Consider the following 109,620-nt stretch of genomic DNA (forward strand, 5'->3'; position numbering starts at 1 on the left):
CACCGGGATCTTCACCGCATCCTTGACCCTGGCGACGAAGGACCAGTCGGCCGAGCCGCGGTACATCTGGTTGCGGGTGCGGCCATGGACGGTGACGAGCTGGCAGCCGAGATCCTCGGCGATGCGCGCAAGCTCGGGGGCGTTGAGGCTGTCGAGGTCCCAGCCCATGCGCATCTTGAGCGTGACCGGGACCTTCACCGCCTTGACGCAGGCATCGACGATCGCGGCGGCATGCTTGAGGTCACGCATCAGCGCCGAGCCGGCATCGCCATTGGTCACCTTGCGGACCGGGCAGCCCATGTTGATGTCGATGATCGCGGCGCCGCGATCCTCGTTGAGCTTGGCGGCCTCGGCCATCTCGGGCGGCGAGCACCCGACGAGCTGCATCGAAACCGGCTCCTCGATCGGATCCCAGGCGGCCTTCTGGATCGACTGGCGCGTGTCGCGGATGGCGGCGGCGCTGGCGATCATCTCGGTGACGTTGAGGCCCGAACCGTAGCGGCGGACCGCACGGCGGAACGGCAGATCGGTCACGCCAGTCATCGGCGCGAGGATCACCGGCGCTTCGACCGTCACGGGGCCGATCTGGATGGGGGCGAGTTCGCTCATGATGTTGCCTGAAAAATAGGCAGTGGCGCGTACAGGTACAAGCGGCGATTGGCAAGAAGCGGAACATACGGACGCGGAAGTTGGCGGTGTTTGCGCGGGGCGGCGTCTGTGCCGGGCTGTTCCGGTTGGCGCGGTTGGCGGAAATGCGCGGGTTGATGCGGAGTCGTGGCCGTTCTTGCGGACGCCTGGTTCTTGGAAGTTGGCAGCGTTTTGTTGCGCTTTTCGGTAACACGTTGAGATTACGTGCAAAGACATGCGCGAGCTTTGGTGGCTGGACGGTTCAAAGAGCGGCCGGCTTGGTGCCGGCTGAGCTTCGAGGCTGTCAGAGGATTTCCTATTTTGGAAGGGCGGGTCCTCCCCTCCGCACTCGTCATCCTTCTCAGCCGTCACCCCGGCGAAAGCCGGGATCTCGTGCGGCTCCTTTCCCGCGCCTTCGCCTGAGATCCCGACTTTCGTCGGGATGACGGCTTGGGGCGCGAGATGGCGGCCCCGGTTGATGGTGATGACGCCTGGGTGGCCGGATCACGGTGGAACCCCGGACCTACATGCTCTAGTCCCCCGCCAATGAAGACCGCCGCCATCATCGTCGCCGCCGGGAGCGGCATCCGGGCCGGGGGCAGCGTGCCCAAGCAGTTCGCGCCGCTCGCCGGCAGGCCGATGCTGGCGCACAGCTACGCCGCCATGACGTCACATCCCGCCATCGACACGGTGCTGGTGGTGATCGGCGAGGGCCAGGAGGCGATGCTGCGCGGCGCGCTGGGCGATGTGGACTTCGTTGTCGGCGGGGCGAGCCGGCGCGAGAGCGTGGCGAACGGGCTGGCGGCGCTGGAAGGCGTGGACCGGGTGCTGATCCATGATGCCGCCCGCCCCTTCCTGCCGCATGCGGTGATCGACAGGCTGCTCGAGGTCTTGGATGCCTATGAGGGCGCTGTCCCCGCCCTGCCGGTGAGCGATACGCTCGTCCGCTTCGACGGGATGATGGGGGACAATGTAGCTCGCGACGGCTTGTACCGCGTGCAGACACCGCAAGCATTCGTGTTCGGTGCGATCGTCGCGGCGCACCGGGCCTGGCCTGCGGGCCGGGAGGCCACGGATGATGCCCAGATGGTCCGTGACACCGGCCATGAAGTAACGATAGTCCCCGGAGACGCGATGCTGGAGAAGATCACCCACCCTGCCGATTTCGCCGCCGCCGAGGCGCGGTTCGGGGCGCAGATGCGGGTACGGACCGCGACGGGCTATGACGTGCACCGCTTCGCCGAGGGCGAGGCGCTTTGGCTGGGCGGGGTGAACGTCCCCTATTCGCGCGGGCTTTCGGGACATAGCGATGCCGATGTGGTGCTGCATGCGATCACCGACGCGCTGCTCGGCACGATCGGCGCGGGCGATATCGGCATGCACTTCCCGCCGAGCGACCCGAAATGGCGCGGTGCGGCTTCGGCGCAGTTCCTGCAGCATGCGGCGTTGCTGGTGACGGCGGAGGGCGGCGTGATCGACTTTGTCGACGTGACGATCATCTGCGAGGCACCCAAGGTGGGGCCGCATCGTGAGGCGATCCGGGCGAGTATTGCGGGGATATTGGGGCTGAAGGTGTCCGAGGTAAGCGTGAAGGCTACGACCACCGAGCGGCTTGGGTTCACCGGGCGTGGCGAGGGTATGGCGGCGCAGGCTGTGGCTACGGTGCGGGTGCCTGCCGGCAGCTAGTTTGTTCACGCGAAGGCGCGAAGGCGCGGAGAAAGGTAAGAGGGTTCGCGCAGAGGCGCAGAGAACGCAGAGGTGTCTCGCATCGCGTTAGCGATGCCCTCTGATACCCAGCTTCCGCATTCCCTGCCGCTGAAGCGGCGGGGGGCCAAGTGCCACAGGCACGCGCGCTCTGCGCTCTCTGCGCCTCTGCGCGAACCAATCTTCTTCTCGGCGCCTTCGCGTCTCCGCGTGAGAAATCAAAGGATGCCTGGGTTGGACCGGGTTGGGACACACTGCCCCTCTCCCCGGCCCTCTCCCCTGGAGGGGAGAGGGAGACAGGTCTCACCACCCCGTGAAGGAACTGACTCGCGTCGGCAACATTCCGGTGGCACATGCCCGCCCCTATGGATACGATTCTCCCGCCGGAGCTGGTCGCCGCCGCGCGCAAGGTGCTTGATGCCAATCGCGCAGCCGGCCGTCGCATCGCTGTTGCCGAGAGCTGCACCGGGGGCCTGGTCTCCGCCGCGCTCACCGAGATTCCCGGCTCGTCCGACGTGTTCGACGCCGGCTTCGTCACCTATTCGAACGAAGCCAAGCACGACGTGCTCAAGGTGGGCAGCGACGTGCTGGAGACCTTCGGCTCGGTCTCGATCGCGGTCGCGTGGAGCATGGCGCAGGGCGCCCTCACCCGCACGCACGCCGATGTCGCGGTGGCGATCACCGGGATCGCCGGCCCCGATGGCGGCAGCGAGAAGAAGCCGGTCGGCACGGTGGTGTTCGCCCAGGCGGTGCGCGGCGCCGATCCCGACCATATCGTGGCGGATGCCCGCCATTTCGAGAACAATGGCCGCGCCGGCGTGCGGCTTCAGGCGGCGTTGTGCGCGCTCGAGCTGCTGATGCCGGGTGCTTCTGCCCCCGAGGACACCGAAGCCGACGTCGAATCGCCGTAGAGGCGCGCGGCGCGTTCCTCGAACGCGTTGATCATCTTCCTGAGCGCCCGGTCGAACATCTGGCCGGCGAGCATCTCGAACACGCGGTTCTTGAAGGCGAAGTCGACCGAGAAGTCGACCAGGCAGCCGCCCTGCCCGTCGGGGCGGAACTTCCAGTCGTTGCTGAGGTGCTTGAGCGGCCCCTCGACATATTCGATGTGCAGGCTGCCCGGCCGCGCCTTCTCGACGCGCGAGGTGAAGGTCTCGCGCAGGCCCTTGAAGCCGACGATCATGTCCGCGACCATCTGGGTGTCGCTGTTCGAGCGGACGCGGATCGCGCTGACCCAAGGCAGGAACTCCGGATAGCGCGCGACGTCGGCGACGAGGTCGAACATCTGTTCGGGCGTGTAGGGTAGCGGACGGGTTTCGCTGTGCTTGGGCATCTTGGCTCTTAATTCCTCCCCGGCACGGGGAGGGGGACCGCGCTGCGAAGCAGCGTGGTGGAGGGGGCCCCGCCCTCCACCGGCGATATCATCTGGGGAGAGCGGGCCCCCTCCACCATCGCTGGCGCGATGGTCCCCCTCCCCGTTCCGGGGAGGAATTTGATCACTTCGTGCCCTTCGCCAGCTTCGCCTCGCGCGCGGCCTTCATTTCGGCGAAGTCCTCGCCGGCATGGTAGCTCGAGCGGGTCAGCGGCGAGGAGGCGACCTGGAGGAAGCCCTTGGCGCGGCCGATCGCGCCATAGGCCTGGAAGGCGGCAGGCGTGACGAACTCCTCGACCTTGGCGTGGCGCGGGGTCGGCTGGAGATACTGGCCCATCGTCAGGAAATCGATGTCGGCCGAGCGCATGTCGTCCATCACCTGGTGCACTTCGAGGCGCTGCTCGCCCAGGCCGAGCATGATGCCCGACTTGGTGAAGATCGTCGGATCGAGGCGCTTGACCGTCTCCAGCAGGCGCAGCGAGGCGTAATAGCGCGCGCCCGGGCGGATGTTCGGATAGAGCCTCGGCACCGTCTCGAGATTGTGGTTGTAGACGTCCGGACGGGCGGCGACGATCGCCTCGACCGCGGCTTCGTGCTTGTTGCGGAAGTCCGGGGTGAGGATCTCGATCGTGGTGGTCGGGTTGGCCTTGCGGATTTCCTCGATCACCTTGACGAACTGGCTGGCGCCGCCGTCGGGCAGGTCGTCCCGGTCGACCGAGGTGATGACGATGTGCTCGAGGCCCATCTGCGCAGCGGCCTCGGCCACGTGCTGGGGCTCAAGCGGATCGACCTTGCGCGGCATACCGGTCTTGACGTTGCAGAAGCGGCAGGCGCGGGTGCAGACGTCGCCCAGGATCATCACCGTGGCGTGTTTCTTCGTCCAGCACTCACCGATGTTCGGGCAGGCCGCTTCCTCGCAAACGGTGACGAGGTTCTTCGAGCGCATCAGCGCCCGGGTCTTGGCGAAGCCTTCCGAGGTCGGGGCCTTGACGCGGATCCAGTCGGGCTTGCGCTGGCGTTCCGGGCGCGGTGCTGCGGAGAGATCGTTCATGAGGGCCAGATAGCGAGGCATGGGCGTTTCAACAACCACCGTCATCCCGGCGAAAGCCGGGATCTCGTGCGGCTCTTGCCCCGCGTCATGCGCCTTCGCCCGAGATCCCGGCTTTCGCCGGGATGACGGACGTGGCAACAGTTCGATACAAACCTTGGCAGTCTGGATGACGGGCGTTAGGGCACGCGTCATGACCGACTTCACCGACCTGCTCGACGGCTATCAGCGCTTCCGGACCAGTGAGTATCGCCGCCACCGCGACCGCTGGTCGGGGCTGAGCGAGGGGCAGAGTCCGCGGGTGATGGTGATCGCCTGCTCGGACAGCCGAGTCGATCCGGCGCAGATCTTCGATACCGTGCCGGGCGAGATCTTCGTGGTGCGCAACGTCGCCAACTTGGTGCCGCCGTTCGAGGACGATGCGAGCCGCCACGGCGTGTCCGCCGCGCTGGAGTTCGCGGTGAACCAGCTGGAGGTGCCCGAGATCGTGGTGCTGGGGCATGGCGCCTGCGGCGGCGTCGGCGCGGCGCTGTCGCAGCGCTTCAAGGGCGCCCCGAACGGCGAAGGCGGGTTCATCGCGCACTGGGTCGACATGCTCGACCCGGCGCGCGAGCGGATCGTGGCGCAGCACGGCACCGGCCCCGAGGCGGTGCGTGCTCTGGAGCTGGAGACGGTGCGCGTCTCGCTGACCAACCTCACCAGCTTCCCCTTCGTCAGCAAGCGGCTGGCCGAGGGCAGCCTCAAGCTCCACGGCGCCTATTTCGCGATCGCCGACGGGGTGCTGCACCTGATGGGCGAGGACGGGGAATTCGCGCCGGCTTGAGCCGCTTTCCTCTCCCGCTTTCGCGGGAGAGGCGCGAGACTTGGCAGCTTGCTGCCTAGTCGCAGCGGTGAGGGCCTTCTTCTTCCGCCCGGATCAACCGGCAGAAGAAGAAGGCCCTCACCCAACCCTCTCCCGCGAAAGCGGGAGAGGGCTAGAATGCGGCTACAGCCCCAGCGCCTTCCGCGCGACCTTCTCCACCTCGGGATCGAGCGCGGGCGGCTCCATTGGCACCTGCTTCTCCAGCGCGTCGGCGATGGCGGTGAGCGCGGCGATGCGCGCGGCCTTCTTGTCGTTGCCGTCGATCACGATCCAGGGGGCGTTTTCGGTGCTGGTCTTCGCGAACATCTCGTGCATCGCGTCGAGATATTCGGGGCGCTTCGCCCGGTTGCGGTAGTCGTCGAGCCCGGTCTTCCAGCGCTTCCAGGGATGCTCGAGCCGGTCCCTGAGCCGCTTGTCCTGGGTCTTCTGGGTGACGTGGACGAAGACCTTGACCAGCGTGGTGCCGTTGGTGACGTGCTGCGCCTCGAAATCGTTGATCTCGTCATAGCCGCGCCGCCAGTCGGCCTCCCTGGCGAAGCCCTCGACCCGCTCGACCAGCACGCGGCCATACCAGCTGCGGTCGAACACCGCGATATTGTGCTGGGCGGGCAGGCGCTGCCAGAAGCGCCAGAGGAAGTGATGCGCGAGCTCCTCGGGCGAGGGAGCGGCGATCGGCCAGACCTCGAAATAGCGCGGGTCCCATTCGGCGGTGAGGCGCTGGATGATGCCACCCTTCCCCGCCGCGTCCCAGCCCTCGAACAGCACGATCGCGCGGCGGCGATGGACGATATGGGCGTACTGGATGTGGCTGAGGCGCTTCTGCAGCTTGGCCAGCGCCTTGTCGTAATTGCCGTCGAACGTCTTGCCCTTCTCGTAATCCGCCAGATCGATCGTCATGCCCGGTCCTTTCGTGCCTGGCAGAACGATAGAGCCGGTGCGGGGCTCCGCCAACCTGCCTAGCGCGACGCGGCGATCCGGCCGGCATCGACGCGGTTGGCGAGCAGCTTGCCCATCTCGGCATCGGCGATGCTGCGCAGCGTCGTCGCCGCGATCGCGCCGAGCGCCTCCTCGGTGAGGAAGGCCTGGTGGCCGGTGATCAGCACGTTCGGGAAGGTGAGCAGGCGCTGGAACAGGTCGTCCGAGACGATCTCGTTCGACAGGTCCTCGAAGAACAGGTCGGCTTCCTGCTCATAGACGTCGAGCGCGACGGCGCCGACCTTGCGGGACTTGAGACCCTCGATCAGCGCGGCAGTGTCGATCAGCGCGCCGCGGCTGGTGTTGACGATGGTCAGGCCCGGGCGGGCGGCCTCGATCGCCGCGGCGTCGATCAGATGGCGGGTTTCGGGCGTGAGCGGGCAATGGAGGGTGACGATCTCCGCCGCGCGGAGCAGTTCGCCGCGCTCGACATAGCGGACGCCGAGCGCCTCCAGCGCGGGATCGGGATAGAGGTCGCTCGCCAGCACCTCGCAGCCGAAGCCGGCGCGCAGGCTGCGGGCGACGAGCGCGCCGATCTTGCCGGTGCCGATCACCCCGACGGTGCGGCCATGGAGGTTGCGGCCGATCAGTCCGTCCAGCGCGAAATTGTTCTCGCGGACCCGGGCCCAGGCGCGCGGGATCCTGCGGTCGACGGCGAGCAGCAGGCCGATAGTGAACTCGGCGACGGCGTGGGGCGAATAGGCCGGCACGCGGACGACGTCGATTCCGAGCCGGGCGGCGGCGGCGAGGTCGACATTGTTGAAGCCGGCGCAGCGCAGGGCGACGATCCGGGTGCCGCCGGCGGCGAGTGTCTCCAGCACCTCGGCGTTCACCGTGTCGTTGACGAAGACGCATACCGCGGGATGGCCTGCCGCCAGCGCGGCAGTTGCGGGCTCAAGGCGGGGTTCGAGGAAATGGAGGTCGTGGCCGAAGGCTGCATTGGCTTCGGTGAGGAAGCGGCGGTCATAGGGCTTGGTGTTGAAGACGGCGATGCGCATGGGGGTAGATTCCCCTGCGCGGGGGCTGGTGGCAAGGGCCTCCTTTCCGTCATCTGCTCTTCACGTCATCCCGGCGAAAGCCGGGATCTCGTGCGGCTCTTGTCCTGCCGTCCGCGCCTTCGCCTGAGATCTCGGCTTTCGCCGGGATGACGGTTGTGGTGTCGTGACCTCAGCAGGCCACCACGTTCACTGCCAGCCCGCCCTGCGCGGTTTCCTTGTATTTCGAGCGCATGTCCTCGCCCGTTTGCCGCATCGTCTCGATCACCGCGTCGAGGCTTACGATGTGGCTGCCGTCGCCGTGCATAGCGAGATAGGCGGCGTTGATCGCCTTGATCGCGCCCATGGTGTTGCGCTCGATGCAGGGGATCTGGACGAGGCCGCCGATCGGATCGCAGGTGAGGCCGAGATTATGCTCCATGCCGATCTCGGCGGCATTCTCGATCTGGGCGTTGGTCGCGCCGAGTGCCGCCGCCAGCCCCGCCGCCGCCATCGAGCAGGCGACCCCGACTTCGCCCTGGCAGCCCATCTCTGCGGCCGAGATCGAGGCGCGCTTCTTGTAGAGGAAGCCGATCGCGGCGGTGGTGAGCAGGAAGGTGCGCGAGCCGGCGGGCGTCGGATTGGCGCAGAAGGTCTCGTAATAGCGCAGCACCGCCGGGATCACCCCCGCGGCGCCATTGGTCGGCGCGGTGACGACGCGGCCGCCGGCGGCGTTCTCCTCGTTCACCGCGAGCGCCCAGAGGCTGACCCAGTCGAAGACCAGCGAGGGATCGCTGCGCGGGCCGCGGGCGAGCAGGCGCTGGTGGAGGTCGCGGGCGCGGCGCTTGACCTTGAGGCCGCCGGGCAGTTCCCCCTCCCCGCGCATGCCGCGGTCGATACAGGCTGACATGGCGGCGCGTAGGCTGTCGAGAAAGGCGTCGGTCTCGGCATCGTCGCGCCAGGCAGCTTCGTTGGCGCGGACGATGTCGGCGATGCTGGCGTCCTGCGCCGCCGCTACCGCGAGCAGCTCGGCGCCGGAGGTGAAGGCGAAAGGCAGCTTGACGTTGGTCTGGGGCGGCTCGCAGCCGCCCTCGACAATCGCGCCGCCGCCGATCGAATAATAGAAGGTCTCCCAGGGTTCGCCGTCGGGATAATGGGCGACGAAGCGCATGCCGTTCGGGTGGGCGGGCAGGAAACGGTCGTCGCGGAAGATCAGGTGGCGGCCCTCGACGAACGGCACGGTGACATGGCCGCCGAGCGCGAGCTGCTGCTCGGCGCGGATCGTCTCGACGATGGTGTTCACCGCATCGGGATCGACGCTCTCGGGCCGATAGCCGGCCAGGCCGAGGATCGTGGCGATATCGGTGGCGTGACCGCGCCCGGTCAGCGCCAGCGAGCCGAACAGCTCGCAGGAGACGGCGGTCGGCGTGCCGCGATCGAGCGCCGCTTCGGCGAAGGACGCCCCGGCGCGCATCGGGCCGACGGTGTGCGAGCTCGACGGGCCGATGCCGATGGTGAACAGGTCGGCGAGCCCAATGGTCGCCTCCGCCTGGGCGCGGGCCCGTGCGGTCTTCGCGTCAGACATTTCTACTCCTGCGTCCCGGCTCTGGCGGCCGGATTGCTTATGTTGGTTGTAGTTTTATGTCTGTACGTTGAAGTTTTATAACTTCAACCAGTCGCGTTGCCCGGGAGGGCCAAATTCCCTTCCACCGGCTTCGCAGCCCGATCCGGCCCCGCATCGAATTCAGCAGTTTGCGAATATCGCCTTGTATTCGACCAGCTCATTGATGGCGTCGTCGATGTCGAGGGAATTCTGGGGGCGATCCTGCTTGAATTCACTCAGCAAGCGGATGCTCTCGTCAATCCTGTACGCCGTCCGGCGCATCTGGTGAAACGTGCCGAAGAGATTCTTGAGATATATCTTCTCTTCGTACCTGGCTTCCGAGAACTCCTTAATCATGACATCCCCGGCAAATTCCAAGCCATCACCGCCGTAAATGGCGGACAGCACCAGATCGATTCTATCGGAGGGCGACAGGTCGTCACGTTGCAGCGCTTCGAGGATATCCTCTGGCGCACGCTCCATGGGCTGTTTGTATTTCACCGGCTCACCTCCCGGGCCAGCCTTAGCTGACCGAGGGAGGTGGACCAAGCGTTGCGTCAGCCCGCTGCGGGATCGACGATGCCGTCGGTGCCCTTCTTGGCGAGGTCCGCCGCGACCTGGGGGGCGAGGCGGATGTTGAGTTCCTTGAGCTGCTTCTCGCTGACATAGGACGGAGCCTGCATCATCAGGTCCTCGGCCTTCTGCGTCATCGGGAAGACGATGACTTCGCGGATGTTCGGCTCGTCAGCGAGCAGCATGACGATGCGGTCGACGCCCGGCGCCGAGCCGCCGTGCGGCGGGGCGCCGAACTTGAAGGCGTTGATCATGCCCGCGAAGTTGGTGTCGACATCGGCCTGGGTGTAGCCGGCGATCTCGAACGCCTTGTACATGATCTCCGGACGGTGGTTCCGGATCGCGCCCGACGACAGCTCGATGCCGTTGCAGACGATGTCGTACTGATAGGCCAGGATGTCGAGCGGGTCCTTGGTCTCCAGCGCTTCCAGCTCGCCCTGCGGCATCGAGAAGGGGTTGTGGCTGAAGTCGACCTTCTTGGCGTCCTCGTCATATTCGAACATCGGGAAGTCGACGATCCAGCAGAATTCGAAGCGCTTCTTGTCGATCAGTTCGAGCTGCTCGGCGGCGCGGGTGCGGGCCAGGCCGGCGAGCTTGGCGGCCTGGGCTTCCTTGCCGGCGGCGAAGAAGATGCCGTCGTTCGGGCCGAGGCCCATCGCGTCGGCAATCGCCTTCATGCCTTCCTGGCCATGGTTGTTGGCGATCGGGCCGCCGAACACGCCGTCCTTCTGGGTGGCATAGCCGAGGCCCGGGAAGCCTTCCGACTGGGCCCAGCTGTTCATGTCGTCGAAGAACTTGCGGCTCTTCTCATGCGTGTTCGGTGCCGGGACCGCGCGGACGACATCGCCGCCCTCGACGATCGAGGCGAAGCGGCCGAAGCCCGAGCCCTTGAAGAAGTCCGACACGTCGGTGATCAGCAGCGGGTTGCGCAGGTCGGGCTTGTCGTTGCCGTACTTCAGCATCGATTCGCGGTATGGGATGCGCTTGAACGGGAGCGCGGAGACGCTGCGGCCCATGCCTTCCCAATCGGCGAATTCCTCGAACACGCCGTGCAGCACCGGCTCGATCGCGGCGAACACATCGTCCTGGGTGACGTAGCTCATCTCGAAGTCGAGCTGGTAGAACTCGCCCGGCGAACGATCGGCGCGCGCGTCCTCGTCGCGGAAGCAGGGGGCGATCTGGAAATATTTGTCGAAGCCGGCGACCATCAGCAGCTGCTTGAACATCTGCGGCGCCTGGGGGAGCGCGTAGAACTTGCCCGGGTGGACGCGCGACGGGACGAGATAGTCGCGGGCGCCTTCGGGCGAGGACGCGGTGAGGATCGGCGTCTGGAACTCGGTGAAGCCCTGGTCGATCATACGCCTGCGCAGCGAGGCGATGACGCTCGAGCGCAGCATGATGTTCTTGTGGACCTTCTCGCGGCGCAGATCGAGGAAGCGGTTCCGCAGGCGGATTTCCTCGGGATATTCGGCATCGCCGAACACCGGCAGCGGCAGTTCCTGCGCCTGGCTCTGGATCTTCGCGTCGGTGACGCGAATCTCGACTTCGCCGGTGGGGAGGTTCGGGTTCACCGCCTCGGCCGAGCGGGCGACGACCTTGCCGGTCATCGTCACGACCGATTCGCTGCGCAGCGACTCGATCACCTGGAAGGCCGGGCCATCGACTTCGGTGACGATCTGGGTGATGCCGTAATGGTCGCGCAGGTCGATGAAGACCAGGTCGCCATGGTCGCGCTTGCGGTGGACCCAGCCCGAGAGGCGGACTTCCTGGCCGACATGTTCGGCGCGGAGCTGGGCGCAGGTGTGCGTGCGATAGGCGTGCATGACTCTCTTCTCTGGCTTTGCCCTCCTCTCCCCTCCCGCTTGCGGGAGGGGTCGGGGGAGGGCTTGTACGGTCTGCGCGAACCTCGCGCGATGCCTTACAGCCCCTCCCCTAGCCCCTCCCGCAAGCGGAAGGGGGACTTGGGCGGAAATGACGTGACGTGCGCTTTCCCCTCCCACCCTCTTTTGTCAACCCGAAGACCGGTCTATGGGCCTTGGATGCATATCCATGGTCTGATTGAAGACAGCGCGACTCTCGCCAACCTCTGCGCCCGCCTCGCCAACAAGCCGTACGTCTGCGTGGACACCGAGTTCATGCGCGAAAACAGCTATTGGCCGGAACTCTGCCTGATCCAGATCGCCGACGACGAAGAGGCTGCGGCGATCGATCCGATGGCATCGGGACTCGACCTTACGCCCCTGCTCGACCTGATGACGAAGAACGAGGACGTGCTGAAGGTCTTCCATGCCGGCGGGCAGGACATCGAGATCGTCTACAACCTCACCGGCAAGACGCCGCACCCGCTGTTCGACACCCAGGTCGCCGCGATGGCGCTCGGGCTGGGCGAGCAGATCGGCTATTCGAACCTGGTCGACACCTATCTGGGCTTCACCATCGATAAGGGAGCCCGCTTCACCGACTGGAGCCGCCGCCCGCTCGACAAGCGTCAGATCGACTATGCGATCGCCGACGTGACCCACCTCTCCAAGATCTTCCCCAAGATGCTGGAGAAGTTGAAGAAAACCGGCCGTGGCGCCTGGCTGGACCAGGAGATGGAGCGGCTCGCCGATCCCGAGAACTACCATAACGACCCGGACGAGGCATGGCAGCGCGTGCGCGTGTCGAGCCGCAAGCCCGAGGTGCTCGGCCGCCTGAAGGCGCTTGCCCGCTGGCGCGAGCTCGAGGCGCAGGGCAAGGACCTGCCGCGCGGCCGCATCGTCAAGGACGAGACGCTGGCCGACCTCGCCGGCAACCCGCCGCGCAAGCAGAGCGACCTGGGCAAGGTGCGCGGGCTCTCCGCCGCCTGGGCCGGCAACGACATTGGCGGACGGCTGATGGCGGCGCTGGAAGGCGCAGAGCCGATGTCGACCGCCGAGATGCCGCCGCGCGACGACCGCAAGCCCTCGCTCGGCAAGGACGGGGCGCTGGTGGCTGACCTGCTCAAGCTGCTGCTCAAGATCCGCGCCAAGGAGATCAACGTGGCGCCGCGCCTGCTCGCGCGCTCGGACGATCTCGAGTCGCTGGCGGCAGGCGTGCGCGACGGGCTCGCGATCCTGGAGGGCTGGCGCTACGAGCAGTTCGGTCGCGACGCGCTCAACCTGGTCGAGGGTCAGCTGGGGTTCACCGTGAAGAATGGTAAGCTCAAGATGACCCGTACCGAGGAACCCGCCGAATGATCCGCGCTGTCCTGCCTGCCCTTGCCCTGACGCTGACCGGTGCCTGCGCGGCGAAGACGTCGCCCCAGGCGATCCCGGGCGTGGAGTGCAACGCCACCAAGCTGGGCGGGCTGGTCGGCAAGGCGCGCAGCCCCGAGGTCGAGGCCGAGGCGCGGAAGCTCTCGGGCGCCAACAGCGTCCGCTGGATCGAGGCCGGCATGATGGTGACGCAGGATTTCCGGGCGGACCGGCTCAACCTGCACCTGGGCACCGACGGCAGGATCGGCTCCGCGCGCTGCGGTTAAGCGGCGGATAGGCATAGGCCTCCCTCCCCTTCGTTACGCATCCGGGGTATAGACCACGCCGCCGGGGGGCGAGCGAGGAGAGAGTTATGCGCGCCATCGGAATGATCGCGACCGCCCTGCTGGTTGCCGGCTGCATGAATGACGGCAGGCCCCACCCGATGCCCGGACCGCGGCTGTGCAATGCCAATGCCGTGCAGCGCTTCATCGGCGCGCCGATGTCGCCGGGGCTCCAGTCGCGGCTGCGGGCGCGTAGCGGGGCGTCGAGCGTGCGGGTGGTGCGCCCAGGCGAGGCGATGACGATGGACTTCCGGCGCGACCGGCTGACGGTGGACCTCAACGACCGTGGGCGGATCAACGGGCTGCGGTGTGTTTAGGGGTTTGAGCGAGCGCCTCTAGCCGTCATCCCCGCGAAAACGGGGACCCATCTCCTACCCTATCGGCCAATACATCCGGTGCATGTGCGGCATGTCCGGGAGATGGGCCCCCGCTTTCGCGGGGGTGACGAAAGAGGTCAGACCTCCAGCACCGGCGCCCTGCCGAATGCCGCGGCGAGCGCCTTGTGGCGCTTCTCCACTGCTTCGCCGTAGAGCGGTTCGTCCTCGGGGTGGAGGCAGAGCGCGAGGGTCTCCTCGTCCATGTGGAGCTCTGAGCGGCGGATCGGCGCGGCGACGCCGCCCGACAGGCGCTGGCCGAGGCGAATGGCGAGGCCCCAGAGCTTGGCGCGCCACAGCGTGTCATCGTCGGCGAGCTGGGGCAGTGGCGCCGGCGTGTCGATCCCGCCACCGAGCGCAGTGTAGAGCGCCTGGCCGAGTGCGGCGCGGCCCATCGAGTCGATCGCCACCCAATTGCCGTGCAGCGCCGCGTCTAGGCCGCGTTCGGCGCGGAACTCCGGATTTGCGTGCCAGCCGACATCGACCAGCTGACAGGCAGCATGGCGCAGCCGACCCAGTTCGTGCGGCTCGCCGGCGAAGAGCGGCGCGATCCACTTGTCGAGCAGGTCGCCATGCTCGGGGAAGCGGCCGAGCCGCTCGCCCTCGTCGCGGGTGGCGGCGATCAGCGGGTCCTGCTGGCGCAGCTCGGGCGAGAGGCGCTGGTAGAGCAGCCCTTCGCGCAGGCCATAGGCGGAGACGATCGTGCCGCTGCTGCCGAGCTGCTTGAGGACATGGCCGAGCAGCAGCGCGGCGTCCTCCAGCGTGTTGGCACGGGCGCTGGACAGGTTGGGGATCGCCTTGAGATCGGCCTTGGGCATCGCCGCGATCGAGCTGGCCAGCTCGGCGATGCGCGGCACCGCCATCGGATATTGGTGGGCGATCGGCAGCGGATAATGCTTCAGGTGCATGTCGAGCCGGGCAAGGCTGCGCCACGACCCGCCGACCAGATAGAAGGGCAGACCCTTCCCCCGCCCCTTCCAGCCGGCCTCCCCGAGCAGCTTTGCCACCCGGCGATCGAGCGCGGTCTTGCCCTCCGCGCGGATCGCGCCGAGGCGCAGCACGCCGAGCGGGAAGGACACGCGGTCGGTCACCGTGCCGGCGACGACGCGGACCAGCTCCAGCGAGCCGCCGCCGAGATCGCCGACGATGCCGTCCGCCTCCGGAATGCCCGAGAGCACGCCCAGGCCCGAGGCCATCGCCTCTTCCTCGCCCGACAGCGTCTCGACCTCGAGGCCGAGCGCGCGGGCCGCCTCGATCAGCTCGCGGCCGTTGGAGGCGTCGCGGACCGCCGCCGTCGCGACGGTGCGCAGCTCGCCGACCTGCATCTCGCGGGCGAGCGTGGCGAAGCGCGCCAGCGCTCCCCTTGCGGCGGCGAGGCTGGCGGGATCGATCGCGCCGGTCTCGGCCAGGCCGCGGCCCAGGCCGGCCATCACCTTCTCGTTGAACAGGGTCGCCGGCAGGCGGGCCGAGCCCTGATAGACCACGAGGCGCACCGAGTTCGAGCCGATGTCGATGATCGCGGTGCGACCCTCAATCCCGGCAGGCTTCGCGCGCGCCTTGCGGAAGGGCAATGTGGTCATTCCTTCGCCTTGGCCTTTGCCGGACTGCGCCGCCGCTTGAGCTGGAGCTTGGGCACCGGCTTGCGCGATTCGAGCGCGGCGCCGCGGCCCGAGAGTGACGGGTTGGTCATGAAATAGCGGTGCAGGTTGAAGGCGCCGTCCTCGCCCGGCTCGGTGCGGATATAGTGGCCGTCGCTCTGGAGCAGCCAACTCTGCTCGTTGTCGAGCAGATTGGCCACCATCACCTGGTCGAGCACCTGATCGTGCACCGTCTTGTTGAGGATCGGCAGCATGAACTCGACGCGGCGATCGAAGTTGCGCTGCATCCAGTCGGCCGAGGAGATGTAGACCTTGGCGCCGTCGTTCGGCAGCGCCTTGCCGTTGCCGAAGGCCCAGATGCGGCTGTGCTCGAGGAAGCGGCCGACGATCGACTTGACCTTGATGTTCTCGCTCATGCCGGGGACGCCGGGGCGGAGGCAGCAGATGCCGCGGATGACCAATTCGATCTCCACACCGGCGTTGCTCGCTTCGTAGAGCTTTTCGACCACTGCGGGATCGACCAGCGAGTTCATCTTGGCCCAGAGCTGGCCGGGGCGGCCGGCGCGGGCATGGGCGATCTCGTCGTCGATCAGCCCCACCAGGCGGTTGCGCAGGTCGCGCGGAGAGATGCCGATCAACTCCAGCCCGTGCGGCTCCACATAGCCGGTGACATAGTTGAAGATCTGCGCGGCATCGCGGCCCACCCGCGGATCGGCGGTGAAGAAGCTGATGTCGGTGTAGATGCGCGCGGTGATCGGATGGTAGTTGCCGGTGCCGAAGTGGCAATAGGTGCGATAGCCATTGCCCTCGCGCCGCACGACCATCGAGACCTTGGCATGGGTCTTCCAGTCGATGAAGCCATAGACGACCTGGACGCCGGCCCGCTCGAGCGCGGTCGCCCAATAGAGGTTCTGCTCCTCGTCGAAGCGCGCCTTCAATTCGACCACCGCGGTGACCGACTTGCCGGCCTCTGCCGCGGCGATCAGCGCGTTGATCACGGCGGGCTGCTTGCCGGCGCGGTAGAGCGTCTGCTTGATCGCCACCACGTCGGGATCGGCCGCCGCCTGCTGCAGGAAGGAGATGACGACGTCGAACGTCTCGTACGGGTGGTGGACGACGATGTCCTTGGCCTTGATCGCCGCGAAACAGTCGCCGCCATATTCGCGGATCCGCTCGGGGAAGCGCGCCGAATAAGGCGTGAACTTGAGATCGGGCCGGTCCTCGTCGACCAGGAAGGCCAGGTCGCCGATGCCGAGGAAGCCGCCGGTCTCGGTGAGCAGCGCCTCGCTGCCGCCCAGCTCCTCCTTGAGCACCGCCTCCAGCTCGGGGGAGATGCTATCCTCCATCTCGAGACGGATGACCCGGCCGCGGCGGCGGCGCTTGATCGCCGAGCGGAAGGTCATGACCAGGTCCTCGGCCTCTTCCTCGATCTCGATGTCGCTGTCGCGCAGCACGCGGAACGCCGCCGCGCCGAGCGAGGTGTAGCCGGGGAAGAGCAGATGCGAGAAATGCTTGAGCACCGCCTCGACCGCGACATAGCGCGCGGGATTGCCCGGCAGGCGGACGAACCGCTTGATCGCGGTGGGCAGCAGGACGAGCTCGCGCACCGGCTCGCGGTCCGACTTGCGGACCAGGTCGAAGATCACGCTCGATCCCTGATTGGGGATGAACGGGAACGGGTGCGCGGGGTCGAGCGCCTGGGGGGTGAGGATCGGGAAGATCTGCTCGCGGAAATGGGTCTCCAGCCAGGCCTCGGTCTCGCCTTCGATCGCATTGGCGTCGAGGACATGGATGCCGGTCTCGGCGAGGTCGGCGCGGATATCGGTCCACACGCTCTGCTGATTGTCGGCCAGCACCTCCGCCTCGGCGGAGATGGCGGCGAGCTGCTGGCCCGGCGTGAGCCCGTCGGCCGAGCGTGCCTCGACCTTCTGGAGCTGCTGGCCCATCAGGCCGGCGACGCGGACCATGAAGAATTCGTCGAAGTTCGAGCCCGAGATCGACAGGAAGCGCAGCCGCTCGAGCAGTGGATGGGCGGGGTTGCACGCCTCTTCCATCACCCGCCGGTTGAAGGCGAGCCAGCTCAGCTCGCGATTGAAGTAACGTGCGGAATTATCCGGCGATTCGGTCATCGAGGTCCCTTCAACGGCGCGTGCTTTCGCTGCCTTGGTCATCGCCGTTAGTCGCCGTCCGTTTCGGTTATGAGACCAGCCGCGGCCAATGTGGCGCGCACCGCGGGGATCGACAAGCGCTTACCCTCCTCCAGCTCCAATGCATCGGCAACGCGCAGGATCGCGATATGGCTGCGCTCGATCCGCCTGGCGATCCAGGCGATCACTTCGGGCTTGGCATGGAGCAGATGGCGCTCGAAGGCGCGTTCGAGCAACTGGGGGATGAGCTGGTCGTCGGGCGGGCCGATCTCGAGCAGTGGCGAGGCGGCGAGGCGCGACTTGAGATCGGGCAGCTTGACGTTCCAGGCCGGCGGAGCGGCCTGGGCGACGATCAGCAGCGGGCGGTGATCGGCCTGGGCCTGGTTCCAGGCATGGAAGACCTCCGCCTCCTTGCCGAGATCGGCATCGTCGAAGATGCGCGCGCCGGTCTTCGCCGCGAAGATGCGGGCGAGCAGGCTGCGCCCCGACTTGCGCGGGCCGGTGAGCAGGGCCGACATGACGGGCCAGGTGCCCCAATGTTCGAGCTGGTGGACGGCGCGGGCGTTGGAGTCGCTGACCAGGAATTCCGTCTCGCGTGCTTCGGGCAGTCCCAGCGGCAAGCGCAGTTGCGTCATCTGCCGTTCGGGGCTGGCGTGGTGCTGCCCGTGGGCGCCGGGATCGGTTGCTGGCCACCGCCGCCACCATTACCGCCACCGCCCGCGCGGCGGATGCGGAGGACGCCCGCCCCTTCCTGCACGCTCCAGCCGCGCGCCTCGAGCTGGGCACGCAGCGAGGCGATCTGGCCGTCATAGGCGACGCGCATCACCGAGATGCCGCCGAGCGCCAGACTGGAGGTGACCGCCGAGCGCACGCCCGGAATGCCGCGCAGCGCGGCCTCGCCCGAATTGACCGAGCCGACATTGGGTGTGTCGAACTGAACGTTGAGCTGGGTGCCGGTCGCCGCCGCGCTCGCATCGGGCGTGGGCGTGGCTTCCTCGGTCGCCTCGTCGGTGGGCTTCTCTTCCTCCGCCTTGGCCGAGGGCGGGCGGATGCCGAGCAGGCGATCGGTGTGGAGCTGGCCGAGCGCGAGCGCCTGCTGGAAGGCCTTGTCGATCCGCTGGACGCCGGCGTCCATCAGCGCATCGAGCGAATCGCCATTGTCGACGCGCAGGGCGAAGTCGGCGATCTTCTGGCGGTCCGGGCCGTGCGTGGCGGAGAAGATGCCAACGATCGGGCCGCCGGGATATTCGCGGCGCAGCTGGACCTCGGCAATCAGAACGTCGGACGCGCCATATTGGTCGAGCACCGAGCGCCACCAGTTGCGGCCGCGGCGCAGCACCTGGCCCGCGTTGAGCAGCATCGAATCGGGGCCGTTGCCCTGCACCCGGACATAGTCGACGGTGCTGCCGCCGCTCTTGAAACGGTTCCAGGCCTTGGCCCAGGCGGTCTCGCGCTCGAAGACGACGCCCGCGCCGCCCGAATATTCGAGCGGCACGATCAGCATCGGCGGCGACTGGTTCACCGCGACCGAGACGCCGAGGATGCTGCCGGCCTTGTTGCGATCGAACAGCACGCTGAGCCGCGCGATGTAGCGCGTCGGGCCGATCTGCTCCTTCTCGACGACGATGCCGGTGACCAGCGAGTCGAGCGCCGAATCGGACATGGACGAGGGCTTGCCGGTCAGCTTGCGCGACAGCATCTCCCAGCCCTTGCGCTGGGCGAGCCGCCAGCCGCCATAGCGCGCAGCATCGGCATCCTTGCCCTTCACGTCGACATCGACGCCGGCGACTTCGAAGCTGCCCGAGGCGTCGATCGGCACGGCGCTGCCGCCCGCTGCCTTCTCCCCCTCGGCGAGCACGGCGCCGAGCCCCGCAAGCGCGAGCGCGGAAGCGATGCCGATGGTGAGGGATTTGCGGGCAAGGGTCATGCAGCGGCCCTTTTGGCGAAGCGGACGGGGAAATCCAAGCGCTGATGTAATTTCCGCCTGTCGGGCGGCCTAAAGGCCTTCGGATATTCGTAAATTAGGAGATTCCACAAGGGTAGTTCGCCCCCTAACCCCATGACGTTCAAAATTAATCATGGTAAGCGACTCCTCGATCGTAACGTCGATCCGCAAACGGGGAAATTCATCATGGTTAAAGCAAACAAGCGCATTGCGTTGATGTTCGCATCTTTTTTGGGCTGCGGCCTGCTCTATGCTGCACCTGCACAGGCGCAGGCGACGAGGACTTGGGTTTCGGGTGTCGGTGACGACGCCAATCCTTGCAGCCGGACGGCGCCGTGCAAGACCTTCGCGGGGGCGATTTCCAAGACGGCTGCGGGCGGCGAGATCAACTGCCTCGACCCGGCCGGCTACGGCGCGGTGACGATCACCAAGGCGATCACGCTCGCCTGTCAGTTCACCGAAGGCGGCGTGCTGGCCGGAGCCAGCGCCGGCATCATCGTCAACGCCGGGGCGACCGACGTGGTGGTGCTGCGCGGCCTCGACATCTATGGCGTCAGCGGGGCGACCTATGGCGTGCGCTTCCTTGCCGGCGGTGCGCTGCACATCGAGGAATCGCAGATCCGCCGCTTCAACGGCACCAACGGCCAGGGCGTGTACTTCCAGCCGAGCGGCGATGCGGCGCTCTACATCTCGAACACCGTGATCACCGACAACGGCACCGGCGGCACCGGCGGCGGCGTGCTGGTCCAGCCGACCGGCACGGGCAGCGCCCGCGTCGCGCTGAACGCCGTGCGGCTCGACAACAACTCGGGCGCGGGCTTCCGCATCGACACCGGCGGCAACACCACGACCGCGGGCAATGTCGTCTCGATCGAGAACAGCCAGCTGACCCGCAGCACCTGGGGCCTGCTGGTCAACACCCCGGCCGGCGCGGCGAGCGCCACCGTGATGGTCCACGGCTCGGTCCTCGCCTACAACACCAGCCGCGGCATCCTCGCCGGCGGCGCGACGGCGCTGGTCCGCGTCGGCGACACCACGATCACCGGCAACCAGGCCGGCCTGGAGAGCGGCACGGGTGCGGCGATCCGCAGCTATGGCGACAACCGCCTCGACGGCAATGGCAGCGACGGTGCCTTCGCGGCGCCGGTGCTCCCGAAGAAGTAAGCGTGCATCGGGCGCGGCCGGTTAGATATCGGCCGCGCCCTTTTCCCGGCCAGCGGGGATGACGGCGCGACAAGATGGCGCTAAGCGCGCGCCATGAGCGACCAGAAGAACTATACCTATGCCCAGGCGGGTGTCTCGATCGCGGCCGGCAACGCGCTGGTCCGGGCGATCGGCCCGCTCGCCAAGTCCACGCGCCGCGCCGGTGCCGATGCCGATCTCGGCGGGTTCGGCGGCGTGTTCGACCTGAAGGCGGCCGGATTCACCGATCCGCTGCTCGTCGCGGCGAATGACGGCGTGGGCACCAAGCTCAAGCTCGCGATCGATTACAATGCGCATGACGGCGTCGGCGTCGACCTGGTCGCGATGTGCGCCAACGACCTGATCGTCCAGGGCGCCGAGCCGCTCTTCTTCCTCGACTATTATGCCAGCGGCAAGCTGGTGCCCGAGACGGCCGAGCGGGTGATCGCCAGCATCGCGGAGGGCTGCCGCCAGGCCGGCTGCGCGCTGATCGGCGGCGAGACCGCCGAGATGCCGGGCATGTATGCCGAGAATGATTACGACCTGGCCGGCTTCTGCGTAGGCGCGGTCGAGCGCGACCAACTGCTCGACGGCAGCAAGATCCGTCCGGGCGACGTGCTGCTCGGCCTGGGCTCGACCGGTGTGCACTCGAACGGCTTCTCGCTGGTCCGCCGCCTTGCCGCCGACAAGGGCTGGAAGATGGACCGCCCTGCCCTGTTCGACCAGGACGTGATCCTGCTCGACGCGCTGATGGCGCCGACCCGCATCTATGTGCAAAGCCTGCTTCCGCAACTTCGCAAGGGCGTGATCCGCGGGCTGGCGCATATCACCGGCGGCGGGCTGCTCGAGAATGTCCCGCGCGTGCTGCCCGAGGGGTGCCATGCGAAGATCGACGCCGGTAGCTGGCCGCTGCCGCGGCTGATGGCGTTCCTGCAGGCGCAGGGGAATATCGAGCCCGAGGAAATGGCGCGCACCTTCAACTGCGGCATCGGCATGGTCGCGGTGGTATCGCCGGATGTGGCGGATGCGGTGAAGGATGAGCTCTACGCTGCCGGTGAAGAGGTGTTCGTGATCGGCGAGGTCGTCGCGGGCGAGCGCGGCTGCACTGTGTTCGGCAGCGGCGAGACCTGGAGCGCGCGTGGCGATTGGAGCGCGACGCATAATGGGTAGGGCATGTGCTCCTGCGCAAGCAGGAGCCCAGGGCCACGAGCGTTGTCACCTGCGACTCCTGGGCTCCTGCTTACGCAGGAGCACTTCGCTGTGATGCGGCGAAAGCTGGGGATTTTGATCTCGGGCCGAGGCTCGAACATGGCCGCGCTCGTCGAAGCGGCAAAGTCGACCGACTGCCCCTATGAGGTAGCGCTCGTCGCCAGCGACAAGCCTGAGGCCGAGGGGCTCGCCTGGGCGGCGGCGCAGGGCGTCGCTACCTTCGCGCAGAGCCCCAGGGGCATGCCCAAGGCGGAGTACGAAGCGAAGATCGACGCGGCACTGCGCGAGGCCGGTGTCGAGGCGATCGCGCTGGCGGGTTACATGCGCCTGCTCAGCGACGAGTTCGTCGCGCGCTGGCGGGGCAGGATCGTCAACGTCCACCCCTCGCTGCTGCCCAAGTACAAGGGCCTCGACACGCACCAGCGCGCGATCGACGCGGGCGACAGCCATGGCGGCGTCTCGGTGCATATCGTCACCGAGGAGTTGGACGGCGGCGAGGTGCTCGGCCAGGCCGAAGTGGCGATCCTGCCCGGCGACACGGCGGAAAGCCTTGCGCAGCGCGTGCTGAAGGAGGAACATCGGCTCTACCCAAGGGTAGTCGCCGAGTTCCTATGCCGCTGAACCCAGACCAAGACGCCGCGCTCGCCCAGGTCCGCGCCATCGCGCTGGAGCTTCCCGAGGCGGAGGAACGGCCGAGCCACGGCCAGCCGACCTTCTTCGTCGCCGGCAAGCAGTTCGCCCAGTTCCGCCACGACCATCATGGCGATGGGCGCACGATCGTCGCGGTGAAGACCGCCGATGACGAGGAAGGGCCGAACCTGATCGGCATCGCGCCCGAGACCTATTCCAAGGTCGCCTATTTCGGGGTCGGCTGGGTCGGCATCGCGCTGGCCGGGCCGGACGTGGACTGGGATTTCGTCGGCGACCGTATTGCGCGGAGCTGGGAACTGGCCGCGCCCCGCCGCCTGCTGGAGGCCGGCGGGCGCTGAAATCTCGCGGAAATCTTGGATATTTTCGCGTTCGTCCGAGTTGGTCCCCCATTCCTCGCTCCCGCATGGGTCTCAGCGAATTTTGGGAGAACAACATGGGACAGAAGATCTCGCCCTCCGAACCGGAAGAGGAAGCCGGGGTGGCAACCGCCGAACAGGGCGTGGTGCTGCTCGACGGGCCCAATGGCGTCGCCATCGCGATGACGCCCCAGGCCGCGGAGGAGACCGGCCGCCGGCTGGTCGCCGCCGCGCAGGAGGCCGCCAGCCAGGGCAATGCCGAGGCGCATCCGAGCTGAGACCCTTGCCTATGCCCGCCAGCCCCCGCGATAAGGGGCGCCGATGATCAAGGTCGCCAGCTACAACATGCGCAAGTCGATCGGCACCGACCGGCGCCGGAGGCCCGAGCGCACGCTGCAGGTGCTCTGCGAGATCGGCGCCGACATCGTCGCGCTCCAGGAAGCCGATCGCCGCTTCGGCGAGCGCTCGGCGGTGCTGACCCAGCACCTGCTCGCCGAGCATAGCGACTACAAGCCGGTGCCCTTCGGCACCAAGGCGCGCTCGATGGGCTGGCACGGCAATGCGCTGCTGGTGCGCAAGGATGCGACGGTGCTCGACTGCGAAGCGATCCATCTGCCGGCGCTGGAGCCGCGCGGCGCGGTGATGGCCGATGTGCGGCTTGCGAATGGCACGGTGGTGCGCGTGGTGGGCATGCATCTCGACCTGTCCGGCCTTTGGCGACGGCGCCAGGCGCATGCGATCATCACGCACCTGCAGGTCAGCACGCACCAATATCCGACGATCCTGATGGGCGACCTCAACGAGTGGAGCGCCCAGTCGGGCTGCCTGCGCGATTTCGCCAGCCACTATGCCTTTGCCGCCACCGGCAAGAGCTTCCATGCCCGGCGCCCGATGGCGCGGCTCGACCGGATCATGGCGAGCCGAGAATTGACCATCACCGATGCCGGGGTGCATGACAGCCTCCAGGCGCGCACCGCGTCCGACCACCTGCCCATCTGGGCCACTATAATGGTTTAATGGCCGAAACTCGCGACAAGGAACTCCGGCTCGCACTGGTCTGCTACGGCGGCATCAGCCTGGCCGTGTACATGCACGGCATCACCAAGGAGATCTGGCGCCTCGCCCGGGCAAGCTGTGCCGAGCGCGACGGCAGCGACGGGCGGCCCGACGTCTATCGCGAGCTGATCGAGGAGATCCGCGAGACCTCGGGCGTCAACCTGCGCGTGCTGGTCGACATCCTCGCCGGCGCCAGCGCGGGCGGGATCAACACGGTGTTCCTCGCCCAGGCCATCGCCACCGGCCAGTCGCTCGACCCGCTGACCGACCTGTGGATGGACAATGCCGATGTCGAGGCGCTGCTCGAGCCGCGCCAGCGCCCGTCGCACCGCTTCGCCAAGCTGTGGGCGGTGCCGATCGCCTGGCTGGTCGCCAACCGCTCCAAGACGGTGGACGAGACAGTGGAAATCGGCGCGCGCGAGGAAGTGCGCACCAAGCTCGAGCATTTCGTCCGCTCGCGCTGGTTCGAGCCGCCCTTCGGCGGCAAGCGGCTGGCCAATACGATCCTCGACGCCTTTGCCGCCATGGCCAAGGGGCCGAAGGAGAAAAGGCTGCTGCCCGACGGCCAGCCGCTCGACCTGTTCGTCACCGTCACCGATTTCCGCGGCCATCCCGAGGCGTTGCGGCTCAATTCCCCGGCTAGCGTGATGGAGAATGAGCACCGGCTGGTCTTCTCCTTCACCGATCGCGGCTATCCGGAAGAGAAGTTCGCCGACGCCGCCAGCCTGACCTTCGCCGCGCGCGCCACGTCGAGCTTCCCGGGCGCCTTCCCGCCGATGACGGTGGGCGAGATGGACGAGCTGATGGCGGAGCGGAAACAGGCCTGGCCGCAGCGCGATGCCTTTCTGGAACGCGTGCTGCCGCACCAATGGGCGGACAACAAGGCGGCCAAGGCGGTGCTGATCGACGGCTCGGTACTGGCCAACGCGCCCTTCCGCCCGGCGATGGAAGCTCTGAAGGAGCGCCCTGCCCGCCGCCAGGTCGACCGGCGCTTCGTCTTCGTCGATCCCTTCCCCAATTTCCGCTTCGACTTCTACGGTGGCGACGACGGCACGCCGGGCTTCTTCGCGACGATCATCGGCGCGCTTTCCGAGCTGCCGCGCGAGCAGCCGATCCGCGACAATCTGGACGAGATCGCGCGGCGCTCGCACCGGATCGAACGGATGCTGGGCATCCTCACCGAGATCCGCGCCGACGTGGAGACCCAGGTCGAGGCGCTGTTCGGCTATACGCTGTGGCTCGATTATCCGAACCCCAAGCGGCTCGCCGCCTGGCGCAAGCGGGCGCAGATCACCGCCGCGGCCAAGGCGGGCTATGGCCATACCGCGTACGGCCTGCTCAAGGTCGAGGGTGCGATCGATCGCACCGCGCGGCTGCTCTACAATGTCGGCGAGCGGCATGGGCCCGAGCGGCTGCACGAGATCCGCGAGGCACTGGCCGCGGCGGTCCAGTCGCGCGGCGCGGACCAGTTCGGCGCGATGCACTCCAACGGCGCCTCGCCCGAGACGCTGGAGTTCCTGCGCACGCACGACCTGGGCTTCCGTATCCGCCGCCTGCGGCTGCTTGCCCGCCGACTGACCGAGATCGACCTGCCGACCAGCCATGGCGCGCTCCGCCCGATGCGCGAGGCGATCTACGACTCGCTCGCCGCTTATCTCGAGCTCAAGCGGGCGGACACCTATGCCGACCTGCGCGACGAGATAAGGATGATGACCGATGACGCCGGGCCGCTGCTCGACCGGCTGGCGGACCGCATGCAGCTCAAGAAGCTCGACGGCGAGACCGATGCGCGGCTGGCGGAAGGGCTCAGCAGCTTGTCGAAGGAGCTGCGGCGGCCAATGCTGCTCGCGCATCTCGGCTTCCCCTTCTACGACATCGCCACGCTGCCGCTGCTCCAGGGCGAAGGCGTCGACGAGTTCGACCCGATCCGCGTCGACCGCATCGCGCCGGACGATGCCACCGCGATCCGCACCGGCGGGGCCGAGGCGACGCTGAAGGGCATCCAGTTCAACAGCTTCGGCGCGTTCTTCAGCCGGGCGTATCGCGAGAACGACTATCTCTGGGGCCGGTTGCACGGCGCGGACCGGCTGATCGACATCGTGCTGTCGACGCTCGACCCCGCCGCGCGGCTCTCGGACGAGCGGGCGGCGGCGATCAAGCGGCGGGCGTTCCACGCGATCCTCGACGAGGAGGAGCAGCGGCTGACCAAGATCCCCGGGCTGTTCGCGGAGCTTAGGGCGGAGATCGACAATCCCTCTCCCTCTGGGAGAGGGAGGGAGCCGACGCAGTCGGCGGAAGGGTGAGGGTCGAGCGGTAGAACTACCCTCACCCTTCCCACCGCTTTCGGCGGCGGGCCCCTTCCCTCTCCCAATGGGAGAGGGAGTTTGCGCAAAACCCCTCCCCGCCCTAAAGTCCGCGCGGGTTCACGCAGGAAGGGAGACGCATGCGGTTTCTGAAGGTGCTGTTCTGGCTGTTGCTGGGCGGCCTGGTCGCTGGCTTTGTGATCTATAACGGCGACGAGCGCGTGAACGTGCACCTGTGGAGCGGCCTGATCGCCGATTTCAGCCTGCCGCTGCTGCTGATCCTCGTCTTCCTCGCCGGGCTGCTGCCCGTCCTCCTCGCCTATCACGCGCTGCGCTGGCGGATGCGCCAGCGGATCACCGGGCTGGAGCGTGCGCTGAATGACATCCGCGCTATCCAGGCGATGCCGGAGCCGGTCGGCGCCGCGCCCGAGCCCGCGCCCGCCATCCCGGCCTCGCCCCAGGGCGGCCTGCCGCTGGGAGACGTGCAGTGAGCCCGATCTATGTCGCGATCGACACGCCGGATCTGGAGCGTGCCAAGACGATTGCACAGCGCGTGAAGGCGCATGTCGGGGGCATCAAGCTCGGCCTCGAATTCTTCATGGCGAACGGCCGCGCCGGCGTGCACGAGATGCATGACATCGGCCTGCCGATCTTCCTCGACCTCAAGTTCCACGACATCCCCAACACTGTCGCCAAGGCGATCCAGGCGCTCCGCCCGCTTGAGCCGGCGATCCTCACTGTCCACGCCGCCGGCGGCCGGGCGATGCTCGAGGATGCCAAGGCGGCGGCGCCGACCGGCACCAAGGTGGTGGCGGTGACGATGCTCACTAGCCTCGACGACAGCGACCTGACCTCGATCGGCCTCAAGCCCGATCCGCACGAGCAGGTGATGCGGCTGACCGAACTGGCCAAGGCCTCGGGCGTCGATGGCATCGTCTGCTCGGGCAACGAAGTCGCGGCGGCCAAGAAGATCTGGCATGACGGCTTTTTCGTCATCCCCGGCGTGCGCCCGGCGAACGGCGTGATCGGCGACCAGAAGCGCGTGGTGACCCCGCGTGCCGCGCTCGATGCCGGCGCCTCGATCCTGGTGGTCGGCCGCCCGATCACCCAAGCCGCCGATCCCGACCTCGCCGCGCGCGAGATCGAGGCGACGCTCTGAGATGGCCGTCGGCGCGGCCCTGCTGCTCGCGCTGCTGTTTCCCCAGACCCCGCTGCAGGTCGAGGATTATGCGATCCTGCCGCCGGACAAGGCGGCCGGGCTGCTGCATCAATGCTCCCGCAAGGCGCCCAAACCCGGCGAGGGCGGCTGGACTCCCGGCAAGGACGACATTGCCCGGCTGGAGGCGCGGATCCCCGGGATCGTGGCGCTGGCGACGGAACTGAGCGGCCCGGGCACCGGCGCGCGGGGTGGACTCAGGGATGCACCCAGGGGCTGGCTGCGCCAATATGTCGGGATCGTCCGTGGGGGAAAGCGCTTCATCTATGGCAATTTCCTGCCCAAGGCTTCGGGTGACTGGGGCGCATGGCGAACCGAGCCGATGATCGTCTGCGATGGCGGTCCGGTCTTTTTCGGGGTGGAATATGATGTCGAGGCGGATCGCATCACCGAACTCGCCTTCAACGGCAGCATCGCCTGAGCGGCGCGTGCGGGAGTGAAGCCAAGCGCATAGACATGGGAGGCAGTGATGATGCGGATTGCGGCTTTCGGACTGTTCGCCTTTTTCCTCGCCCTGTTCGGCATTCAGGCCGAACCACCGGCCCCGCAACAGGCCAGTTTCGACTGCGCCAAGGCCAGCCATCCGCTCGAGAAGACGATCTGCGCCAGCCCGAAGCTGCGCGCGCTCGATGGCGAGGTGGCGGCGCTTTACAAGGCGAAGCTCGCCCTCCTGTTCGACAAGGCCGGTTTCCGCGGCCAGCAGCGCGACTGGCAGCAGATCCTGCGCAGCCGATGCGCGAAGAAATGCGATCCCGCCGCGGTGGAGGCGGACTATACCGTCCAGCGCAATGCGCTGCGCGGCTTCGACGAGGAACTGTGGGAGGCGAGCTACAAGACCGCCGATGTCGAGCAACTCGCCATCACCCATATCGATGCGAAGCAGTTCGACTTCACGCTGAACCGCGATCTTGAGGGCGAGACCCTGTGCAAGCTGCCCGCCAGCGATGGCGAGGCGGGCGCGGTCGCCCGCTTCACCACGCCGGACAAGGCGAGCTGGAGCGCCGGGGCTTGCCGGATCGACTTCACGCTGGAGCGCGACGGGACCGGCCATGTCACCGGGATCGGCGCGGTCGCATCGGCGGGGTGCAAGCGCTACTGCAAGGCGAACCATGTGCTGAGCGACAATTTCACCCCGGCGAACAACTGGGTGGCGAGTAACCAGTAGGACTCGCCTCCCTTCTTTCGTCATCCCCGCTCAGGCGGGGATCCAGGGTAACAGAGCGATATCCTTCTTGGCTCTGGATCCCCGCCTTCGCGGGGATGACGGATTTGGTTCTATCGTTCAGCGAAGCAATCAGTGCGTGCCGTCGTTGAGGATGGCGAACACCTTCGCATGATCCCCGCGCGCCTCGGCGAAGCGCAGGAACTTGACCCGCTCGGTCAAATTCTCGGCCGCCCCTGCCTCGAGCTGCGCCATGGTCTCGGCGATATAGTCGGCGAGCGGCATCGAATTGGGGTTCTGGGCATGGCCCGGCATCAGGTCAGTCGCCACCGCCGGCGGGGCGATCTCGATCACTTCGACGCTCGTGTCCTTTAGCTGCGCGCGCAGCGACTGGGTCCAGCTGTGGATCGCCGCCTTGGTCGCGCAATAGCTGGGCGTGGCGACAAGCGGCACGAAGGCGAGGCCCGAGGTCACGGTCAGTACCGTGGCCTTGGGCTGAGCGAGCAGGTGCGGCAGCAGCGCGGCGTTGAGGCGGATCGGGCCGAGCAGGTTGGTCGCGATCGTCGCCTCGGCGATGGCAAGGTCCGATCCTTCAGCGGCGAGGTCTTCGGCCTGCATGATGCCGGCATTGTGGATCACCGCGTTCAGGCCCGGATGCGCCGCGACGATCTCGGCGGCGAAGCGGGCGATGTCGGCGGGATCGGAAACGTCGAGCGTCGCGGTGGCGATGCCCGGATTGGCGGCAGCGACGTCTTCCAGCGCGCTCGCGCGGCGGCCCGAGACGATCACCTTGTTGCCGCGGGCATGCAGTGCCTCGGCGAGCGCGCGGCCGATGCCTGAGCCCCCGCCGGTGATCAGGATGGTGTTGCCGGTCATGTCCATGAGTGCTTCCTCCGATTTTCGGTGGACGCCAGATATTGCCAGATGGTACCCGATGGGGAGTAGGCACCCAGAATATTTATACACACCTTTTGGAAACCATGGCAACCAACCCCCGTCACGACTATCCCGACCTCGACCCGCGGGTGGAGGCGCTCGTCACCGAGATCATCGGCCGCGTCGCCGACAAATGGACGATGATCGTGCTCGAGGCGCTGACCGAGCATGGCGAGCTGCGCTTCTCGAAGCTGCGCGCCGAATGCGGCGGGATCAGCCAGAAGATGCTCACCCAGACGGTGCGCGCGATGGAGCGCGACGGGCTGCTGATCCGCACCGTCCACCCGGTGATCCCGCCGCGGGTGGAGTATCGGCTCACCGAGCTGGGCGGCAGCCTGGCCGAGGCGTTCTGCGGCGTATGGGTATGGGCGGCGCGCAACCTGGAGCGGATCGAGGCATCGCGGACGGCGTTCGATGCGCGGGACGCCGGCTGAATTCAGCCCGTTTGGGAACGGATCCGGTTGATAACAGGTACTTGCCAAAGCCCCCGCATCATCCGACACAGCGCGCCATGCCTGACAATGTGACGATCCGCCCCGCCACGCGCGACGATCTGCCCGCGATCCACCCGGTGATCGAGCGCGCCTATCGCGGCGAGACCGCGCGTGCGGGATGGACGCACGAGGCCGACCTGATCATCGAGAGCCCGCGCACCGATATCGCGACCCTGACGGCGATCGTCGACGATCCCGACCAGCGCCTGCTGATCGCCGATGCCGGCGACCGTCTGCTCGGCTGCGTGCAGGTGACCTCGAAGGGTGACGGCCTCGCCTATCTGGGCCTGCTCTGCGTCGATCCGACGCTCCAGTCCGGCGGACTCGGCAAGCAGCTGGTCACCGCCGCCGAGGACTGCGCCCGTGACGTGTTCGGCGCCGACGCGATGGAGATGACGGTGATCGACAAGCGTACCGAGTTGATCGCCTTCTACGAGCGCCGCGGCTACCGCAATTCAGGCGAGAAGCGCGACTTCCCGGTGCCGCTCGATCCGCCTTTGTTCATGGACGTGCTGGTCAAGCCGCTTTGATGCCAGTGGAGCGGTCGTTCGGGATTCCCAGCGATCCTCGAAGTCCCTGGCAAAGCCCGGCTTTCCCGGCCGCTAACATTGCAGGGCTTGCGACATGGGGCGAACCTGCCCCAAGAGCCCTGCCATGCCCGTCACTGTCAAGATCTGCGGCCTGTCCACGCCCGAGACGCTCGATGCCGCGATCGCCGGCGGAGCGAGCCATGTCGGCTTCGTGTTCTTCCCGCCCTCCCCGCGCAATGTCGGGATCGAGCAGGCACGCGCGCTGGCGGCCCGCGTGCCCGACCATGTCACCAAGGTGGGCGTGTTCGTCGATCCCGATGATGCGCTGATCGAGGCGGTTACGGCGGCGACCGGCATCCGGACGCTGCAGCTCCACAAGACCGCGTTCGAGCGCGTCGCCGAACTGGACGGCCGCGGTCATCGCGTGTGGCCGGCGATATCGGTGAAGCGCGCGTCCGACCTCGCCGAGGGGGCACGCTATGCCGGCATTCCGGTCGATCGCATCGTCTACGATGCCAAGACCCCCGACGACGCGCTGCTACCCGGCGGCATGGGGCTGCGCTTCGACTGGACGATGCTCACCGGCTATCGCCACCCTGGCCCCTGGATGCTGGCGGGCGGGCTCGATCCGGAGAATGTGATCCCTGCAATCCAGATGACCGGTGCCCGCCTCGTCGATGTCTCCTCGGGCGTGGAAAGCGCGCCGGGCGTCAAGGATGTTGCCAAGATCGCCGCATTCCTTAAAGCGGTGGCGCAATGTTGAGGCCGCTCGCTCCCGTCCGCATCGGATTTCGATGGCGTTGATCGCTCGCTCCCACGCCAGCGCCCGCCATCCGAAATCAAGAGAGACGCAATGACCGACACTGCAACCCTGCCCAATTCCCTGCGCAACCTGCCCGACGAGCATGGCCATTTCGGCCAGTTCGGCGGACGCTTCGTCGCCGAGACGCTGATGCCGCTGATCCTCGACCTGGAGCGCGAATATCGCGCGGCCAAGGCCGATCCGGCGTTCAAGGCCGAGTTCGACGACCTGCTCGAACATTATGTCGGCCGCCCGAGCCCGCTCTACTTCGCCGAGCGGCTGACGGAGTATTACGGCGGCGCCAAGATCTACTTCAAGCGCGAGGAGCTGAACCACACCGGCGCGCACAAGATCAACAACTGCATCGGCCAGATTCTGCTCGCCCGCCGGATGGGCAAGACGCGGATCATCGCCGAGACCGGCGCGGGCCAGCACGGCGTCGCCACCGCCACGGTTGCGGCACGCTTCGGCCTGCCCTGCGTGATCTTCATGGGCGCCAAGGACGTCGAGCGGCAGAAGCCCAACGTCTTCCGGATGAAGCTGCTCGGGGCCGAGGTGCATCCGGTGACCAGCGGCGCGGAGACGCTCAAGGATGCGATGAACGAAGCCCTTCGAGATTGGGTCGCCAACGTCCACGACACTTTCTACATCATCGGCACCGCCGCGGGTCCGCACCCCTATCCCGAACTGGTCCGCGACTTCCAGAGCGTGATCGGTATCGAGGCGCGCGAGCAGATCCAGAAGGCCGAGGGCCGCCTGCCCGACCTGCTGATCGCGGCCGTGGGCGGCGGATCGAACGCGATCGGGCTTTTCCACCCCTTCCTCGACGACAAGGATGTCGCGATGATCGGCGTGGAAGCGGCGGGGCATGGTATCGAGACCGGTCAGCATGCCGCCAGCCTCACCGGCGGCGCGCCGGGTATCCTCCACGGCAACCGCACCTATCTGCTCCAGGACGAGGACGGCCAGATCACCGAGGCGCACTCGATCTCGGCGGGACTCGACTATCCGGGCATCGGCCCCGAGCATAGCTGGCTGCACGAGAGCGGCCGCGTGGACTACCTCCCGATCACCGACCAGCAGGCGCTCGACGCCTTCCAGCTCTGCTGCAAGCTCGAGGGGATCATCCCGGCGCTCGAAAGCTCGCACGCGCTCGCAGCCTTGGAGACCAAGGCACGGGAAATGGGGCCGGACAAGATCATCGTGGTCAACGTCTCGGGGCGTGGCGACAAGGACATCTTCACGGTTGCCGAGCATCTGGGGGTAGAGCTGTGACCGCCGGAGCCGGCGTCAGCGAGCGCAGTTCGATGTTGCTCGGCTGGGCGATTCTCGCGCTGCTCGTCCTTGCACTATTCCCGCTCCAGCGCATTGTCGGCTTCGGCAATTTTGGTGTTGTGCTCCTCTATGCGTTCCTGTTTGCGATAGGCACGCGCCTTAGCCTTGCCGGTCCCCGCTTCCGCATCGCAAGGGTGGGATGGGCTGTGCTGTTTTCGGTCATGTTGCCGGTTGTCGCTACGCTTGTAGGTTTTCTGGGTGCCGAGGCATCAGACCTGCAGGAAGTAGGGCCGGTTGGAGCGTTTCTGATTTTTGGTTTCTACCTCGGCCTGCCTTGCCTGTTCTTCGCTGTGCTGATGGCATTCGTGCCCAACATGATTGAAATGCAATGAGCCGCCTTTCCAACGCCTTCCCGGCGGACCGCGCCGCTTTGGTCACCTTCATCACCGCAGGCGATGGCGACACCGCCGCCAATCTCGACGCGCTCGTCGCGGGCGGTGCGGACGTGATCGAGCTGGGCATGCCCTTCACCGATCCGATGGCCGATGGTCCGGCGATCCAGGCGGCGAACCTGCGCGCGCTCGGTGCCGGCACGCGCACCGCCGATGTGCTGGCGATTGCGAAGGGCTTTCGAGAGCGCCATCCCGGCGTGCCGCTGGTGTTGATGGGCTATGCCAACACCATGACGCGTCCGACGCCCGAAGCCTTTGCCGCAAAGGCGGCGGAAGCTGGCGCGGACGGGGTGATCATCGTCGATATCCCGCCCGAGGAAGCACCCGAAGTCGCGCCCTTCACCGCGAACGGGATCGACGTCATTCGTCTCGCCACCCCGACCACCGATGCCGCGCGCCTGCCGGCGGTGCTCAAGGGCGCCTCGGGCTTTCTCTATTATGTTTCGGTCGCCGGGATCACCGGGCTGCAACAGGCGGCGCAGGGCTCGATCGAGGATGCCGTGGCGCGGCTCAAGGCGGCGACCGACCTGCCCGTCGCGGTCGGCTTCGGCGTCCGCACGCCGGAACAGGCCGAGGCGATCGCGCGCGTCGCCGATGGCGTCGTCGTCGGCTCGGCAATCGTTGAACTCGTAGGAAAACACGGGAAGGATGCGCCGGAGCCTATCCGCGCCTATATCCGCTCCCTCAAGACGGCCGTGGAGGCCGCAAGGAAAGAAGTCGCATGAGCTGGATCGATCGCGTCCGCAACGTCCTCGCCTTCACGCCGAAGAAGGAGACCCCCGACAATCTCTGGCACAAGTGCAAGGGTTGCGGGCAGATGACGTTCACCAAGGAGCTGGAGGCGAACCAGCATGTCTGCCCGCATTGCGATCATCATGATCGCATCGGCCCGGCGGAGCGCTTCGCCTATCTGTTCGACGAGGGCAGTTATACCGTGCTCGCCACGCCGAAGGTGGCCGAGGACCCGCTCAAGTTCCGCGACCAGAAGCCCTATCCGGCGCGCCTGAAGGCGGCGCGGACCAGCACCGGTGAGCAGGACGCGTTCATCAACGCCTCGGGCACGATCCTCGGCCGCAAGGCGGTGATCGGCGTGCAGGACTTCGCCTTCATGGGCGGATCGATGGGCCAGGCCGTGGGCGAGGCGTTCATCCAGGGAGTCGAGGCGGCGATCGCGGCCCGTGCGCCGTTCATCGCCTTCACTGCTTCGGGCGGCGCGCGCATGCAGGAGGGCATCCTCTCGCTGATGCAAATGCCGCGCACCACCGTGGCGATCGAGATGCTCCACGACGCAGGGCTCCCCTATATCGTCGTGCTGACCGATCCGACCTCGGGCGGCGTGATGGCCGCCTATGCGATGCTGGGCGACGTCCAGATCGCCGAGCCGCGCGCGACTTTGGCATTTACCGGCCGCCGCGTGATCGAGAATACGATCCGCGAGAAGCTGCCCGACGATTTCCAGACCTCGGAATATTATCGCGAGCATGGCCTGATCGACATGGTCACCCACCGCAAGGAGCTGCGCGAGACGCTGGGCCAGCTGATCGGGCTGCTGTGCGAGGGGAAGAAGGCGGCGTGAGGCCGCACTAAGCCCCTCCCTTTCAGGGGAGGGGTTTGGGGTGGGGCATGGGTCTCACCGAGACTTTCGCTCGCGGATAGCCCCCACCCCAACCCCTCCCCTGAAGGGGAGGGGCTAGAGTAAGATAATGGCTGACCACGCAATTTCCTCCGACCCCCACGTCCAGCGCCAGCTCAACCGGCTGACTGTGCTCTCGCCGGGCGCGGATATCCTCGGGCTCGACCGGATCGCCCGGCTGCTCGAGCGCGTCGGCAGCCCGCAGTTCGCCCTGCCGCCTGTGCTCCACGTCGCCGGCACCAATGGCAAGGGATCGACCTGCGCCTTCCTGCGCGCCGCGATCGAGGCTGCCGGCATGCGCGCGCATGTCTATTCGAGCCCGCATCTCGTCCGCTTCAACGAGCGTATCCGCCTGTCGGGCGAGCTGATCGCCGATGCGCTCCTGGCGCCTTTGCTCGAGGAAGTGCTCGATGCCGGCGGCGATATCGGCGCGAGCTTCTTCGAAGTGACCACCGCCGCGGCCCTCCTCGCCTTTGCCCGGGTGCCGGCGGATGCGCTGATCCTGGAGGTCGGCCTGGGCGGGCGGCTCGATGCGACCAATGTTGTCGCCCAGCCGGCGGTGACCGGCATCGCCCAGCTCGGCATCGACCATCAGGCCTTCCTCGGTGACACGCTGGAGAAGATCGCCGCCGAGAAGGCCGGCATCGCCAAGCCCGGCGTGCCGCTGGTGACGATGCGCTATGCCCCGCACATCGCGGAGATCGTCGCTGCTGCCGGCGCGCCGGTGTTCGCGCAGGGCACCGCCTGGGACTTCGAGACGCGCAGCGACCGGCTCGTCTATCGCGATGCCCGGGGCGAGGTGGGGACGCCCCTCCCCGCGCTTGCCGGGCCGCACCAGCCCGCCAACCTTTCGCTCGCCATCGCGATGCTGCGCCACCAGCAGGCGCTGCCCGTGCCCGACGATGCGCTTGCCGCCGCGGCGAGGAATGCGCGCTGGCCGGCCCGCATGCAGCGGCTCGGCGACGGCCCGCTGCTCCATTTGTTGCCGCCCGGCAGCGAGCTGTGGCTCGACGGTGGGCACAACGAAGCCGCTGCTGCTGCGGTGAGCGCCACGCTTGCCCAGGTCACGCAGGGACGCCCGGTGCAGCTCGTGCTCGGCATGCTTTCGAACAAGGACGCACAGGGCCTGCTCGCGCCGTTCGCGCATCTTGCTTCCGGGCTGCACGCGGTGCCCGTGCCGGGGCATGAGCACCACGCCCCGCAGCGCCTCGCCGAAGTCGCGCAGATTCTCGGCATCCCGCACGCCGCGATCGCCCCCGACGTGCCCCGCGCCCTCACCGCGATCGCCCGCGAAGGCGGCGCGCCGGTGGTGCTGGTGCTGGGGTCGCTATACCTCGCCGGCACGGTGCTCGAGGCGAATGGGGAGCTTCCGGCGTAAGGCCTTTCGTTCCCCGGCGAAGGCCGGGGTCCAGGGTTTCTCTGCCGCCCGTCCGTTACCCTGGGCCCCGGCCTTCGCCGGGGAGCAGTTCACCAAACGCGACGAAACGCCGTTCGCATCGCTTCGCTCGTTATTGCGATTGACTATTAATTGCACCTGAGCAAGATTTCCGATCACAGCGATCGGAGTCCCCATGACCGTCAGTGCCACGCTTACCGCCCTGCCCGAACTACAGCCCGAGGACCCCGGTGCGCGGCTGCTGTTGTTCGGCGTCCGCCAGATGGGCGCGCACGGGATTCATGATGCCTGCACGGCGCACGCCTTCGTCACGGCGTTCGGCAAGGGCTTCCAGCGCCCGCTCGTGCTGTTGCGCGCGCTGATGCAGGAGATGTCGGCGCTCTCCGCCGGGCCGATCCAGATCGCGCCCTGGTGCTGTGCGCGGATGACCGGAGCCGAGGCGGCGCTGCTCCAGGTAATCGGCAGAGTGCGGACCCAGCCCCAGCTCTCCGCTATGCTGCTCGCCGACATGCTCGGCGTGCGCGACGCCACCGGCGTGCTGATCACAGCCCATGCGCTCGCCAACAGCTTTGCCGATATGGGGCTGGCCCTCGACGCCGAGGACTAGGGTGTTTCGCTTTCAGAAGGCCGTGCTTGCCTGGCTGTTCCCCGGCGAGGAGCGCCGGACTAGAACGCGTCCGGCGGCAGGGTTATCGCCTCGAGCTTCCAGGTCGCCCCCCGCATCCGGAACGCCAGCGCCGCCCCGTCGCTCCGGGTCAGCTCGAAGCGATTGAGCGCGACGCGGCGATAGCGCATCTCGTTGGCCTTGAGCTTGATCGTGCCGGGGCGCTCGGTCTCGGCCAGCGGCGCGGCGGCGAAGATGAAGCGCATCCCCTCGGGCGAGACCGCAGCATCGACCACCGTATCGGCGATCCCCGAGCGGACCAGCGCGCCCAGCACGCCGCCGCCCTCGCCATGCATCCGGGCCGAGAGCTGGGTCTTCACGCTGCCCCGTACCGCGTCGAAATCGACATGGCTGGCCAGCGCATCGACGTCGCGCGCCTCTGCCGCCCGCTTCATCTGCCACAGCGTGTAATAGGGCGAGCCCCAGACCCAGCCGCCACCGGCGAGCAGGACCAGTACAACCAAAGCGATAAGCCAGCGCTTCCTCACGCCGTCACGCCCTTTGCGCGGAGCCCGGCCAGCGCCTCGGTCGCCCAGCGGTACATGTCGGCCTCCGCCGCGCGCTGCTGGCGATCCATCCGCTTCATCCGTTTCTCCACCTCTTCGAGCACCACCAGCGCCTTGCGATCCCAGCCCTGGTCGATCAGCAGCGCGGCATAGCGGCACCGCGCCTCCTCGCCCGGCATGCGGGTGACGACATCGGCGTAAAGCTCCAGCGCCTCTGGCTTGCGGCCGAGATGCTCGAGTGTCTTGGCGCGGAGCAGCTGCTGGCGGTCGCGCTCGCTCTGGCCGAGCGGTTCGGCGCTCTCGTCAAGCAGCGCCAGCGCCTCGGCTGCCTGCCCGGTCTCGTAGAGCGCATTGGCGAGCTTGTCCTGGGTGCGGGTGTCGGGATCGCCAGCGGTCATCCGCAGCGACTCGCGGTAGAGCGGCACGGCCTCCTCGTGCCGGCCGAGCGCCGCCAGCGCATCGGCGACGCGCAGCCGGTTCGCGGCGGTATCGGCCAGGTCGAGCGCGCTACGGGCGGCGCGCAGCTCCCGCTCGGGGTCGAGCGCGGCCACGGCCTTGGCCCGCGCGGTGCGGACATGCCGGTTCTGCCCCAGACCGGGCAGGATCTCGACGAAGAAATAGGCGATGGCGCTGACCACGGGCAGGAAGATCAACGCAGTAACCCATAGCGGGTTGCCGCCCCGGCGCATCAGATGGACGATACAGGCTACCTGCAGCGCAATGACGAGGAGATAGGGCATCAGGCTTTTGCCTCTTCCCCGCCCTCGCCTTCCGTACCCGCCGTGCCGATCGAGCGGTCGACCAGCCCGGTGCGCATCATCCACCAATAGATGAACACGCCGGGCAGCGCGATCAGCGTGGTGAGCAGGTAGAAGTTCACATAGCCCATCGTCTCGATCAGGCTGCCAGCGGTGGTGCCGGTCAGGAAGCGGCCGAGGATGCTCGCGCCCGCCGAGATCAGCGCATATTGCGCGGCAGTGAAGCGCAGGTCGGTGAGTGCGGAGAAATAGGCGATGACTACCACGCCGCCAAAGCCCGAGGCGATGTTCTCGAAGCCGATCGCACCGGCCATGCCGATGTTCGAATGGCCCGCCGCGGCGAGGGCCGCGAAGCTCAGGTTCGAGACCGCCATCAGCACCAGGCTGAGCAGCACCGAACGCTTCATGCCCATCCGTGCATAGAGCATGCCGCCGATGAACACGCCGATCATGTAGGCGAAGAAGCCCAGCGCGACGTCGTAGAAGGCGATCTCGTCATTGGTGAAGCCGAGATCGTCGAACAGCAGGCGGAAGGTGAGGTTCGCCAGCGTATCGCCGATCTTGTGGACCAGGATGAAGATCAGCACGATCCACGCGCCCTGGCGCTGGAAGAACTCGACGAACGGCCCCCAGATCGATTTCACCACCGTGGCGATGCCCTTGCGCTCGGCGGGCGGGCGGTGGCGCTCGGGCTCGCCGAGGATCAGGCCGGCGATGATCGCCGGCAGCGCGAACAGCGCGCAGACCAGATAGGCGGCCTCCCAGCCGAAGCGGGCAGCCACAACCAGCGCCACCGCGCCGGCGCCGGCGGAGCCGATCCGCCAGCCATATTGCGACATGCCCGAGCCATAGCCGAGCTGGCGCGGCTCGAGGATCTCGATCCGGTAGCCGTCGATCACGATGTCATAGGTGGCGCCGGCCAGGCCGACCAAGATCGCCGCGGTCACCATCGGCCAGATGTTGCTGGGGTCCGCCTGGGTCATCGCCATGTTGACGACGGCGGCGACCACCAGGATGCCCGCGACGATCAGCCAGGAGACGCGCTGGCCAAGTCGGCCGAGGATCGGCAGCTTCACGCCGTCGATGATCCACGCCCAGAGGAACTTGAAATTGTAGACGAGGATGGCGAGCGCGAAGGCCGTGATCGTCGCCTTGTCGATCCCGTCCTGCTTCAGCCGGCTGGTCAGCGTCGCGCCGATCATCGCGAAGGGGAAGCCGGAGGAAAGGCCCAGCGCGAAGGATGCCAGCGGCGCATTCTCGAAATAGGGCCGTACGCCCTCGGGCAGGTCGGCGCGCCAGTCTGCCGGCGCGGCCTTGCGCCCGGCGAAGAAGGCGGCGACCAGCGCGACGAGGCCCAGCCAGTATCCGATCGCGGGCTGGATCACGCTCGCCGCCAGCGCCTTGGGCGGCGAGAAGGCGGCGAACAACACCGCGAGGATCACCAGCACGCCGCCGACCGCGGCCCCGCCGACCATCAGGCTCGCGCCGCCGCGCTGGCGCCAGACGAAGCTGAAGACAAGGCTGGCGGCGACCACCAGCATGCCCAGCACGAAGGTCATCGACGGCTTGAACGCGCCCGCGCCGAACAGGAAGTCGTAGCCGTGTACCGCCAGCGGCGCCGAACCCGGCGTCGCCACGGTCAGCCAGGGCAATGCGAGCAGCGCCAATGCCGCCGCCAATGCCAGCTGTGCCGCCGGATAAGCCCATTGCGGCCGCATCCCTTGCTCCATTCCTGCTTGACCCCCACCAAATTCCAGCGCGAAACTAGCCAAAAATACGCGGAAGGCCAGAGGGAGGAATGTCATGAACGCGCCGACCGAAGGCCAATTGGCGCTGGCCGGAGTGCTGGCCCGGGGCGGATCGCGGGACGGGGGCGAGATCGCCCATGTCGCGGCCTCGGTCTATACCAGTCCCGAGCGCTTCGCCGACGAGCAGGCTTACATCTTCGCGCAGGTCCCGCTGGTGATCGCGCCCTCCTCGCTCCTCCCCGAACCGAACATGGCGATCCCGCATGACGGATTCGGAAAGCCCCTGCTGATCGCGCGCGACAAGGCGGGCGTGGCGCATGTCTTCCTCAATGTCTGCCGGCACCGCGGCACCCGCCTGGTCGAAGGCTGCGACGCGGTGCAGGGCGGGCGCCTGGTCTGCCCCTATCACGCCTGGACCTATGCGTTCGACGGCAGGCTGGTCGGCCTCCCCCGCCCCGACACCTTCCCCGGCCTCGACAAGGGCGAGTACGGCCTCAAGCGCCTGCCGACCCACGAGGCAGGCGGGTTGATCTGGTTCTCCTTCGCGGAGGAGGCCGACTTCGCCGAAGCCGACACGCTGGCGCGCGATTTCGAGGCGTTCGATCTGGCCGGCCAGCATCTGTTCCGCCGGCGCACGCACGCGGTGCAGGCCAACTGGAAGCTGATCATGGACGCGTTCCTGGAGGGCTATCACATCCAGCGCCTCCATGCCGGCACGATCGCCCCCTTCTTCAAGGACGGCGTGTCGACCGCCGACACGATCGGCCCGCACCAGCGATCGGCGGTGGGGCGCGAGGCGGCGCTGGCTGCGCTCTCCTCGAACGACTGGGCGACGCTGCGCGCGGCGATCACCTATACCTACCAGATGTTCCCCGGCACGGTGCTGGTGGTCAGCCCCGACTACATCAACCTGATGGTCCTCATGCCCCAGTCGGAAGGCCGGGTGCTGGTCGAGGATTTCATGCTGATCCCCGAGGCGCCGGCGACCGAGAAGGCGCTCGCCCATTGGGAGCGAAGCTGGGAGCTGCTCGATGGCGGCGTCTTCGCCGCGGAGGACTTCCGCGCCTGCGAGCTGGGCCAGCAGGGGCTCGCCTCGGGCGCGATCGAGCGGGTCACTTTGGGCACGCTCGAACTTGGCATCCGCCACTTCCACGACGCGGTTAACGCGCATCTCCGGTAAATTGCGGAAAGGAATTCCTCAGGATTTCGCGCATGCCGGCGCAGACGTACCTAAAAGGTACTTCGAGAGGATCACGTCATGCCGCTTCCGCTGCCGCCCCGCGAATTCCTGGACATCCATGAGGAAGACCGTCTTCCGCGTGGCGTCGGGCTGATTATCGCGTTCGGTATCGGCGCGGTGAGCTGGGCGATCGTCGTGGTCGCCGCGATTGCGCTGCTGCGCGGCTAAGCCGGGCTCAGGAACAGGCTGAAGCTGACCGGCAAGCGCCGCGGCGCCTTGGCACCTTCCAGCACCGCCTCGATCGCAGCGATCGCCGTCAGCAGGTCGCGCTGCGGATAGGGCTTGGCGAGACATCCCGCCGCCAGCGTCCGCGCTCCTTCTGGGCAACTCCCCGTCACGAACAGCACCGGCACGCCGCGCCCCTGCGCCGCCCGCGCCACGTCCACGCCGCTGCCATCGGCGAGATCGATGTCGGCCAGCACCAGATCGAGTTCCTCGTCCGCCGCTATCACGCGCAGCGCCTCCGCGCTGGTATCCACCGTCGCCGCGATCACGAACCCTTCCCCGGTCAGGAAATGCTCCGTGTCGAACGCGATCAGCGGCTCGTCCTCCACCACCAGGACCCGCTCGATTCGCCGCTTCTTCCGTCCGAACAACATCTCGCCTCAAAACCCGCCAAGCATCTGAACCCAAAGCGCTAACGCGCCATGCCCTTTCGAGGGCGCAATAATTTTTGAAGCGACCGCGACAATCGCTATATCGCGCGAGTGTCATCATCCAATACCAAAGAAACGCAGCGCATCGCCAAGCTGCTGGCCCGTGCTGGAATCGCGTCCCGTCGCGACATCGAGCGCATGATCGCGGACGGGCGAATCGCCCTGGACGGCAAGGTGCTCGATACGCCTGCCACGCTGCTCACCTCGCTGCGCGGGGTGACGGTGGACGGCAAGCCGGTCGCCGAGCCAGCCCCTGCCCGCCTGTTCCGCTATCACAAGCCCGCCGGCCTGCTCACCACCGAGCGCGACCCTGCGGGCCGTCCGACCATCTATGATCATCTGCCCGAGGGGCTGCCGCGCGTGATGCCGGTCGGCCGACTCGACCTCAGCACCGAAGGGCTGCTGCTGCTCACCACCGATGGCGAGTTCAAGCGCGAGCTCGAACTGCCTGCCACCGGGGTCGAGCGCAGCTATCGCGCCCGCGCCTATGGCAATGTCACCCAGGCCCAGCTCGAGTCGCTGATGCTCGGCGTCGAGATCGAGGGCATCCGCTACGGCTCGATCAACGCCAATATCGAGCGGCGCACCGGCGCGAACGTCTGGATCGAGATGACCCTGACCGAAGGCAAGAACCGCGAAGTGCGCCGCGTGCTCGAATATCTCGGGCTCGAGGTGAACCGCCTGATCCGCACCCGCTACGGTCCCTTCTATCTGGGCGACATGCCCCCGGGCGATGTCGACGAGATCCGCAAGGCCGACCTGATCACCTTCCGCACCGTCCTGTCCAAGCCGGGCGGTGGCAAGGCGGCCTCGAACCTGCAGTTCGCGGTGCGCTCACGCGTCGTCGAGCCCGCACCGCGGCCGCAGCCGGTGTCGGGCGGCAAGGAACCCGAAGGGCGCCGCAAGATCGCCAGGCCCGAGCCTGCGCCGAAAAAGCCGGTGTTCACCGCGCGCGTCACGCCCCAGGCCCGGGATGCCGAGGAACGCCCGCGTGCTTCCGCCAAGCCGGGCTTCGCCCCGCGCGGCGAGCGTCCGGCAAGGGGCGAGCGGAGTGAGGAACGTCCCCGCGGTCCGGGCAAGCCCGGGTTTGCATCTCGCGGCGAGCGCCCGGCAAGGGGTGAGCGCAGCGAGGAGCGGCCTCGCGGTCCCGGCAAGCCCGGTTTTGCCCCGCGCGGCGAGCGTCCGGCGAGGACCGAACGTACCGACGAGCGTCCGCGTACGCCCGGCAAGTTCGCGGCCCGTGCGCCGCGCGAAGAAGCGCCTGCCAACCCCGCCCGCGCAGCCCGTGCCCGGGCGCACCGCGAGACGCGCGAGCCGCAACCCGGCGATTTCGTCGATCGGCCCAAGGGGCCGCGTCGCCCGGATCGCGGTCCCGCCGGCGGTCGCGGCAAGCCAGGCAAGCCGGGCAAGCCCGCCCGCCCGCCGAGGACGCGCAAATGAGGATCATCGCCGGAGACTGGCGCGGCCGTCCGCTCGTCGCGCCCAAGGGGGACACCACCCGCCCCACCGCCGATCGCACGCGCGAGGCCTTGTTCTCGATGCTCGCCAGCCGGATCGGCAGCTTCGAGGAGCTGGCGGTAGCGGACCTGTTCGCAGGCTCGGGCGCGCTGGGCCTGGAGGCGCTGTCGCGCGGTGCCGCCTCCTGCCTGTTCGTCGAGCAGGACAAGGCCGCACTCGATGCCTTGCGCGCCAATATCGCCAAGCTGGGTGCCAAGGGCGCGGAAGTCCGCCCCGGCTCCGTGCTGTCGCTCGGACCCGCCCGCGCACCGATGGACCTGATCCTGATGGACCCGCCCTATGGCACCGGTGCCGGCAGCGTCGCGCTCGACAAGCTCGGCCGGCTCGGCTGGGCGGGCCCTGCCACCTGGATCAGCATCGAGACGGCGAAGGACGAGACGCCCGATATCGCCGGGTTCGAGATCGACGTCACTCGCGTTCACGGCAAGGCGCGCCTCACCTTGCTGCGCGCTGCCGGCTGAACCGGGCTAGAGCCAGGGCGCCAGCGCGTAGCTCACGTCCTGCTGGGCATTGCCGCGCTGGACGCGCAGGCTGACCTGCCGGCCCGGCCCGCCCCCGATCGCCCGCACCATCGCGGCGAGGTCGCCGCCGAGCAGCACGTCCCCTTGCTGCAGGCCGGCCTTGGCCGCGGGGCTGCCGATGCCGACGTCGGTCACCGTGGGGCGCCCCTTGACCTCGTCGATCCAGAGACCGGAGAGCGGATAACGCCGATCCTCGGCCTGCCGGCCGTTCGGAGCGGCATAGAGCTTGCCACGCGAGACGTCGGTGGTCAGGTGGAGCTGCGACAGGATCGAAAGGCCGATGATCCCGTCCTGCTTGCCATTGGTGAGCGAGCCCGGCCTGTCGACCGTGACCAGTTCGTCCTTGAAGGTGAAAGGTCCGAAGCGCACTTCGCCGGAGCGATAGATGCGGGCGGGCAAACCGTCGCCATCGCCGATGCCCAGCGCCCGGGTCGGCGCATAGGGCTTGCCGCTCTCCCACAGGCCGCTCTTCGCCGCCGAGCGCGCATTCAGGCTCAGCCCCGGCGCGCCGGTATCGACCATCAGCTCCGCCGCGAACCCGTCGATCGACGTGTCGAGCAGCAGGCGGCGGCCATTGGGCTCGATCAGCATCTGCGACGGCAGGAGCGTGAGCCCGTCGAAATCGCCCCTTCCGTCGGTATAGGCGCGCCACTCGCCCTTCACGAAGTCGAGGTCGCTGTCATAGGTGGTGAACAGGCCGGCGCCGAAGCTGCCCACGGTCTGCTGGCCGAGATGCTTGGCGATGCCCGCGAACTGCATGTTCCGGAAGCGCACCCCGCTGGCGAGCCGGACTTCGTTTGCCACATACCAGTCATGGCTGGCGACCTGATGGCCTACGCCGACGATCGGGCGACCGTCCCGCGATGCCAGCGGTACGCCCTTGGCGAATTCCTTCTCGATGAAGCTGACGGTGCCGCCGGTATCGAGGATGAAGCTGTACGGCCCCTTGCCGTTGACCATCGCGTCGATCACCACGCGGTTGCCCGAGAGGCGGATCGGATTGATCACGGGCTGGCGCGGCGCGGCGAGTGCAGCCGTACCGGGCAAGGCGGCGCCCCCCGCCAGAGCGATGCTGCCGCCGATCATCCTGCGCCTGTCGATCATTCCGTCTGCTCCGTTCCAGTCGCTGCGGAGGCTAGGATGGCCCGATTACGGATTGATGTCGCTATCGTTTCCGAACCAGCAGCAGCCCGACCAGGCTGAGCATGCCGGCGCCGGCGAGATAGTAGCCGACCCAGCTGAGCCCGCCCTGCTTGACCAGCGTCTCGGCGATCAGCGGCGTGAGCCCCCCGCCCAGGATGCCGCCCAGGTTGAAGGTGACCGAGACGCCGGTATAGCGCACCCGCGCCGGGAACAGGCTGGGCAGCCAGCCGCCCAGCGGTCCGTAGACGAAGCCCATCACGAACAGCCCGAAGGCGAGCCAGGCGGCGACGCTCAGCAGCGATCCCGGCACCAGCAGGGTCGCCATGGTCATGCCCACCGGGATGGTGAACAGGCAGCCGAGCATCAGCACGCTGTTCGCGGTGCGCTTGTCGGCACTGATCCCCGCGGTGACGATGCCCGCCGCCATGAACAGGATCGCCAGCAGCTCGATTCCCAGGAACGTCTCGCGGTCATAACCCAGCGTCTTGGTGCCGTAGCCGATGATGAACACGGTCGAGATGTAGAAGAGCGCGAAGCAGGCGACCGTGCCGACGGTGCCGGCAAAGGTGGCGAGTGCGCTGGTGCGGAACAGCTCGCCGATCGGCACGGCGGGCGGGGCTTCCTTCTCGCTGGCGGCGACGAACTCGGGCGTCTCGGTGATCTTCAGGCGTACCCACAGGCCCAGGAAGACGAGCACCGCGCTGGCGAGGAACGGCAGGCGCCAGCCCCATTCGCGGAATGTCGCCTCGTCCATCACCGCGCCCAGCACCAGGAAGAAGCCGTTGGCGAAGATGAAGCCCACCGGCGCGCCCATCGGCGGGAAGCTGCCATAGCGGTTGGCCCAGCCCGGCGGGGCGTTCTCCACCGCGAGCAGGCTCGCCCCGCCCCATTCGCCGCCCAGACCCAGCCCCTGGCCGAAGCGCAACAGGCAGAGCAGCAGCGGCGCCGTCCAGCCGATCAGCGCATAGCCGGGCAGGAAGCCGATCAGCACGGTCGAGATGCCCATCAGCATCAGCGAGGCGACCAGGGTCGACTTGCGTCCCAGCTTGTCGCCAAAATGGCCGAACAGCACCCCGCCCAGCGGCCGCGCGAAAAAGGCGACCGAGAAGCTGGCATAGCTGGCGAGCTGGCGAATCCAGGGCTCGCTCGCCGGGAAGAACAGGTCGGGGAAGACGAGCGCCGCGGCCGTGGCGTAGATGTAGAAATCGTAGAACTCGACCGACGTGCCCACCAGGCTGGCGAACAGGATGCGGCGGTGCGATGCGGCGGCTTTGGTCATGCCCTCTCCCCTAATCGCCTCCTCCTTGGCTCCAACCGGCGCAAAGGGGAAGCCCGTTCATCGGCGGGACAGTTTCGCACGCGTACCGGAAGCACCACAGCGACCGGGATAGGGAGACGGGCGATGGGTGAATCGGCAGGCAGGCGGCTGGCTTTCGCCATGCTGTTCGCGGTGCTCGCGGGTCTGCTGGTCGCCTTCTGGAACCCGATCGACGGCATCAAGGCCGATCTGCGCGCCGACAGCCAGGGCTTCAAGTTCAGCATCGAACTGGCGACGCACCTGTTCGAAGTGGGGCTGAAGAAGCTCTAGGCCGGGCCAATCGGCCGCCTCGCCATTACCCACGCCGTCACCCCGGCCTTGTGCCGGGGTCCACTGCGCCGCGCGCTATGCCGGCAGAGCCTCTTGTCCATGACGCGCCTCCCGGTGGGCCCCGGCACAAGGCCGGGGTGACGGGTTGCATCGGTCTATAGCGCAGGCTTACAGCCCGAACGCCCGAACCGCGTTGAGCATCAGCCAGTAGAGGCAGCCCGACAGCGCCATTGCCGCCGGCAGGGTGAGCAGCCAGGCCAGCGCCAGGTTGCGCAGCGTGCGCGGCTGGAGGCCATGTCCGCTCGCCACCGAGGCGCCGGCGACGCCCGAGGAGAGGATGTGCGTGGTAGAGACCGGCATGCCGAAGCGGTCCAGGCCGAAGATGGTGCTGGCCGCGACCAGCTCGGCCGAGGCGCCCATGGCATAGGTCATGTGCTGCTTGCCGATCTTCTCGCCCACCGTCACCACGATCCGCTTCCAGCCGATCATCGTGCCCAGGCCGAGCGCCAGCGCCACCACCACCTTCACCCAGAGCGGGATATAGCGCGTGCCCGCCTCGAGGCTCTTCTGGTAATCGGCCACCGCCTTGAGCTCCTCGGGCTTGTAGCCGTCGGGCTTCTTGGTGACGAGCTTGGTGGTGTCGAGCACCAGGTACATGTCGTTGCGGACATTGCCAGTGGCTTCCGCCGGCACCTTGCTCAGCGCGCCAAAGCTCTGGACGCGGGCGGTGAGGTCGCCCGACAGGCTTTCGAGCGCCGCGAACACTTCCGGCGTATCGGCCTTGCGCTGCTGGAGCGCGGTGGTCAGCACGATGCGCGCCTGGGCCGGCGCCATTTCGGGCACGCCGCCGCTGCGCGCGTCGAACACCGCCTCGGCGATATGCGCGGTCTGCACATAGGCCGGAGTGGCGCTGGCCGACTGGGTGCGGTTGAGCGCATAGGCCGTCGGCGCGCAGCCGATCAGGATCAGCATGATCAGCCCCATGCCCTTCTGGCCGTCGTTCGAGCCATGGCTGAACGAGACCGCGGTGCAGGTGAAGATCAGCGCGCTGCGGATGCCGATCGGCGGCGCGGTGTTGGGCATCGGCGAGGTGTAGAGCTTCTGGTTCTTCAGGAAGAGCCGCATCACGAACAGCAGCGCCATCGCCGCGAAGAAGCCGATCAGCGGCGCCATCCACAGGCCGGTCAGCACCTTCTGCGCCTGGCTCCAGTCGACGCCGGCAGTGCCGCCGCGGGAGCCCGCGTTGATCAGCTGGTTGGCGAAGCCGACGCCGAGCACCGAGCCGATCAGCGTGTGCGACGAGCTGTTGGGCAGGCCGACGTACCAGGTGCCGAGGTTCCACAACACCGCGGCGAGCAGCAGCGCGAAGATCATCGCGAAGCCGCCCGAGGAGCCGACGTTGAGGATCAGCTCGACCGGCAGCAGCGTGATGATCGAATAGGCGACCGCGCCGCTCGAGAACATCACCCCCAGGAAGTTCCAGAAGCCCGACCAGACCACGGCGAAATGGGCGGGCATCGAATTGGTGTAGATCACCGTGGCGACCGCGTTGGCGGTATCGTGGAAGCCGTTCACGAACTCGAAGCCGAGCGCGATCAGCAGTGCCAGGCCGAGGAACAGGAACACGCCGGTGGCGAGCTCCTCCCCCACGCCGCGTGTGTCGGTCAGCACGCTCCATCCGGCGAAGACCAGCCCGCCGACCATGATCGCTGCGAAGAGCAGCTTGGCCAGGGGGTGGGTCTTGTAGTCGAATCGAGGTCCCGGCTGCGGTTGGTCAACCGGCGGGGCTTGGTCCAGAGCGAGTGATGCCATGATGTGCGCGCCTCTGGCCGGAGGGTGTGACAGCGTTATGACAAACGCATGACACGGCGATGGATCGGTGCATCGGCAACATCCGGAAACGCGATTGCGGGTCGGCGCCGGACCGGCGGATTGGCACCGAAAGCGCCCCAACTTGCTTTGCAAAACCTGGGGGTTGGTCGGACAACCGGAGCGCCCGTTGCTGGCAAGGAGACAAGAATGAAGGAACTTTCATTGCTCGCCGCCTGTGCAACGCTGGCCCTTGCGGGTTCGGCGATGCTTCCGTCCAAGGCCATGGCGCAGACCATCCCGGAATGCCTGCCGGAGCTGAGCCCCGAAGCGCCGCCGCCGAATCCGGAGGACAATTGCGACGAGGTCGGCAATCCTGAGGAAGGCGGCACCGACAATCCGCCGCCGCCGCCTCCGCCGGGCTGGCCCAACCGCTTTGTCCAGGCCGATACGCTCTATGCACGTGAGCTTTCGGTCTAGGCCTGTCGTTGACGGACGGTTGGGCGTGCTCGTGCCAACCGTCCGGTTGCGCCACGGCCGATGCCGTCAGAAGCGCAGCTGCATATAGGCCTTGGGCCCTGGCTTGATCCCGCGATTGCCGCCCGGCACGCTCATGAAGCCGCGTCCGCGCAGCCGCCGCAGCCAGGCGAAGCCCATCTCGACGCGGTCCGACGCCTCGAAGCTCAGCCGCGCTCCGGCATAATGCCGCGCATCGCGCACCATGCCGCGCTCCGCATCGAAGCGCGGCGCCTGGGCCACTGCGCTCAACCCCAGCCAGGTATGGCCAATCACCCGCTTCTGCAGCGAGAAACCATAGGTCGCGCGGGTCTCGTCGGCGCGCCATCCATCGCTGCTGCCGCGCACCGTGGTGCTGGTCCGTAACCAGAGCCCCGCCACGCGTTCCTCGGTCTTCACCCGGATTTCGGGCCGCATCACCAGATAGGCGGTCTGCGCCGCCGCGATCGCCTGCGCACAGGCCGGCGCGCTCGCGATAGTCGCTACTGCCCCGACAATGGCCCCCAGACCCGTCCCCGATATTCTCATTATCCCAGCCCCCCAGCTGCGGGATTTGGCCGTCAAACCATGGTTGACGGCAATTCAGTAGTATTGCGGGTTTGTTTCAGGCGCCAGCGCGATGTTGCGGCAGTGTTTCGGCAAGGCCTGCCCGTCCCCCGATGCGCGCGGAGCTTGCGGCAGTCCCGCGCGTTCCCTAGTTGTTCGCCATGACCCTGCCCGTAGAGACCGACGCCAACGCCCCCTATCTGAGCGGCCTGAACCCGCCCCAGCGCGAGGCCGTGCTCACCGCGGAGGGCCCGGTGCTGGTCCTCGCCGGCGCCGGCACGGGAAAGACCGCCGCGCTCACCGCCCGCCTCGCCCATCTCCTCTGGACCCGCCGCGCCTTCCCGTCCGAGATCCTCGCCGTCACCTTCACCAACAAGGCGGCGCGCGAGATGAAGGAGCGCGTCGGCCGCCTCGTCGGCGCTGCGGTGGAGGGTATGCCCTGGCTCGGCACCTTCCACGCGATCGGCGCCAAGATGCTGCGTCGCCATGCCGAGCTGGTCGGGCTGCAATCGAACTTCACCATCCTCGACACCGACGACCAGCTCCGGCTGATCAAGCAGCTGATCCTCGCCGCCGATCTCGACGAGAAGCGCTGGCCCGCCCGCCAACTCGCCGGGCTGATCGACGAATGGAAGAACAAGGGCCTCACCCCCGCCGAGATCGGGGCCGGCGAATCCGAGCGCTACGCCAATGGCCGCGGCGCCGCGCTCTATTTCCTCTACCAGGAGCGGCTGAAGGCGCTGAACGCCTGCGATTTCGGCGACCTGCTCCTCCACATGCTGGTGATCCTCAAGACCCACCGCGACGTGCTGGAGAGCTATCAGCAGCGCTTCCGTTACATCCTGGTCGACGAATATCAGGACACCAACGCCGTCCAGTATCTCTGGCTGCGGCTGCTCGCCCAGGAGCGCAAGAACATCTGCTGCGTCGGCGACGACGACCAGTCGATCTACTCCTGGCGCGGCGCACTGGTGGAGAACATCCTGAAGTTCGAGAAGGACTTCCCCGGCGCTAAGGTGATCAAGCTCGAGCAGAATTACCGCTCGACCCCGCACATCCTCGCCGCCGCCTCGGGCGTGATCGCCAACAATAGCGGCCGCCTCGGCAAGACCTTGTGGACCGACAAGGATGAGGGCGAGAAGGTCAAGGTGCTCGGCGTGTGGGACGGGCCCGAGGAGGCCCGCCGCGTCGGCGAGGAGATGGAAGGCCTGCAGCGCGGCGGCAAGAGCCTCGACGACATGGCGATTCTCGTCCGCGCCCAGCACCAGACCCGCGAGTTCGAAGACCGGTTCATCGCGATCGGCCTGCCCTATCGCATCATCGGCGGCTTCCGCTTCTACGAGCGCCAGGAAATCCGCGACGCCCTCGCCTATCTCCGCGTCGTCGCGCAGCCGGCGGACGACCTCGCCTTCGAGCGCATCGTCAACGTCCCCAAGCGCGGCCTGGGCGACAAGGCGCTGGCGAAGGTCCACCAATATGCCCGAACCGCCGGTATTCCGCTCACCACCGCCGCGGCCCGTATCCTCGACACCGACGAACTGACGCCCCAGGCCCGCCGCGCGCTGGGCAATTTGGTCGGCGACATGGCGCGCTGGCGGAGCATGGGCAACGACCTCCAGCACCCGGACCTCGCCCGCATCATCCTCGACGAGAGCGGCTACACCGCGATGTGGCAGGCGGATCGCACCGCCGAAGCCGCCGGCCGCCTCGAGAACCTCAACGAGCTCGTCCGCGCGATGGAGGAGTACGAAACGCTCGGCGCCTTCCTCGAGCATGTCAGCCTCGTCATGGACAATGAGGCGAACGCGGAAGAGCCCAAGGTCACGATCATGACGATCCACGCCGCCAAGGGGCTGGAGTTCGACACCGCGTTCCTCGCCGGCTGGGAGGAAGGCATCTTCCCCTCGCAGCGCGCGCTCGACGAAGGCGGCCTCGCGTCGCTGGAGGAGGAGCGCCGGCTGGCGTACGTCGCGATCACCCGCGCGCGGCGCCAGGCGACTATCCTCCACGCCGCCAATCGCCGCATCTACGGCCAGTGGAACTCGTCCATCCCGAGCCGCTTCGTCGCCGAGCTGCCCGAGGCGCATATCGAGAGCGAAAGCACAATGACCGGCGGGGCAAGCCTATGGCAGGCCAACTGGAGCGAACGCAGCGACCCGTTCGCCGACGTCTCGCGCGGCACCGGCCGAGGCCCGGGCTGGCAACGCGCCGCGGGCGTGGACATGAAGAACCCCGGCGGCGCCTTCACCGCGCGCACCTTCTCGCGTGAACCGGCGCGGGTGGTGGAAAGCCGCGCGAGCGCCGTGAGCTTCGGCGCCAAGGCCCGCGACGACCTGTCGCTGGGCATGCGCGTGTTCCACCAGAAGTTCGGCTACGGCGTGATCGCCGAGATCGAAGGCAACAAGCTCGAGATCGACTTCGAGCAGGCCGGGCGGAAGCGGGTTATGGATAGTTTTGTTACAGCGGGGTGAATTTTGACAGATTACATATCTCTAATATAATCGAAATATCTATTCATCCGATCATTTGCGGATTCGGTTAACTCCAAGAAAGACCTTCTTTGATCTTCTGGATCAAACTTTCTAAAAATTATATTATTATCTTCGAGCATCGCAATCCATCTCAGTGCAGTTGTTGGCGCAACTCCGGAACCGATGCAGGCACTACTAACTGAAACATTCATCCCGTTTGCTTTTGCAACAAATAGATCGAGCATAATATCCCATGCCGGCTCTCCGCAGATTTTTTCGCTAAAGAACTGCGACCGAGCTCTCTTCTCTTTTGCCATTTTTTTTGCGCGGGATACGGCGCTTATTTGCTCCAAGTCTTCTTGCCCATTCTCGGATACCCGAAAAGCTAGCGTCGATATTTCGGATGCAATCTTATGCAGAGCTGTGACGGTGTCGTCACGGCCGGATTTTTTACTGCGAGTCTGAAACTCGTACTTCATATCTAGGGCAATTCCTCTTGCCAAACCCTCCAAAACGGATCATGTTAAATCCATTGTGGATGTAACCTGCTGACTGAACCTGGTCAAGCCGAACCATTTGGGAGCGTTGCGCGTGGTAACCCTCTTAGTGCTGAATGGGATAGTGGCGACCTTGGGCGGTATTGCAATGGTCATACGCGCTTGTGCCGCATATCGCTGGGCAGGACGCTGTGATCCGAAGTCCCCCTATTATCACAAACCCGGTCGTCTCGGGGGACGAGTTTCACCCTCCCGCCAGCGAGGGCGTGATCTGCAACCCTGAGCGCGTTTAACTAGAGAGCCAGTTGAACGCCGGGCATGCAACTAACAGAATAAAGAATTATATGCCGCTCGTTCGTATATCCTGATATAGTCACCAACCTAGTCAGGAGCCCGCCGCCACCATGGAACGCATCAACCTAGCCGACGCCAAGGCGCGCCTCAGCGAGATCGTCGATCGGGTCGAGGCGGGCGAGAGCATCGAGATCGTCCGGCGCGGCAAGCCCGCCGCGCGGCTCGTACCGCCCGAACGCGAACGTGTATGGGCGCCTGTCGACGTGGATATGCTCGAGCGCCTTCAGGCGAGAACCCAGGGCCCCAGTGAACCCGCCGGGGTTTTCATGCGCCGCATGCGCGACGACGCTCGCTATTGAGCTATTATCTCGACACCTCGGCGCTGGTCGCCGCCCTCGTCTCCGAGCCAGGCACCCCGCAGGTGAATGCCTGGTTTCGGGCGCAGGTGCCGGGCACGATCTTTATCAGCGATTGGACCCATACCGAAATCTCAAGCGCGCTTTCGCTCAAGCTGCGCACCGGAGAAATCACGCTCGAAACCCGAGCCGAGGCGCTTGCGGCATTTGCCGGAATGGCAACAACCAGCCTGCCTACGCTTGCAGTTGCGGAGGAGCATTTTGAGGTTGCCGCCCGCTTTGTCGCCCAGCACGAACTTGGCTTGCGCGCAGGAGATGCCTTGCATCTTGCCGTAGCGAAGGACGGAGGCTTTACGTTGGTAACGCTCGACCACCGCATGGCCGACGCCGCGCTTCAACTCGGCGTGCCGGTCGAGCGGATCTGAAGCCGCTTCCAAAATAGGATTTCGTCTGATCTACCCTGGTAGATGGACGACATCCCTACCCCCAATCCGCTCGAAGACGATGGCCCCAGCCGCCTCGACTTCATCCCCGTTCCCCTAGAACGTGTGCACCACAATGGCTGGACCGAGCGCCGGCAGCGGGACTTCATCACGGCGCTCGTGGCGATGGGCTCGATCCGGCACGCCTGCCGTGCGGTCGGCAAGACCCGGCAGTCAGCCTACAAGCTCCGCGAACGCCCCGGCGCCGAAAGCTTCGCCGCTGCTTGGGATCATGCGTTGGCGACGGGATATTGCGACGCCTTCGATCGCGCGCTGGAGCGCGCGCAGATCGGCATCGTCACACCGCGCTTCTACAAGGGCAAGCAGGTCGGGACGAGGCACCGGTTCGATTATCGCCTCGCTATGGCAGCGCTCAACGGCTTGCCACCTGTCCCGCCGCAACTGCGCAAGAATATTGCGAGATGAAGTGCGTTCGCGGGAACTGTGTCAACTTAAGCGCGCGAAAAGCCTCAGGCCGCCGCCTCGACCTGGATCAGCGTCACGCCCTGATACTTCTCGAGCGAAGCGTCGAACAACCCGCTCACCACGAAGTCGCGTTCCAGCAGGGTCAGTTCCTTCAGCCCGTCGAGCTTGAACGTCCCCACCTTCTCCTCGCGCGGCAGGAAGCCTTCCTTGGAGACGACCACGGCGTCGAGATATACCTGGTCGTGCCGGGTGTAGAGGATGTGCGGCGCCAGGATCATCCGGGTGCGGTTATAGGTCGCCGACACGCATTTGTGGCGCACCACCGCCTCGAACAGCAGCGGCAGCATGACGGCGGGCGGGGGGGGCGGATCGGCTTCGAGACTCAACTTCATCCCCTCTCCATGGCATTCATGCTGCAATGCAGCAAGTCGCTGTGCCGTTTCAGGTACCCAGAACGCGGTCCCCGTGCCGTATGTTTCGTAAACTTCCGCGCCGCCGCAAGCCCCGATACCGCCCCCGGGAAGGCTCGGCGCCCGACAGACAGGAGAAGCAGCTCCGGGACCTAGACCTCGATCCCGTTCCACTCGGTCACGGTGTGGAAGGCCGGCATCGACAGCCCGCCCTCGCCCGTCTTGGCGACGAGGTTGTGGCCCTGCTGCTGCAGCCCCGCCTCGGTGATCACCTTGGGCGAGACGCGATGCCTTGTGGTGAGCACGCCATTGGCGTCCTCGACCAGCGGCTGCTCGAACTCGATGCCCTGCTGCTGGTTCATCGAGCGGCGGACGGTGGCGACCACCATCTGCCCCTCGCCCAGGTCGACGACGAACTGGGTGCCCTCGGGCACGTCGACGATGCCGTCGATCAGCGCGCCGGATGCCGAGACGTTCTTGAGCACGGCGGGGTAGTAATGATTGTCGTGGATCACCCCCACCTTGCGGAAGGTGGTGTGGCGGATGTGGCGCTGGCGGGCCGGCCCCTGGGGCTGGATCACCCATTTGCCGTCCTTGAAGTTGCTGGCCAGCTCGTCGCTCGCCACCGCCCGGCTGTAGAGGAAGCCCTGGATATGGCTGACGTTGAGCTTCCGCATCGTCTCGAGCTGGTCGAAGCTCTCGATGCCCTCCGCGGTGGTCTCCATGCCCAGCGCATTGGCCAGCGCGACGATCGCGGCGATGATCGCCTGGTTACGGGCGCCTTCCTCGGTGGTGCCGCGGACGAAGCTCTGGTCGATCTTGATCTTGTCGAACGGCGCCGTCTTCAGATAGCCGAGCGAGGAATAGCCGGTGCCGAAATCGTCGAGCGCCAGCCGCACACCGAGCCGCTTGAGCGCGGCGAAACGGGCATCGGTCTCCGAACCGTCCTCGAGGAACACACTCTCGGTGATCTCGAGCTCGAGCCGCTCGGGGGCGAGCCCCGAATTGGCCAGCGCGCTCATCACGATGGCGGGCAGCGCCTCGCTGGCGAACTGGAGCGGCGAGACATTGACCGCGACGCGCAGCTCGCCCGGCCATTTCGCCGCGTCGACACAGGCCTGGCGCAGCGTCCATTCGCCGAGCTGCGGGATCAGGTTGGCATCCTCGGCGATCGGGATGAAGATCGCCGGCGAGATCCGTCCGCGCCTCGGGTGGTTCCAGCGCAGCAGCGCCTCGAAGCCGGTGACTTCCTCGCTGCGGGCGCCGACGATCGGCTGATAGTGCACCGCCAGCTCGCCGTTGGAGAGCGCGTCGATCAGGTCCTGCTCGAGCAGCCGGCGATCCTCGGCGGCCTGGAGCAGGTCGGAGGAGAAGAAGCGCGCCCGGCCCCGGCCCGATCCCTTGGCGGCATAGAGTGCCAGGTCGGCGTTGCGGACCAGCTCGTCGCTGGTGCCGGCATCGAACGGGCTCACCGCAATGCCGATCGAGGCACCGATCAGGCAACGGCTGCCGTTGATCATATAGGGGTGGGAGAGCGACTCGATGATCCGGTTGGCCAGGTCGAAGATGCCGACCCGGTTGTGCGCATCGGGCAGGATCACCTGGAACTCGTCGCCGCCCATCCGGGCGATCTGCTCGGGATTGCCGACGATGGTCGAGAGCCGCTCGGCGACTTGCTTGAGCAGCGCGTCGCCCACCGGATGGCCCAGGCTGTCGTTGATCGCCTTGAACCGGTCGAGGTCGATCAGCATCAGCGCGCAGGGGCGCTGCTGATTGCGGAACGCCGCGATCGTGCTGTCGAGCAGGTTGCTCATCCGGCGCCGGTTGGGCAGGCCGGTGAGCGGATCGTACATGGCGAGCCGATTGCTCTCATGCGCCGCCCGCTGCTCCCGCGTCACGTCGACGCCGTGACCGAGATAGCCGCTGAAACTGCCCCGCGAATCGCGGGTGGGCTGACCGGAAAGCGCCCACCAGCGCTCCTCGCCGACGATGTCGACCAGCAGCGGGATCGCGTCGAACCGGGCCTGACGCGCCATCTGAAACGGCATGGTCCGCCGCCGCTCGGCATCGGCCTCCTCATTGGCGTTCTTGAACAGCGAGATCAGGTCGCGGCCGATCAACGTGTCGCCCGTCACGCCCAGCGAGCGCGCGGCGCCCTCGCTGACATAGGTGATCCGGCCCTCGGCGTCGGTCGCCCAGAACCAGCCCAGGTCCATCGCCTCATAGTTGCGGAACAGCCGCAGATGCTCGGCAGCCAGCGGATCAGGCCCGCTCCTGCGCATGAAGGGTGCGGCGTTTCCGCCCACGCCGACCGCCTTGGCCGCCCCTCCCAATCTGCCACCCATGCACGTCGCCCGAGATATATTGTTCCTGAAATGGTTCTAACGGCCCGACCCTTTAGGCTTTGTGAAGGTCCGGCCCCGGTAAACATGCCGGCAACCCGAACCTGCCTCGTCCCTGCAATCCCCGCATGATAGCAACGTGCCCGAAACGACTGCGAAAGGATCGGAACATGCGCCGCGCACTGCCCATGGCCCTGCTGGCCACCACGATGTTTGCCGGCCCGGCTTTCGCCCAGTCGATGCCCTCGGATGTCGCCGATCTGGTCGGTGCGCGCGGCGCGGGCGGCGAGACTCAGCTCCAGGCCAGGGGATATAGTTTCGTCACCGTCAACACGGTGGGCACCACCAAATGGTCGCTGTGGTGGAGCGACCGGCAGCGCCAGTGCATCCAGGTCGCGACCAGCGACGGGCGTTACTCGCAGATCCAGCGCGTGCCCGAGCAGAATTGCCGCCCCGGCGCGCCCTCGCCTGCCGATGCTGGACCGCCCCCGAGCCGTCCCGCCGATACCGGTACCGATCGCGGCGACCGCTTCGGTCCGTCGATCACCCTGGTCTGCTTCGGCGGCGGCAGCACGCCCGCCGCGCGCTATCAGTCGGGCTATGTCTACAACAGCCGCAGCCACCGCTTCGAGCCGCAATATGGCACCACGCTCGGCCGTGACGGCTTCGCCTCGGACCTGCAGATCGAGATCTGGCACGGCCGTGGCCGCATCCGGCCCGAGGGCAAGCTGGTCTCCCCGATCCATTCGGGCGGCGACAATGGCTGGTGGGACATCCAGAACCTGGTCGTCACCGCCGACCGCATCACCGGCGAGTATCGGATGAGCGGGCTGAACAAGCCCCGGTTCGAGATCGATCGCCGCTCGGGCATCATCCGCATCCGTGCCGCGACCAGCTTCACCGGCCGCTGCGACGCGGGCGACTGGCGCGGCGGCGGCGGCTTCTAGGCGAGCAGCGCGGCCAGCAGCACGAAGACGAGCGCACTCTCTAGCATCGTCACTGTGGCAATGCCGAAACCGCGCAGTTTCGAGATATTGAGCGCCCGGGCGAACCAGAAACTCTGCAGCGTGCCGTACCAGAGGAAGGCGGCCAGCAGGATCCACAGCCCGGCAACGCGAAACAGCGGATTGCCCGGCATCTGCGTCGCCAGCGACCCGATGCCCAGCACCAGCGCAAACACGCCGGCGGGATAGCATTGCGCGTAGAAGAGCGGCTTCAGGCTGTCGCGGGTCAGCTTCTGCCTGCGCCGGCGCAGCAAGGCCACTGCCATGATCAGCGGGAAGACGGCGAAGAACAGCAGCCGCACGAGCAACAGGCTGGTATCGTCGCTGATCAGCCCGGCCAGCCCGCGCTTCTCCGCCACCAGCTCGCTCTGCCCGACCAGCGCCAGCTCGATGGTGTGGCTCAGCAGCAGGGTGAGCAGCAGGAACAGCGGCGGGCTCAGCACATCGGGATATTGCTGCTCGGGCGCATCCTCCAGCTCGCTGTCCGCATAGGCCATCATCGTGAAGGGCTGGCGGATCGTCCGCCACAAGGTCACCGGATAGAAGACCAGCCAGGTGATGATCTCGTAGAGCAGGTCGTCGAGCGACTTGAGGAACTGCATGAAGTTCATGCCGCGGTTTCAGCACAGCCGCGCCGGGCTTCCAATCGTCATTCAGCCGCTGGCAAGCGGCGCGCGGCATGCTAGCCTGGAAACAAAGGGGAAATTCCATGATCCGCTGCCTGCCGCTGCTCGCCGTTCCGGCGCTTATCTTCGCCCAGCCTGCCGCGGCGCAGGACCAGGAGCCGACGGTAGAGGCGGTGCAGGCGAGCCTGGACAAGTTCGACTATGGCCAGATGCGCGTCGAGATCGTCGTATCGCGGGACGACGGCAAGAAGGCCTGGCTCGTCAGCCGTCAGGCAACGGGCAGCAAGATGCTCCGCCGCTGCGTGACCGAGTTCGCCACGCCCAAGGTGCTTCTGATCGCCAACACCAAGCCGACAAAGACCTATGTCCTCGACTGGAGCGAAGTGACCAAGGTTTCCTCCTCCGATCTCTATGAAATGGACCTGGAACACCGCGACACGGCGCTGCGCACGAAGTTCCGGTTCAATCTGACCGGTCTCGCGCCGGCCTTCAGCGAAGCGTTCGAGTTCCTCCGGAAGCAATGCTCCCGCTAAGCCCGCACATCGGGCTTCCAATGTAGGAAATCCTTTCGCATAGACTGGTGGATGCAGTCGTCTTCACCAGAATGTTTGATCTCACTCGTGGTCACGATTCAGTCCGCAGCCCCGAGCTCGATGGCGGTCGCACACGTTTTGCGGTCTGCAGTCTCATCCACCGCCGCTCCCTCAGAAAGTGCCGTCGCACGCCCGCGCGCGTGGATGTCGTGAACTTAGTGAACTTCCGCGCCTCCGCTGGCGCGATTCACCGCACTTCATTACGGGTCCGTCGTATCGGCACCGTCCGTTCAGCCCGGCTTCACGCGCATGTCCGGAACGTTTCGATGCCCCTGGCCGTATGGGCCCTCGGGAAGGAGAATTGATCATGAAGCATCTGATAACCCTCGCCGCTGCAGCCGCGGCCAGCCTGGCGGTTGCGTCGCCGGCGATGGCCCAGCGCGCGCCCATCTATGGGCAGGACGAGGAAGCGCGTTTCGATGCCGCGCAGCAGCGGTTCGAGCGCGAGTACGACCAGTTCCAGCAGGCGCTCGATCGCTATCGTGCCTACAAGGCCCGCCCGGTCGCGCCGCCGCCCCCGCCGCGTGGCGGCTATGGCTATGATCCGCGTGACGACGAATTCTACGACGCGTCGCGCGATTATCGCGCCCCGCCTCCGGGCTATCAGGATCGCGTGCTCAGCCAGGACGATCGCATCTATCGCGGCAATGACGGCAAATATTATTGCAAGCGCTCGGACGGCACGACGGGCCTGATCGTCGGCGCGGCGGCGGGCGGCCTGTTCGGCAACGTCATCGCCGGTGGCCGCTCCAAGACCGTGGGCACGCTGCTCGGCGCGATCGCCGGCGGTGCGCTCGGCAGTTCGGTGGACCGCGACCAGGTCCGCTGCCGCTAAGCTGTTGCGAGGCCCCGTCGCCGGGCGCGGCGGGGCCTCCGTAGCTTCCCCTATTGGGGTAGCTCCGGAGCGGCTACTTCCCCCCTTTTCGGGCATGATCACGCCATAATGGGGGTATGAGGAGTCGCGTAATGCCCGTTGAGCGCGTGCTGAGACAGCACGCCCATATTCTCGCCAATGCCGATGCGCTCGAGACGCTGGTCTCTGGTCCGCGGCCGGCGAATGTCGAAGGGTTGGGATTCCGTCGCTGGATGTTCACCCGCGATCTGCTCATGCATTTCGCCAAGATGGAGGGCCAGGTCTATGGCCCGCTGATGGACGAAGTGGGGGGTGACGTGGCGCTGGCAGCTGGCCGCGCCAGTGCCGAGACCGCTGCGCTGGTCGCCGATTTCCGCGAGCACGTCACGCGCTGGCACGGTCTTCCCAGCGAGGAGCAATGGGACACCTATGCTCGCTCGATCCGCTGGCTGATGACGCGCATCCGCGAGCGGATCGAGGGCGAGGCAGCCGAGATCCTTCCCCTGCTGCCGCAGCTCCCGGTGAACGACGTCGGCGACTGTCCCGGCAAGCCGGACCATCGCTACGTCGCCGATGCCTGGGAGATTCGCGAGCTGATCTTCGAAGGGTCGGGATTCGTCACGGCGAACCAGTCCGGCCCGGGAGAGGCCGAAGCCGCCTGATCGGGCTCAATGCCAGAAGATCAGGATCAGCAGGATGATCGGGATCGGAATGCCCAGCAGCCAAAGCAGGATTCCCTTGCCCATCTTCACTCTCCAAGTTGTTGGTTTCGATAGCGAAAGAACCGTTTGGAGACGGCACAGGTTCCCACTGGAAAGACAGGACGGCTTCGGGCACTGACGCAGGGATGACCGACGGCCTGCCCCAGCCCCGCCGCGCCCTTGCCATCGCCGCGCTCTCGTTCGGATCGGCGCTGGTGGTGATCGACGGCGCGATCGCCACGGTGGCGCTGCCCACCATTGCCCGTGACCTGCACGTCGACAGCTCGGCGGCGGTGTCGGTGGTGACCGTCTACCAGCTGATGCTGGTCATGCTGCTCCTGCCGCTGGCCGGCCTGGGCGAGCGGATCGGTCTCAAGCGGATGTACCAGACCGGCCAGCTGGTCTTCACTGTGGCGACGGTGCTATGCTTCTTCGCCAAGAGCCTGCCCTTCCTGCTGATCGTCCGGGCGGCGCAGGCGGTGGGCGCGGCGGCGGCGCTCAGCGTCTCCTCGGCGCTGATCCGCCAGGTCTATCCGGCAAAGCATCTCGGCCGCGGGCTGGGCATCAATTCGGTGGTCGTGTCGAGCTCCGCCGCGCTGGCGCCGACGCTCGGCGGCCTGGTGCTGGCGATCGGGCCCTGGCCCTGGGTGTTCGCCTCGGCGGTGCCCTTCGCCATCGCCAGCCTGCTCCTCGGTCGCGCCCTGCCCGACAATGCAGCGCGGGACGAGCCGTTCGACGTGTTCGGTGCCCTGCTCTGTGCCGGTATGTTCGGGCTGGTGATCGGCGGGCTTGAGAGCAGTGTCCATGGCGACAGCCCGGTCGTGTCCGGGGCCGTGGTGCTCGCCGGTGCGGTGATCGGCTTGCTGTTCGTCCGACGCGAGCTACGCGAGCCCAAGCCGATCCTGCCCGTCGACCTGCTCACCCGGCCCGTGCTCGCTCTGTCGGTACTGGGTGCCTATACCGCCTTCATCGCGACAATGACGCTGCTGCTCTCGCTGCCCTTCCGCCTCCAGCACGGCTATGGCTTCTCGCCGTCCGAGGTGGGCGCCGTGATCGCCCCCTGGCCGCTGACCACGATGATCGTGGCGCCCCTCGCCGGCTCGCTGTCCGACCGCTACCCCGCCGGTGCCCTGGGCGGGATCGGCATGGTCGTCGCGGTTACGGGGCTGTTCTTCCTCGCATTCCTTCCGGCGGATCCGACCTGGCTCGACATAGCCTGGCGCATGTCGCTCACCGGTGCCGGCTTCGGCATGTTCCTCTCGCCCAACGCACGGCTGATCATCGGCTCCGCGCCGATCGACCGTGCCGCCGCAGCGGGCGGGCTCGTCTCGACCACCCGGATGGTTGGCCAGACTACCGGCGCCACGCTGGTGGCGGCGCTGCTGGCGCTCGGTATCGGCGGGGGGACGGTCCCGCCCCTGGTCTCGGCCGGGCTCGCCACCATTGCCGGCCTGTGCAGCCTCGCCCGCCTCCGTCCTGCGATCCGCAACCCGCGCGCCGCCGAGACTGAGGACGTTCAGCCTGCCAAGCTGCGCTGACCGGCCTAATACCTTTGTTTGAGCGTCGGAGCCGCAATCGCTCGTTGCGGTCACGGCGTGGAAGCGCTTAGAGGCAAGCCATGGCCGCCGAAGCAAAGCACCCGTTCGCCGTACCCAATTTCCGCTATTATTTCCTCGCCCGGCTCTCGACGACGCTTGGGCAGATGGCGATGGTGATCGTCATCGGCTGGCAGGTGTATGACATCGCCCGCCGGACGATGACGGTGAAGGAGGCGGCGTTCCAACTCGGCCTGATCGGCGTCGCGCAGTTCCTCCCGTTGCTGTTCCTGTCGCTCTTCGCCGGCTGGGTCGCCGATCGGCTCGACCGGCGCTGGATCGCCCGCGCCGCGGTGGCGCTCGAGGCCTTCTGCGCGATCAGCCTTGGCGTGCTCACCTATACCAACGCGATCACCCTGCCCTGGCTATTCGGCATCGCGGCGCTGCTCGGAGTCGCCCGCGCCTTTGCCAGCCCGGCGCTGAGCGCGCTCTCGCCCAACCTGGTGCCCAAGGCGATCCTGCCCACCGCGATCGCGCTGAGCTCGCTGTCCTGGCAGATCGGCACCGTGATCGGCCCGGCGATGGGTGGTTACCTCTACGCGGCGGCGGACTGGCTCTCCTATGCAGTAGCAGGCGGCCTGTTCCTGGTCTCCTTCGTCCTGCTCATGCTGATCGGCGACGTGCCGCGGAGCGCGCGCAAGTTCAGCGGTAGCCCCTGGGCGCAGATGATCGACGGGCTTCACTATGTCCGACGCAATCGCCTGGTGCTCGGCGCGATCTCGCTGGACCTGTTCGCGGTGCTGCTCGGGGGCGCGACGGCGATGCTGCCGGTCTATGCCCGCGATATCCTGCAGGTCGGTTCGGAAGGGCTCGGGCATCTGCGCGCGGCGCCGGCGATCGGCGCGGTGGTGACTGCGGTGTTCTTCTCCTGGAGGCCGCTCAAGAGCGATGTCGGCGTCAAGATGCTGCTCGCCGTTGCCCTGTTCGGCGTGGCGACGGTGATCTTCGGCCTGTCCGCGCCGTTGCTGGTACCGGCACTCGGGCCGAGTGCAATCGGGCATGACACCGCCCCTGCCGTGCTGGTCGCGCTGTTCGCGCTGTTCGTACTCGGCGCGGCCGACATGGTCTCGGTCTATGTCCGGCAATCGCTGATCCAGCTCTACACGCCCGACGAAATGCGTGGTCGGGTCGGCGCGGTCTCGACCCTGTTCATTTCGGGCTCGAACGAGCTGGGCGAGGCCGAGTCCGGTTTCCTCGCCGCATTGATCGGCCCGGTCGCCGCGGTGGTGGGCGGCGGCATCGGCGCCGTCCTTGTCACACTGGCATGGGCCAAGCTATTTCCGGAGCTGAGGCGGGCTCGCACGTTCGACCCTCCGGCCAATCTCGAGATTCCTCCCAAGGAGATGACGACATGAAGGCCAATACGATCCTCGAGACGATCGGCAACACGCCGCACATCCGCATCCAGAAGCTGTTTCCGGATTCGGAAGTTTGGGTGAAGTCGGAGCGCTCCAATCCGGGTGGCTCGATCAAGGACCGCATCGCGCTGGCGATGATCGAGGCCGCGGAGCGTGACGGCAGCCTGCAGCCCGGCGGCACGATCGTCGAGCCGACCAGCGGCAACACCGGCGTCGGCCTGGCGATGGTCGCGGCGGTGAAGGGCTACAAGCTGATCCTGGTGATGCCGGAGAGCATGAGCCTCGAGCGCCGCCGCCTGATGCTCGCCTATGGCGCGGCCTTCGACCTCACCCCGCGCGAGAAGGGCATGAAGGGCGCGATCGAGCGCGCGATGGAGATCGTCGAGACCACACCCGGCGCCTGGATGCCGCAGCAGTTCGAGAATCCGGCGAATATCGACGTGCACGTGAAGACCACTGCGCAGGAGATCCTCAACGACTTCGCCGATGCGCCGATCGACGTAGTGATCACCGGCGTCGGCACCGGCGGCCACATCACCGGCGTCGCCGAGACGCTGAAGAAGGCCTGGCCGAACCTGAAGGTCTATGCGGTGGAGCCCGAGCTCTCGCCGGTCATCTCGGGCGGCCAGCCCGGCCCGCACCCGATCCAGGGCATCGGCGCCGGCTTCGTGCCGCGCAACCTCCACACCGACGCGATCGACGGCGTGATCAAGGTCGATGCCGGCGTCGCCAAGGACATGGCGCGTCGTGCGGCGCGCGAAGAAGGCATGCTCGTCGGCATCTCGTCGGGCGCGACTCTGGCGGCGATCCTGCAGAAGCTTCCCGACCTGCCGCAGGGCAGCCGGGTGCTCGGGTTCAATTATGATACAGGTGAGCGCTATCTGAGCGTTCCGGACTTCCTGCCGGAGAGCTGAGACCACTGGAATTACCCCCGGATTAACGGTAGCTTCCCCGAGTCGGGGAAACGTGTTTCCGGGGGGGAATTCGTGCGCAATGCGATGATTCTGGTGAGCGTTATGCTCGCCATCTATCTGGGGTGGCCGCTCGCCTTCGGAGGCAAGCAGCGTGGGCTGGAGACGCCGGCGGAAGCGCGCGGCGTGGTGGCAGCGCCGGTTTCGGCTGCCAAGCACACTAGGCCGGTGGTCATGGCGAAGCTTGCGGCGCCTGTGCGTCCCGAGAGCTGCTACAAGCGCTATCAGCGCGAAGTGAAGCTGTGCACCGGCGCTACTGCTGCCGCCTGCAAGCTCGGCGCGGCCGATCATTGGGACATGTGCGAAGCCACCGGATTCTGGCCGAACTGAGCCCTTCGCGGGCAGGTTGACCGGGCATTGCGGCGTTTCGGCGCCGCAATGGTTCCAACCTTGTGACTTCTGCGTTATGGGCGGCGACCCCATGCCGACCCTCCCTTCCCTTCGCACCATCGGAGCGCCCGCGCTCCGCGTCTCGCCCCTGCTGGCGACGCTGCTCGGCTTCGTCACCATCGTGGCGATCGCGCTGCCGCTCTGGCTGGTGGCTCACACCCCGCGGACCGTCGTGCACAAGCGCGGACCAGTGAAGGTGTCGCACCGGGTGGTGCCCAAGTCCGAATTGCCGCCGGTCGAGCCGGTCGAGCTCCAGGTCGTCACTCCGGATGACGCGCGGACCTTCAACGCCTCCATTCCCTTCTCCACCCTGCCCAACCCGGCGGCGCGGCCGTTCAACATCTTCGGCGCCGAGGACAGCCGCGCGCGGGCGGTCGATTGCCTGGCCGCCGCGGTCTATTACGAGGCGGGCGACGATGCCGAGGGGCAGCGCGCCGTGGCGCAGGTGATCATCAACCGCGCCCGCCACCCGGCCTTCCCCAAGTCGATCTGCGGCGTGGTGTTCCAGGGTTCGGAGCGCTCGACCGGCTGCCAGTTCACCTTCACCTGCGACGGCGCGATGCTGCGCTATTCGCCGACGGCCGCGGCCTGGGAGCGCGCCCGCTACGTCGCCCGGATCGCGCTGAACGGCTCGGTCTACAAGCCGGTCGGCCACGCCACCCATTATCACACCGACTGGGTTGTGCCGTACTGGAGCGCCAGCCTCGAAAAGATCACCGAGGTCCATACCCATCTCTTCTTCCGCTGGGCGGGCTGGTGGGGCACGCCGCCGGCGTTCAACCGCAGCTATACCGGGGTTGAACCCAACATCGCGCTGATGGCGAGGCTCGCCCCGGGCAATTTCCAGCCCGACCCGGCGCTCGAGGGGCTGGTGCCGGGCGCGGTGGGTAGCGACGGCGCATTCATCGACCCCGCCTCGATCCCGCAAAGCGCTGTCCCCGCACCGATGGCGATCGAGGGCGGCGGCGAATCGAGCAACTTCATGCTCACCCTCCCCCAGGGCATCGGCCCTGATGCCTTTGCCGCCCTCGCCATCCGCACCTGCGGCGAGCGGCCCTATTGCAAGTTCATGGCCTGGGCGGACTCGAAGCAGACCCCGGCCAGGCTGCCCCTTTCCACCGCGCAGGTCTCGACCATGTCGTTCAGCTATCTGCGCGACGAGACGCAGGGCTTCGCCAAGGCGCTATGGAACTGCGCCCAGTTCCGCCGCCCCAGCCCGGTCCAGTGCATGCGCGCTCAGATTCCGACCGAAGCTGCCGCCGCCGCACCTGCTCCCGCCGCGACGCCGATCCCCGGCGCCACCCCGCTCGCTGCGCCCGCGCCGCTGACCGGAATCCGGCGCAAGGTCGAGGCGGTGACGCCGGCCAGCGCGCCGGCGACGGTGCCGGCCCAGGGCAAGGGCACAGTGAGCTTCACCCTGCCCGTGCCGCGGCCTTCGCCCACCCCGCGCCCCACGCCCGAGGCGCGCTAGTCGACCCGGGCCGCCAGCGCCCGGGTCAGCGCCAGCGCGGCATCGAGCGGGGCATCGGTCACATTGGGGCGATGCAGGCCACTGGCGCCCGCCGTATCCACCACCACCGTCGCCACGCCGAGCCGGCGCTGCAGCCAACTCTGTTGCACGGTAAGCGTCTGGATCGACTCGAAGGGCACGATCCAGTCGCGTTGCGAGAGCACCCCGCGCATCACCTGCAGGCTGGTGTCGCGCAGGGCATAGCGGTGGAAGCTGCGCTGGAAGAGCGCGATGGCCACCGGCACGGGGACGAGCAGCAGCCCCCACCAGAGCGGCGGCAGGAACCAGCCGGCGATCCCGAAGACCAGCGCGACCGGCAGGCCATGGCGGATCGCCGAGCGCAGGATATGGGCCGAAGCCACCGGACGCAGGCCGATCCGCTCGAACGGCGGCAAGGGCGTGGCGGCGACGACCTCGGCCGCTTCTGCTGCGGTGGCGAAGGGAGACAGTTCCTGGCGGCCCGAAGGATCCTCGCTGCCGCCCAGCGTCTGCACCGCGACGGTGTTCCAGCCCAGCCGCCCGCTGATCGCCCCGCGATGGACGAGGCCGAGCTGGATGCGGCGGTCGGCGATCACCACCTCCGACCGGGTCAGCAGCCCGCGCATGCGGCGGAAGCGGCCGGGCTCGTGGCTGAGCGTGAAGCCATAGTCGCGCAGCAGCGTGCGGACGATGCCGGCGATCACGCCGAGCAGCAACGCGATCGCCAGCACCAGGAGCAGCGCCCGGATGCTGAACTGGGCGAGGGCAACGCGCTCGGCCTCGCCGAACCACTTCTCCCAATCGAACTCCACCACCCGGTCGATCGAGTGGATCGCGCCGTAGATCGCGGCGAGCCAGAGCATCGAGAAGCCGAAAACGCCGCGCAGCAGGACCCGACCGAGCGACATGGCATAGACGGTGCGGCGCTCGGGCTCCGCAGGGCTTGTTTCGTCCGCCCTTTCGGAGGCAGACGGGCGATAGGCGCGCAGCAGCGCGCGCAACCGCTCGGCTTCGGCAAGCGAGACGCTGTCGAGCTCGGCCTCTTCCGCCTTGCCGCCGCCGGTCTCGATCCGGACCAGCGCCAGCCCGAAGATGCGCGCAAAGGGGCTGCGCTCGATCGACACGTCCTGGATGCGGCCGCGCGGGATCGAGCGGCGGTTGCGCTGCACCAGGCCGTGCTGGATCAGCACTTCCTCTTCGCCGATCGTGTAGGTGAAGGTCCACCAGCCGAGCCAGGTCGTGACGATCACCGCCGCGGCGATGGCGGCGAAGGTGCCGAACGCCAGCACCGGATGGAACTCCCGCCCGGCGAAGCCGAGCACCAGCGGGGGCACGACCAGCGTGGAGGGCGCGCGCTTCACGAAGCGCATGATCACCGTGAGGATGTGGAGCCGCTGCGGCGCGTCGCCGGGGTCAGTCATGCCCGGCGCTGCCGATCCGCTCGCGGATCGCGTCGCGGATGCCCTCGGCGGCGTCGCGGGAAATGCCGGGAAGCACCACGAAGTTGTTCTCGCTGCCCGCCGTGTGGACGATCAGCCGCGCGACTCCGAACAGCCGCTCGAGCACGTCCTGGGCCACGTCGATATGCTGGACGCGGAGGACCGGGACGATGGTGTGGACGCGGGTGAACAGCCCATATTCGACATGGAGCTCGCTGCCGGTAAAGGCATAGCCCCAGCGGCGCCAGCTGCGCCCCGGCGCGAAGACGGCGATCCACAAGGCGAGCAGCAGCGCCGGCGCCAGGATCAGCCCCCGCACCGGCAGGCCCGGCACGAAGATCTCCGCAGCGACGGCGGCTGCGAGCAGGACCAGCGCATTGCGGATCGCCCGCAGGCGGATGACGTGGAGCTGCCCACGCTCGAGCGGCGTGAGCGGTACAATGGCCAAGGTCATGAAAAGACTATCGACACCCCCGGTTCGCGGCTCAAGTGCCTTACTGCACCATTACGGCGCCGGCATGACATATCGCGCCAAAGTTCATGAAGTTCACGCCAAAGCCCCCTATTCCTCCCTGCCGATCTGCTTCCAATGTCCGCCCAGACCCTCGCGGACAAGCTTGTAGACTTGATTGTTCGGGTGCTTCGGCGCGCAGAAGCCCGACAGATTATAGGTCCTGCCCGCCTCGCGCAGCTCGGTGAGATAGCCGGGACCATCCGTACAGATCACCAGCTCCGATGGATCCTTATTGGGCATGCGTGCGGCATCGAACAGCAGGGCGTGAACGCGCCGCGCGATGCCGGCGTAGCTGCAATCGCCCTGCACGCAGAAGGCGAGGTTGAGCGAGCGCTCGGCGACCAGGCGGCAGCGGGTTTGCGACAGATTGCACTGGTGGCGGAGGGTATCGAGCGAGGCGACTGCCTCTCCCTTCTCGCCGGGCGTGATCGTGACGATGTTGCGCTCGCCGCCACGCAGCGCGGGCGTGGTGCTGAACCGGATAGCGGCGTCGCCGATCTCGCCGAGCCTGGGGCTGGCGAAGGGGTTGCGATCGGCCTGCTTCGTCAGCCACGAATCCCCGGTGGTGCGATCGGGGTCGTTTGCCGGGTTGAAGTCGTTCGAGCCCAGCAGCAACAGCAATGCGAATGTCAGCATCCAGCACCTCCCCTTGGGGGCCGGATGCAAACATTTGAAATCCTACATTGCAAGCGGGATTGGCGAACCTTGCCACTGGCATCAACCTGATCCCCGGCGAAGGCCGGGGCCCAGTTGCGGCGATTTCAAGAAGGCGGGAGACGATCGAAGAGATCATCCCAGTCAGGGTTCAACCCTTCGATCTCACGGATTTTCCAGGTCCGCTGCCACCTCTTCATTTGAAGTTCCCGGTAGCGCGCTGCGTCCAGGCTTTCGTACATTTGGTACCAGACAAGCAGTTTGCAGCGATGCTTCCTGGTAAAGCCCTCGACTACGCCATTGCGATGCTCCCAAGCGCGCTTGGGTAAGTCACTAGTGGCACCGAGATAGAGTGTGCCATTGCGCCCGCTTGCCATGATGTAGACGAAGCCGTGCTTTTCCATCCCGCTTCTCCTGCGAGAATGGAACATATTGCGAACATTTAAGTGTTGCAAGGGCGCCGCAGCCGAATGTCACGACGCCCTTCGCTGACGGATTCACTATAACAGCACAGCCCGAAACTGGGCCCCGGCCTTCGCCGGGGATCAGCTATGGACTGGGGATCAGCCGGGGTCCCCAAAAGCTCACGCCGCGCGGAACAGCTCCGGGTCGAGCGCCATCACCGTCTCGCTGCCGGCCTCGATCTTACGGCGCAGGCCACTCGCGTCGGGGAAGAAGCGCTCGGCGTAGAAGCGGGCGGTGACCAGCTTGGCTTCGTAGAACTTGGCGTCGCCTTCGCCGGTGGCCAGTGCCGCGGCTGCAGCCTTGGCCATGCGCAGCCACATCAAGCCGAGCGCCACCGTGCCGGTGAGTTGCATGTACGGATAGGCGCCGGCGCCGACATCGTTCGGGTTCTTGAAGCCGTTCTGGGCGAGCCACATCGTCGCGCCCTGGAGATGGCCGAGCGTCTTTTCGAGGCCCTCCGCCAGCGTGGCGAGCTTCTCGTCGCCCTTGGCGGCGGCGGCTTCCTCGGCGACCAGCTTGAAGAAGGCCTGGACCGCGCGACCGCCGTTCATGGCGAGCTTGCGACCGACCAGGTCCATCGCCTGGACGCCGTTGGTGCCCTCATAGATCATCGAGATGCGGGCATCGCGGACATATTGCTCCATGCCCCATTCGGCGATGTAGCCATGGCCGCCATAGACCTGCTGGCTGTCGGTCGCGACCTTGTAGCCGATATCGGTGCCGACGCCCTTGATGACCGGGGTGAGCAGGCCGACCAGGTCCGCGGCGAGCTGGCGCTCCTCCTCGGTCGGCGCGGCATGCTCGAGATCGACCTGGAGCGCGCCCCACAGGCACAGCGCGCGCATGCCCTCGGTCTGCGCCTTGGCTTCCATCAGCATGCGGCGGACGTCCGGGTGGACGAACAGCGTGTCGGCCTTTTCGTTCGGCTCCTGCGGGCCGGTGAGCGCGCGGCCCTGGCGGCGGTCATGCGCGTACTGGACGGCGTTCTGCAGCGCGACTTCGCCGACGCCGAGGCCCTGGAGGCCGACACCCAGACGGGCGGCGTTCATCATGATGAACATCGCGGCGAGGCCCTTCATCTCCTCGCCGACGAGCCAGCCGGTGGCGCCGTCATAGTTCATCACGCAGGTCGAATTGGCGTGGATGCCCATCTTGTGCTCGATCGAGCCGCAGGTGACGGCGTTGCGCGCGCCAAGGCTGTCATCGTCGTTGACCAGGAACTTGGGGACGACGAACAGCGAGATGCCCTTGCTGCTCTCCGGCGCGCCGGGCGTCTTGGCGAGGACGAGGTGGATGATGTTCTCGGTCAGGTCATGCTCGCCCGACGAGATGAAGATCTTGGTGCCGGTGATCGAGTAGCTGCCATCGGCGTTCGGCTCGGCGCGGGTGCGGATCAGGCCGAGATCGGTGCCGCACTGCGGCTCGGTGAGGTTCATCGTACCGCCCCAGGTGCCGGCGACCATCTTGGGGACATACTTCGCCTGCTGCTCGGGCGAGCCCTTGACCAGCAGCGACGCGATCGCGCCATGGGTGAGGCCGGGATACATGGCGAAGGCCATGTTGGCGGAGATCATATACTCCTGGAATGCGGTGGAGATGACGTGCGGCATCCCCTGGCCGCCGAACTCGACGGGCGCGCTCAGCGTGCCCCAGCCGCTCTCGACGAACTGGTTGTACGCTTCCTTGTAGCCGGCAGGCGTGGTGACACTGCCGTCGTCATGGCGCTTGCAGCCTTCCTGGTCGCCCGAATGGTTGAGCGGGAACAGCACTTCGGCGACGAACTGGCCGCCCTGCTCGAGCACGGCGTCGACCGTGTCGGGGGTGGCGTTCTCGAAGCCGGGCAGGTTGGCGTAGCGATCGAGGCCGATCACCTGCTCGAGGATGAAGCGCGTGTCGCGCACCGGCGGGGTGTACTGGGGCATTTCAGGGTTCCTCGGGGGTTAGTCGCTGCTTTTGAGCAGGTCGACGAATTGCTGGAGCTCGGTGATGTGCGCGTCGATGTCGCGCTTCTGGTTCTCGAGCAGCTCGATGCGTTCGAGGCAGCGCTCGAGCGTGAACTGCTTCTGGGTGCTGCGGCCGTCGCCGACATCGTAGAGGTCGATCATCTCGCGGATCTCGGCCAGGCTGAAGCCGACGCGCTTGCCGCGCAGAATCCAGGCGAGCCGGGCACGGTCGCGGTGCGAATAGATGCGGGTGGTGCCGCGGCGCTCGGGGCCGATCAGCCCCTCGTCCTCATAGAAGCGCAGGGCGCGCGGGGTGACCGAGAACTCGGCGCACAGGTCCGAGATGGTGAAGGAGTCGCGGTCCGGTCGCTGATCGATCGGCGCCAGGGCCTCGAGCGGAAAGGCTGGTGCGTTCATGGGCATGGAAAATACCTTCCCCTTACGTGAACGTCAATCAAATTGGCGTCGGAAGTTCACTAAGTTCACGACATCTACGCGCGAGCGGCGGCGCCTTTCTCTGCTGCAGGCGCACGAGCGCATGTCGGCCAGGAACGCCGTCGATTATCACTCTGTTCGCGCATCCGCATGACGCGAATGTTTCAGAAGAAATCCTACATTGGAAGCCGGTAAGCAGCTCAGTTGGCGCCGCAGAGCCGCTTGCCGTTGGCATCGCGCATCGCGGCGGCCTCGGCGGCCGACTCGCTGAGCCGCGCAACCTCCAGCCCCGCATAGGAGGCGCGTTTTGCGCAGAATTTATTGCAGCCATCGGGCAGCGCGCCCGGGAAGGCGATCTTGTCGCCGTCATACTTGGCGTCGAACGAGCAACTGCCGTCCTCGCCGAACTCGATATGGAGCGCCTCCCCTACCCGGCTCGCCCGCCCTGAGCCGCTGCAGGTGATGCGGTCGCCATAATCGACGAAGGCGCCGATCCGGTAGCCGAGCTCCTCGTCGGGGACGATGCAGATGCGGTCGGTGTCCCGGGCATAGAGGCCGGCGACGTCGGTATCCGCCGGGTTGCGGACCAGGCCGCGCTCGATCGCGGCCTTTTCGAGGTCCTGGGGCTTCTCGGCCTTGTTCGCGGGCGCCTGGCCGCCCGAGCAGGCGGCGAGGAGTAAGGCGAGGAGCAGCCCTGCCCGCTTCATCCGCGGACGAGCTTTCCGCCCTCGACGATCCGGTAGAAGCAGCTCGGCGCGCCGGTGTGGCAGGCGGGGCCGTGCGGCTCGACCTTGAGCCAGACGGCGTCCTGGTCGCAGTCGATCCGGGCTTCGAGCACCTTGAGGACATGGCCCGAGGTCTCGCCCTTCTTCCAAAGCCTGCCGCGGCTGCGCGACCAGAAGGTCGCCTCGCCAGTGTCGAGCGTCGTCTGAAGGGCCTCGGCGTTCATGTGCGCGAGCATCAGCACCGTGCCTTGGGGATCGGTGCAGACCGCGGTGATCAGGCCGGCGGCGTCATATTTCGGGTCGAGCACGAGGCCCGTTTCGCGATTGGTGTCCACCCGCGTGAACTAGCGCAGCGATCCGTCGTCGTCATTAGCCCTCTCCCGCTTTCGCCGGAGAGGGTTGGGTGAGGGCACTTCTTCCGTGCCACCAGAGAAGAAATGCCCACACCCTCCCACGTCGCTTCGCGACGCGGGCCCCTCCCTCTCCCGCGAAAGCGGGAGAGGTGTGATCGCTCAGCGATCCCGAATCGCGTCGACCAGCTCGTCCTTGTCCATCTTCGAGCGGCCTTCGATGCCGATCTCCTTCGCCTCGTCGTAGAGCTGGTCCTTCGAACGGCTCTCCAGCTTGCCGCCGCGATGGTCGATCGAGCCGTTCGCCTGCGCATTGGCGATTCGCGCGGACTTCTCCTTCGAGTTCCCTTCGTCGCGCAGCTTCTCGTAAAGCGCCTCGTTCTTGATCTGCCCGGGCATGGAAACGTCTCCTTCTGCCCTGAAAAACCACCGGAAAACCCTGCAAGTTCATTTCTTTGTGACAGACCGGCGACAAATCGCGCCGAAGCGCCTATATGCGCGCCCGACAGTTCCAAACCCCTTGAGGGCCGATGCTTACCACGAACCCGTTCGATGACGACAAGCTGCGCGAAGAGTGCGGCATTTTCGGCGTTTCCGGCATGGACGGCGCTGCCGCCGCGGTCGCGCTCGGCCTGCATGCGCTGCAGCACCGTGGACAGGAGGCGGCGGGCATCACCAGCTTCGACGGCCGCCAGTTCCACATCCACCGCGCCATGGGCCATGTCGCCGGCAATTTCGACCGCGACGACGTGATCCGCGGGCTGCACGGCGACACCGCCTGCGGCCATGTCCGCTACTCGACCACCGGCGAGACCTCGCTGCGCAACGTGCAGCCGCTCTATGCCGAGCTGGCGAGCGGCGGCTTTGCGATCGCGCATAACGGCAACATCTCGAACGCGATGCGCCTGCGCCGCGACCTGATCCGCCGCGGCGCGATCTTTCAGTCGACCAGCGACACCGAGGTGATCATCCACCTGGTCGCGACCTCGCAGTTCCGCACGCTGATCGACCGCTTCATCGACGCGCTGAAACAGGTCGAGGGCGCCTATTCGCTGATCGTGATGACCCCCGAGGGCATGATCGCCTGCCGCGATCCGCTGGGCATCCGCCCGCTGGTGATGGGCAAGCTCGACGACACGATCGTGTTCGCCTCGGAGACGGTGGCGCTCGACGTGGTCGGCGCCGACTATGTCCGCGACGTCGAGCCGGGCGAGCTGGTGATCGTCAAGGGCGGCGAGATCAGCTCGCACAAGCCCTTCGCGCCGGTCTCCGCGCGTCCGTGCATCTTCGAGTACGTCTATTTCTCCCGCCCCGATTCGATCAGCGACAACCGCTCGGTCTATTCGGTGCGCAAGGCGATCGGCGCGCAGCTGGCGATCGAGGCACCGGTCGAGGCCGACCTGGTCGTCCCCGTCCCCGATTCGGGCGTGCCGGCGGCGATCGGCTATGCCCAGCAGAGCGGCATCCCGTTCGAGCTCGGCATCATCCGTTCGCACTATGTCGGCCGCACCTTCATCCAGCCGGGCGACCAGATCCGCCACCTGGGCGTGAAGCTGAAGCACAATGCCAATCGCGAACTGATCAAGGGCAAGCGCGTGGTGCTGATCGACGATTCGATCGTGCGCGGCACCACTAGCCTCAAGATCGTGCAGATGATGCGCGAGGCCGGCGCGGCCGAAGTGCATATGCGCATCGCATCGCCGCCGACCCGGCACAGCTGCTTCTACGGCGTCGACACGCCCGAGCGCGCCAAGCTGCTCGCGGCCAAGCTGGACGTGGGCGGGATGACCGACTTCATCCATGCCGACAGCCTGTCGTTCATCAGCATCGACGGCCTGTACAAGGCGCTGGGCGAGGCGCACCGCGCGGACATCCACCCGAAATACTGCGACGCGTGCTTCACCGGCGAATATCCGACGACGCTGACCGACCAGGACGAGAACGGCCCGCCGACCGACCAGTTCGCGCTGCTCCACGAGCGCGTGGGCTGAGACCGCGATGAGCGAGGGGGCACTTTCGGGGCGCACGGCGCTCGTCACCGGCGCGAGCCGGGGCATCGGCGCGGCGACGGCGCTGGCACTGGCTAGTCAGGGCGCGCACGTGATCCTCACCGCGCGCACTGCGGGCGGGCTCGAGGAAGTCGAGGAGGCGATCTTCGCCGCTGGCGGCTCCGCGACGATCGCGCCGATGGACCTGACCGAGAATGACAGCATCGCGCGCCTCGCCGAGGCGATCTCCGGGCGTTGGAACGCGCTGGACGTGCTGGTGCTCAATGCCGCGACGCTCGGCACGCTGAGCGCGGTGCCGGCGATCGACTTCAAGGAATTCGCCAAGGTGCTGACGCTCAACGTCACCGCCCAGGCGGCGATGCTTGCGGCGTTCGACCCGATGCTCAAGGCATCGCAGGGCGCCCGGGTGATCGGGGTGACGTCCAGCGTCGGCCGCACCGCGCGCGCCTATTGGGGCGTCTATGGTTCGTCCAAGGCGGCGTTCGAGAACCTCCTGCTCACCTATGGCGAGGAAGTCGCGCAGATCAGTAAGGTCCGCGTCGGCATCGTCGATCCGGGCGCGACCCGGACGAAGATGCGCGAGCGCGCCTTCCCCGGCGAGGATCCAGCAACGGTGAAGGCGCCCGAGGTCGTGGCCGAGCGGATCGCGGCGCTGGCGGTGTCGGGGTTCGAGAGCGGGCATTTCGAGCGGGTTGCGGGCTGAGCTCAAGCTCCCCTTCCGCTTGCGGGAGGGGTCGGGGGAGGGGCTGTCACGCTCCCTCACCCACGTCGTTCCCTCCCCTAGCCCCTCCCGCAAGCGGGAGGGGAATTTAGCGTCTACTTCGCCGCAGCCTCGAACAGCCGGTTGAGGAACGCCGTCCTCGCCTGGCCATAGGCGTCGTCGCTGGCCTTGGGCGCCGCGGCCGAGACCGCGATCACCACCCTGGACTTCGGATCCACCCGGATCGTCTGGCCGAAGATGCCCTGGGCGCCGAAGCGGCCCTCGGGATAGGTCCACCATTGATAGCCATAGCCGCGGCCCGGCACGCCGATATCGGCATGCGCGCTGGTCGACTCGCGGAACCAGCCCGGCGCGACGACGCCCTTGCCGCCCTCCAGCGCGAACTGGCCCATCCGGGCATAATCCTGCAGGCTGACCGACAGGCAGCAGCCGCTGACCTCGTGGCCGGACGGATCGACCATCCAGAAGGCGTCCTGCTCCATGCCATAGGGCTGCCAGATCTTGGCGCTGAGATAGCTGGCGAGCGGCTGCTTCGTCGCGCGCATCACCAGCACGCCGATCAGGTTGGTCTCGCCGGTCTTGTAGACCCACTTGGCTCCCGGCGCGCTCTCGCGGGGCAGCTTCTTCATGTAATAGACGGTGGGGTCCTCCCCCGCCGGCACGGGCTCGAGGAACATGCGGGCGACGTCCGACTTGGCGTCGGTATAATCCTCGTTCCACTTCACGCCCGAGGTCATGGTGAGCAGCTGGGCGATGGTCACCCCGTCATAGCCGCTGCCCGTGAGCTCGGGGATGTATCTGGTCACCGGCTCGTCGACCGACTTGATATAGCCGTCTCTGATCGCGGCGCCGACCAGCGACGAAGTGAACGACTTGGCGACCGAGAAGCTGGTCCAGCGCCCCTGCTGTGAATAGCCGCGGGCATAGCGTTCCAGCACGATCTTGCCGTCCTTGAGCACGATCAGCCCGGCGATGTTCTGCTGCGCGATGAAGGCGTCGAGATCGGCATCGGGAAAGGCGAGCGGCTTGCCGGCGGGCAGCGCGCGGACCTTGCCACCGGCCCGGACGATATGGCCGGGGAACAGCTTCTCCATGTGCGGGAAATTCTGGTCGCGTTGCGCCTGGCTCCAGAACAGCACCTCGGCGCCGACCTTGCGCAGGCCCGAACTGTCGCCGGACTGGATCTTCACCTCGGGCGAAACCACCGCCTGGGCCAGAGCCCCCTGCCCCGCGAACGTCCCGAGCGCGAGCGCACCCGCCAACAGCCAGTTCTTCATCACCCCTCCTCCTTGACCAAAGTGAGCTGGATGACGTCGATACCGCCACCTCTGAACCCACCTTCGCAATACATCAGATAATAACGCCACAAGTCGATGAACTTGCGATCGAATTGCTCAGGCAATGCACCCGCCGCCACGGCCGCGTCGAAGTGCTCGCGCCACAGGCGGAGCGTCTCGGCATAATCGAGGCCGAAGCCGGTGCGACCCTGCGCCTTGAGCCCGCGCGCCGCGGCCAGTGCGCCGAACCGCTCCTCCGACAGCAGCAGCCCGCCCGGAAAGACATAGGCCTGGATGAAGTCGACGTTCGAGGCATAGTCCTCGAAAAAGGCGTCGTCGAAGGTGATGACCTGTAGCGCGGCACGCCCGCCGGGCTTGAGCGCGCCCGCGATCGCATCGAGATAGGCGGGCCAATAGGCCTGCCCCACCGCCTCGGCCATCTCGATGCTGGCGACTGCGTCATAGCTGCCGGTGACATCGCGATAGTCGGTGAGGGTGAAGCGGGCGTTCTGCGGCACGCGCGCCTCTGCCCAGGCCTTTTGCTCGGTCGACAGGGTGATGCCATGGACCTTGCGGCCCTCGGCCACCGCCAGCTCGGCGAAGCTGCCCCAGCCACAGCCGATCTCGAGGATTTCGTCGCCGGCCTTGGTGTTGGTGCGGGCGAGTGTCGCTGCGAGCTTCTCGTGCTGGGCCGCTTCCAGCGACTGGCCGGGCGTAGCGAACAGCGCGCTCGAATAGGTCATGCCGGGATCGAGCCAGAGCCGGTAGAAATCATTGCCCAGATCGTAATGGAAATGGATGTTCCGCCGCGATCCACCGCGATGGTTGCGATTGCGCCAGTGGAGCAGGCGCTTGATGGCCTTGGAGAAGCCGGTCGCGCGCGCCTGGCGGGCTAGTTCGGCGCGGTTGAGGCCGAACAGCGCGAAGAGCTGGACCGGATCGGGGCTCGCCCATTCGCCGAGCGCCCAGGCCTGGTACCAGCCGATCGAGCCGCCGATCGCGAGCCGGAGCAGCGCACGCCAGCTGCGCAGGTCGACCACCGCTGCCGGCCCATCGGCACGACCCCCGAGCAGCCGGGCCGTGCCGTCGGGCATGCCAAGCGACAGGCTGCCCTTCGCTATGCCGGCGTCGATCCTGTCGAGCTGGCGGCGAAAGACCGGCGCCAGGGTGCGCGAGAACCAGCCGGGTTTCCGCGGGGAATGGTCAGGGGCGGAAGGACTTAGCGGCGCATGCATTTCGGGGCGCACAATGCACGCGCCGGTGAGTCGGGCAAGCCTAGTGTGCGGGGCGCTTCTTCACGCGCTCGCCATTGAACAGATAGCGCAGTGCCGGGCTCAGCCTGATCATTTTCCAGATGCCGTAGGAACCGAAAAAGGCGGTGAGGCAGAGCAGGATGAACTTGGGCCAGACCGGGAGGGGTAGCTGATCGAGCAGCGGCGTGGCCAACACGATCAGCGGCTCGTGGAACAGGTAGATCACGAAGGAGGCGGAGACGAGCGACTTCACCCAGCGGCGCTCGCCATGGATGAAATGGGCGAGCGCGCCGAGCGCGGCCTGGGTGAGGCAGATCGCTGCCACGCCGGTCAGCACCGGGCGGCACAGGAACGGCACCATGCGCGGATAGAAGACCACCATGATGCTGGCGGCAAGCCCGGTGAGGAACAGGATCCAGGAGAAACGGGCGAAGCGCCGGTCGAGCGCCGGGACGCGCTGGAGAACCGCGCCGAGCAGGAACCAGGGCAGATAGTCGAGCGCATAGCGGGCCGAGAGGAAATTGACCGAGAAGTTGCTCAGGTAGCGATAGCGCTCGAGCTGGAGCGAGCCGAGATCGCACAGGCCGAGTACCAGGCCGGTGGCAAGCGTGATGGGCACGAACCATTGCACCAGCGCGCGCCGCTCGCCCTTGAGCTCGGCATGGGCGAGCGCGGGGAACAGCCAGACCAAAGCAGCCAGTCCGGCGGTGTAGTAGAGCAGCACCTGCACGAACCAGAGATGCTCGAACGGATTGCGCTCGATCATCGTCATGATCTCCCACCACCGACCGACCGGGTCCGGATGGCCGGTCTCGAGCAGCAGCAGGAAGTGCATTGCCGGCACGAGCAGGAAGGTGCCGGCGAGGAACGGCGGGACGAGCCGGTGGAGGCGCGACGGCAGATAGCTCGCCACCGGGCGGCGATGGAGCAGCATCGCGGCGAAATAGCCGGCGATCATGTAGAAGCCCGGCATGCGGAACAGATGGAGATAGTCGGCGATCTCGATGAAGTCGCGCGACCGGTCATGGAAGTTCGCGATCCACGGCCCCGGGCGGACAGTCAGCGAGGCGTGGTAGGGAATGCCGAACAGCAGGAACACTGCCCGCAGCGCATCGAGATCATGCCGGCGCGCGCGCTCCTGGGGTGCGCGGAAGCTGTTGGACGTGGAGTCGCCGGGGATCATCGAAGATAGACGTTCGGCACCCGCGCAAGTTCATGCGCTTCGAAATCGGTTGTGGCGCCGATCAGCATGAACGGCGCGATAGGCCAGTCCGCCCGCAATGCAAGCCGATAGCGACGGGCGTCAGAGCTTGTGCGGTTCCTTGTCGACCATCCAGGTCTGGCCCTTGGAGACCAGCTTCTGGAGATCGGCCGTCTTGCCTTCGCTCGCTGCCTTGTTCTGCGCGACCACGGCGCTCTCGAAGGTCGGTGCGGGATCGTCGTAGAGCACCCCCAGCGCCATCGGGAACGGGCCGAAGGGCATCTCGACCAGCATATGGGCGATGGCACGGTTGGTGACGTTGTGAACGATCACCCCTGCCCCTTCCCAGTCGCCATCGGCAACGTCGACGACCTTGAGGGTGAGGCTGTGCATGTCCAGCGTCAGGCCCCTGGCGCCACCCGCGAACAGCAGCGGCTTGCCATGCTCGGCCCAGAGCTGGTTCGCCGCGGCGTTGGGCTTGGCGGTGAAGGGTTCGAAGACCTCGTCGTTGTAGACGATGCAGTTCTGGAAGATCTCGACGAACGCCGCGCCCTGGTGGGCATGCGCGGCCTTGAGCACGCTGGGCAGGTTCTTGTGGACGTCGATCCCGCGGGCAACGAAGCGCGCGCCTGCCCCCAGCGCGAAGGCGCAGGGCTTGGCGGGATGGTCGACCGAGCCGAAGGGGGTGGAGGGGCTGCGCGTGCCTTCGCGGCTCGTCGGCGAGTATTGCCCCTTGGTGAGGCCGTAGATCTCGTTGTTGAACAGCAGAAACTGGCAGTTCAGGTTGCGCCGGAGCAGGTGCATCGTGTGGTTGCCGCCGATCGACAGGGCGTCGCCGTCGCCGGTGATGATCCATACGTCCAGGTCGGGATTGGCGAGCTTGACCCCCGTCGCCACCGCCGGCGCGCGGCCGTGGATGGTGTGGAAGCCGTACGTCTCCATGTAGTAGGGGAAGCGCGACGAGCAGCCGATCCCGCTGACGAACACCGTGTTCTCCGGCGCGACGCCCAGCTCGGGCATGGTCCGCTGCACGGCCTTGAGGATCGCATAGTCGCCGCAGCCCGGGCACCAGCGGACCTCCTGGTCGGTCTCCCAGTCCTTGGGGGTGCTCGGGCGGATGGTGGTGATCTCGTTCATCGTCGAGTTCCCTAGAAACGGTCCACGGCCTGGCCCGGCCGGAGATAGCCATAGACGCGGAAGCCCTGCTCGGTCGGATGACCGGCTAGGCCGATCGCCTTCAGGTGCGACAGGATTTCGGGGCGATCGGTATCGGCATGCGGCAGGATGTCGACGAACTCGATGTCCGCATAACCGCCGTCGCGGAAATGGTAGAACCATTCACCGTCCGGACTGCCATAATGGCCCGACAACATTCTGCAGCGAAACTGCGGCGGCGACGCCATCCCGTACATGGCGAGCCGCAGCTCATCCCATTTCGTGTTGTTCGCCGCGGAGGTGAGCGCGGCCTCCCACTGCTCCGCACCAGCCGGGATCCACTGCGTCACGGGTTCACCGCCTCCGGGCTGGGCAGCTGGCGGTCGTCGGGCGGGAGTTCCTGGTCGAAGTCCACGCCGATATGCTGGGCGATCGCCTTCTCGATCTCGGCGATGCGGAAGGGCTGGCCCGAGACCTTGGTGAGCGATCTGGCATCGACGAGATACTGGTCGCGCAGCAGGGTCTTGAGCTGGCCGGTATTCATTTCCGGTACGAGGATATGCTCGTAACTCTTTAAGAGTTCGCCGAGATTTTTCGGAAGCGGCCAGATGTGGCGGATATGGACATGGCTGACGTCATGCCCCTTGCCCCGCGCCCGCCGCACCGCCTGGGCAATCGGGCCATAGGTCGAGCCCCAGCCGACCACGACGAGCTTGCCGCCTGCCTGGCCCTGCTCCACCGCCTGGTCGGGCACATCGATGCCCAGCACCTTGTCGCGGCGGATGTCGGTCATCGCCTGGTGGTTGGCGGGCGAATAATCGATGTTCCCCGAGCCCTGTGCCTTCTCGATGCCGCCGATGCGGTGGAGCAGGCCTGGCGTACCCGGCTTCACCCAGGGGCGCTTGAGCTTGTCGTCGCGGCCATAGGGCTGGAACTTCTTACCTTCGGGCGGGACCTCGGTGTGGAATGCCACCGGGAACGGCGCATAGGCCGACATGTCCGGCACCTTCCAGGGCTCGGCGGCATTCTGGAGATAGCCGTCGGTGAGCAGCATCACCGGGGTCATGTACTGCGTCGCGATGCGCACCGCCTCGATCGCGACGTCGAAACAATCGGCGGCCGAGCGGGCGGCGATCACCGGCACCGGCGAGTCGCCATTTCTGCCGTAGACGGCCTGATATAGGTCGGACTGTTCAGTTTTTGTGGGAAGTCCGGTCGAGGGTCCGCCGCGCTGGGCGTTGACGATCACCAGCGGCAGCTCGGTCATGATCGCCAGGCCGATCGCCTCGGTCTTGAGCGCGATGCCCGGGCCCGAGGAGCAGGTGACGCCAAGGCTGCCGGCATAGGCGCTGCCCAGCGCCGAGGCGACCGCCGCGATCTCGTCCTCCGCCTGGAAAGTGGTGACGCCATATTCCTTGTAGCGCGACAGCGTGTGCAGGATCGCGCTGGCCGGGGTGATCGGATAGCCGCCGAAGAACATCGGCAGGCTGGCCAGCTGCGCGCCCGCGACGAGCCCCAGCGAGATCGACTCCGCACCCGTCACGGTGCGGTACAGCCCCGGCTCGGCGGGCGCGGCGGCGACCTGGCGCTGGCTGATCCCCATCGCGCCCAGCTCCGCCGTCTCGCCGTAAGCATGGCCGGCGTTGAGCGCCGCGATGTTCGCCTCGGCCAGCTCGGGCGCCTTGGCGAACTTGGCCTTGAGCCAGTCGACCAGCGGCTGGCGATCGCGATCGAACATCCAGAGCGCCAGCCCCAGCGTCCACATGTTCTTGCAGCGCAGCGCCTCCTTGTTGCCGAGGCCGAAGGGCTTCACCGCATCGAGGGTGAGTTGCGAGATGTTGAGCTTGAGCAGCTGCCACTTCGCCAGGCTGCCGTCCTCGAGCGGGTTGGCGGCGTATTTCGCCTTGTCGAGGTTGCGCTGGCCGAACTCGCCCTCATCGGCGATGATCAGCCCGCCGGGCTTGAGCGCATCGACATTGGTCTTGAGCGCCGCCGGGTTCATCGCGACGAGCACGTCGGGCTGGTCGCCCGCGGTGTCGATCTGGGCCGAGCCGAAATTGATCTGGAAGGCCGAGACCCCGAACAGCGTGCCCTGGGGGGCGCGGATCTCGGCCGGGAAATCCGGGAAGGTGGCAAGGTCGTTGCCGGCGAGTGCGGTGGAAAGCGTGAACTGGCCGCCGGTAAGCTGCATGCCGTCGCCGGAATCACCGGCGAAGCGAACCACGATCGCTTCGGGTGCGGGATGCGCTGACGCCTCCTCGGGCGTGAGCCTATGCACGGCAGTAGCCACAGCCGGTCTCCTGCAATTTTATATCGTTGCGCAGATGTCTACGCCCCAATTTCAAACCTGCAAAGCCCGGCCTGCAACTCCCTGTCCCAGCGCGAGGATCGAGGCGACGTGGCGCCGCGACACTTCGAGCGCGTCCTCGCCGTAACCGCCGCCCAGAGCACTCGCGAACGGGATGCCACGTGACGTCATGACGCCGGAAATCCAGCGATCCCGCACGACGAGCCCGTCATAGGAAAGCGCGAGCCGCCCCAGCCGGTCGCCGGCGAGCGGATCGACTCCCGCCTGATAAAGAACCAGATCGGGTGCGAAACTTTCGAGCAGCGGGAGCAGCGTGCGCTCGAGCGTCTCCATATATTCCGCGTCCTCCACCCCGTCGGGCAGCGGCACGTCGAGCGTCGAATGCGCCTTGCGGACCGGGAAGTTCTTCTCGGCATGGATCGAATAGGTCGCGATCTCCGGTCGCCCCGCGGTGAGCGAGGCGGTGCCGTCGCCCTGGTGGACGTCGCAATCGACGATCAGGATGCGGCCAACCGTCCCCTCCTCGATCAGCCGCACCGCGGCCAGCGCGAGGTCGTTGAACACGCAGAAGCCCGCGCCGGTGCTGGCGAGCGCATGATGGCTGCCGCCGGCGGTATTGGCCGCGAAGCCATGTTCGAGCGCGAGGCGGGCAGCCAGATAGGTGCCGCCGGGCACCGCCTGGGAGCGGCGCGCCACTTCGGGGGTGACCGGGAAGCCGATCCGCCGCTCCTTCTCGGGCGGCACGCTGCTGGTGAGGACCTGCTCGACATAATCGGGATCGTGCACCGCCTCGAGCCAATGGCGCGGCATAGGCTTGGGCTGGTGCCAGGTGAAGGCGGCGCCTTCCGCGCGCAGCAGGTCGCGGACCAGGCCGTTCTTGTTCCACTGATACTGGCTGCGCCTGGGCGCCGGGGCGACATAATCGGGGTGGTGGACGAGGTGGATCACGCGAGGAACGTAGGTCACCCTCGCTCCTCCGTCATCCCCGCCTCTCTCCTCCGTCATCCCCGCGAAGGCGGGGATCCAGAGTAACGAAGCGATGACCTGCTTGGCTCTGGATCCCCGCCTTCGCGGGGATGACGAGGGTGGTTCGGCTTGCAATCCCGCGCTACGAGGCCTGCCATGACCGACATCACCTCCCTTCCCTATCGCCCCTGCGCGGGCGTGATGCTGCTCAACCGCCATGGCCAGGTCTTCGTCGGCCAGCGGCTCGATTCGGTGGTCGAGGCCTGGCAGATGCCGCAGGGCGGGATCGATCCCGGCGAGGATCCGATCGACGCCGCCTGGCGCGAGCTTTGGGAAGAGACCGGCGTCGAGCGCCAGCATGCCGAGCTGATCGCCCAGGCCCCCGAGGAGCTGTTCTACGACCTGCCCGAGGATCTGGTCGGCCGGATCTGGAAGGGCAAGTGGCGCGGCCAGCGCCAGCGCTGGTTCCTGTTCCGCTTCCTCGGCGAGGACCAGGACGTCAACATCCAGACCGCCGAGCCGGAATTCCGCGCCTGGCGCTGGGCGGAGCCGAAAGATCTCCCCGACATCATCGTCCCCTTCAAGCGGGCGCTCTATAAGGAACTGTTGACCGTCTTTGAGCAACATCTCGCCTGATCCTGCCCTATTCTGGTCCCCATGACAGCGCTACCAGCCAAGCCCATGCGAGCCTCGCTTTTCGCCCTGCCATTGCTGATCGCCGCCCTGCCGGCCGCCGCCATGCCGATGGACGACGATGACAGCACCGCTGCCCTCGAAGCGGCGAATGTCTCGCCCGCGCTGAGGGCGATGCTCGAGGCAGCGATGCAATCGGGCAACGAGAACGACGTCGCGGTCATCGTCAAATATGCCCGCGCCGCAGACCCGGAAAGCGCCGACAAGCTGGTCAAGATCGCCGCCGACTGGCGCGATTCCCGGCTGAAAAAGGCGCAGGCCAAGATCCGCAGCGCCGATTTCTTCGCGCTGGTGAAGGGCCATGCCGAGCTGGGCGGCTATGTCACCACCGGTAACACCGAGAATGTCGGCATCGCCGCGGCGATGGAGCTGAAGCGCGACGGGCTCGACTGGCGCCACAAGCTGCGCGTCCAGGCCGATTACCAGGAGAGCCTGGGCATCACCACGCGCGAGCGGTACCTCGCCGCCTACGAACCGAACTGGAAGTTCGACGACCGCGCTTATCTCTATGGCGCCGCGCAGTATGAAAGCGACCGCTTCTCGGGCTTCAGCGACCGCGTCTCGCTGTCGAGCGGGATCGGCTACAGCGCGATCAAGTCGCCGGCGGTGAAGCTCGATCTCGAAGTCGGCCCGGCCTTCCGCTACACCCGCTTCCTCGACCAGCCGGCCGAGAGCAATGCCGCGGCGCGCGGTAGTCTCGATTTCGGCTGGAAGATCACCAAGGGCATCTCGGTGACGCAGAATGCCTCGGCCTATCTGCAGGACGCCAACAGCACCATCTCGTCCAAGTCGGCGCTGCTCACCCGGCTGTTCGGGCCGCTCTCGGCGCAGTTCAGCTATTCGCTGCAGTTCGAAAGCACGCCGGCGATCGGCCGCAAGACGACGGATTCCACCAGCCGCGCGGCGCTCGTCGTCGATTTCTGACGACCTATTCCCGGATTGCATGCGTTTCCCGGCGTTCGCTGGGGTGACCGCAATAATATTTCGCGCTAGTCCCTCGGCATGACCGAGCTTTCCAAGATCGAACGCGCGGCAGTGGAGAGGGCCGCGGCGTCGCCGATGCTGGCGCGCACCGAGGCGTGGACGGCGATCAACAGCGGCACCCGCAACATCGCGGGGCTCGCCCGCATGGCCGATGCGCTGGCCGACGCCTTCTCCGTCCTGCCGGGCCACCTCGCGCTGCTCGAGCCCGAGGCCGCCAGCAGCGTGACCGCCGACGGGCAGGTGCTGCCGCTGGCGCATGGCCATCACCTTCATCTCGCGGTGCGCCCCGACGCACCGGTGCAACTGCTGCTGACCGGGCACATGGACACCGTCTATGGCGCCGACCACCCCTTCCAGGCGAACCACTGGCTGCCCGACGGCAACCTCAACGCGCCGGGCGCCGCCGACATGAAGGGCGGGCTGGCGCTGATGCTCGCCGCGCTGGAGGCCGTGGAGGAAAGCCCGCTCGCCGCGCATATCGGCTATGAGGTGCTGATCAATTCGGACGAGGAGACCGGCTCCTTCTCCTCCGCCGGCCTGATCGCCGGCGCGGCCAAGGGCAAGATCGCCGCGCTCACCTATGAACCCGCTTTGCCCGACGGCACGCTGGCGGGTGCCCGGGGCGGCACCGGCAATTTCTCGATCGTGGTGCACGGCAAGTCCGCCCATGCCGGACGCAATCCGGACGAAGGGCGCAACGCGCTGGTCGCCGCGGCCGACCTCGCGATGCGGCTCAATGACGCCAAGGCTCCCGGCCTGGCGGTGAACCCGGCCAAGATCGACGGCGGCGGCCCCAACAACGTCGTGCCCGATCTCGCCGTGCTGCGCGTCAATTTCCGCCCGAAGGACAGTGAGGCGATCACCAAAGCCCGGATCGCGATCGACCAGGCCGTCGCGATCGTATCGGTGAAGCATGACGTGCGGATCCACGTCCATGGCAGCTTCAACCGCCCGCCCAAGCCTCTGGACCCTGGTGCCGAGAAACTGTTCGAACTGGTCAAGGCGTCCGGCGCGGACCTGGGCATTCCCGTCGCGTGGAAGTTCTCCGGCGGCGTCTGCGACGGCAACAACATCGCCGCGTGCGGCGTGCCGGTCGTCGACACGATGGGCGCACGGGGCGGCCTGATCCACAGCCCGGACGAATTCCTGATCCCGGAGAGTCTGGCCGAGCGCGCCGCCCTCTCCGCCGTCACCATGTTGCGTATCGCCGAAAAGGGGAAATTATGAGCTTCGTGATCCGTGCCGCCCGCGACGAGGATCTGCAGGCGCTCTACGAGATGGCGAAGCTGACCGGTGGCGGCTTCACCAATCTCCAGCCCGAGAAGGAAGTGCTGCGCGCCAAGCTCGCGCGCAGCCACGCCGCCTTCGATCGCCCCGAGGAAGAGAGCGGCGACGACGTGTTCGTGCTGGTCCTCGAGAATGTCGATACCGGCGAGGTGCGCGGCACCTGCCAGATCTTCACTGCGGTGGGGCAGCGCTGGCCCTTCTATTCCTATCGCCTCGCCACCGAGACCAAGCATAGCGAGGAGCTGGGCCGCACCTTCCGCGCCGAGACGCTGAGCCTGGTCAACGACCTGGAAGGCGCGAGCGAGGTGGGCGGGCTGTTCCTCCATCCAGGCGAGCGCGCCGGCGGGCTGGGCATGCTGCTCGCCCGCAGCCGCTACATGTTCATCGCCCGCCACCGCCCGCGCTTCGCCGAGAAGATCCTCGCCGAGCTGCGCGGGGTGATCGACGAGGCGGGCGGATCGCCCTTCTGGGACGGTGTCGCCGGGCGCTTCTTCGGGATGAACTTCCAGGAGGCGGACAGCTTCAATGCGATCCATGGCAACCAGTTCATCGCCGATCTGATGCCCAAGCACCCGATCTACACCGCGATGCTCTCCGAGAGCGCCCGCGGGGTGATCGGCCTGCCCCACCCCTCGGGCCGCGCCGCGATGCGCATGCTGGAGAGCGAGGGCTTCGCCTGGGAACGCTATGTCGACATCTTCGACGGCGGCCCGACCATGACCGCGCGCACCGACCAGGTGAACACGGTGCGCGACGCGAAGACTGCCAAGGTCGTGGCGATCGAGACCGGCGGCGAGGCGGCCCTGGTCGCGACCGGGCAGCTCACCGGCTTCCGCGTGACCCAGGGACGCGTGTCGGTGCGGGACGGCGGCGTGGTGATCGATCCGCGCACCGCCGAGCTGCTCGGCGTCGGTTTGGGCGACGAAGTGATGCACGTAGGCCGCTGATGCTTACCGAGATCAACTTCGACGGGATCATCGGTCCCAGCCACAACTACGCCGGGCTGAGCCATGGCAACCTCGCGGCGACGCGCAACCGGGGCGAGACCTCCTATCCGCGTGCGGCGGCGCTGCAGGGGCTTGCCAAGATGCAGGCGAATCTCGCGCTGGGGCTCACCCAGGGCATCCTCCTGCCCCATGCCCGGCCCGATCATCGCTGGCTCGCCAGCCTCGGCACCCGCTACGAGGATGCGCCGCCGCATACCCAGGCCCAGGCGCTCTCCGCCTCGCCGATGTGGGCGGCCAACGCCGCGACCGTCTCGCCGGCCCCCGACACCGCCGACGGCAAGTGCCACCTGAGCGTCGCCAATCTGGTGACGATGCCGCACCGCAGCCATGAATGGCCCGAGACGCTGGCCCAGCTCCGTCTCGCCTTTGCCGACCCCGCCTTCACGGTGCACGGCCCGGTGCCGGCGCCGTTCGGCGACGAGGGTGCGGCCAACCACATGCGCCTTGCCGCCGAACATGGCGCGCCGGGGGTGGAGATATTCGTCTACGGCATCTCCGGCGGCCCCTTCCCCGCCCGCCAGCACCCCGATGCCAGCGCGGCGGTGGCGCGGCGCCACCGGCTCGAGCGGGTGCTGTTCGTCCAGCAGTCGGAGGAGGCGATCGCCGCGGGCGCCTTCCACAACGACGTGGTCGCCGTGGCGAATGGACGGGTGCTGTTCGCGCACGAGCATGCCTTTGCCGACAAGGACCGCTTCTACGCCGATCTGCGCGCGATGCTGCCCGAGGTCGAGATTGTCGAGGTGCCTGCCGCGCAGGTGAGCCTGGCCGACGCGATCAGGTCGTATCTGTTCAACGCCCAGCTGGTCACTTTGCCTTCGGGCGAGATGGCGCTGGTGCTGCCCGGCGAGGCGCGCGACACGCCGAGCGTGTGGAACTGGCTCCAGGCGCATGTCGCGGGCAATGGCCCGATCCGCCGGCTCGAGGTTGTCGACGTCCGCCAGTCGATGGCGAATGGCGGCGGGCCTGCCTGCCTGCGTTTGCGCGTGGTTTGCGACGCTAGCACCGTCGATCCCCGCTTTTTGCTCGATGACGCGAAGGCGAACCGTATCGCGGCTATCATCGAAACCCACTGGCCCGAGGCGATTCCGTTCGGTGCGATCGGCGATCCAGCCCTCATCGCCCAGGTCGAGGCCGCCCGGCGCGCGTTGCTGGAGGCGCTCGACCTGTCGGATTTACTTACAGGTAACCATCTATTTTAACACGAAACTACGCATTTTGGCGGTTGGCCCGGGGCTTGCTTAACCTTTGGCATGTTCTACCGCATCGGCCGCCTGTTCACGATCAAGTCCAAGTTCGAGGCCTTCCTCGTGATCTACGGCCTCGCCTGTGGCGCAACCGAGCGCGGCGTGCATTATCTCGGGAAATTCCCGGGACTTGGCGGCTGGATGCTGTTCGCGCTCTGCCCGATCGCGGTGTTCATGGCCGGCGCCAAGATACTCGACAGCTTCGATGTTCCCGATTGAGCGGGTAATTGCGTCTGTAACGGTCGAGGGGTAGGCCGGGAAGCTGGCCCGTGGGGAGGTTCTAAGCGCGTGCGTCTGTTTCCAGGTATCTTTTCCACTCTAGCAGCGCAGGCTCTGCTCGCGGCCGTCGTGCCGGGCGGCCTGATGGTGTTCGTGATGCACGAGGGCCAGCAGGCCCAGCTCGCGCAGCGCGACGACGAGCGGCTCGATGCCTTTGTCCAGACCGCCGCCGAGGCGGCACGCTCCGGGCGCCCGCTCGATCAGGTCGCGCATCTGCCTGGGCCGCTCGCCGGGCGCGTGCTGCTTGTCGATCCCCAGGGCCAGGCGATCGCCGGCCCAACCACTTCCCTCACCCCGCGCGCCGAACGTCCCGTGGTGGTCGACGGACGCACCGTGGCGACCGCCAGGCTGGTCCGTCCGCCCGAGCTCTCCGACCAGGACCGCCGCACCCTAGCCACCCAATATATCGGCATCGCCGCGATCGTGCTGGTGCTGTTCGTGCTGCTGCTGGTGATGGCCTATGTCTTCGCCCGGCGCTGGTCCAGGCCGCAGCTCCAGCTCTACCGGATGAGCCGGGACGTGGTGAACGGCGACCTCGACCTCTATTTCGAAGAGGAAGGCCCCGCCGAAGTGGTGGCGACGATGCGCAACCTGCGGCGCATCGCCAGCCAGTTCAGCCGCCTGGAGACCGCACGCCGCACCTGGCTGGTGTCGATCTCGGGCGAGCTCAAGGGCCCGACCGAGAATATGGGCGAGCATTTCATCAAGCTGTGCGAGATGGAGCCGCCGCTTCCGCCCGAGCTGATAGGCTCGATCGAGGAGGATACCCGCCGGCTGATCCACATGGCGGAGGACCTGAACGCGGTGGCGCTGGCCGATCTCGGCCGCCTGCCGGTCACCTTCGCCCCGGTCGATCCGCGCGCGCTGATCCACAACGCGATCTATGCCGACAAGAAGCGTGCCGAGGCGCAGGGCGTGCGGCTCGAGACCAGCACGCTGCCGGAATTTACCGTGATCGTGAAATGGGACGGCGCGCGAATCGAGCAGCTGTTCGGGGCGCTGATCGACAATTCGCTGCGCTACACGCCCAAGAACGGGCGAATCGTGCTGGGCCTAGAAAGTTCGCGCGACGCCTGGCGCCTGATCATCGACGACAATGCCCCGGGCGTGGACGTGATGCTCGCCCAGCGGCTGTTCGAGCCCTTCTACCGCTCTTCCGACCGGGCCGACGAATCGGCTGCCTCCGGCCTCGGCCTGGCGACGGCACGGGCGATCGTGGAGGCCCATCACGGGCGGATCGAGGCGAGCCGCTCGCCGATCGGCGGCCTGCGCGTGACGGTGATCCTGCCGGGCAACCCGCCGACCGCCTGATTCGGCTTCCGGAGCCCGAGACATCGAAGCCCCGCCTGGCCCCGGTCCGGCGGGGCTTTTCGCATGGGATGCGTCCTGGCGGCCTTTCGCAGGGCTTCAGGAGCCAGATAAACAAAAACCCCGCTAAGCCATTGGCCTAGCGGGGTTTTCATTGGCGCGCCCGGAACGATTCGAACGTCCGACCCTCAGATTCGTAGTCTGATGCTCTATCCAGCTGAGCTACGGGCGCGCTGTGGAGGGGTGCCTTTAGAAGCGGTTTTCAGATCGCGCAAGCCGTTGCGTGCAGTTTTCCACAGGCATAAGGCGCAAACATGCGATTTATTCTGCTGCTCAGCCTCACCGCCCTCGCCGGATGCACCGAAACGACGGGGCGCTACCCCTCGCTGCTGCCACGACCGATCGAATCGACCAGCCTTGCCGAGCCCGAGCGCCCGGTGGCGGTCGCGACGCCCGATGCGGCGCTCGACAAGCGAATCGCCGAGATTCGCGCCGGGCTCGACACCGGCATCAAGGGTTTCACCGCCGGCGCGCAGGATGCCGAGGCGAAGATCGCCGTCTCGCGCGGCCTTCCCCAGGGCTCCGAGCCGTGGCTGCAAGCGCAGGTGGCGATGGGCCAGCTCGCGGAGCTGCGCCGCCCCGCCGTCTCCGCCCTCTCCGAGCTCGAGGAGCTGGCCACCCAGCGCGGCGTGGATGGCCTGCCGCCCTATCCAGCACTCGACGCCGCGGTGGGCGCCGCCGAGCAGGCCGCCAGCTCACAGCAGGCGAAGATCGATTCGCTTGAAGCGGCGCTTGGCGGCACCGGCAGCTGACGAATCAGTCGCCCGCCAGCTCCGGGTGCAGCACGCGGAGCACGGGCACGACCGAGGCATAGTCGTCGGTCCAGGGCTGGAAGGCGGGCCAGCTGCCGAGCTGCCGCCAGCCCCCGCCCCGCGCGACCAGCCGCTCCAGCACCTTCGGATCGTGGCTGAGCGCGATCCATTCCGAAGCCGATTCGGCCTCGGGCTCGACCTGGTCGACCTTGGTGCCGCCGCCGAGCCTGGGCGTGGCGACGAAATGCGGCTCGGGCTCGTATGAGAGCCGCACTGCCTTCCACCCGCCATCGCGCGCCGCCGCCGAGACCACCGGCGCCAGCGCCATGAAGCGGTTGGAGATATGGACGAGCAGCAGCCCGTTTGGCGCCAGCACGCGGCTATAGGTGGCAAAGGCCTCGCGGGTGAGCAGGTGCATCGGCACCGTGTCCGACGAGAAGGCATCGAGCGCGAGCAGGTCGAAACCGGCGGTCTGCGATTCGGTGAGGCGCACGCGCGCGTCGCCCAGCGAGATGCGGACCTGCGGCGCGCACTGGCTGAGGAAGGTGAACTTGCCCGAATCGCGAGCGAGATGGACGATCGCGGGATCGATCTCGAAGAAGCGCCAGCTCTGCCCGGGCCGCGCATAGCAGGCGAGCGTACCGGTACCGAGGCCGACCACGCCGACACGGGCGGCGGGGCCATAGAGATCGGGCAGCGCCTGCATCGCCTGTCCCACGCCGGAGCCCGGCACATAATAGGTCGTCGGCTGGGTCGAGCGCAGGCCCTTGAGCTGGATGCCGTGGAGCGTGGTGCCATGCGCGAGCTGGCGCTCGTTGCGATAGTCGGTGACCGTGTAGACGCCGAAATAGCTGCGGGTGCGCGCATCGGTGAGCGAGAGCTGGATCGAGCGATAGCCGCCGAACAGGATCAGCCCGCCCGCCAGCGCGACGAGATAGGCCGGGCGGCGGCCGATCGCGACCAGACCGATCGCCGCGACCAGGACGAACGCGACCTGCTCATGCATCTCGCCGAGCAGCTTGCCGGGATTGGCGATGCCCATCCACACGAGCAGCACGACCAGTGCCACGATCAGGATCGTCTTGCCGCGCGTGCCGTGCCGCCAGAAGTCCCCGATCGCCGGGATCAGGAAGATCTGCGGGCAGAGCGCGCCGGCGGCGAGGACGAGCAGCGGATATTCATAGGTCCAGTCGAACAGGATCGGCGCGATCAGGCCGGCGAACACGCCGCCCAGCACGCCGCCTACCGACATGGCGAGATAGAAGCCGGTCAGCCGGTCCGGCGCCGGCCGCAGCGCATACATGCGGGCGTGCAGCGTCACCGAGACGGTGAAGAGCAGCAGCAGCCCGATGATCGCGTTGACATAGGCGAGCTGCTGGTGGCCGGCGATCAGCGTGGCGCCGAACATCAGGATGATCACCGGGGCGAATTTGGTGAGGATGCCGGGCAGCACCGCATTGTCCCGGAACGCCACCGAGAAGCTGAGCAGGTAGAGGCCGAGCGGCAGCACCCAGAGCATCGGCACGGCGACGATATCAGTGGTCAGGAAGGTCGTGGTCGCCAGCATCAGGCCTGAGGGGACCAGCGCGAGCACGATCCAGTGGAGCACCCGGCGGCGCGGCGGCGCGGGCGTGTGGTGCGCGACATGCGGCTCGTCCTCGGCGCGCGGCGGCAGGCGCGAGGCGCAGCCGGCGACGAGGAGCAGGACCAGGGCATAGCCGGCGGTCCACAGCCAGCTCTGCCCCTTCAGCGCCAGATTGGGCTCGACGAGCAGCGGATACGCGATCAGCCCGCCGAAGCTGCCGATATTGGAGGCGGCATAGAGCGCATAGGGATCGCGACCATGGCTGGCAATGCTGTACCAGCGCTGGAGCAAAGGCGCCTGGGCCGAAATGGCGAAGAAGAGCGGGCCGATCGAGGCGACGAGCAGCCAGGGCACCCAGAGCGCGGGCTCGGCACTGCCGGGAAGCTCCATCGCGATCACGCCGATCGGCAGCCACAGCGCGGCGATAACGAGGACGGCGAGATGGATCGTGGCCTGCATCCGCGGCGGCACGCGGCCGAGCCAGTGTGCATAGGCATAGCCGCCCAGCAGCAGCGCCTGATAGACCAGCATCGCGCTGTTCCACACCGCCGGGGCGCCGCCCAGCTGCGGCAGCGCCATGCGGGCGACCATCGGCTGGACGAGGAAGAGCAGGAACGAGCCGGCCAGGATCGCGGCGACGAACAGCCAGCGCGTGGCGCGCGCGCCGTCCCGTGTCGTCACGTCGTCGATCGCGCCCTCCATCGCCTCAGTCCCCCGCCTCGCTGTGCAGTGATTCGCCTTGCCGACGGCTGAATGGCGCGCGGAAGTTTACGAACCATAGGCTATGGGGACCCCAATTCCCCTTCCCCGAAAGGCAGGCGAGGCCGGACAGGGAAAGCTGCGGGATGCGCGATGCGATCATGCGGCGAAGGCAAGCAGAGGAAATCCTACTAGTAAAGGGCTGGCATGCGCCGCCTTGCCAGTGTCTGGCGGGCGCGGTAGATCGCGCCGTCGCGAAAAACGACGGCCTGCCCGCCTTGGTGCCCGCAGGTTGCCGAATACACGCCAGCCATGCCCGCATGGCTCGGCCAGCGTCTCCAGAAGCAGCCACCCGGCAGATCGCCGGGTCACCCGTGACCTGCACGCACGTGCCGGTCGCGGCAACAGGAGCGCGAAATGCGAAATCCGATCACCATCATCGGCGCCGGTCTTGGCGGCCTCACCCTTGCCCGCATCCTCCACCTGCACGGCATCCCTGCGATCGTCTACGAGGCGGAGCCCTCTCCCGATGCGCGCGCCCAGGGCGGCCTGCTCGACATCCACGAACATAGCGGCCAGCGCGCGCTGCGGGATGCCGGCCTGTTCGATGCCTTCCGTCGGCTGATCCGGCCGAGCGAGGATGCGAAGGGCATCGTCGACAGCCATGGCACTATCCTGCTCGACCAGCCCGGCTCGGGCGAGCGCCCCGAAGTCGACCGCGGCGACTTGCGCCGGCTGCTACTCGATTCGCTGCCACCCGAAAGCATCCGCTGGGGTGCCAAGCTCGTCTCGGCATCGCCCATGGGCGACGGGCGGCACGAGATCGCCTTTACCGACGGTTCGCGTCTCACGAGCGACCTGCTCATCGGCGCCGATGGGGCATGGTCGAAGGTGCGTCCGCTGCTCTCGGATGCCCTGCCCGGCTATACCGGCACCTGCTTCGTCGAGACGCATCTGCGGGACGGCAACGGCCGCCATCTGGCCAGTGCCGAGGCGATCGGCAGCGGCACGCTGATGGCGGTGGCGCCTGGCAAGGGCATATTGGCGCCTCGCAACGCGGATGGCAGCCTGCACGTCTATACCGCGCTGAACCGGCCCGAGAGCTGGATCGCCGCGATCGACTTCAGCGACACCCAGGCCGGCCTGGCGCGGATCGCCGCCGAATTCGAGGGATGGGCGCCGCAGCTGACCGCGCTGATCGCCGAGAGCGACACCCCACCCCTGCTCCGGCCGATCCATGCCTTGCCGCTGGAGCATCGCTGGCAGCGGGTGCCGGGCGTCACGCTGCTCGGCGATGCGGCACATCTGATGTCGCCCTTTGCCGGCGAAGGCGCCAATCTCGCGATGCTGGACGGTGCGGAGCTGGCGCGCGCGATCCTCGCCTATCCCGGCGATACAGAAGCGGCACTGGCCGCCTATGAGCGCGAGTTGTTCCCGCGCAGCGCCAGGGTCGCCCGGGAGAGCGCGGAGAACCTGGCCCGCTTCTTCGGTGACGAGGCGCCGCGGAGTGTGGTCGCGCTGTTCAGGCCGGGCGTGCGATCCGATAGGTGATGTGCGGGTTGAGCCCCTCGGGCGCATTGGGATGGATGAAGTCCTGCTCGGGCACGCGGACCATGCCAAGCCGCTCCATCAGGCCCCAGCTGCGGCTGTTCTCGATCACCGTCATCGCCGCGACCGTCGGCGCGCCGAGATGGCTCCAGGCCCAGTCGAGGCTGGCCTGGGCCGCCTCGCGCGCATAGCCCTTGCCCCAATAGGCCGGAGCGAAGCGCCAGCCGATCTCGACCTCGCCGAACAGTGGCGTGCCCTCCGGGCCGGGCTTGAGCCCGCAAAAGCCGAGGAACGCGCCGTCCTCCTTGCGCTCTACCGCCCAGAAGCAGTGGCCGTGCGCATCGAGGATCGTGTTCTGCCGCTCCATCGCCGCGTCGGCCGCCTCGGGGCTGAGCGGCGGGCCGAGGAACTCCATCACCGCCGGATCCTGGCCCATGGCGTGCCAGGCCGGGCGGTCGCCGTCCTGCCAGCGGCGGAGGATCAGGCGGGGGGTCTCGATCATTGCGGGCGCTCCAGCGTGTAGACGATCATTGCTCCTACGGGATCGTCGTCCGCATGGCCAAGGAGGCGGAAGTCCAGGTCGGGGCGACGGATCATGCCCAACCGCGCCATCAGGCCCCAGCTGCGACGGTTCTCGATGGTGGTCCAGGCACCGATTGCGGGAGCGTCGAGATTGGCCCAACCCCAGGCGATGCTCGCCTCGGCTGCCTCGCGGGCATAGCCCTTGCCCCAATGCGCCTCGGAGATGCGCCAGCCGATCTCGGGCATGTTGGAGATCGGCAGGTCGTCGCCATAGTTGCTGGCGAGGCGGATGCCGCAGCTGCCGATAAGTTCGCCGGTATCACGCAGCTCGGTCGCCCAATAGGTGCAGCCGTGCGTCGCCTGATCGTTCAGACGCTTCTCGAACATAGCATCGATGCCGGCGGCGTTCTTGAGCCCGCCCAGCCGGGCCATCATCGCCGGCGTATTGACCAGAGCCTCGAAGGGGGGACGGTCCTCCGACACCCACTGGCGCAGGCGAAGGCGCGCCGTCTCGATCATGCCGGGCGGTCGATCGTGTAGACGATCATCGCGCCGAAGGGATCGCCCTCGGCATAGTCCGGATGGCGGAAGTCCAGATCCTCGCGGCGGACCATGCCGAGCCGCTTCATCAACCCCCAGCTGGGCTTGTTGCCGATCACCGTCCAGGCGGCGATGCGCGGGCGGTCGGTATTGGCCCAGCCCCAGGCCATGCTCGCCTGCGCCGCCTCGCGGGCGATGCCCTGGCCCCAGAATTTCTCGCCGATCCGCCAGCCGATCTCCAGCTCCTCGGGCACCGGAGTGTTCGGATGGCCGCCGATGCGCAGGCCGCAGACGCCGGCCATCTCGCCGGTCTCGCGGATCTCCACGACCCACATGCAATGGCCGTTGCGCGCCTGCTGGTCGATCATCCGGTCGACGATCGCGTCGTGCTTGGCCTGGGGCACCGGGCCGCCGAAATGCTCCATCATCGCCGGAGTGTTGGCGAGGGCGTGGAAGACGGGCTTGTCCTCCTCGCGCCAGGGGCGGAGGTGCAGGCGTTCGGTGGTGATCATGTCTTCCCCTCTCCGGCCTCTCCCTTGAATGGGAGAGTGATGACTATCCCAGCAGTTTCGCGGCCAGCGGCGCGTGATAGGTCAGCACGCCCGAGCAGCCGGCGCGGCGGAAGGCCATCAGCGTCTCAAGCACCAGCGTCTCGCGATCGCCGGCGCCCACCGCTGCAGCAGCCTCGATCATCGCGTATTCGCCGCTCACCTGATAGGCGAAGACCGGCACCTGGAACTCGCTCTTCACCCGAAGGATGATGTCGAGATAGGGCAGGCCCGGCTTGACCATCACGCTGTCCGCGCCCTCGGCGATGTCGAGCGCGACCTCTCGAAGGGCTTCCTCGGCATTGGCCGGATCCATCTGATAGGTCTTCTTGTCGCCCTTGAGCAGACCGCGGCTGCCGACCGCGTCGCGGAACGGGCCGTAGAAGCCCGAGGCGTATTTGGCGGCATAGGCCATGATCTGGACGTTGACGTGGCCGTTCGCCTCCAGCGCGCCGCGGATCGCGCCGACGCGGCCGTCCATCATGTCCGACGGGGCGACGATGTCCGATCCTGCCTCGGCCTGGAGCAAAGCCTGGTCGACCAGCACCGCGCTGGTCTCGTCGTTGAGGACATAGCCCTGCGCATCGACGATGCCGTCATGGCCGTGCGCGGTGTAGGGATCGAGCGCGACGTCGGTGAGGACGCCGATATCGGGTACCGCGTCCTTGATCGCCTTGATAGCGCGGCACATCAGATTGTCGGGGTTGAGCGCTTCGCGCCCGTCCTCGGTGCGCAGTTCGCGCGGGGTGTTGGGGAAGAGTGCCAGGCACGGGATGCCGAGGTCGCGGGCCTCTCGCGCGCGCGCGACGATGCCCTTCAGGCCCCAGCGCGAGACGCCGGGGAGTGCTGCGATTGGATCCTCTTCCTCGCCCTCGGTGACGAAGAGCGGCCAGATCAGGTTGGCGGGGGTGAGGACGGTCTCGGCGTGCATCCGGCGGCTCCACTCGGAAGCACGGGTGCGGCGGAGGCGGAGCGCGGGATAGTGACTCATGTGCGCGCTGATGCGCCCTCAGCAATTGGGTTGCAAGCGTCCCGCGGGCTCGGTGGTGGCCAAGGTTTCCTCCTCGACGGTGGCCGGCTCGGGCGGCACTTCAAGGACCTGCGCGCGCCAGCGGCCATGGCGATAATAGAGCGCGGCGAACAGCAGCGAGAAGGCCGAGCCGATCGGGAAGGACAGCCATAGCGCGTCGCTGCCGAACCAGCGCTGGCCGAAGAACGCGAAGCCGAAGCGGATCGGGAAGAGCGTGAACGCGAGGATGACGAGCGGCGGCACGGTGGCGCCATTGGCGCGCACGGTGGAGAACAGCACCATGGTCGCGCCGAACATCACGAAGGTCCAGCTGGCGAGCAGCTGGATGTGACGGGCGATCGGGATCGCCGGGCTGTCGGCGCCGACGAACAGCGCCATCACCGGGCGATCGAACAGGATGATCGCGCCGATCACGACCAGGGTGATGGCGGTGTTGAAGACCAGGCCGGAGCGGGTAATCGCGCCTACCCGCTCCCATTTCCCGGCGCCGATATTCTGCGCGGCCATGCTGGAGACAGCGACGCCGATCGCCATCGCGGGCATCTGGATATAGGTCCAGAGCTGCTGCGAGACGGCATAGGCCGCGGCGGTGTCGACGCCCAGGCGGTTGACCAGCCCGATCATGGTGAGGCCGGCAGTGGACATAACCAGCATCTGCGCGCCCATCGGCAGACCCTTGGCGACGATGGTGCGGACCAGCGCGCCCTCGGGGACCAGATAGCGCAGCTCGGCGCCGCGCAGGCGGATCGGCAGATCGCGCAGATAGACATAGAGCAGCAGGCCGAGCGACGAGACGATGCCCGCGATCAGCGTGGCGGTGGCCGATCCGGCGATCCCCATGCGCGGAAACGGGCCCACGCCTTCGATCAGCAGCGGATTGAGGCCGGCATCGATGGTGACGCTCAGCACCATGAACCAGAGCGGGGTGATCGAATCGCCGGTGCCGCGCAGGCTCATCTGGATCAGCACGCCGAGCATGCTGAACGGCAAGCCGAGGAAGATGACGCGGAGATAGGCAAGTGCCATGCCCTGCGCCTCGCCGGGCGTCGCGAGCAGGCGGAGGATTTGCGGGGCGAACAGCCAGCCCAGGATCGCGATCAGCACCGCGCCGCCCATCACCAGCCCGATCGCCGAGCCGAAGGCGCGCCGCGCCGCCTCGACGTCGCGCCGGCCCATCGACTGGCCGATCAGGATGGTCGCGGCCATGCCGAAGCCGAACACCGCCGAGAACATCAGGAACATGATGATGTTGGCGTTCGAGGTCGCCGCCAGCGCCTGCTCGCCCAGGAAACGCCCGACCCAGATCGAGTTGATCGAGCCGTTCAGCGACTGGAGGATGTTCGAGCCGAGCGTGGGCAGCGCGAACAGCAGGAGCGTCCTGCCGATCGGGCCCTGAGTGAGGTCGTGGCGCGGTGCTGGCATGCGGGCTAGACCCCTCCCCCTTAGGGTTTGTTCCTCACACTTACGTCATCCCCGCGAAAGCGGGGACCCATCTCCGGGAGAAGCCAAAGGTACAACAGCGGTTGTACGGCGCTGCTCGTGCAGGAGATGGGCCCCCGCTTTCGCGGGGGTGACGGTTATCCCAGCCGCGCCAGTGCCGCACTCAGCCGCTCGGCCTCGGCGGCCTTTTCGGCATGGTCGGCACGGGCCTTCTCGACGGCCTCGGGCTTGGCCTTTTCGACGAAGCTCGGGTTGTTCAGGCGGCCGGCAAGGCCGTCGCGCTCCTTCTCGGCCGCGGCGATCGCCTTGGCGAGGCGGGTCTTCTCGGCCTCGAGGTCAACAACGCCGGAGAGCGGAGCGTAGGCTGTCATTCCCTCCACGCTGATTGCCATCGATCCCGATGCGAGATCATCTCGGATGGCTTGTTCATCGACAGAGTTCACGAGATAGGTTGGTTTGACCTTTGCCAGGCGCTCAATCACCGCTGCATTGCGTGCGAGACGACCGCGAACCTCCAGACCGAGGGTCGCGTCTTCCACATAAAGAATTAGCAGGGTCCCTGGCGGAATATTCAGCTCGGTGCGCGCGGCACGGATCTCGCTGACCAGCCGGATCAGCCAGTCGATCTCCTGCGCGGCCGAAGGATCGAGCGCGCGGGCATCAGCCATCGGCCATTTGGCGACGATCAGCTCATAGTCGCGCGGGCCCATCTTCGACCACAACTCTTCGGTGATGAAGGGCATGAAGGGATGGAGCATGACCAGGATCTGGTCGAGCACCCAGCCGGCAACGGCCCGGGTCTCCTTGGCACCCTCGGCTCCCTCGCCCTGCAGCACAGGCTTGATCAGCTCGAGATACCAGTCGCAGAAACGGCTCCAGGTGAACTGGTAGATCGTGTTCGCCGCCTCGTCGAAGCGCAGATCGGCCAGCGCAAGGTCGAGCGCTTGCACGGTCGCAACCGTTTCGGCGATGATCCAGCGGTTGACCGCGAGCGTCGCCTCGGGTGCCTCGATCGTCGTCGAGGCCGAGATGCCGTTCGACTGAGCGAAGCGCGCGGCGTTCCACAGCTTGGTCGCGAAGTTGCGATAGCCCTCGATCCGGCGCTCATCCATCTTGATGTCGCGGCCCTGACTTTCCATCGCCGCCATGAAGAAGCGCAGTGCATCGGCGCCGTAACTGTCGATCAGCCCGAGCGGATTGACGACATTGCCCTTGGACTTGGACATCTTCTGCCCATCCGCCGCGCGGACCAAGCCGTGGAGGTACAAAGTCTTGAAGGGCACCGCCTTCATGAACTGCAGGCCCTGCATCATCATGCGGGCATCCCAGAAGAACAGGATGTCGAAGCCCGAGATCAGCACGTCGTTCGGATAGCGCCCGCCGAGCGTGAGATCGGGGTTCTCCGGCCAGCCCATCGTCGCGAAGGGCCAGAGGGCGGAGGAGAACCAGGTATCGAGGACGTCACTGTCCTGCCAAAGGCCGAAATCACCCGCATTGGTGATCTCCCACGCATCCTCTTCTGATGAGCCCACGCGAACATTCAGCCCAACCGGGCTCTCGAAGCCGGCTTGGGCGTAATATGCCCTCGCAAGCGTGATTGCCTGCTCCTCAGTTTCCGCCACGAAGACTGCGGGGACATCGGCTCGATTGAAAGCGCCCTTCAATGAAGGCTGGTTGATCGATACACTAGTTTCATCATCGGACACCTTCGGCCCGAACCAGGCCGGAATCCGATGCCCCCACCAGAGCTGGCGCGAGACACACCAGGGCTGGATGTTCTCCATCCAGTTGAAATAGGTCTTTTCCCAGCTCTTCGGGACGATCTTGGTCGCGCCCGAGCGGACTGCCTCGATCGCCGGCTTGGCGAGCGTCGCGGCGTCGACATACCATTGATCGGTCAGCCAGGGCTCGATCACGTCGCCCGAGCGGTCGCCGAACGGGGTCGCGATCGTGCGCGGCTCGGCGTCATGCTCCTCGCCGTCCTTGTCGACATGCGGGATCAGGAAGCCTTCTTCCTTCAGCCGCGCGACGACGAGCTTGCGCGCCTCGAACCGGTCGATGCCGAGCAGGTCTTCGGGGATAAGACCATCCGAGGTCTGGGTGATGCGGGCCTTGGCGTCGAGCATGTTGAGCATGTCGCGCGCCTCGATCCCGGCGCGGCGGCCGACCTCGAAGTCGTTGAAGTCATGCCCCGGCGTGATCTTCACCGCGCCCGAGCCGAGCTCGGGATCGGCATGCTCGTCGGTGACGATCGGGATCAGGCGGCCGGTGATCGGCAGCTTGACCATCTTGCCGACCAGCGCGGTGTAGCGCGCATCCTCGGCGTTCACCGCCACCGCCATGTCGGCGAGCATCGTCTCGGGCCGCGTGGTCGCGACCTCGATGAAGCCCGAGCCGTCGGCGAGCGGGTATTTCAGGTGCCAGAAGCTGCCCTTGACCTCCCTGGTCTCGACCTCGAGGTCGCTGATCGCGGTGCCGAGGCCCGGATCCCAGTTCACCAGCCGCTTGTCGCGGTAGAGCAGGCCCTGCTTGTGCAGTTCGACGAAGACCTTGAGGACGGCCTTGGAGAAGCCTTCGTCCATGGTGAAGCGCTCATCGGACCAGTCCATGGAGCAGCCGAGGCGGCGGAGCTGCTGTGTGATCTCGCCGCCGCTCTCTTCCTTCCACTCCCAGACCTTGGCGACGAACTCCTCGCGCGTGAAGTCGGTGCGCTTCTGCTGCTTGAGGTTCATCTGGCGCTCGACGACCATTTGGGTCGCGATGCCGGCATGGTCGGTACCGACCACCCAGCGCGCGTCCTTGCCTTTCAGCCGCGCGTGGCGGACCAGGATGTCCTGCAGCGTGTTGTCGAGCGCATGGCCGATATGCAGGCTGCCCGTCACGTTGGGCGGCGGGTTGACCAGCGTCCAGGGATCGGCGCCGTCGCGCTCGGGACGGAACAGGCCGTTTGCCTCCCAATGCTGATACCAGCGGGATTCGAGTTCGGCGGGGTCGAAGGTCTTGGGGAGTTCGCTCATGATCGAGCGGCTTTAGCGGCGAGCCGGGCTCCGGGTCGATACAAAACTCGCAGATAATGCGGGTTGTTGATACAAATGCGTAACGACCACGCCGAGGGAGAGAGGCGATGATGCGTCTGGAAATGACCGTGCTGCTTTGGGGCTGCCTGTTGGCGCTGGTGCACATCTTCGGCGCCGCGCAGGTGAAGACACGGCAATATGGGCCGAAATGGAATATGGGCGCCCGCGACGAGGATCTGCCGCCGCCCAACCCGATCGTCGGTCGCTGGGTTCGTGCCCAGGCCAATTTCTTCGAGACCTTCCCGCTGGCGATCGTGGCGGTGGTCGCGCTGAGCGTCACCGGCACCCAGACCTTCTGGACCCAGCTCGGCGCGCTGCTCTGGCTGGGCGGGCGGATCGTCTATCTGCCGCTTTATGCCGCTGGCGTGCCGGTGGTGCGGACCATCGTGTTCCTGATCAGCCTGGCCGGCATCCTGATGATGCTGTGGCCGTCACTGGCGCTGGGCGTGGGCGCCAACACCCTGTTCGGCTGAGCCGTTCGGCCGTCACCCTGCCCTTCGCGGGGTGACGGCCAGGAGTGTTACTTCGCCGGCGGCGCGTACTGGTTCAGCCAGCCGAGCACCGTGCCATACCACTGCATCGAGTTCTTCGGCTTGAGCACCCAGTGGTTCTCGTCCGGGAAGACCAGCAGCTTGGACGGGATGTCCTTGCGCTGCAGCGCGGTGAACGCCGCCAGCCCTTGCGTGTAGGGAATGCGGAAGTCCTTCTCGCTGGTGATCACCAGCTGCGGAGTCTTCCACTTGTCGACATGGTTGACCGGGTTCCACTTCTCGAACGCGGCGGGGTCCTCGAAATAGGCCTTGCCGCCATGTTCCCACTCGTCGAACCACAGCTCCTCGGTCTCATAGGCCATGGCGCGGGCGTCGAACACGCCGTCATGCTGGACGATGCACTTGAACCGGTCCGGCCACAGCCCTTCGATCCAGTTCATCATGTAGCCGCCATAGGAGGCGCCGAGCGCGCAGGCATTGTCGGCGTCGAGATACGCGAACTTGGTCGTCGCCGCGGCTAAGCCCTTTTGCAGGTCCTCCAGCGGCCAGCCGCCCCAATTGTTGCGGATCGCATCGGTGAAGGCCTGGCCGTACCCGGTCGAGCCGTGGAAATCGACCGCGACCACCGCATAGCCGGCGCCGGCGAACACCGCCGGGTTCCAGCGATAGGACCAGCTATTGTTGCTCGAACCCTGCGGGCCGCCATGGACGATGAAGGCGATCGGCGCCTTCTTGCCCTCGGCGAGGCTGGCCGGCTTCACCGAATAGCCCCAGACCGTGTCGCTGTTCGCGCCCGTGAAGCTGAACCGCTCGACCTTGGGCAGGTCGATGCCGGCGAGCTTCTCGGCGTTGACCGCGGTGAGTTGGGTGCTGACCTTACCCTTGAGCTGGTAGAAGTCGTCGGGCGCGGTGAGGCTGTTCATCGAATAGACGATGCCCGCCTTGGTCGGCACCACGGAGGTGACGTTGCCGAGCTGGGTCAGGCGGGTGACCTTGCCGGTCTTGGGATCGACCGACCATATCGGGTTCTCCTGCGTGTCCTCGGCGGTGACGTAGATCGTCTTCGAGTCGGGCGACCAGGCAATCGAGCCGACCGAACGGTCCCAGGCCTGGGTCAGCGCCTTCACTTCGCCGGTGGCGAGGTTGCGCAGTTGGAGGACCTGACGATCGGCCTCATAGGTGGCGCGGGCCATCGAGAAATAGGCGAGCCACTTGCCGTCGGGCGAGACGGTGGGGAGATTGTCCATCCCCTCGTTCGCCTTGGTCAGGTTGACCGGCGCGGCGCTGCCGTCCGCCGGCGCCGCGAAAATGTCGAGATTGGTCGACTTGGACTCGATCCGGCCGGCTTCGCGCAGCGCGAAATAGACGGTCTTGCTGTCCGCGCTCCACGACAGCTCCTCGCCGCCGCCGAACGGCTTGGAGGGGGTGTCGCCGATCAGCGTGCCGACGATCGGGGTGCCGTTGCCGGTGGCACCGTTCGCGCCGAAGGGCAGCACGAACAGCTGCGATCGATCGCCGTTGCTCCACGTATCCCAGTGGCGAACGAACAGCTGCTCATAGGTGCGGCCGGAGCCGGCATTCGGGTCCTTCTTGATCATCGGCAGCTCGAGGCTGGGCGCGCCGGGCTTGCGATCGGCCCAGACGAGCAGTTTCGAGCCGTCCGGCGAGACCTTGAAGCCGCTGAACCCGCCCGGGATATGGGTGAGCTGGGTCGGCGTGCCGCCGGTGACCGCGACGCCCCACACGGCATCGTCGCCGCCCTTGTCCGACTGGAACCAGACGGTCTTGCCGTCAGCAGAGAATTGCGGGCTGGTCTCGTTGACGTCGGCTTCTGCCACGAGCTTCTCGGGCTTGGCGCCCTTCACCGTCAGGTCGAGCCGCCACAGGTCGTAGCGGCCGCGATTGGCGGCGAGATCGGTCTCGCGCTGCTGCCAGACGAGCCAGTGGCCGTCGGGCGACACCGCCGGCGCACCGACGCGCGACAGGGTGGCGACGTCCTGGATGGTTAGGTCACGCGCCAGCGCGGGCGCAGCGGCGGAAGCGAGCGCGACGCCCGCGAGCAGGATGTGCTTCATGGGGCCGGACGATAGCCGGAAGGTTGCGGGCGTTACAATCGGTCGCGCGCAACAAAATATCGTCATCCCGGCGAAAGCCGGGATCTCAGGCGATGGCGGGAAAAGAGCCTCACGAGATCCCGGCTTTCGCCGGGATGACGGATATGCGGTGGGCTTGGCTTACTGCCGCCCGGTGATCCGCGAGATTTCCTTCGCGACCATGTCTTCCACCAGACGCGGCAGGTTGGCGTCGAGCCAGTCGCGCAGCATCGGCTTGAGCATCTCGCGGACCATGCCCTCGAGCGTGTCCGATCCGGTGACCTCGGGCTTCACCACCATGCGCGAGAGCGCCTCAAGCGGCCCGCGGGTCGCCTGGACGGCGCTTTCCGAGACGATGGGTTCGGCCGGTGCTTCGGCTGCGGGCGAGGCAGCAGCGGCGCGCGCCGGCTTGGCGGGCGCCTCGGGCTGCGAGGGGGAACCCATCGACATCGGCGTCGGCGTCTCCACTCTGTCTTCGTCGACCGGCTGGCTCAGCTCGAGAATCTCGTCGACCGTGGCGGGCTTGTCCGCCACGGTGGTCGCAGACCGTCCGCCGCGGCGCGCACGCGTCGCGATGGCAGCATCGCCCTCCTCGGCGATGATGCGCTTGATGGAGGAGAGGATCTCCTCCATCGACGGCTCGCTACTGATGTCCCCCATCAACCGGCTACTCCAAAAAGCCCCGGAGGCGGGTAATCACGGCTTTTTACGGTTAATGTCAACCGGTCGCGTGGTGTCATTGCGCTGAAGCACCGGATCGAGCGAGGTGGCGGTGACGTCGGGCGTCTGCACCGGCGTCTGGTTGGTACGGGTTCCCACCGCCTGCGGCTCGGGATCGTCGTTGCGATCCGACCAGCGATTCTTCACGCGCTTGTAGTTGATCTCGGGGTCGTAGAGCGGCCCGCCGTCAAGGTTAAGGTCGCGCGCCTCGGCCCGGCCCATCGCCGCCAGCAGCTGGAAGCCGGCGACATAGGCGTCGCGTTCCGCCGTGACATAATTGACCTGGCTGTTGAGCAGCTCCTGCTCCGCATTCAGGATGTCGAGGATGGTGCGGGTGCCGACGCTGTTTTCCGCGCGGACACCTTCGAGGCTGAGCTTGTTGGCATCGACTGCGACGCGGGTCGATTCGATCACCCGTAGCGAGGACTGGTAATTGGCATAGGCCGAGCGGACCTGGGCGATCACCCCGCGCTCGGTGAGCGTGACGGTCTCCAGCGCCGCGGCACGGCGTGCCTGGGCCTGGCGGACCTGTGCTGCCGGACGGCCGCCCTGGAAAACGGGCAGCGTGACCTGAGCGCCGACCGTGTTGGCGATGCCGTTTGCATTGATCCCGCCCAGCGTGTGGGCCTGGTCGCTCAGCGAGCCCAGATAGTTATAGTAGCTGGTGCCGGCGGTGAGGGCCACCTGCGGCGAGCGCGTCGCCTGGGCGGCCTTGATGTCGAACGCGGTGGCGTCGCGCTGCTTCTGCGCGGCCTCGAGATCGGGGTTGCTGGCGATCGCCGCCTGCTCCGCGTCCTGCACGTCGCCCGGCAGGTTGGGCAGCGCTGGCGGCTGGGCGAGCACGCCCGGCGGAGTACCGATGATGCGGATATAGTTTTCGCGCGAGCCGATCAGACCGGCCTCTGCGGTGCGGAGCTGGCTCTGGGCGAGCGCGAGACGCGCTTCCGACTGGGCGACGTCGGTGCGGGTCAGATCGCCGACCTCGAACCGGTCGCGAGTCGCCTGCAGGTTGACCTCGAGCACGTGGACGTTCTGCTGGTTCAGGCGGACGATCGCCTCAAAGCGCAGCACGTCGACATAGGAAGTCACCGCGTCGGTGAAGAGCTGGGCCTCGGAGCCGCGCAGGCTCGCCTGGCCGGCATCGACGCGAGTCTCCGCCGCACGCACCGAATTGCGCACCGCGCCGCCCGAATAGACCGGCACCGACAGGTTGAGGCCAAGCCGGCCCTGGCGGGTCGGCCCCGCAAGCGGGCCCGACTGCGCGTCGCTGTCATAGATGCTGTCGCTTAGCGAACCGGTGCCGTTCACCCCGGGACGGCCCGCCGCACGGGCGATCGGCACATTCTCGTCATTGGCGCGCTGGGTGGCGCGGTCCGACTGGAGACCCGGATTGGTGTTGTAGGCCTGAACCAGTGCGTCGCGCAGCGTCGTCGTCGGTTGTGCGGCTTCGGCCGGCGCGGCGGTGCCGACTTCGACGCGCACCGGCGTGTCGGTGCCCGACCGCGTCGTCGTGGTCTGCGCAGCGGCAGGCACGGCGATCGCGATGAAGCTGGCGCCCAGGAACAGAGAGGAAATTCGCATGAGCCTCTTTCAGAATCAGAATTGAAAGGTTCGTAGGCGCTCGAAACCAGGAAGAATTGCACATTCGATATCGGCGAAATCGGCGAGGCCGAAGCCGCCTTCGGTACGGCGGCCCGACGCAAGGCGCGTCACGCCGCGATCGACGATGCCGGTCACCACGCGCCCTTCGGGCTTGAGCTGATCGAGCAACGTGGTGGGAAGCTCCTCGACCGCACCGTCGACGACGATCAGGTCATAGGGGCCTTCCGGGGCATGGCCGGCGGCGAGCGGCCCTTCGACCGGCTCGACATTGGCATAGGGGGCGAGCGTGGTACGGGAGAGCGCGGCGAGCGTAGGCTCCTCCTCGAGCGCGACCACTGCATTGGCGAGGCCGGCGAGCAGCGCCGCGGCATAGCCGCCGGCGGCACCGATCAGCAGCACCTTGTCGGTGGGGCGGACATCGGCGGCCGTCAGCAGCCGGCCCGTGGCGAGCGGCAGATTGTGGCTGCGGCCACCGGCAAGCGGCAGCAGCGTGTCGCGATAGGCGATCGCGCGGTGCGCCTCGGGAAGGAAGTCCTCGCGCGGCACGCGGGCCATCGCTTCCACCACGCGCGTGTCGTTCACGGCGTTGGTGCGCAGCTGGCTGGCGACCATCGCATGGCGCATCGTTTCGAAGCGGTTCGCCTCGGCAGGCGCGGAATCTACCGTAAGAGCCATCATTACCCCGGCTATCTGGCACAACCGTGTTAGTTGCGCAATACACTGTTTATGTAGGGCGGCTTGTATCCCCTTCGCAACGCTTCGCCAAGCAAGGTGCGCAGCTATTTTTGCACTGCAATGTTGACATGGCGGCAAGCACCTGCGCATTGCCGCCGCTCGCTCCGAGGCCCGATGGCGGAGTGGTGACGCAGAGGACTGCAAATCCTTGCACGCCGGTTCGATTCCGGCTCGGGCCTCCACTTTTTTCGCGTCACATTTCACACCAGGATGGACGCTTTGGCGCGGCCAGTGTGTCTTTCGCGCCACTTATCCACAGTTTTGCACGGTCCGTCGGCAGCGTTTCGAGCCGAGTGCGGAACAAATCGCGATTCGCTGCCGTTCCATCCCCGAGTATCGGGAGACGAAGCATGTACGATTTCGGCATCCGAAATGTCCTTACCGGCTATCGCGTCGCGTATCGTTCGCAGGAGCGGAATTATTGCCCCGGCTGCGGCGGTTCGCACTGGATGATCGGCCGGCTGACTGCAGAATGCGCCTATTGCGCGACCGCGCTGCCGCTGCTGGCGGGTGGCAGCACCGGCAACGGGTTGATCCGGCGCAGCGAGACTGCCCTCGCCGCCTGAACCGTTTCGCCGGACGCGCGTTTTCGCGGGTCGGAACTCCGCGAATGGGAGCGCTTATGACCGATATTGCCGTGACCTCACCCGTCGAGCGCATCGCGCGCGTCATCGTCGCCGAGATGGTGAGCCCGAATGCCGAGGCCTATGAGGGGCCCGACGAGCCGGTGAGCGTGATCGTCGAGCGCATCTGGCGCGCCGAGATCAACCGCGCGGTCGCGATCCTGCATACGCTGCGCGAGCCGACTCGCGGGATGGTCGAGGCCGGGCGTGCAGCGGGCGACGATCCGGCGGAGATCTGGAGCGCGATGGTGCGTGCGGCGCTGGACAGCACGGTCGAGGTGATACCCGAGCCCGCCTGAGGCTTGCAGCGCCCCGCCGAGCCGCTATGCCGCCCGGATGACCGCGCAACTGACACTCTACAATTCGCTGACCCGCAGCCTGGAAGCCTTCCAGCCGCTCGACCCCGAAAAAGGGGTCCGCGTCTATTCGTGCGGACCGACGGTCTACAACTATGCCCATCTCGGCAATCTGCGCGCGTACGTCTTCACTGACACGCTGAGCCGGGTGCTGAGCTGGAAGGGCTATCCCCTCACCCATGTCATCAACATCACCGATGTCGGCCATCTGACCAGCGACGCCGATGCCGGTGACGACAAGATGGAGGCTGCGGCCCGGGCCCAGGCCAAGAGCATCTGGGATATCGCGGCGCACTATACCGCAGCGTTCAAGCAGAACATTGCCGATCTCAACATCCGCCAGCCGACGCGCTGGTCGGTGGCGACCGATCACATCGCCGAGATGATCGACTTCGCCGAGAAGATCGCGCCCGAGCATTGCTACGAGCTCGATTCGGGCCTGTATTTCGACAGCACCACCGTGCCCGATTACGGCAAGCTCGCCGGATCGCAGGACGATGCCCGCGAAGGCCGGATCGAGGCGGTGGAAGGCAAGCGCCATCCGCAGGACTTCGCGATCTGGCGCAAGTCGCCGCCGGGCGAGCAGCGCCAGATGGAATGGGACAGCCCCTGGGGCAAGGGCGCGCCGGGCTGGCACCTCGAATGCTCGGTGATGAGCATCAAATATCTGGGGGCGCCGTTCGACATCCACACCGGCGGCATCGATCACCGCGAGATCCACCACCCGAACGAGATCGCACAGAACCAGGCGTTCTGCGGCTGCTCGGACACGGGCTCGCATTTCTGGATGCACAACAATTTCCTGGTCGATCGCCAGGGCAAGATGTCGAAGTCCAAGGGCGGCTTCACCACGCTCCAGTCGCTGATCGACGCGGGTGTGCATCCCCTCGCCTATCG

Annotated in this window: 112 protein-coding genes and 2 tRNA genes (2 of these 114 only partly in view); 61 read left to right on the forward strand and 53 right to left on the reverse strand. The window is 67.0% G+C overall.

Annotated elements, in window-relative coordinates; translation table 11 throughout:
• Positions 1-609 carry the 5' portion of a tRNA dihydrouridine synthase DusB gene (gene dusB, locus J2W22_RS15405; protein ID WP_307119117.1) on the reverse strand. The gene continues 390 nt to the left of window position 1, outside the view, so only the first 609 of its 999 coding nucleotides appear in the window; it begins with the start codon at positions 607-609; the stop codon falls past the left edge of the window.
• A 564-nt stretch (positions 610-1,173) separates the two neighbouring features.
• On the opposite strand from dusB, the gene J2W22_RS15410 reads away from it, so the two are divergent.
• Together J2W22_RS15410 and J2W22_RS15415 are read left to right on the forward strand one after the other, a co-directional pair.
• Complete coding sequence (locus J2W22_RS15410; protein WP_307119118.1) at positions 1,174-2,313, forward strand: bifunctional 2-C-methyl-D-erythritol 4-phosphate cytidylyltransferase/2-C-methyl-D-erythritol 2,4-cyclodiphosphate synthase; 1,140 nt, start codon at positions 1,174-1,176, stop codon at positions 2,311-2,313.
• Between the two features lie 383 nt (positions 2,314-2,696).
• Positions 2,697-3,242: a CinA family protein gene (locus tag J2W22_RS15415; protein WP_373422981.1), complete on the forward strand. Its 546-nt coding sequence runs from the start codon at positions 2,697-2,699 to the stop codon at positions 3,240-3,242.
• On the opposite strand, the gene J2W22_RS15420 is transcribed toward J2W22_RS15415, so the two are convergent.
• Entirely contained in the window at positions 3,158-3,664 is a 507-nt protein-coding gene (locus J2W22_RS15420) for a type II toxin-antitoxin system RatA family toxin (protein ID WP_307119120.1), read from the reverse strand. The genes J2W22_RS15415 and J2W22_RS15420 overlap by 85 nt on opposite strands.
• Before the next feature lie 163 nt (positions 3,665-3,827).
• On the reverse strand, positions 3,828-4,775 hold the full coding sequence (lipA, locus tag J2W22_RS15425) for a lipoyl synthase (RefSeq protein WP_373422982.1): 948 nt from the start codon (positions 4,773-4,775) through the stop codon (positions 3,828-3,830).
• A 169-nt stretch (positions 4,776-4,944) separates the two neighbouring features.
• Between lipA and J2W22_RS15430 the strand changes: the two genes are divergently transcribed.
• Positions 4,945-5,574 carry a carbonic anhydrase gene (locus J2W22_RS15430; RefSeq protein WP_307119121.1) on the forward strand — a complete coding sequence of 210 codons (630 nt, stop codon included), beginning with the start codon at positions 4,945-4,947 and terminating at the stop codon, positions 5,572-5,574.
• Between the two features lie 162 nt (positions 5,575-5,736).
• Here J2W22_RS15430 and J2W22_RS15435 read toward each other — a convergent pair whose 3' ends face one another.
• The 5 genes from J2W22_RS15435 to aspS form a co-directional block, all read right to left on the reverse strand.
• Positions 5,737-6,510, reverse strand: a complete 774-nt coding sequence (locus tag J2W22_RS15435; RefSeq protein WP_307119122.1) for a polyphosphate kinase 2 family protein — start codon at positions 6,508-6,510, stop codon at positions 5,737-5,739.
• Between the two features lie 59 nt (positions 6,511-6,569).
• Positions 6,570-7,586, reverse strand: a complete 1,017-nt coding sequence (locus J2W22_RS15440; RefSeq protein WP_307119123.1) for a 2-hydroxyacid dehydrogenase — start codon at positions 7,584-7,586, stop codon at positions 6,570-6,572.
• A 169-nt stretch (positions 7,587-7,755) separates the two neighbouring features.
• Entirely contained in the window at positions 7,756-9,147 is a 1,392-nt protein-coding gene (locus tag J2W22_RS15445) for an L-serine ammonia-lyase (protein ID WP_307119124.1), read from the reverse strand.
• Positions 9,148-9,306: 159 nt separating this feature from the next.
• Complete coding sequence (locus J2W22_RS15450) at positions 9,307-9,666, reverse strand: hypothetical protein (RefSeq protein WP_307119125.1); 360 nt, start codon at positions 9,664-9,666, stop codon at positions 9,307-9,309.
• Positions 9,667-9,722: 56 nt separating this feature from the next.
• Entirely contained in the window at positions 9,723-11,561 is a 1,839-nt protein-coding gene (gene aspS, locus J2W22_RS15455; RefSeq protein WP_307119126.1) for an aspartate--tRNA ligase, read from the reverse strand.
• Between the two features lie 216 nt (positions 11,562-11,777).
• Here aspS and rnd point away from each other — a divergent pair, with 216 nt between their 5' ends.
• From rnd to J2W22_RS15470, 3 genes are all read left to right on the forward strand, one after another.
• Positions 11,778-12,956 carry a ribonuclease D gene (gene rnd, locus J2W22_RS15460; protein ID WP_307119127.1) on the forward strand — a complete coding sequence of 393 codons (1,179 nt, stop codon included), beginning with the start codon at positions 11,778-11,780 and terminating at the stop codon, positions 12,954-12,956.
• Positions 12,953-13,240, forward strand: coding sequence for an I78 family peptidase inhibitor (locus J2W22_RS15465; RefSeq protein WP_307119128.1), 288 nt, complete (start codon positions 12,953-12,955; stop codon positions 13,238-13,240). The genes rnd and J2W22_RS15465 overlap by 4 nt, the downstream gene beginning before the upstream one ends.
• Before the next feature lie 86 nt (positions 13,241-13,326).
• Positions 13,327-13,614, forward strand: a complete 288-nt coding sequence (locus tag J2W22_RS15470) for an I78 family peptidase inhibitor (RefSeq protein WP_307119129.1) — start codon at positions 13,327-13,329, stop codon at positions 13,612-13,614.
• A gap of 137 nt (positions 13,615-13,751) precedes the next feature.
• On the opposite strand, the gene J2W22_RS15475 is transcribed toward J2W22_RS15470, so the two are convergent.
• The 4 genes from J2W22_RS15475 to J2W22_RS15490 are packed head-to-tail and all read right to left on the reverse strand — an operon-like array spanning position 13,752 to position 19,343.
• The gene (locus tag J2W22_RS15475; protein ID WP_307119130.1) at positions 13,752-15,251 is read right to left on the reverse strand and encodes a Ppx/GppA family phosphatase; all 1,500 of its coding nucleotides are present in this window, start codon (positions 15,249-15,251) and stop codon (positions 13,752-13,754) included.
• Entirely contained in the window at positions 15,248-17,398 is a 2,151-nt protein-coding gene (locus tag J2W22_RS15480; protein WP_373422983.1) for an RNA degradosome polyphosphate kinase, read from the reverse strand. The genes J2W22_RS15475 and J2W22_RS15480 overlap by 4 nt, the downstream gene beginning before the upstream one ends.
• A gap of 47 nt (positions 17,399-17,445) precedes the next feature.
• Positions 17,446-18,051: a DnaA ATPase domain-containing protein gene (locus tag J2W22_RS15485; RefSeq protein ID WP_307119132.1), complete on the reverse strand. Its 606-nt coding sequence runs from the start codon at positions 18,049-18,051 to the stop codon at positions 17,446-17,448.
• Entirely contained in the window at positions 18,048-19,343 is a 1,296-nt protein-coding gene (locus tag J2W22_RS15490; RefSeq protein ID WP_307119133.1) for a heavy-metal-associated domain-containing protein, read from the reverse strand. The genes J2W22_RS15485 and J2W22_RS15490 overlap by 4 nt, the downstream gene beginning before the upstream one ends.
• A gap of 234 nt (positions 19,344-19,577) precedes the next feature.
• Between J2W22_RS15490 and J2W22_RS15495 the strand changes: the two genes are divergently transcribed.
• The 11 genes from J2W22_RS15495 (at position 19,578) to J2W22_RS15545 (ending at position 28,499) form a co-directional block, all read left to right on the forward strand.
• Positions 19,578-20,525, forward strand: a complete 948-nt coding sequence (locus J2W22_RS15495; RefSeq protein WP_307119134.1) for a hypothetical protein — start codon at positions 19,578-19,580, stop codon at positions 20,523-20,525.
• 93 nt (positions 20,526-20,618) lie between these two features.
• On the forward strand, positions 20,619-21,713 hold the full coding sequence (purM, locus tag J2W22_RS15500) for a phosphoribosylformylglycinamidine cyclo-ligase (protein WP_307119135.1): 1,095 nt from the start codon (positions 20,619-20,621) through the stop codon (positions 21,711-21,713).
• Between the two features lie 138 nt (positions 21,714-21,851).
• Complete coding sequence (gene purN / locus J2W22_RS15505; protein WP_307119136.1) at positions 21,852-22,373, forward strand: phosphoribosylglycinamide formyltransferase; 522 nt, start codon at positions 21,852-21,854, stop codon at positions 22,371-22,373.
• Complete coding sequence (locus tag J2W22_RS15510) at positions 22,364-22,741, forward strand: MmcQ/YjbR family DNA-binding protein (protein WP_307119137.1); 378 nt, start codon at positions 22,364-22,366, stop codon at positions 22,739-22,741. The genes purN and J2W22_RS15510 overlap by 10 nt, the downstream gene beginning before the upstream one ends.
• 95 nt (positions 22,742-22,836) lie before the next feature.
• Positions 22,837-23,037 carry a hypothetical protein gene (locus J2W22_RS15515; protein ID WP_307119138.1) on the forward strand — a complete coding sequence of 67 codons (201 nt, stop codon included), beginning with the start codon at positions 22,837-22,839 and terminating at the stop codon, positions 23,035-23,037.
• 43 nt (positions 23,038-23,080) lie between these two features.
• Positions 23,081-23,776, forward strand: a complete 696-nt coding sequence (locus J2W22_RS15520) for an endonuclease/exonuclease/phosphatase family protein (RefSeq protein ID WP_307119139.1) — start codon at positions 23,081-23,083, stop codon at positions 23,774-23,776.
• Positions 23,776-26,118 (forward strand): patatin-like protein, encoded by a 2,343-nt coding sequence (locus J2W22_RS15525; RefSeq protein WP_307119140.1) that lies wholly within the window; start codon positions 23,776-23,778, stop codon positions 26,116-26,118. The genes J2W22_RS15520 and J2W22_RS15525 overlap by 1 nt, the downstream gene beginning before the upstream one ends.
• A gap of 140 nt (positions 26,119-26,258) precedes the next feature.
• On the forward strand, positions 26,259-26,609 hold the full coding sequence (locus J2W22_RS15530) for a lipopolysaccharide assembly protein LapA domain-containing protein (RefSeq protein ID WP_307119141.1): 351 nt from the start codon (positions 26,259-26,261) through the stop codon (positions 26,607-26,609).
• Positions 26,606-27,277 carry an orotidine-5'-phosphate decarboxylase gene (gene pyrF, locus J2W22_RS15535; protein ID WP_307119142.1) on the forward strand — a complete coding sequence of 224 codons (672 nt, stop codon included), beginning with the start codon at positions 26,606-26,608 and terminating at the stop codon, positions 27,275-27,277. Before J2W22_RS15530 ends, pyrF begins: the two co-directional genes overlap by 4 nt.
• A 1-nt stretch (position 27,278) precedes the next feature.
• A complete protein-coding gene (locus J2W22_RS15540) occupies positions 27,279-27,755 on the forward strand; it encodes a hypothetical protein (protein WP_307119143.1) in 477 nt (158 codons plus the stop codon).
• A 48-nt stretch (positions 27,756-27,803) separates the two neighbouring features.
• Positions 27,804-28,499, forward strand: a complete 696-nt coding sequence (locus tag J2W22_RS15545; protein WP_307119144.1) for a lysozyme inhibitor LprI family protein — start codon at positions 27,804-27,806, stop codon at positions 28,497-28,499.
• A gap of 129 nt (positions 28,500-28,628) precedes the next feature.
• Here the strand turns inward: J2W22_RS15545 and J2W22_RS15550 are convergent, their stop codons facing one another.
• On the reverse strand, positions 28,629-29,378 hold the full coding sequence (locus J2W22_RS15550; protein ID WP_307119145.1) for an SDR family oxidoreductase: 750 nt from the start codon (positions 29,376-29,378) through the stop codon (positions 28,629-28,631).
• A 98-nt stretch (positions 29,379-29,476) separates the two neighbouring features.
• On the opposite strand from J2W22_RS15550, the gene J2W22_RS15555 reads away from it, so the two are divergent.
• The 9 genes from J2W22_RS15555 (at position 29,477) to J2W22_RS15595 (ending at position 36,621) form a co-directional block, all read left to right on the forward strand.
• Positions 29,477-29,866, forward strand: coding sequence for a winged helix-turn-helix transcriptional regulator (locus tag J2W22_RS15555; RefSeq protein WP_307119146.1), 390 nt, complete (start codon positions 29,477-29,479; stop codon positions 29,864-29,866).
• A gap of 77 nt (positions 29,867-29,943) precedes the next feature.
• Positions 29,944-30,456 carry a GNAT family N-acetyltransferase gene (locus tag J2W22_RS15560; protein WP_307119147.1) on the forward strand — a complete coding sequence of 171 codons (513 nt, stop codon included), beginning with the start codon at positions 29,944-29,946 and terminating at the stop codon, positions 30,454-30,456.
• A 124-nt stretch (positions 30,457-30,580) separates the two neighbouring features.
• Positions 30,581-31,219, forward strand: coding sequence for a phosphoribosylanthranilate isomerase (locus tag J2W22_RS15565; protein ID WP_307119148.1), 639 nt, complete (start codon positions 30,581-30,583; stop codon positions 31,217-31,219).
• A gap of 90 nt (positions 31,220-31,309) precedes the next feature.
• Positions 31,310-32,533, forward strand: coding sequence for a tryptophan synthase subunit beta (gene trpB, locus J2W22_RS15570; RefSeq protein ID WP_307119149.1), 1,224 nt, complete (start codon positions 31,310-31,312; stop codon positions 32,531-32,533).
• Positions 32,530-32,925, forward strand: coding sequence for a hypothetical protein (locus tag J2W22_RS15575; protein ID WP_307119150.1), 396 nt, complete (start codon positions 32,530-32,532; stop codon positions 32,923-32,925). Before trpB ends, J2W22_RS15575 begins: the two co-directional genes overlap by 4 nt.
• Positions 32,922-33,710 (forward strand): tryptophan synthase subunit alpha, encoded by a 789-nt coding sequence (gene trpA / locus J2W22_RS15580; RefSeq protein ID WP_307119151.1) that lies wholly within the window; start codon positions 32,922-32,924, stop codon positions 33,708-33,710. The genes J2W22_RS15575 and trpA overlap by 4 nt, the downstream gene beginning before the upstream one ends.
• Positions 33,707-34,561: an acetyl-CoA carboxylase, carboxyltransferase subunit beta gene (gene accD, locus J2W22_RS15585; protein WP_307119152.1), complete on the forward strand. Its 855-nt coding sequence runs from the start codon at positions 33,707-33,709 to the stop codon at positions 34,559-34,561. Before trpA ends, accD begins: the two co-directional genes overlap by 4 nt.
• Before the next feature lie 127 nt (positions 34,562-34,688).
• Complete coding sequence (locus J2W22_RS15590; RefSeq protein WP_307119153.1) at positions 34,689-35,996, forward strand: bifunctional folylpolyglutamate synthase/dihydrofolate synthase; 1,308 nt, start codon at positions 34,689-34,691, stop codon at positions 35,994-35,996.
• A gap of 193 nt (positions 35,997-36,189) precedes the next feature.
• Positions 36,190-36,621 (forward strand): DUF6628 family protein, encoded by a 432-nt coding sequence (locus J2W22_RS15595; protein WP_307119154.1) that lies wholly within the window; start codon positions 36,190-36,192, stop codon positions 36,619-36,621.
• A 59-nt stretch (positions 36,622-36,680) separates the two neighbouring features.
• Here the strand turns inward: J2W22_RS15595 and J2W22_RS15600 are convergent, their stop codons facing one another.
• From J2W22_RS15600 to J2W22_RS15610, 3 genes are read right to left on the reverse strand one after another with little or no spacing between them, the layout of a single operon-like run.
• Positions 36,681-37,166: a DUF2939 domain-containing protein gene (locus tag J2W22_RS15600; protein WP_307119155.1), complete on the reverse strand. Its 486-nt coding sequence runs from the start codon at positions 37,164-37,166 to the stop codon at positions 36,681-36,683.
• The gene (locus tag J2W22_RS15605) at positions 37,163-37,924 is read right to left on the reverse strand and encodes a tetratricopeptide repeat protein (protein WP_307119156.1); all 762 of its coding nucleotides are present in this window, start codon (positions 37,922-37,924) and stop codon (positions 37,163-37,165) included. Before J2W22_RS15605 ends, J2W22_RS15600 begins: the two co-directional genes overlap by 4 nt.
• Positions 37,924-39,228: an AmpG family muropeptide MFS transporter gene (locus J2W22_RS15610; protein ID WP_307119597.1), complete on the reverse strand. Its 1,305-nt coding sequence runs from the start codon at positions 39,226-39,228 to the stop codon at positions 37,924-37,926. The genes J2W22_RS15605 and J2W22_RS15610 overlap by 1 nt, the downstream gene beginning before the upstream one ends.
• 517 nt (positions 39,229-39,745) lie before the next feature.
• On the opposite strand from J2W22_RS15610, the gene J2W22_RS15615 reads away from it, so the two are divergent.
• The gene (locus J2W22_RS15615; RefSeq protein ID WP_307119157.1) at positions 39,746-40,870 is read left to right on the forward strand and encodes an aromatic ring-hydroxylating oxygenase subunit alpha; all 1,125 of its coding nucleotides are present in this window, start codon (positions 39,746-39,748) and stop codon (positions 40,868-40,870) included.
• A gap of 78 nt (positions 40,871-40,948) precedes the next feature.
• Positions 40,949-41,098 carry a hypothetical protein gene (locus J2W22_RS15620; protein WP_307119158.1) on the forward strand — a complete coding sequence of 50 codons (150 nt, stop codon included), beginning with the start codon at positions 40,949-40,951 and terminating at the stop codon, positions 41,096-41,098.
• Here the strand turns inward: J2W22_RS15620 and J2W22_RS15625 are convergent.
• The gene (locus tag J2W22_RS15625) at positions 41,095-41,529 is read right to left on the reverse strand and encodes a response regulator (RefSeq protein ID WP_307119159.1); all 435 of its coding nucleotides are present in this window, start codon (positions 41,527-41,529) and stop codon (positions 41,095-41,097) included. The genes J2W22_RS15620 and J2W22_RS15625 overlap by 4 nt on opposite strands.
• Positions 41,530-41,724: 195 nt before the next feature.
• Here J2W22_RS15625 and J2W22_RS15630 point away from each other — a divergent pair, with 195 nt between their 5' ends.
• The gene (locus J2W22_RS15630) at positions 41,725-43,026 is read left to right on the forward strand and encodes a pseudouridine synthase (RefSeq protein ID WP_373422994.1); all 1,302 of its coding nucleotides are present in this window, start codon (positions 41,725-41,727) and stop codon (positions 43,024-43,026) included.
• Positions 43,023-43,565 carry a 16S rRNA (guanine(966)-N(2))-methyltransferase RsmD gene (rsmD, locus tag J2W22_RS15635; RefSeq protein ID WP_307119161.1) on the forward strand — a complete coding sequence of 181 codons (543 nt, stop codon included), beginning with the start codon at positions 43,023-43,025 and terminating at the stop codon, positions 43,563-43,565. The genes J2W22_RS15630 and rsmD overlap by 4 nt, the downstream gene beginning before the upstream one ends.
• A 6-nt stretch (positions 43,566-43,571) precedes the next feature.
• On the opposite strand, the gene J2W22_RS15640 is transcribed toward rsmD, so the two are convergent.
• Both J2W22_RS15640 and J2W22_RS15645 read right to left on the reverse strand, forming a co-directional pair.
• Positions 43,572-44,729, reverse strand: a complete 1,158-nt coding sequence (locus J2W22_RS15640) for an aspartyl protease family protein (protein WP_307119162.1) — start codon at positions 44,727-44,729, stop codon at positions 43,572-43,574.
• Positions 44,730-44,790: 61 nt separating this feature from the next.
• Positions 44,791-46,047 (reverse strand): MFS transporter, encoded by a 1,257-nt coding sequence (locus J2W22_RS15645; protein WP_307119163.1) that lies wholly within the window; start codon positions 46,045-46,047, stop codon positions 44,791-44,793.
• Positions 46,048-46,170: 123 nt separating this feature from the next.
• Here J2W22_RS15645 and J2W22_RS15650 point away from each other — a divergent pair, with 123 nt between their 5' ends.
• Complete coding sequence (locus tag J2W22_RS15650; protein ID WP_307119164.1) at positions 46,171-46,356, forward strand: hypothetical protein; 186 nt, start codon at positions 46,171-46,173, stop codon at positions 46,354-46,356.
• A 168-nt stretch (positions 46,357-46,524) separates the two neighbouring features.
• Here J2W22_RS15650 and J2W22_RS15655 read toward each other — a convergent pair whose 3' ends face one another.
• Complete coding sequence (locus J2W22_RS15655; RefSeq protein ID WP_307119165.1) at positions 46,525-48,168, reverse strand: inorganic phosphate transporter; 1,644 nt, start codon at positions 48,166-48,168, stop codon at positions 46,525-46,527.
• Between the two features lie 207 nt (positions 48,169-48,375).
• On the opposite strand from J2W22_RS15655, the gene J2W22_RS15660 reads away from it, so the two are divergent.
• Complete coding sequence (locus J2W22_RS15660; RefSeq protein WP_307119166.1) at positions 48,376-48,645, forward strand: hypothetical protein; 270 nt, start codon at positions 48,376-48,378, stop codon at positions 48,643-48,645.
• 66 nt (positions 48,646-48,711) lie between these two features.
• Here J2W22_RS15660 and J2W22_RS15665 read toward each other — a convergent pair whose 3' ends face one another.
• Positions 48,712-49,209, reverse strand: a complete 498-nt coding sequence (locus J2W22_RS15665) for a hypothetical protein (RefSeq protein WP_307119167.1) — start codon at positions 49,207-49,209, stop codon at positions 48,712-48,714.
• A 179-nt stretch (positions 49,210-49,388) separates the two neighbouring features.
• On the opposite strand from J2W22_RS15665, the gene J2W22_RS15670 reads away from it, so the two are divergent.
• Positions 49,389-51,698, forward strand: a complete 2,310-nt coding sequence (locus tag J2W22_RS15670) for an ATP-dependent helicase (RefSeq protein ID WP_307119168.1) — start codon at positions 49,389-49,391, stop codon at positions 51,696-51,698.
• 11 nt (positions 51,699-51,709) lie between these two features.
• Here the strand turns inward: J2W22_RS15670 and J2W22_RS15675 are convergent, their stop codons facing one another.
• Positions 51,710-52,177 carry a MarR family winged helix-turn-helix transcriptional regulator gene (locus J2W22_RS15675; RefSeq protein ID WP_307119169.1) on the reverse strand — a complete coding sequence of 156 codons (468 nt, stop codon included), beginning with the start codon at positions 52,175-52,177 and terminating at the stop codon, positions 51,710-51,712.
• Between the two features lie 422 nt (positions 52,178-52,599).
• Between J2W22_RS15675 and J2W22_RS15680 the strand changes: the two genes are divergently transcribed.
• The 3 genes from J2W22_RS15680 to J2W22_RS15690 are packed head-to-tail and all read left to right on the forward strand — an operon-like array spanning position 52,600 to position 53,753.
• Complete coding sequence (locus J2W22_RS15680) at positions 52,600-52,848, forward strand: type II toxin-antitoxin system Phd/YefM family antitoxin (protein ID WP_307119170.1); 249 nt, start codon at positions 52,600-52,602, stop codon at positions 52,846-52,848.
• Positions 52,845-53,270 carry a type II toxin-antitoxin system VapC family toxin gene (locus J2W22_RS15685; protein WP_307119171.1) on the forward strand — a complete coding sequence of 142 codons (426 nt, stop codon included), beginning with the start codon at positions 52,845-52,847 and terminating at the stop codon, positions 53,268-53,270. Before J2W22_RS15680 ends, J2W22_RS15685 begins: the two co-directional genes overlap by 4 nt.
• A gap of 42 nt (positions 53,271-53,312) precedes the next feature.
• Complete coding sequence (locus tag J2W22_RS15690) at positions 53,313-53,753, forward strand: hypothetical protein (RefSeq protein WP_307119172.1); 441 nt, start codon at positions 53,313-53,315, stop codon at positions 53,751-53,753.
• A 44-nt stretch (positions 53,754-53,797) separates the two neighbouring features.
• On the opposite strand, the gene J2W22_RS15695 is transcribed toward J2W22_RS15690, so the two are convergent.
• Positions 53,798-54,145 carry a WYL domain-containing protein gene (locus tag J2W22_RS15695; RefSeq protein WP_307119173.1) on the reverse strand — a complete coding sequence of 116 codons (348 nt, stop codon included), beginning with the start codon at positions 54,143-54,145 and terminating at the stop codon, positions 53,798-53,800.
• Positions 54,146-54,315: 170 nt separating this feature from the next.
• On the reverse strand, positions 54,316-56,508 hold the full coding sequence (locus J2W22_RS15700; RefSeq protein WP_307119174.1) for a putative bifunctional diguanylate cyclase/phosphodiesterase: 2,193 nt from the start codon (positions 56,506-56,508) through the stop codon (positions 54,316-54,318).
• Positions 56,509-56,675: 167 nt separating this feature from the next.
• Here J2W22_RS15700 and J2W22_RS15705 point away from each other — a divergent pair, with 167 nt between their 5' ends.
• The gene (locus tag J2W22_RS15705) at positions 56,676-57,452 is read left to right on the forward strand and encodes a hypothetical protein (protein WP_307119175.1); all 777 of its coding nucleotides are present in this window, start codon (positions 56,676-56,678) and stop codon (positions 57,450-57,452) included.
• Here J2W22_RS15705 and J2W22_RS15710 read toward each other — a convergent pair.
• The gene (locus J2W22_RS15710) at positions 57,449-58,120 is read right to left on the reverse strand and encodes a hypothetical protein (RefSeq protein WP_307119176.1); all 672 of its coding nucleotides are present in this window, start codon (positions 58,118-58,120) and stop codon (positions 57,449-57,451) included. The two genes, J2W22_RS15705 and J2W22_RS15710, sit on opposite strands and share 4 nt — an antisense overlap.
• Before the next feature lie 98 nt (positions 58,121-58,218).
• Here J2W22_RS15710 and J2W22_RS15715 point away from each other — a divergent pair, with 98 nt between their 5' ends.
• The 8 genes from J2W22_RS15715 (at position 58,219) to J2W22_RS15750 (ending at position 66,067) form a co-directional block, all read left to right on the forward strand.
• Positions 58,219-58,668, forward strand: a complete 450-nt coding sequence (locus J2W22_RS15715) for a hypothetical protein (RefSeq protein ID WP_307119177.1) — start codon at positions 58,219-58,221, stop codon at positions 58,666-58,668.
• A 367-nt stretch (positions 58,669-59,035) separates the two neighbouring features.
• Complete coding sequence (locus J2W22_RS15720; RefSeq protein WP_307119178.1) at positions 59,036-59,563, forward strand: glycine zipper 2TM domain-containing protein; 528 nt, start codon at positions 59,036-59,038, stop codon at positions 59,561-59,563.
• A 131-nt stretch (positions 59,564-59,694) separates the two neighbouring features.
• A complete protein-coding gene (locus J2W22_RS15725) occupies positions 59,695-60,243 on the forward strand; it encodes a hemerythrin domain-containing protein (protein ID WP_307119179.1) in 549 nt (182 codons plus the stop codon).
• Between the two features lie 185 nt (positions 60,244-60,428).
• Positions 60,429-61,820: an MFS transporter gene (locus J2W22_RS15730; protein ID WP_307119180.1), complete on the forward strand. Its 1,392-nt coding sequence runs from the start codon at positions 60,429-60,431 to the stop codon at positions 61,818-61,820.
• Between the two features lie 80 nt (positions 61,821-61,900).
• Positions 61,901-63,232, forward strand: a complete 1,332-nt coding sequence (locus tag J2W22_RS15735; protein ID WP_307119181.1) for an MFS transporter — start codon at positions 61,901-61,903, stop codon at positions 63,230-63,232.
• Positions 63,229-64,149, forward strand: a complete 921-nt coding sequence (gene cysK / locus J2W22_RS15740; protein ID WP_307119182.1) for a cysteine synthase A — start codon at positions 63,229-63,231, stop codon at positions 64,147-64,149. The genes J2W22_RS15735 and cysK overlap by 4 nt, the downstream gene beginning before the upstream one ends.
• A 93-nt stretch (positions 64,150-64,242) precedes the next feature.
• Complete coding sequence (locus tag J2W22_RS15745; protein ID WP_307119183.1) at positions 64,243-64,536, forward strand: hypothetical protein; 294 nt, start codon at positions 64,243-64,245, stop codon at positions 64,534-64,536.
• A 91-nt stretch (positions 64,537-64,627) separates the two neighbouring features.
• Positions 64,628-66,067 (forward strand): cell wall hydrolase, encoded by a 1,440-nt coding sequence (locus J2W22_RS15750; RefSeq protein WP_307119184.1) that lies wholly within the window; start codon positions 64,628-64,630, stop codon positions 66,065-66,067.
• Here the strand turns inward: J2W22_RS15750 and J2W22_RS15755 are convergent.
• The 9 genes from J2W22_RS15755 to J2W22_RS15795 form a co-directional block, all read right to left on the reverse strand.
• Complete coding sequence (locus J2W22_RS15755) at positions 66,064-67,506, reverse strand: PH domain-containing protein (RefSeq protein WP_307119185.1); 1,443 nt, start codon at positions 67,504-67,506, stop codon at positions 66,064-66,066. The two genes, J2W22_RS15750 and J2W22_RS15755, sit on opposite strands and share 4 nt — an antisense overlap.
• A complete protein-coding gene (locus J2W22_RS15760) occupies positions 67,499-67,978 on the reverse strand; it encodes a PH domain-containing protein (protein ID WP_307119186.1) in 480 nt (159 codons plus the stop codon). Before J2W22_RS15760 ends, J2W22_RS15755 begins: the two co-directional genes overlap by 8 nt.
• 108 nt (positions 67,979-68,086) lie before the next feature.
• Positions 68,087-68,674 carry a hypothetical protein gene (locus J2W22_RS15765; RefSeq protein ID WP_307119187.1) on the reverse strand — a complete coding sequence of 196 codons (588 nt, stop codon included), beginning with the start codon at positions 68,672-68,674 and terminating at the stop codon, positions 68,087-68,089.
• 125 nt (positions 68,675-68,799) lie between these two features.
• Positions 68,800-69,096 carry a GIY-YIG nuclease family protein gene (locus tag J2W22_RS15770; RefSeq protein ID WP_307119188.1) on the reverse strand — a complete coding sequence of 99 codons (297 nt, stop codon included), beginning with the start codon at positions 69,094-69,096 and terminating at the stop codon, positions 68,800-68,802.
• 180 nt (positions 69,097-69,276) lie between these two features.
• A complete protein-coding gene (locus tag J2W22_RS15775) occupies positions 69,277-71,079 on the reverse strand; it encodes an acyl-CoA dehydrogenase C-terminal domain-containing protein (protein ID WP_307119189.1) in 1,803 nt (600 codons plus the stop codon).
• An 18-nt stretch (positions 71,080-71,097) separates the two neighbouring features.
• A complete protein-coding gene (locus J2W22_RS15780) occupies positions 71,098-71,517 on the reverse strand; it encodes a MerR family transcriptional regulator (protein ID WP_307119598.1) in 420 nt (139 codons plus the stop codon).
• 218 nt (positions 71,518-71,735) lie between these two features.
• A complete protein-coding gene (locus J2W22_RS15785) occupies positions 71,736-72,242 on the reverse strand; it encodes a hypothetical protein (RefSeq protein ID WP_307119190.1) in 507 nt (168 codons plus the stop codon).
• Positions 72,239-72,595: a phosphoribosyl-AMP cyclohydrolase gene (hisI, locus tag J2W22_RS15790; RefSeq protein ID WP_307119191.1), complete on the reverse strand. Its 357-nt coding sequence runs from the start codon at positions 72,593-72,595 to the stop codon at positions 72,239-72,241. Before hisI ends, J2W22_RS15785 begins: the two co-directional genes overlap by 4 nt.
• A 177-nt stretch (positions 72,596-72,772) precedes the next feature.
• Positions 72,773-73,009: a DUF7218 family protein gene (locus tag J2W22_RS15795; RefSeq protein ID WP_307119192.1), complete on the reverse strand. Its 237-nt coding sequence runs from the start codon at positions 73,007-73,009 to the stop codon at positions 72,773-72,775.
• Positions 73,010-73,140: 131 nt separating this feature from the next.
• Here J2W22_RS15795 and purF point away from each other — a divergent pair, with 131 nt between their 5' ends.
• Positions 73,141-74,601, forward strand: a complete 1,461-nt coding sequence (purF, locus tag J2W22_RS15800) for an amidophosphoribosyltransferase (RefSeq protein ID WP_307119193.1) — start codon at positions 73,141-73,143, stop codon at positions 74,599-74,601.
• 7 nt (positions 74,602-74,608) lie between these two features.
• Positions 74,609-75,322: an SDR family NAD(P)-dependent oxidoreductase gene (locus J2W22_RS15805; RefSeq protein WP_307119194.1), complete on the forward strand. Its 714-nt coding sequence runs from the start codon at positions 74,609-74,611 to the stop codon at positions 75,320-75,322.
• Between the two features lie 113 nt (positions 75,323-75,435).
• On the opposite strand, the gene J2W22_RS15810 is transcribed toward J2W22_RS15805, so the two are convergent.
• From J2W22_RS15810 to J2W22_RS15840, 7 genes are all read right to left on the reverse strand, one after another.
• On the reverse strand, positions 75,436-76,617 hold the full coding sequence (locus tag J2W22_RS15810; protein ID WP_307119195.1) for a serine hydrolase domain-containing protein: 1,182 nt from the start codon (positions 76,615-76,617) through the stop codon (positions 75,436-75,438).
• Positions 76,617-77,852 (reverse strand): SAM-dependent methyltransferase, encoded by a 1,236-nt coding sequence (locus tag J2W22_RS15815; protein WP_307119196.1) that lies wholly within the window; start codon positions 77,850-77,852, stop codon positions 76,617-76,619. The genes J2W22_RS15810 and J2W22_RS15815 overlap by 1 nt, the downstream gene beginning before the upstream one ends.
• A gap of 40 nt (positions 77,853-77,892) precedes the next feature.
• On the reverse strand, positions 77,893-79,053 hold the full coding sequence (locus tag J2W22_RS15820; RefSeq protein ID WP_307119197.1) for an acyltransferase family protein: 1,161 nt from the start codon (positions 79,051-79,053) through the stop codon (positions 77,893-77,895).
• A 120-nt stretch (positions 79,054-79,173) separates the two neighbouring features.
• The gene (locus J2W22_RS15825; RefSeq protein ID WP_307119198.1) at positions 79,174-80,208 is read right to left on the reverse strand and encodes a 2-oxoacid:ferredoxin oxidoreductase subunit beta; all 1,035 of its coding nucleotides are present in this window, start codon (positions 80,206-80,208) and stop codon (positions 79,174-79,176) included.
• 11 nt (positions 80,209-80,219) lie between these two features.
• Positions 80,220-80,576 (reverse strand): DUF6678 family protein, encoded by a 357-nt coding sequence (locus J2W22_RS15830; protein ID WP_307119199.1) that lies wholly within the window; start codon positions 80,574-80,576, stop codon positions 80,220-80,222.
• Positions 80,573-82,516 (reverse strand): 2-oxoacid:acceptor oxidoreductase subunit alpha, encoded by a 1,944-nt coding sequence (locus J2W22_RS15835; RefSeq protein ID WP_307119200.1) that lies wholly within the window; start codon positions 82,514-82,516, stop codon positions 80,573-80,575. Before J2W22_RS15835 ends, J2W22_RS15830 begins: the two co-directional genes overlap by 4 nt.
• Before the next feature lie 51 nt (positions 82,517-82,567).
• Entirely contained in the window at positions 82,568-83,482 is a 915-nt protein-coding gene (locus J2W22_RS15840; RefSeq protein ID WP_307119599.1) for a histone deacetylase family protein, read from the reverse strand.
• Between the two features lie 174 nt (positions 83,483-83,656).
• On the opposite strand from J2W22_RS15840, the gene J2W22_RS15845 reads away from it, so the two are divergent.
• From J2W22_RS15845 to J2W22_RS15875, 7 genes are all read left to right on the forward strand, one after another.
• Positions 83,657-84,136 (forward strand): RNA pyrophosphohydrolase, encoded by a 480-nt coding sequence (locus J2W22_RS15845; RefSeq protein WP_307119201.1) that lies wholly within the window; start codon positions 83,657-83,659, stop codon positions 84,134-84,136.
• A 45-nt stretch (positions 84,137-84,181) separates the two neighbouring features.
• On the forward strand, positions 84,182-85,117 hold the full coding sequence (locus J2W22_RS15850; protein ID WP_307119202.1) for a DUF481 domain-containing protein: 936 nt from the start codon (positions 84,182-84,184) through the stop codon (positions 85,115-85,117).
• Between the two features lie 78 nt (positions 85,118-85,195).
• A complete protein-coding gene (locus J2W22_RS15855) occupies positions 85,196-86,404 on the forward strand; it encodes a hydrolase (protein WP_307119203.1) in 1,209 nt (402 codons plus the stop codon).
• Positions 86,401-87,411: an arginine N-succinyltransferase gene (locus J2W22_RS15860; protein WP_307119204.1), complete on the forward strand. Its 1,011-nt coding sequence runs from the start codon at positions 86,401-86,403 to the stop codon at positions 87,409-87,411. Before J2W22_RS15855 ends, J2W22_RS15860 begins: the two co-directional genes overlap by 4 nt.
• Positions 87,411-88,670, forward strand: coding sequence for an N-succinylarginine dihydrolase (locus J2W22_RS15865; RefSeq protein ID WP_307119205.1), 1,260 nt, complete (start codon positions 87,411-87,413; stop codon positions 88,668-88,670). The genes J2W22_RS15860 and J2W22_RS15865 overlap by 1 nt, the downstream gene beginning before the upstream one ends.
• A gap of 51 nt (positions 88,671-88,721) precedes the next feature.
• Entirely contained in the window at positions 88,722-88,934 is a 213-nt protein-coding gene (locus tag J2W22_RS15870; RefSeq protein WP_307119206.1) for a hypothetical protein, read from the forward strand.
• Positions 88,935-89,003: 69 nt separating this feature from the next.
• Positions 89,004-90,305: a sensor histidine kinase gene (locus J2W22_RS15875; RefSeq protein ID WP_307119207.1), complete on the forward strand. Its 1,302-nt coding sequence runs from the start codon at positions 89,004-89,006 to the stop codon at positions 90,303-90,305.
• Positions 90,306-90,457: 152 nt separating this feature from the next.
• Here J2W22_RS15875 and J2W22_RS15880 read toward each other — a convergent pair.
• Positions 90,458-90,534: transfer RNA gene (locus tag J2W22_RS15880), tRNA-Arg, on the reverse strand.
• Positions 90,535-90,616: 82 nt separating this feature from the next.
• Here J2W22_RS15880 and J2W22_RS15885 point away from each other — a divergent pair.
• On the forward strand, positions 90,617-91,114 hold the full coding sequence (locus J2W22_RS15885) for a hypothetical protein (RefSeq protein ID WP_307119208.1): 498 nt from the start codon (positions 90,617-90,619) through the stop codon (positions 91,112-91,114).
• 4 nt (positions 91,115-91,118) lie between these two features.
• Here the strand turns inward: J2W22_RS15885 and J2W22_RS15890 are convergent, their stop codons facing one another.
• Positions 91,119-93,401: a fused MFS/spermidine synthase gene (locus J2W22_RS15890; protein WP_307119209.1), complete on the reverse strand. Its 2,283-nt coding sequence runs from the start codon at positions 93,399-93,401 to the stop codon at positions 91,119-91,121.
• A 414-nt stretch (positions 93,402-93,815) separates the two neighbouring features.
• Between J2W22_RS15890 and J2W22_RS15895 the strand changes: the two genes are divergently transcribed.
• Positions 93,816-94,949: an FAD-dependent oxidoreductase gene (locus tag J2W22_RS15895; protein ID WP_307119210.1), complete on the forward strand. Its 1,134-nt coding sequence runs from the start codon at positions 93,816-93,818 to the stop codon at positions 94,947-94,949.
• Here J2W22_RS15895 and J2W22_RS15900 read toward each other — a convergent pair.
• The 6 genes from J2W22_RS15900 to J2W22_RS15925 all read right to left on the reverse strand — a co-directional run bounded on the left by J2W22_RS15900 (position 94,921) and on the right by J2W22_RS15925 (position 102,043).
• Positions 94,921-95,448 (reverse strand): GNAT family N-acetyltransferase, encoded by a 528-nt coding sequence (locus tag J2W22_RS15900; RefSeq protein WP_307119211.1) that lies wholly within the window; start codon positions 95,446-95,448, stop codon positions 94,921-94,923. The genes J2W22_RS15895 and J2W22_RS15900 overlap by 29 nt on opposite strands.
• Complete coding sequence (locus J2W22_RS15905; protein WP_307119212.1) at positions 95,445-95,987, reverse strand: GNAT family N-acetyltransferase; 543 nt, start codon at positions 95,985-95,987, stop codon at positions 95,445-95,447. Before J2W22_RS15905 ends, J2W22_RS15900 begins: the two co-directional genes overlap by 4 nt.
• Entirely contained in the window at positions 95,984-96,520 is a 537-nt protein-coding gene (locus tag J2W22_RS15910; RefSeq protein ID WP_307119213.1) for a GNAT family N-acetyltransferase, read from the reverse strand. The genes J2W22_RS15905 and J2W22_RS15910 overlap by 4 nt, the downstream gene beginning before the upstream one ends.
• A 43-nt stretch (positions 96,521-96,563) precedes the next feature.
• Positions 96,564-97,547: a porphobilinogen synthase gene (gene hemB, locus J2W22_RS15915; protein WP_307119214.1), complete on the reverse strand. Its 984-nt coding sequence runs from the start codon at positions 97,545-97,547 to the stop codon at positions 96,564-96,566.
• Positions 97,548-97,565: 18 nt separating this feature from the next.
• Positions 97,566-99,008, reverse strand: a complete 1,443-nt coding sequence (locus tag J2W22_RS15920; protein ID WP_307119215.1) for an MATE family efflux transporter — start codon at positions 99,006-99,008, stop codon at positions 97,566-97,568.
• A 155-nt stretch (positions 99,009-99,163) separates the two neighbouring features.
• Positions 99,164-102,043, reverse strand: a complete 2,880-nt coding sequence (locus J2W22_RS15925; RefSeq protein ID WP_307119216.1) for a valine--tRNA ligase — start codon at positions 102,041-102,043, stop codon at positions 99,164-99,166.
• Between the two features lie 110 nt (positions 102,044-102,153).
• Between J2W22_RS15925 and J2W22_RS15930 the strand changes: the two genes are divergently transcribed.
• Positions 102,154-102,576 carry an MAPEG family protein gene (locus J2W22_RS15930; RefSeq protein WP_307119600.1) on the forward strand — a complete coding sequence of 141 codons (423 nt, stop codon included), beginning with the start codon at positions 102,154-102,156 and terminating at the stop codon, positions 102,574-102,576.
• Positions 102,577-102,623: 47 nt separating this feature from the next.
• Here J2W22_RS15930 and J2W22_RS15935 read toward each other — a convergent pair whose 3' ends face one another.
• From J2W22_RS15935 to J2W22_RS15950, 4 genes are all read right to left on the reverse strand, one after another.
• Positions 102,624-104,669 carry an alpha/beta hydrolase family protein gene (locus J2W22_RS15935; RefSeq protein WP_307119217.1) on the reverse strand — a complete coding sequence of 682 codons (2,046 nt, stop codon included), beginning with the start codon at positions 104,667-104,669 and terminating at the stop codon, positions 102,624-102,626.
• Positions 104,670-104,828: 159 nt separating this feature from the next.
• Positions 104,829-105,347 carry a DUF2497 domain-containing protein gene (locus J2W22_RS15940; RefSeq protein WP_307119218.1) on the reverse strand — a complete coding sequence of 173 codons (519 nt, stop codon included), beginning with the start codon at positions 105,345-105,347 and terminating at the stop codon, positions 104,829-104,831.
• A 36-nt stretch (positions 105,348-105,383) separates the two neighbouring features.
• Positions 105,384-106,988, reverse strand: coding sequence for a TolC family outer membrane protein (locus J2W22_RS15945; RefSeq protein WP_307119219.1), 1,605 nt, complete (start codon positions 106,986-106,988; stop codon positions 105,384-105,386).
• A gap of 15 nt (positions 106,989-107,003) precedes the next feature.
• Positions 107,004-107,687 carry a protein-L-isoaspartate O-methyltransferase family protein gene (locus J2W22_RS15950; RefSeq protein WP_307119220.1) on the reverse strand — a complete coding sequence of 228 codons (684 nt, stop codon included), beginning with the start codon at positions 107,685-107,687 and terminating at the stop codon, positions 107,004-107,006.
• 165 nt (positions 107,688-107,852) lie between these two features.
• Here J2W22_RS15950 and J2W22_RS15955 point away from each other — a divergent pair.
• The 4 genes from J2W22_RS15955 to cysS form a co-directional block, all read left to right on the forward strand.
• Positions 107,853-107,926 (forward strand) — tRNA-Cys (locus J2W22_RS15955).
• A gap of 168 nt (positions 107,927-108,094) precedes the next feature.
• Positions 108,095-108,310 (forward strand): hypothetical protein, encoded by a 216-nt coding sequence (locus J2W22_RS15960; protein ID WP_307119221.1) that lies wholly within the window; start codon positions 108,095-108,097, stop codon positions 108,308-108,310.
• 56 nt (positions 108,311-108,366) lie between these two features.
• Positions 108,367-108,666, forward strand: a complete 300-nt coding sequence (locus J2W22_RS15965; protein ID WP_307119222.1) for a hypothetical protein — start codon at positions 108,367-108,369, stop codon at positions 108,664-108,666.
• 37 nt (positions 108,667-108,703) lie between these two features.
• Positions 108,704-109,620: the 5' portion of a cysteine--tRNA ligase gene (cysS, locus tag J2W22_RS15970; RefSeq protein WP_307119223.1), read on the forward strand. The gene runs 523 nt beyond the window's last position; only the first 917 of its 1,440 coding nucleotides appear in the window; it begins with the start codon at positions 108,704-108,706; its stop codon lies beyond the right edge, outside the window.

Source organism: Sphingomonas kyeonggiensis (assembly GCF_030812785.1).
Taxonomy (GTDB): Bacteria; Pseudomonadota; Alphaproteobacteria; order Sphingomonadales; family Sphingomonadaceae; genus Sphingomonas; species Sphingomonas kyeonggiensis_B.

Bases quoted from the DNA above. Each gene is read 5' to 3' on its own strand.
- J2W22_RS15410 (WP_307119118.1), top strand. From the start codon at position 1,174: ATGAAGACCGCCGCCATCATCGTCGCCGCCGGGAGCGGCATCCGGGCC.
- J2W22_RS15415 (WP_373422981.1), top strand. From the start codon at position 2,697: ATGGATACGATTCTCCCGCCGGAGCTGGTCGCCGCCGCGCGCAAGGTG.
- J2W22_RS15420 (WP_307119120.1), bottom strand. From the start codon at position 3,664: ATGCCCAAGCACAGCGAAACCCGTCCGCTACCCTACACGCCCGAACAG.
- lipA (WP_373422982.1), bottom strand. From the start codon at position 4,775: ATGCCTCGCTATCTGGCCCTCATGAACGATCTCTCCGCAGCACCGCGC.
- J2W22_RS15430 (WP_307119121.1), top strand. From the start codon at position 4,945: ATGACCGACTTCACCGACCTGCTCGACGGCTATCAGCGCTTCCGGACC.
- J2W22_RS15435 (WP_307119122.1), bottom strand. From the start codon at position 6,510: ATGACGATCGATCTGGCGGATTACGAGAAGGGCAAGACGTTCGACGGC.
- J2W22_RS15440 (WP_307119123.1), bottom strand. From the start codon at position 7,586: ATGCGCATCGCCGTCTTCAACACCAAGCCCTATGACCGCCGCTTCCTC.
- J2W22_RS15445 (WP_307119124.1), bottom strand. From the start codon at position 9,147: ATGTCTGACGCGAAGACCGCACGGGCCCGCGCCCAGGCGGAGGCGACC.
- aspS (WP_307119126.1), bottom strand. From the start codon at position 11,561: ATGCACGCCTATCGCACGCACACCTGCGCCCAGCTCCGCGCCGAACAT.
- rnd (WP_307119127.1), top strand. From the start codon at position 11,778: ATGCATATCCATGGTCTGATTGAAGACAGCGCGACTCTCGCCAACCTC.
- J2W22_RS15465 (WP_307119128.1), top strand. From the start codon at position 12,953: ATGATCCGCGCTGTCCTGCCTGCCCTTGCCCTGACGCTGACCGGTGCC.
- J2W22_RS15470 (WP_307119129.1), top strand. From the start codon at position 13,327: ATGCGCGCCATCGGAATGATCGCGACCGCCCTGCTGGTTGCCGGCTGC.
- J2W22_RS15475 (WP_307119130.1), bottom strand. From the start codon at position 15,251: ATGACCACATTGCCCTTCCGCAAGGCGCGCGCGAAGCCTGCCGGGATT.
- J2W22_RS15480 (WP_373422983.1), bottom strand. From the start codon at position 17,398: ATGACCGAATCGCCGGATAATTCCGCACGTTACTTCAATCGCGAGCTG.
- J2W22_RS15485 (WP_307119132.1), bottom strand. From the start codon at position 18,051: ATGACGCAACTGCGCTTGCCGCTGGGACTGCCCGAAGCACGCGAGACG.
- J2W22_RS15490 (WP_307119133.1), bottom strand. From the start codon at position 19,343: ATGACCCTTGCCCGCAAATCCCTCACCATCGGCATCGCTTCCGCGCTC.
- J2W22_RS15495 (WP_307119134.1), top strand. From the start codon at position 19,578: ATGTTCGCATCTTTTTTGGGCTGCGGCCTGCTCTATGCTGCACCTGCA.
- purM (WP_307119135.1), top strand. From the start codon at position 20,619: ATGAGCGACCAGAAGAACTATACCTATGCCCAGGCGGGTGTCTCGATC.
- purN (WP_307119136.1), top strand. From the start codon at position 21,852: ATGGCCGCGCTCGTCGAAGCGGCAAAGTCGACCGACTGCCCCTATGAG.
- J2W22_RS15510 (WP_307119137.1), top strand. From the start codon at position 22,364: ATGCCGCTGAACCCAGACCAAGACGCCGCGCTCGCCCAGGTCCGCGCC.
- J2W22_RS15515 (WP_307119138.1), top strand. From the start codon at position 22,837: ATGGGACAGAAGATCTCGCCCTCCGAACCGGAAGAGGAAGCCGGGGTG.
- J2W22_RS15520 (WP_307119139.1), top strand. From the start codon at position 23,081: ATGATCAAGGTCGCCAGCTACAACATGCGCAAGTCGATCGGCACCGAC.
- J2W22_RS15525 (WP_307119140.1), top strand. From the start codon at position 23,776: ATGGCCGAAACTCGCGACAAGGAACTCCGGCTCGCACTGGTCTGCTAC.
- J2W22_RS15530 (WP_307119141.1), top strand. From the start codon at position 26,259: ATGCGGTTTCTGAAGGTGCTGTTCTGGCTGTTGCTGGGCGGCCTGGTC.
- J2W22_RS15540 (WP_307119143.1), top strand. From the start codon at position 27,279: ATGGCCGTCGGCGCGGCCCTGCTGCTCGCGCTGCTGTTTCCCCAGACC.
- J2W22_RS15545 (WP_307119144.1), top strand. From the start codon at position 27,804: ATGATGCGGATTGCGGCTTTCGGACTGTTCGCCTTTTTCCTCGCCCTG.
- J2W22_RS15550 (WP_307119145.1), bottom strand. From the start codon at position 29,378: ATGGACATGACCGGCAACACCATCCTGATCACCGGCGGGGGCTCAGGC.
- J2W22_RS15555 (WP_307119146.1), top strand. From the start codon at position 29,477: ATGGCAACCAACCCCCGTCACGACTATCCCGACCTCGACCCGCGGGTG.
- J2W22_RS15560 (WP_307119147.1), top strand. From the start codon at position 29,944: ATGCCTGACAATGTGACGATCCGCCCCGCCACGCGCGACGATCTGCCC.
- J2W22_RS15565 (WP_307119148.1), top strand. From the start codon at position 30,581: ATGCCCGTCACTGTCAAGATCTGCGGCCTGTCCACGCCCGAGACGCTC.
- trpB (WP_307119149.1), top strand. From the start codon at position 31,310: ATGACCGACACTGCAACCCTGCCCAATTCCCTGCGCAACCTGCCCGAC.
- trpA (WP_307119151.1), top strand. From the start codon at position 32,922: ATGAGCCGCCTTTCCAACGCCTTCCCGGCGGACCGCGCCGCTTTGGTC.
- accD (WP_307119152.1), top strand. From the start codon at position 33,707: ATGAGCTGGATCGATCGCGTCCGCAACGTCCTCGCCTTCACGCCGAAG.
- J2W22_RS15590 (WP_307119153.1), top strand. From the start codon at position 34,689: ATGGCTGACCACGCAATTTCCTCCGACCCCCACGTCCAGCGCCAGCTC.
- J2W22_RS15595 (WP_307119154.1), top strand. From the start codon at position 36,190: ATGACCGTCAGTGCCACGCTTACCGCCCTGCCCGAACTACAGCCCGAG.
- J2W22_RS15605 (WP_307119156.1), bottom strand. From the start codon at position 37,924: ATGCCCTATCTCCTCGTCATTGCGCTGCAGGTAGCCTGTATCGTCCAT.
- J2W22_RS15615 (WP_307119157.1), top strand. From the start codon at position 39,746: ATGAACGCGCCGACCGAAGGCCAATTGGCGCTGGCCGGAGTGCTGGCC.
- J2W22_RS15620 (WP_307119158.1), top strand. From the start codon at position 40,949: ATGCCGCTTCCGCTGCCGCCCCGCGAATTCCTGGACATCCATGAGGAA.
- J2W22_RS15625 (WP_307119159.1), bottom strand. From the start codon at position 41,529: ATGTTGTTCGGACGGAAGAAGCGGCGAATCGAGCGGGTCCTGGTGGTG.
- J2W22_RS15630 (WP_373422994.1), top strand. From the start codon at position 41,725: ATGATCGCGGACGGGCGAATCGCCCTGGACGGCAAGGTGCTCGATACG.
- rsmD (WP_307119161.1), top strand. From the start codon at position 43,023: ATGAGGATCATCGCCGGAGACTGGCGCGGCCGTCCGCTCGTCGCGCCC.
- J2W22_RS15640 (WP_307119162.1), bottom strand. From the start codon at position 44,729: ATGATCGACAGGCGCAGGATGATCGGCGGCAGCATCGCTCTGGCGGGG.
- J2W22_RS15645 (WP_307119163.1), bottom strand. From the start codon at position 46,047: ATGACCAAAGCCGCCGCATCGCACCGCCGCATCCTGTTCGCCAGCCTG.
- J2W22_RS15650 (WP_307119164.1), top strand. From the start codon at position 46,171: ATGGGTGAATCGGCAGGCAGGCGGCTGGCTTTCGCCATGCTGTTCGCG.
- J2W22_RS15655 (WP_307119165.1), bottom strand. From the start codon at position 48,168: ATGGCATCACTCGCTCTGGACCAAGCCCCGCCGGTTGACCAACCGCAG.
- J2W22_RS15660 (WP_307119166.1), top strand. From the start codon at position 48,376: ATGAAGGAACTTTCATTGCTCGCCGCCTGTGCAACGCTGGCCCTTGCG.
- J2W22_RS15665 (WP_307119167.1), bottom strand. From the start codon at position 49,209: ATGAGAATATCGGGGACGGGTCTGGGGGCCATTGTCGGGGCAGTAGCG.
- J2W22_RS15670 (WP_307119168.1), top strand. From the start codon at position 49,389: ATGACCCTGCCCGTAGAGACCGACGCCAACGCCCCCTATCTGAGCGGC.
- J2W22_RS15675 (WP_307119169.1), bottom strand. From the start codon at position 52,177: ATGAAGTACGAGTTTCAGACTCGCAGTAAAAAATCCGGCCGTGACGAC.
- J2W22_RS15680 (WP_307119170.1), top strand. From the start codon at position 52,600: ATGGAACGCATCAACCTAGCCGACGCCAAGGCGCGCCTCAGCGAGATC.
- J2W22_RS15690 (WP_307119172.1), top strand. From the start codon at position 53,313: ATGGACGACATCCCTACCCCCAATCCGCTCGAAGACGATGGCCCCAGC.
- J2W22_RS15695 (WP_307119173.1), bottom strand. From the start codon at position 54,145: ATGAAGTTGAGTCTCGAAGCCGATCCGCCCCCCCCGCCCGCCGTCATG.
- J2W22_RS15700 (WP_307119174.1), bottom strand. From the start codon at position 56,508: ATGGGTGGCAGATTGGGAGGGGCGGCCAAGGCGGTCGGCGTGGGCGGA.
- J2W22_RS15705 (WP_307119175.1), top strand. From the start codon at position 56,676: ATGCGCCGCGCACTGCCCATGGCCCTGCTGGCCACCACGATGTTTGCC.
- J2W22_RS15710 (WP_307119176.1), bottom strand. From the start codon at position 58,120: ATGAACTTCATGCAGTTCCTCAAGTCGCTCGACGACCTGCTCTACGAG.
- J2W22_RS15715 (WP_307119177.1), top strand. From the start codon at position 58,219: ATGATCCGCTGCCTGCCGCTGCTCGCCGTTCCGGCGCTTATCTTCGCC.
- J2W22_RS15720 (WP_307119178.1), top strand. From the start codon at position 59,036: ATGAAGCATCTGATAACCCTCGCCGCTGCAGCCGCGGCCAGCCTGGCG.
- J2W22_RS15725 (WP_307119179.1), top strand. From the start codon at position 59,695: ATGCCCGTTGAGCGCGTGCTGAGACAGCACGCCCATATTCTCGCCAAT.
- J2W22_RS15730 (WP_307119180.1), top strand. From the start codon at position 60,429: ATGACCGACGGCCTGCCCCAGCCCCGCCGCGCCCTTGCCATCGCCGCG.
- J2W22_RS15735 (WP_307119181.1), top strand. From the start codon at position 61,901: ATGGCCGCCGAAGCAAAGCACCCGTTCGCCGTACCCAATTTCCGCTAT.
- cysK (WP_307119182.1), top strand. From the start codon at position 63,229: ATGAAGGCCAATACGATCCTCGAGACGATCGGCAACACGCCGCACATC.
- J2W22_RS15750 (WP_307119184.1), top strand. From the start codon at position 64,628: ATGCCGACCCTCCCTTCCCTTCGCACCATCGGAGCGCCCGCGCTCCGC.
- J2W22_RS15755 (WP_307119185.1), bottom strand. From the start codon at position 67,506: ATGACTGACCCCGGCGACGCGCCGCAGCGGCTCCACATCCTCACGGTG.
- J2W22_RS15760 (WP_307119186.1), bottom strand. From the start codon at position 67,978: ATGACCTTGGCCATTGTACCGCTCACGCCGCTCGAGCGTGGGCAGCTC.
- J2W22_RS15765 (WP_307119187.1), bottom strand. From the start codon at position 68,674: ATGCTGACATTCGCATTGCTGTTGCTGCTGGGCTCGAACGACTTCAAC.
- J2W22_RS15770 (WP_307119188.1), bottom strand. From the start codon at position 69,096: ATGGAAAAGCACGGCTTCGTCTACATCATGGCAAGCGGGCGCAATGGC.
- J2W22_RS15775 (WP_307119189.1), bottom strand. From the start codon at position 71,079: ATGCCCCAGTACACCCCGCCGGTGCGCGACACGCGCTTCATCCTCGAG.
- J2W22_RS15780 (WP_307119598.1), bottom strand. From the start codon at position 71,517: ATGAACGCACCAGCCTTTCCGCTCGAGGCCCTGGCGCCGATCGATCAG.
- J2W22_RS15785 (WP_307119190.1), bottom strand. From the start codon at position 72,242: ATGAAGCGGGCAGGGCTGCTCCTCGCCTTACTCCTCGCCGCCTGCTCG.
- J2W22_RS15795 (WP_307119192.1), bottom strand. From the start codon at position 73,009: ATGCCCGGGCAGATCAAGAACGAGGCGCTTTACGAGAAGCTGCGCGAC.
- purF (WP_307119193.1), top strand. From the start codon at position 73,141: ATGCTTACCACGAACCCGTTCGATGACGACAAGCTGCGCGAAGAGTGC.
- J2W22_RS15805 (WP_307119194.1), top strand. From the start codon at position 74,609: ATGAGCGAGGGGGCACTTTCGGGGCGCACGGCGCTCGTCACCGGCGCG.
- J2W22_RS15810 (WP_307119195.1), bottom strand. From the start codon at position 76,617: ATGAAGAACTGGCTGTTGGCGGGTGCGCTCGCGCTCGGGACGTTCGCG.
- J2W22_RS15815 (WP_307119196.1), bottom strand. From the start codon at position 77,852: ATGCATGCGCCGCTAAGTCCTTCCGCCCCTGACCATTCCCCGCGGAAA.
- J2W22_RS15820 (WP_307119197.1), bottom strand. From the start codon at position 79,053: ATGATCCCCGGCGACTCCACGTCCAACAGCTTCCGCGCACCCCAGGAG.
- J2W22_RS15825 (WP_307119198.1), bottom strand. From the start codon at position 80,208: ATGAACGAGATCACCACCATCCGCCCGAGCACCCCCAAGGACTGGGAG.
- J2W22_RS15845 (WP_307119201.1), top strand. From the start codon at position 83,657: ATGACCGACATCACCTCCCTTCCCTATCGCCCCTGCGCGGGCGTGATG.
- J2W22_RS15850 (WP_307119202.1), top strand. From the start codon at position 84,182: ATGCGAGCCTCGCTTTTCGCCCTGCCATTGCTGATCGCCGCCCTGCCG.
- J2W22_RS15855 (WP_307119203.1), top strand. From the start codon at position 85,196: ATGACCGAGCTTTCCAAGATCGAACGCGCGGCAGTGGAGAGGGCCGCG.
- J2W22_RS15860 (WP_307119204.1), top strand. From the start codon at position 86,401: ATGAGCTTCGTGATCCGTGCCGCCCGCGACGAGGATCTGCAGGCGCTC.
- J2W22_RS15865 (WP_307119205.1), top strand. From the start codon at position 87,411: ATGCTTACCGAGATCAACTTCGACGGGATCATCGGTCCCAGCCACAAC.
- J2W22_RS15870 (WP_307119206.1), top strand. From the start codon at position 88,722: ATGTTCTACCGCATCGGCCGCCTGTTCACGATCAAGTCCAAGTTCGAG.
- J2W22_RS15885 (WP_307119208.1), top strand. From the start codon at position 90,617: ATGCGATTTATTCTGCTGCTCAGCCTCACCGCCCTCGCCGGATGCACC.
- J2W22_RS15890 (WP_307119209.1), bottom strand. From the start codon at position 93,401: ATGGAGGGCGCGATCGACGACGTGACGACACGGGACGGCGCGCGCGCC.
- J2W22_RS15895 (WP_307119210.1), top strand. From the start codon at position 93,816: ATGCGAAATCCGATCACCATCATCGGCGCCGGTCTTGGCGGCCTCACC.
- J2W22_RS15900 (WP_307119211.1), bottom strand. From the start codon at position 95,448: ATGATCGAGACCCCCCGCCTGATCCTCCGCCGCTGGCAGGACGGCGAC.
- J2W22_RS15905 (WP_307119212.1), bottom strand. From the start codon at position 95,987: ATGATCGAGACGGCGCGCCTTCGCCTGCGCCAGTGGGTGTCGGAGGAC.
- J2W22_RS15910 (WP_307119213.1), bottom strand. From the start codon at position 96,520: ATGATCACCACCGAACGCCTGCACCTCCGCCCCTGGCGCGAGGAGGAC.
- hemB (WP_307119214.1), bottom strand. From the start codon at position 97,547: ATGAGTCACTATCCCGCGCTCCGCCTCCGCCGCACCCGTGCTTCCGAG.
- J2W22_RS15920 (WP_307119215.1), bottom strand. From the start codon at position 99,008: ATGCCAGCACCGCGCCACGACCTCACTCAGGGCCCGATCGGCAGGACG.
- J2W22_RS15925 (WP_307119216.1), bottom strand. From the start codon at position 102,043: ATGAGCGAACTCCCCAAGACCTTCGACCCCGCCGAACTCGAATCCCGC.
- J2W22_RS15930 (WP_307119600.1), top strand. From the start codon at position 102,154: ATGCGTCTGGAAATGACCGTGCTGCTTTGGGGCTGCCTGTTGGCGCTG.
- J2W22_RS15935 (WP_307119217.1), bottom strand. From the start codon at position 104,669: ATGAAGCACATCCTGCTCGCGGGCGTCGCGCTCGCTTCCGCCGCTGCG.
- J2W22_RS15940 (WP_307119218.1), bottom strand. From the start codon at position 105,347: ATGGGGGACATCAGTAGCGAGCCGTCGATGGAGGAGATCCTCTCCTCC.
- J2W22_RS15945 (WP_307119219.1), bottom strand. From the start codon at position 106,988: ATGCGAATTTCCTCTCTGTTCCTGGGCGCCAGCTTCATCGCGATCGCC.
- J2W22_RS15950 (WP_307119220.1), bottom strand. From the start codon at position 107,687: ATGATGGCTCTTACGGTAGATTCCGCGCCTGCCGAGGCGAACCGCTTC.
- J2W22_RS15960 (WP_307119221.1), top strand. From the start codon at position 108,095: ATGTACGATTTCGGCATCCGAAATGTCCTTACCGGCTATCGCGTCGCG.
- J2W22_RS15965 (WP_307119222.1), top strand. From the start codon at position 108,367: ATGACCGATATTGCCGTGACCTCACCCGTCGAGCGCATCGCGCGCGTC.